This is a genomic window from Microbacterium sp. MYb45 (assembly GCF_002979655.1).
Taxonomy (GTDB): domain Bacteria; phylum Actinomycetota; class Actinomycetes; order Actinomycetales; family Microbacteriaceae; genus Microbacterium.
In genome coordinates, this window is the sequence record NZ_PCPG01000001.1 from 113755 (window position 1) to 228277 (window position 114523).

Genomic DNA, 114523 nt, shown 5'->3' on the forward strand with positions numbered 1-114523 from the left:
CCCGAGGCGATCGCGAGCAGGACGAGGTGTCCGACGGTCACGGCAAGAGCGGATTCGCCCGCGAATGCCGCCTGCGCGCTGAAGGTGGTGAGCAGCATGCCGAAGAGGCCCAGAACGAGAGCGATGCCCCGTTCGCGATCGATTCGTTGAGGTGACTGCTGAGGCTGCTCCGGGGCGTCCTCGGCGGCGTACGCACGGGGTTCGCCGAATGCGGCAAGGGCGCTCTCGCCCGACTCGGACACATGACTCTCCACGACCACGAGGGAGTCCCCGATCCGCGATCCCGGAACGCCGAGGAGACGCTGCTCGAGCACGAACTGCTCGATCCAGTCCCGCTCGACACTCGGCGCCAGTCGCGTGTAGGTGTCGACGGAGCCGAAGCCCGTCCTGTTGCTCAGGTTCATCGGTGCTGCCTTTCGGTTCCCGGTGGTCATGTCAGTTCTCGGCGCTTCTCGAGCGCTCCGTCGGTGAGCTCGCGGGTGGTCTTCGTGAAGTCGGCCCAGAGCTCGGCCATCGACCGGGCATGTGCGCGGCCCTGATCTGTCAGCGAGAAGTACTTCCGGCCGGGGCCGCCCTCACCCGGACGCCACTCGACCTCGACGAACCCGGACTCCTCCAGACGGCCGAGGAGGGGGTAGAGAGTGCCGCCCTTGACGGTGCCCAGTCCGGCTGCGGTCAGGTTCTGGGTGATCGCGTACCCGTAGTTCGGGCCATCGAGGAGGGTCCGCAGCACGCACACGCCCAGCACGCTTCTCATCCACTCGCTCGGCCACTCTTCCGGACTCATGACTAGATCGTACGTCAGACTAGTTGCTGTGGCAACTAGTGATCGCTGATCTCACCCACGCGGGGGAGGGCGCCGATACCTCCGGGCGATGGTCGGGTCGCGCGGAACGCGCCAGCCTGGGGGCATGCTCTCATCGATAAGCACAAGCACAAGCACAAGCAGCACCGCCGAGACCCGGGCAGTCGGGTTCCTCCGTTCCCGCCGCATATCGGGCGGTATCGGCGCTCTCGCCTTGGCCGGCCTGGGCGTGGCGCATACGGCGACCAACGCCGTCGGCTTCGCGGCGGACGCGGACGCGTCCTGGCCGATGTTCTTGATCTTCGGCGTCGGAGTCAGCCTCGTGCTGTGGGCGGTCGCGGTCGTCGCCTGGCTCTTCTCGCGGCGCGGAGGCGGGCGCGTCGGGCGAGTGATCATCGCCGTGGTGGGTGCTCTCTGCTGTCTGATGGCGTTCAACGTGCTGCGCGTGCACCCCGAGATCGTCCTCTCGCCCGCCGGCCCAGGGCCGTGGACGCTCGTCGGAGGTCCGGCGCTGCTGCTCGCAGCGCTCCTGCCGTGGCGGAAGAAGGAGGCAACGGACGCAGGCTGCTTCTCCTCGACCCGGTCCGCGCACCACCCCCGCGGGTGACAGGATTGACGGATGACCGCAACACTCGTGGCCCAAGGGCTGGCCGGCGGGTACGGCCACCGCACACTGTTCGACTCGCTCGACCTGACCGTCACGGCCGGCGACGTCGTCGGCCTCGTCGGAGCCAACGGGGCAGGAAAGTCGACCCTCCTGAAGCTGCTCGCCGGCGTCGATCAGCCGCAGGCCGGCACCATCAGGCTCGCTCCCGCGGATGCGTTCGTCGGCTGGCTTCCGCAGGAGCACGAGCGCCTCGTCGGAGAGAGCGTCGTCGACTACATCGCCCGCCGCACCGGATGCGCGGCGGCGACCAGGGACATGGATGCCGCAGCCGCAGCCCTGGGAGACCCCTCGCTCGCGGCTCCGGGCACAGACCCCGCCGACACCTACTCCACGGCGTTGGATCGGTGGCTGGCCAGCGGTGCCGCCGACCTCGACGAACGCCTCCCCGCCGTGCTCGCCGACCTCGGACTCGACCTGGGTGATGAGCCCGCCGACACCATGATGACCTCGCTGTCGGGTGGGCAGGCCGCCCGTGTGGGCCTCGCCGCGCTGCTGCTCTCTCGCTTCGACATCGCGCTGCTCGACGAGCCGACCAATGACCTCGACCTCGACGGGATCGAGCGCCTGGAAGCCTTCGTCCGCGGTCTTCGGGGCGGTGTCGTGCTGGTCAGTCACGACCGCGAGTTCCTCGCCCGCTGCGTGACCAGAGTCCTGGAGCTCGACCTCGCCCAGGGGAGCAACAGAGTGTTCGGCGGTGGCTACGACTCGTACCTCGAGGAGCGGGCCACCGTGCGTCGACACCAGCGCGAGAAGTACGACGAGTTCGCCGATAAGAAGGCCGACCTCGTGTCCCGCGCCCGCACACAGCGGGAGTGGTCGAGCCAGGGTGTGCGCAACGCCATGAAGAAGGCGCCGGACAACGACAAGATCAAACGCAAGGCGTCAGCCGAGTCCAGCGAGAAGCAGGCGCAGAAGGTGCGTCAGATGGAGAGCAGGATCGCCCGGCTCGAAGAGGTCGAGGAGCCGCGCAAGGAGTGGCAGCTGGAGTTCACGATCGGCTCGGCCCCGCGTTCCAGCTCCGTCGTGTCGACCCTGAGCTCGGCGGTGTTCCGGCAGGGATCCTTCCAACTCGGACCCGTGTCACTGCAGGTGAACGCGGGGGAGCGCATCGGCATCACCGGTCCCAACGGTGCCGGAAAGTCGACGCTGCTCCGCGGGCTGCTGGGGCGGCAGCTTCCCGATGAGGGAACGGCGAGCCTCGGCGCGAGCGTGCAGATCGGCGAGATCGACCAGGCCCGTGCGCAGCTCGTCGGAACGCAACCGCTCGCGGCCGCGTTCGAAGAGCTCGTCCCGGAGATGGCATCGGGCGAGGTGCGCACGCTCCTGGCGAAGTTCGGGCTCAAGGCCGATCACGTGACGCGCGCGGTCGATGAACTGTCGCCGGGGGAGCGCACGCGGGCAGGGCTCGCCCTGCTGCAGGCCCGCGGCATCAACCTGCTCGTGCTCGACGAGCCCACCAACCACCTCGACCTGCCCGCGATCGAGCAGCTGGAGCAGGCGCTCGAGTCGTACGAGGGAACCCTGCTGCTCGTCACGCACGACCGGCGGATGCTCGCCACGGTGCACACCGACCGGCACTGGCGGGTGGAGGCCGGGCAGGTCGCCGAAGCATGACGGCCCTCGTCATCGACAGCGTCCCGCACGGCCGCCTGACCACGAATGACGTGGCGCGACTGCGAGAGTTGTTCGACGCCGAGTACTCCGCAGAGTTCGGGGCCTGGGATCCGGATCAGCCCTACGGCTACGCGCCCCATGACCATCACCTGATCGCGCGCGCCGGCGATGAGATCGTGGGTCACGTCGGTTGGGCGCGACGGACGATCGGCGTCGGCGCGGCGGAGGTCATGGTCGCGGGAGTCGGTGGGGTGCTGATCTCCCCACGCGCACGTGGGCAGCGCGTCGGTGCTCGGCTCCTGATACACGCGGCCGCGTCGATGACGGATGCCGGCGGGATCGAGTTCGGCTACCTCGGCTGCCGCGAGGAGGTCGTCTCCTTCTATGAATCGTGCGGATGGCGCCGAATCTCGGCGGTCGAGCACTCTATCGATCGCACGGGTCAGCCCACCACGCAGCCCTCAGGGCCTCCCATCCTGACCCTCGCGCTCGGCCCGACACCACGCATGTGGCCCGCGGGCACGATCGAGCTTCGGGGGCGGGCCTGGTAGTCGTCGGGCGAAGATGCTCCGGCAGTCCTCGTCTCGGTGGCCGCCGGGTCGGGATACGCTGGTGGACGGCGGCTCCGGTCGCGGTCCGGTCGCAGGCGTCCGCCGTGGAGGTTTCGCCTGAGTTCCTGACACCGACGGCACGAGGAGATTCACGCCGATGACCGACACCCAGATCTTCGAGCCCGACGGCCGCGCGATCCCCTTCGTCGATGAGGGCGACGGACCCGTCAAGCTCGTCCTGATCCAGGAGCGCGACCTCCCGGCCGACATCCTCGGTGTCGTCGCGCACTACCTCGCCGAAGAGGCGGGCTTCCACGTGCTGCGGATCGGTCACCGCGCCGAGGTCAAGGGCGAAGAGGTGTCGCTGGACGAGCGCGTCGAGGATGCGCTCGCCGTGATCGACCACGTCGGCCTCGGCGACACCTGGATCGGCGGACACGGATTCGGCGGCACCGTCGCACGTGCTTTCGCCGTCGCGCACGCGGACAGTGTCAACGGACTGGCGCTGCTCGGCGTCGAAGAACTCGACATCCCCCTCGCGCCGGTGATGCCCGTTCTGATCATTCAGGGGACGAAAGACAACGTCACGCCGTTCGCCAACGGTGAGCAGCTGCAGTCGACGGCACCCGAGCGTGCGAGCGTGAAGAGCATCGACGGGGGAGACCATCACTTCCCGATGACGCACCCGATCGAGACCGCGGTCGTGATCGAGGAGTACCTCGACTGGGACTGAGCCCCTAGCGGCCCTGCCGCTTCTTGTAAGGCTTCGGCTGACCCTTCACTGCGGGCGTTCGGCCCTTGCCCTTCGAGGCCTTCGCCTTGCCGCCGGCGGGTGCGGGGGCGTTCTTCACCGGCGCGGGCGCCGCGGCGACCTCCGCTTTCGCCTCGACCAGCAGGAGCTCGCCGACGTGCGTCAATCGAGTCTGCCCCTCGCGGTGGACGATCGGATGGCCGACCTCGGCCTCGAGCTTGTCGATCGACGTGTACAGCGAGGCCAACGGGATGCCGAGCTTCTCGGCCGCCCGCGGAAAGTGGAGTTCCTCCGCGAGGACGACGAAACGGCGGAGCAGAGAGATCTTCACGGGGGCCCTTCGACTGTTCGCACGGGATTGCGAGCCACTCCAGGTTACGCGGTGGAAGCCTGCGGTCAGACGTCGCTGAAGTCGTTCGCGGGAGATTGGATCTGTGTGACCGTGTCCGTCTCCAACAGGAAGAGCACGTAGAGGATCCCGACGGATCCGGGGTGCGTCAGCGATTGCGTGTCCGGCACCTCCTGTCGGCCCAGGCCCAGTTCGGTGGCGGTCGCTGTGTCTTCTTCATCGACCAGTGCCCAGGCGCCTGCGTCGAGGAGGTCTGCCCTGCTCGACCCCACCTGGAGCCCTTCCTCCGTCATCACGGGGATCCCGTCGACCTCGGCCGCGGTGACCGCGATCGACGCAGGGCTTGCGCCGGAGGTGTCGGTGAGCACCCGCAGGCCGTCCCAGACATAGGCCTGCATCTCGACGTCGTAGCCCTCCATCCCCTCGACCGCCTCGGGCTCCGGCAGTTCACCTGTCGCATCCTCGAGCAGCGTGAGAAGCGCGTCCGGATCCGCGAATTCGGCCGTCGCGGTGCCCCCTTCGTCCGTGAAGGAGACACCGTCGAGCGTGACGACGAGCTGCGGATCGACCTCGGGCTCCGCAGACGCTGATGTGGACGGCGTGGCTGCGGGTGACGCGGACGGGGCCGCCGTCGGGGAGCTGCATCCGAGGAGCAGCAGCGCAGAGGCGGTGAGGACCAGAGCAGGCGCGAGAAGGCGTGGCATGGTTCGGAGCGTAGCGTCCAGTTGCGAACCTTTCGTGCAAGGGCGTGTCGTCGAGATGGAATCGTGAGGACGGACGGTGCCGTGACACGACGGATGCCGCGACCGAATCGGCCGCGGCATCCGGAATCCTTCGGTCAGGCGACCTGAGGGAGCACCGCGAACGACACGGAGCCCTCGTCGTCCACGCCCGCATCGAGGATCTTGTCGTCGAGCGCGGCGACGGCGGACTCATCGAGGAAGAGTCGGGTGCCGGAGACTTCGACGACCTGGTCCTGGGGCTCCGGATCTGCGGCGACGAGCACCGCGAGACGCGCGCCGCCCTCCGCGTTCTGAGGTTCGGACGAGTGGATGCGCAGTCCGGCATCCGGGGCGTCGGTCTGGCGACTGACGAGCGTCGTCACGATGGCGGAGGCGTTGTCGGTGAGGGTGAGCACGAGACTCTCCTTCCGTTCGGGGCATGTCACGGTCGCAACATGTCCGGGCTACGATGCCGAACTCGGACGATCACCTCAACCCCCTTGTGCCGATTCGGAGGAGGCTCTTATCCTCCTCGCAGGTTCTTCCGCAGGAACACCTGCTCCGTGCCGTCGCCGTCCGGCACGCGCTCGTGCTCGACGTAGCCGCACCTCTCATAGAGGCGGATGTTCGCCTCGCTCAGGCTGCCGGTGAAGAGCTCGGCGACCTGTGCGTTGGATGCGCGCTCCGCGTGATCGAGCAGCGTCCGCCCGACGCCCTCGCCCTGCATGTCGGGGGCGATCGCGATCCTCCCGATGAGGAGCATCCCGTCCTTCTCCACGAAGCGGATCGCGCCCACGAGGCGCCCGTCGATGCGGGCCGTCAAGCCGGACTCCGCGCGCAGCTCCGCCTCGAGCTCGGTGAGGGTCTGCGTCAGGGGAGGCATGTCCACGCTCCCGTAGATCGCGGCTTCCGAGACGAACGCCGCGCGCTGCACGGTGAGCACTTCACCGGCGTCCGCTTCGCTGATGTGCGAGATGACGATGTTCCGGTCCTTCTCGTCGTTCTGTTCTGTCACGATGCGGGGCTTCTCCTTGTGTCTCACGTTCGGGTCCGGTCGCCACACTCGGGCTCCGGGCTTCCGGTGTCAACCCCCTCGGGTCTGGGCCCAGGTCGCCGTTATCCTCACCGGCAGGAGGTCACAGACATGGCTGAAACGAAGACGAAGAAGACCGGCAGCTCGACGAAGGGCTCCGTGAAGACCACGCGTCAGCAGAATGCGGAGAAGGGCTTCACTGCCTCTCCCGCGCTCGCGAGCAACCTGCAACTCGTGCTCGTCGACCTGCTCGAACTGGCGATCCAGGGGAAGCAGGCGCACTGGAACGTCGTGGGCCGCAACTTCCGCGACACCCATCGCCAGCTCGACGAGATCATCGACGATGCGCGCGCGTTCAGCGACACGATCGCGGAGCGGATGCGCGCCCTGCATGCGGTTCCGGACGGGCGCAGCGCCACCATCGCCAAGACCACGACTCTGCCCGCGTTCCCCGCGGGGGAGGTCTCGACCACCGAGACCATCGATCTGGTGACCGAACGACTGGAGGCGGCGGTCGGGACGATGCGCGACGTGCACGACGCCGTCGACGAGGAAGACCCGACGTCGGCGGATCTCCTGCACGCGGTCATCGAGCGACTCGAGCAGTTCGCCTGGATGGTCAGCGCCGAGAACCGCAGTCCCGCCGGTCGCTGACTTCGCCCTGCTCCTCGGGCCGTGATCAGTCCGGTGCGGTTCCGGGGGAGCGGGGGCGGCCGCGCATGATACGCGGGAGGGCGGCCCACAGCGCGATCACCAGCACGAGCGCCGATACCAGGGCTACGAGCCCGGCCGTGCGGTTGACCGTGAAGTCGACGATCAGCATCGTGACCCCGATCGTCAGCGCTCCGATCACGATCAGATCGATCCTGACGATCCGGGAGGCGATCCGCACGAGCTCGGGTTTGCGGCGGTGTCCGAACAGAGCGCGGTGCATTCCCACGGGAGCCAGCGCCAGGATGGTCGCGATCGCGGCCAGGGCGACGAGGACGACGTAGAGGTCACGCTGGAATTCGTCCATCTCGGTGAACCTCGGCTGGAATGCCACGGCGAGGAGGAACCCGGTGAGGATCTGGGTCCCCGTCTGCATCACGCGGAGCTCCTGCAGGAGCTCTTCCCAGTTGCGGTCCGCGCGTTCGTTCGCAGTCTCGTCACGTCCGTCCCTGCGGTCATCGAGTTCGTGGTCGCTGCGCGGAGGATCCGATGTCATGATCACAGTGTCGTGCCGCCGCTCGCACGATGTCCAGGCTCTTGCACCGACGGATCGAAAGAAGGCATCATGACGCTCCCGCCCATCAGCGATTGGTGGTCCGAACTCTCGGAGGACGCACGCCGCTCTGTTCTCGACGGCGACTCTCCACACCTCGACGAAGACGTCCGGGAGGAGATCCGGGTGATCACCGGAGCGGTGGTGGGGATGGTGGAGAGCCTGACCGATGACGACCTCGACTACGCCCGCGCACACGCGGAGGAGCCGGCCGACTGATGCGAGCGGCAGCCGTGGTGATTCACCCCAGGGCGTCGGGATCCGGAGTGGGCTGCTCCTCGCGAAGCCGCGGCTCGGTGCGTCGCTCGGGTCGTGCCCCGGCCTTGTCGGCGTAGAACGCGCGGATCCGATCCATGTCCGCGGCGACGTCTCCGGTCAGGTCGATGGTGGGGCCGAGACCCGTCGTCATCGTCGTGCGATCGACGAAGCCGAGTGTGACCGGCATCCCCGTCTCGCGTGCGATGCGGTAGAAGCCCGACTTCCAGTACTCGTTGCCGCCACGGGTCCCGTCCGGGGTGACCACGAGCCCGAAGACCGTTCCGGCGTGCACCTGCCCGACGACATCGTTCACCACACGCGCCGGGTCCGCGCGATCCACGGGGATGCCGCCGAGACCACGCATGAGCGGACCTCGCCAGCCGCGGAAGAGGCTCTTCTTCCCGAGCCAGTGCACGTCGATGCCGAGTCGCCAGGCGATCGCGAGCATGAGGACGAAGTCCCAGTTGCTGGTATGCGGGGCGCCGACGAGCACCGTCGGGCGTGTGGGGGCTGCCTCGCTCGTGAGCGTCCATCTGCTGAACGCCCAGAACATGCGGGCGAGGAGTCGTTTGAGCATGGATCAACCGTAGGGGAGAACGGCTGTCGAGCCGCTGTCCGCACCCGGCGTGCGGCTTCGGCGCCACCGCCTCGGAGCAAGGCGTACGATCGAGGGATGAAGAAGACGCCGGAGGACACCGTGCAGCAGGAAGCGCCCATCGGGCTGCAACCGCTCCCGGGAGCCCTGGACCTGCTCGAGGGCGATGCCGCCGGCTATTGCAGCAACGGCGTCTGCCACTTCCCCGCCCCGAAGGCCGAGTAGGCAGCAGACGCCGTCGCGTGCGAGCGCTCGGGGTCAGTGGCCGCCGTGGAAGCCCTCGCCGGCGTCGTCGGCGGGCTTGCGGACGAACGGGCTGAGCGCCACCGCTGCGAGCGAGATGATCGCGGCGATGAGGAACGCCATGCGCGCACCCGGTGCTCCGGCCGCTGCTCGCGACAGGCCTTCGGCCTCGCCCGCGTGCAGGATCGCCGAGTAGGTGACCGTCAGCAAAGCGACACCGGCCGCGCCGCCGACCTGCTGGAGCGTGTTCAGCACAGCGGAACCGTGCGAGTACAACGACCGCTGCAGCGAACCGAGCGAGGCCGAGAACAGGGGCGTGAACGACATCGCCAGTCCGACGGACATGGCCGCCTGCACGATGATGAGCACCCACCACACGGTGTGCTCGCCGACCGTGGAGTAGAAGAACAGCGCCGCCGACACGAGGATCGTGCCCGGGATCAGCAGCGGACGCGTGCCGCGCGCGTCGTACACGCGACCCATGACCGGACCCAGCAGACCCATCAGCACCGAGCCGGGGAGCAGGATCAGGCCGGACTCGAGGGCGTTCAGCCCCGCGACGTTCTGCAGGTACTGCGGCAGCAGGGTCAGCGTTCCGAACATAGACAGCGCCAGGATCGTCATGATGATCACCGAGAACGTGAAGTTGCTCGAGCGGAAGACACGCAGGTCGAGCAGTGCGTCGTCGACACGCTGCAGGATGAGCTGACGCCACACGAACAGCGCCAGCGACACCGCGCCGACGACCAGAGCGATGATGCCCGTGGTCTCGCCGGATCCGCCTTCGCCGCCGAACTGGCTGAGGCCGAACACGATGCCGCCGAAGCCGAGCGCCGCGAGAGGGATCGAGAGGACGTCGAGCGGGACGACGCGGGTCTCGCCGAGGTTCGTCATCCACTTCACGCCCATGAAGAGCGCGATGAGCGCGATCGGGAGGATGATCGCGAAGAGCGCGCGCCAGTTCAGCGTCTCGAGCACGGCACCGGCGATGGTGGGTCCGATCGCCGGGGCGAGCGAGATGACCAGGCCGACGCGGCCCATCATCCGACCTCGGGACTGCGGCGGAACGACGTTCATGATCGTCGTCATCAGCAGCGGCATCATGATGCCGGTACCGGCGGCCTGGATGACGCGCCCCACGAGCAGGATCGAGAAACCGGGAGCGACCAGCGCGACGAGCGTGCCGAGCGAGAACGCGATCATCGCGGCGATGAAGACCTGCCGCGTGGTGAAGCGCTGCAGGATGAAACCGGTGGTCGGGATCACGACGGCCATCGTCAGCATGAAGGCACTGGTGAGCCACTGGCCGAGCTCGGGCGGGATGCCGAGATCGGCGTTCAGATGCGGGATCGCGATCCCCATCGTGGTCTCGTTGAGGATGGCGACGAACGCGGCGACGAGCAGCAGCCAGATCACGCGCATGTCCTTGCGCGAGATCTCACCCGCTGCCGGTGCGGGGGTCGTCGAGATGGAGCCGGTATCGACGGCAGACATGGGCGGCCTCCTGGGCGAAGAAGAAATGGAGATATCGCGAGAGTTCGCAAGAGTCCTTCAGCGTAACGGCGGGTGCGGACATTTCATTCCGAACTCACAGAAATCCGCTGTCGGCAGATCCGGGCGGCCTCGATGTCGCGGGGGCTGAGTACGCTGGCGCCATGAGCATGGGCGGTGGACGAGGTGGAGGAGCGAGCTTCCGCGGGGTCGATGAGGATACGCAGCGGAAGCTGAATGCCGAGGCGCCGCGGATCAGCGGCCTCGGTTCACGGGTCGTCTCCCTGTTCCGTGCCTACCGAGCGCGTATCTTCCTCACCGGGATCCTCGTCGTCGTCGGCGCCGCGATCGCCGTCATCCCGCCCCTGATCGTGCAGCGCATCTTCGACGATGCGTTGTTCCCGGTCGCCGGCGGCGGGCCGCATCTCGAGCTGCTGGCCTGGCTCGTCGCCGCGATGGTCGGGCTCTTCCTGCTCTCCGCCGTCCTCGGCGTGGCGCAGACCTGGCTCACCTCCACCGTCGGCAACAGCGTCACCGGCGACCTGCGGGTGAAGCTTTTCGAGCACCTCCAGGCCATGGAGCTCGGATTCTTCACGCGGACGAAGACCGGAGTGATCCAGTCCCGGCTGCAGAACGACGTGGGCGGCGTCTCCGGCGTGCTGACCAACACCGTCACCAGCATCCTGGGCAACGTCGTGACCGTCATCGCCTCGCTCGTCGCGATGATCCTGATCGACTGGCGCCTCACCCTCATCGCCGTGATCATGATGCCGTTCCTCATCTTCGTCCAGCGCAAGGTGGGCCAGGTGCGCGCACGGATCGCCGGCGAGACGCAGGAGTCCCTCTCGGAACTCACGTCGATCACCCAGGAGACGCTGAGCGTCTCGGGCATGCTGCTGTCGAAGGCGTTCAACCGTCAGCGCACGGAGTCGGAGCGCTATCAAGCCGAGAACCGCAATCAGGTCGTCCTGCAGGTGCGCAGGGCCATGAGCGGCCAGGGCTTCTTCGCGGTCGTGCAGGTGCTCATGGCCAGTGTGCCGGCGGTCATCTACCTCGTTTCGGGCTATCTCATCGCCGGGGGCACCGGGGCGATCACGGCGGGAACCGTCGTCGCGTTCACCACGGTGCAGGCGCGGCTCCTCATGCCGCTGATGGGCCTGATGCGGGTCTCGCTCGATCTGCAGACGTCGTCGGCGCTGTTTGCCCGCATCTTCGAGTACCTCGACCTGGTGCCGGAGATCCAGGACGCTCCGGACGCGATCACCGTCGACGAGGCACCGGGGCCCAAGGGGCGGCTCAAGTTCGCCGATGTGCTCTTCCGCTACCCCGACGCCTCGGCCGACGCCCGACCGACACTGGACGGCGTCTCGTTCGTCGCCGAGCCCGGACAGCACGTGGCGTTCGTCGGCCCCTCGGGCGCGGGCAAGACGACGATCCTTTACCTCGCGCCGCGGTTGTACGAAGCGAAGGGCGGCTCCGTGCTCTTCGCGGGGGCCGACGTGCGCACGCTCACGCAGGAGTCGATCATCGACCACGTGGGCATCGTGTCGCAGGAGACCTACCTGTTCCACGCGACGATCCGCGAGAACCTCCGCTATGCCAAGCCGGATGCGACCGAGGAAGAGCTGATCGCCGCGTGCACCGCGGCCAACATCCACCACATCATCGCCGGGTTCGAACAGGGATACGACACCGTGGTCGGTGAGCGCGGGTACCGGCTCTCGGGCGGGGAGAAGCAGCGCATCGCGATCGCGCGCGTGCTGCTGAAGGATCCGCCGGTGCTGCTCCTGGATGAGGCGACGTCGGCCCTCGACACCGTGTCGGAGCGCGTGGTGCAGGAGGCGCTCGACGAGGCGGCGAAGGGGCGCACGACGCTGTCCATCGCGCACCGCTTGTCCACCGTGATGGGTGCCGATGTGATCCACGTGCTCGAGGCGGGGCGCATCGTCGAGTCGGGGACCCACTCGGAGCTGTTGGCACTGGGTGGGTTGTATGCGGAGCTCGCCGCGCAGCAGGTCGCCGCATCGCGTGTGCTCGACACCGAGGCCGCGGTCGAAGAGGCCCCGACCGGGGGAGTCGGAGCCGCGCTCACCGACCGCCGTGCGGATCGTGCGCCCGCGGACTCCGCCGGCGCCGATGCCGTCGCGGCCATCACCGCTGCGGTTCCGCTGCTCGCCGAGCCCCGCCCCGACGAACGGGTCTACCCGGCCGAGCCCTGATCTGCGCCGGGGGTCAGTGCACCGACAGCCCACCGTCGACGAACAGGGAGTGGCCGGTGACATACCCCGAACCGGCTCCAGCGAGGAAGACGGCTGCGCCGGCGAAGTCACTCGGGAGCCCGTTGCGGCCGATCATCGTGCGGGCGGCCAGCTCGGCGATCTTCGCCGGGTCCTGCTGCAGCCGGGCGTTCAACGGCGTCAGCACGAACCCGGGTACCAGCGTGTTGCTGGTGACGCCGGTCCCTCCCCACGCTTCTGCCTCGGAGCGCATCAGCGACTCCACCGCACCCTTCGAGGCTCCGTATACGCCACTGCCGACGAAGGCGCGATGGGCCTGCTGGGAGCTGATGTGGATCAGCCTGCCATAGCCGCGCTCCGCCATGCCCTGCGCATAGCGCTGACCGAGCAGGAAAGGCGCGAGCGCGTTGACGGTCATCGTCGCATCCCAGTCGTCTTCGGTGATCTCTGCGAACGGCGGACGGATGTTGATGCCCGCGGAGTTGACCAGGATGTCGGGCTCGCCGAACGGCTCGACAGCGGCCTCCGCGAGGGCATGGATGCCCGACCGCGTGCTGAGGTCGCCGACGACTCCGGCCGCGCGGCAGCCGTGCGCGCGGAGTTCCTCGACGGTCTCCTCGATACGGGCCTCGCCGCGCGCGACGACGACCGTGGCGGCACCGGACCGGGCGAGTGCCGTGGCGATGCCCTTGCCGATGCCGGAGCTGCCGCCGGTGACGACCGCGGTGCGGCCCTCGAGTGAGAAGAGGGAGGAGAGGTAGTCGTTCATACGGTCATCCGGATCGTTCGTTCAGCGGCGCGGTGTCACCACGCGAGTGCGGCGGTGATGCGGTGATCGGGGGCGGCATCGGCGAACTCGGGGAGTGCCCGCAGTTCTGCGATGAAGGCATCGACCTCGGAGGCGTATGCCGGGTGGGGGTGGCTGCTCGCGATGTCGAGGAGGGACGGCATGTCCATGGCGAGAATCAGGTCGAGCCGGGCGACGACCGAGCCTCGGGCGCCCGCCTCGTGCAGCACGCGGATGCCGCCGCGCAGCGCCGCGAGGTAGTCCCTCAGCACGGGCAGCTGTGCTTTGCCCTGCGTGATCGAGGTGCCGTCGGCCCGGAGTCGCCACTGCACGACGACGTCGGGGATCACATCGAAGGCCCGCGCCCGGGTGTACATGAGCTGGGCGACCACCTGGTCCTCGTACGCGACCCCCTCGGGGAAGCGGAGATCTTGCCAGAACTCGGTGCGGCTCACCTTGGACCAGGCGACGATGTTCGACACCGCCCGCGGGTGTGCCGCGAGTGCGGTGCCGAGGCGCTCCGGCGAGGTCGCCGCCGCCACCCAGGGCTGCACGCGCCCGGCGACGTACGCGGCTCCCTGTGAGCGTGAACGCACGTAGGCGCCCGCCACGAAGTCGCTCCCGGACTTCTCGAGTGTGCCCGTCATCCGGGCGAGCGCGTGGGGCAGAAGCTCGTCGTCGCCGTCGAGGAACCCGAGATAGGGCGTGTCCACGAGGTCGAGGCCGACGTTGCGCGCGGCGCCGAGGCCGCGGGATGCGGCGTGGTGGATGGCCGTGAACCGGTCGTCGGCGGCGGCCGCCGCGTCGAAGATCGCACCGGTGTCGTCGGTCGAACCGTCGTCGATGAGGATCGCGCGCCATCGCAACTCGGTCTGTGCACGCAGCGAGTCGAGTGCGGCGGGGGCGAAGGCGGCGATGTCGCGTCCGGGGACGATCACGGTCACGATCGGGGCGGCAGCGGTCACCAGCCGAGTCTATGGCTGTGCATCAGCCTCGCGCCGCACGCACGGACTCCGCGACGAGGGCAGCCAGCCGCTCGGGTGCGTCCTCAGGGAGCTCCTCCCGCCCGAAGGTGAACCGGACGGATGTCTGGGCCACCTCGGCCGGAACACCGCACGCGAGGAGCACGTGCGAAGGCTCGTCGCTGCCGGCCGCGCACGCCGAGCCACTGGAGGAGATGACCCCGCGGCGCTCCAGCTCCAGCAGCACGGACTCTCCACTGGTGCCGGCGAACGTGAAGCTCGCCGTCCCGGGCAGACGGCGCACGGCGTCGCCGGTGAGCGCGGCTTCCGGAACGCTGTTCAGCACGAGGGAGATGAACCGCGCGGTGGCCGAACCCACCCGCGCCGTCACGGTCGCCCGTTCCTGCTCCGCGAGCTCCAGCGCGGTCGCGAGCGCCACAGCCCCGGCGACGTTCTCGGTGCCCGAGCGCCGCCCGCGTTCCTGACCGCCACCGTGCAGCAGAGGCTCGATGGGCACACATCCGCGCACGGCGAGTGCGCCGATCCCCTTGGGGGCGCCGAGCTTGTGCCCGGCGATCGATACTGCATCGGCACCGAGCTCGTGCAGGGGAAGCCATCCGGCCGACTGCACGGCGTCGAGGTGCAGCGGAACGCGAGCGGCGCGGGTGACGGCCGACAGCGCCGCTGCATCCTGAACGGTGCCGATCTCGTTGTTCGCGTGTCCCACCGAGACCAGCGCGGTGTCGGGGCGGATCGCCGCGGTGACGGCATCCGCAGAGATCCGTCCGCCGGTATCCACCGGCAGCAGGGTCACGTCGACGGAGTGGAAGCGTTTCAGATACTCGGCCGACTCCAGGATCGATTCGTGCTCGATCGGGGAGATCACCAGGTGTCGTCGCCCTGCCTCGAGCGCCGCGAGCACGATGCCCTTGACCGCGAGGTTGTTCGCCTCGGTGCCGCCTGCGGTGAACACGACATCACCGGCACGCATCCCCAGGACGCGTGCGACCCGGGCGCGGGCGTCGTCGAGGGCGCTCGCCGCAGCCTCTCCCGCGGTGTGGTGGCTGGACGGGTTGCCGAACACGCCCGTCAGGTACGGGCGCATCGCCTCCAGCACCTCCGGTCGCACCGGGGATGTCGCGGCGTGGTCGAGGTACAGCACGGGCTCAGTCGATCCGCAGGTCCAGGCCGAGGTCGAGAGCGCGCGCGGAGTGCGTCAGCGCCCCCACTGAGATCACGTCGACGCCGGTGCGTGCGATGTCACCGACGGTGTCGAGGTTCACCCCTCCCGACGCTTCGACCGTGGCCCGGTCGCCGATCAGGGCGACACCTTCGCGCAGATCGTCGAGCGAGAAGTTGTCCAGCAGCACGGTGTGGGCGCCACCGTCGAGGACGGCAGGGATCTGGTCGAGGCGGTCGACCTCGACGACGACGTGCGTGGTGTGCGGCAGACGGGACAGAGCGTCGCGCAGCGCCGAGGCGAGGTCGAGGCCGGAACGGGTGAGCACGGCGAGGTGGTTGTCCTTGGCCATCACGGCGTCGGACAGCGAGTACCGGTGGTTGCGGCCGCCGCCGGATTCGACGGCGTGCCGCTCGAACGCACGGAGGCCCGGGGTCGTCTTGCGCGTGTCGGCGATGCGCGCGCGGGTGCCGTCGACAGCCGCGACGTAGGACGCGGTGAGCGTCGCGATGCCGCTCATCCGCTGGGTGAAGTTCAAGGCGACGCGTTCCGCGGTGAGGATGCCGCGCGCCGATCCGGAGACCGAGGCGAGGACGTCGCCCGCGATGAAGTCGTCGCCGTCGCCGACGTGCAGATCGACGACCAGGGTCGGATCGGTGAGGGCGAACGCGGCAGTGAAGACCTCACCGCCGCTGAACACCCCTGCCTCGCGCGCGACGAGGTCGGCGGTGGCTGTCGCCTCGACGGGAAGCAGCGTCGTGCTGGTGAGGTCGCCCCACGGCGCGTCCTCCTCGAGGGCTGCGCCGACGACGCGGGTCAGGGTGGAGCGGGTGAGCATCAGACGGTCTCCAGGATCGATGAGCGGGGGCGGGCCGGCGCGGCGTCCGCGGAGGCTGCGGCGTCGATTCGGTGGTGGGCGCCGACCGAGACGGTGCGCTCCAGCGCGGCGGAGGCGGTGGCTTCAGCGAGGAGCAGCAGGTTCGCGTTCTCGTGCTCGACGGTCGTGGTCGGCCGCGACGAAGATGCAGTCCAGGCGCGCACGATGGCCAGTGCATGTGCGAGGCCGTCGTGGGTACGGAGCAGCCCGACCTCATCCCACATCAGCTGCTGCAGCGCGGCGCGGCTGAATTCCGGCGTATCCGATCCGCTGTCCTCCACCGGCGGCCGGACAGCGGCAGGGGGTGCGGGCACCGGCACGAGACGCCAAGGCATCGTCAGCGCAGCAGCGGCCCTCGCGCCGAAGACGGCTCCCTCGAGCAGGGAGTTGGACGCCAGACGGTTCGCCCCATGCACGCCGGTGCGGGCGACCTCGCCGACCGCGAAGAGTCCGGGGAGTGTGGTGCGGCCGTCGAGGTCGGTGACGACACCGCCCATCAGGTAGTGCGCGGCGGGGGTCACCGGGATCGGCTCGCGCGACCAGTCGAATCCACGCTCCCTCGTCACATGATCGATGGTCGGGAAGCGCGCGGCGAGGGTCTCGGCCCCGAGCATCGTGGCGTCCAGGCGCACCGGCCACCCCTGCGCGGACGCCTGCCGTGCGATGGCCCGGGAGACTACATCGCGAGGGGCCAGCTCACCGTCGGGATGACTGTCGAACGTGAAGCGTCGACCGGCGTCGTCGAGCAGGGTCGCACCCTCCCCGCGCACGGCCTCCGAGATGAGGAACGCCGGACCCGACGCCAGGATCGTCGGATGGAACTGCACGAACTCCAGGTCGGCGACAGCCGCGCCCGCGCGCAGGGCCACGGCGATGCCGTCGCCGGTGGCGCCGGTCGGGTTGGTCGTGTGCGCGTAGAGGCGGCCCGCGCCACCCGTCGCGAGGATCACCGCGTCGGCGTGGAGCTCGGTGGTGTCCCCGTCACGCAGCACACGGATGCCGCGCACGGTGCCGTCGGCCACGATGAGCTCGGTGAGCAGAGCCTGCTCGACCGCGGTGATCGGTGCGCGCCGCACGGCAGCGATCAGCGCCGCGGAGATCGCCGCGCCCGTGGCATCCCCGCCGGCGTGCACGATGCGTGCATGGCGGTGGGCCGCCTCGCGTCCGAGCTGCAACGCCCCCTCGGCCGTCCGATCGAACCCGACGCCGCGGGCGATCAGCTCCGCGATCCGCTCGGCGCCCTCGGCCACCAGCACGTCGACAGCCGCGGGATCCGAGAGCCCGGCACCGGCGTTCATCGTGTCGGCGGCATGCTGCTGCGCCGAGTCGTCGGGCCCGTAGATGCCCGCGACGCCTCCCTGGGCGAGGCCGGTCGACCCGTCCCCGGGCGCTCCCTTGGTGACGAGCGTCACCGCATGTCCGGCCTCGTGCGCGTGGAGTGCCGCCGTGAGACCGGCGATGCCCGAGCCGACGACCAGGACGTTCATCGTGTGCTCGCACTCACCGGGGGCTTCGCAGCGAGCATCCGCTCCAGCGCCACTCGGGCGGGCTCGGCGACGTCGCCGGTGACCGTGATCCGGTTCGGCGTGCGACCGGCGACGAGCTCCTCCAGCACCCAGGCCAGGTAGCCGGGGTGGATGCGGTACATCGTCGAGCAGGGGCAGACGACCGGGTCCAGACAGAAGATCTCGTGCTGCGGGTATTGCGCCGCGAGCCGGCGCACGAGGTTGATCTCGGTTCCGATGGCGAACGGCGTGGGCTCGGTCGCGGAGTCGATCGCTCGGCGGATGTACTCGGTCGAGCCGGCCTCGTCCGCCGCGTCGACCACCTCCATCGGGCATTCCGGGTGCACGATCACCCGCACGCCGGGGTGGTCGGCGCGGGCCTGGTCGATCTGCCCGACGGTGAAGCGCCGGTGCACGGAGCAGAAGCCGTGCCACAGGATCACCCGGGAATCGACGAGCTCAGCGGCCGAGGAGCCGCCGAGCGCTCGCCGCGGGTTCCACATCGGCATCTGCTCGAGCGGCACGCCCATCGCCTTGGCGGTGTTACGCCCCAGGTGCTGGTCGGGGAAGAACAGCACCCGCCGGCCACGCTCGAAGGCCCACTCGAGAACGGTCTGGGCGTTGGACGAAGTGCACACGATCCCGCCGTGGCGTCCGACGAAGCCCTTGATCGCCGCCGAGGAGTTCATGTACGTCACGGGGATCACGGGCACGCGGCCGTCCGCGTCGGGGGTGTCGAGATCGCCGAAGACGTCTGCCAGCTGCTCCCAGCACTCCTCGACCTGGTCAATGTCGGCCATGTCGGCCATCGAGCATCCGGCGGCGAGGTTCGGCAGGATCACGGCCTGCTCGGGCTGCGAGAGCAGATCCGCGGTCTCGGCCATGAAGTGCACGCCGCAGAACACGATCGCCTCGGCGTCTGCTCTGCCTTTGGCTGCCGTGGCGAGCTGGAAGGAGTCGCCGACGTAGTCCGCGTGCCGCACGACCTCTTCGCGCTGGTAGAAGTGGCCCAGGATCACGACCCGATCGCCGAGAGTGGCCTTCGCCGCGCGGATGCGTGCGTCGAGCTCGTCCTCCGAAGCCTCCCGATACGCGACGGGGAGTTCGCCTTGCCGTGGGGATCCCGTGGGGATCACATCACCCATCGAGGAGCCGGGTCCGTATCCGGGTCGGGAGTCGAAGTCCCACGGCCCCGCGGCCAGGTCGGTGGCGCAGGTCGGGTCGGTGGATGTGCCCGCGACGATCGCCTGGATCGCGTGGTCCACCGAAGCGTCCAGCGGCGGAACGGCGGGCGCGGGGACGAAAGTGATGCTCATCGGGTGCTCGTTTCTTCGGGACCGAGGGGGCCGCGGTCGGCCAGCTCGACATCGGTGTTGTCGCGGTACAGACGTGCAGGACGGTGGCTCCCGGTGCGGAAGCGGTCGGTGGGGAGCAGGTTGCCCGCGGATTCCACCTGACGACGGAAGTTGGCGGGATCGAGGCTCTTCCCGAGTATCGATTCGTACGCCTCGCGCAGCTCCGCCAGCGTGAACTCGGCGGGCAGGAAGCCTTGTGCGACTCGGCTGTAGCCGACCTTGTTGCGCAGGCGCCAGAGGGCGTATTCGACGATCTGGCCGTGATCGAAGGCCAGTTGCGGCAACTGATCGATGTCGAACCACCGGACGTTCTCGGGGGCATGACCGGATGCCCGGTGGGCCGAGATCTGCGCGGTCACGTCGTCTTGACGCAGCAGCGCCCAGTACACGATCGAGACGACTCGGGTGGGGGAGCGGTCGACAGCGCCGAAGGCGTAGAGCTGCTCCAGGTAACTGGGGGCGAGACCCGTCGTCTCGGCGAGGGTGCGAGCTGCGGCGTCGACGGGCGACTCGGTCGCGGTGAGCCAGCCACCGGGAAGCGCCCACTGGTCGGCGAAGGGCTCGCGGGTGCGCAGGACGAGGGGCAGCGCGAGGACCGCGCGTCCGTCGTCGGTGCGCCGCAGCGTCAGGATGACCGTCGAGACGGCCACCCGGATGTCCCCGCTTCGAGTCATAGACACCTTAACCTCCGGATTCGATCTTAGTGTCATCGAGACCCTTAGTGCGCGCACATGACGCCTTCTCGCGTCGAGGCCGAAACGTTATCTGGCGCGTTCCAGGAGGGTTGTTCGCCGCCACAGGGTTTGTTAGGTTACTGTCCTAACAAACCCCCTCCGGGAAGAGGCCGATCGGCCACCTCCCCGGGCCCACGAACCCCACAGTCGGGGTTCCGCTCCATCCGGAGCGATCCCTCCTGCAGTGCAGCACCGAGAGGAAACAAGAGAAATGATCCGAAACGGAAAGCGCAGAATCGCGCTCACCGCGATCGCCGGAGCATCCGTCCTCGCCATGGGCCTCACCGCCTGCGGCACCGGCGGCGGCGACGACGGCAATGCCGACAGCGACCGCGCCCTTCGCGTCTGGGCCGGCAGCCAGACGCCGATCGCCGCGAACTACAACCCGTTCGCGCCCACCGTGCTCCACGGCGCGCTCGGCCCCATCTACGAGCCGCTGTTCTTCTACAACAAGACGGCTGACACCGAGCCCGTCGGCCTGATCGGCGACACCTTCGAGTACAACGAGGACGGCACGGTGATCACGATCGCCATCAAGCCCGACCTCAAGTGGAGCGACGGGGAGCCCCTCACCGCGAAGGACGTCGCGTTCTCGTTCAAGTACGAGGCGAACAATCCCGAGGGCAACGGTCTGGTCTCCGCCGAGGCCACCGACGACACCACCGTCGTGCTGACGTACTCGTCCGCGCAGTACACGACGGAGTTCCAGCGCCTCGGCTCGACCTACATCCTCCCCGAGCACATCTGGGCGGACGTCAAGGACTTCGCGAACTTCACCAACGAGGAGCCCGTCGGTTCGGGCGCATACGTCGTCGAGAAGACGACCAGCGAGTCCTACACCATCGTCGCGAACGAGAACTTCCGCGACGCCGACAAGCTCGGTGTCAAGAAGGTCCAGTACATCGCGGTCGACAACAACCAGACCGCGCAGGACCTGCTCGCCGCCGGCGAGCTCGACTGGACCGGCATGTTCATCCCGAACCCGGACGATGTGACCGGCAACGGAAAGATCGACTGGATCAACACCCCGCAGGACCCCACAGTCCTGTACACCTGCTCGAACGCCGAGCTCGGCTGCACCGGTCCGCAGACCGACGTCGCCGTGCGTCAGGCGCTCAACGTCGCGATCGACCGCGCCACCATCAAGGACAAGGCGTTCGTCGGGCTCACCGGTGACATCTCGCCGACGTACGCTCTGCTGCCCCGTGACGAGAAGTGGGTCGCGGATCCCGCCAACGAGGTCAGCCCCCAGGAAGCGAACGTCGCAGAGGCGGGTGCGATCCTCGAGGCCGCCGGTTACACGAAGGACGGCGACTTCTATGCGAAGGGCGGCGTGCCTCTCGAGCTCACCCTCACCTCGGTCGACGGCTGGACGGACTACAACGACGCCGCCAAGCTGATCGCCGAGCAGGCGGCCGCGGCCGGCATCAAGATCAACGTCTCCACCGTGCAGTGGCAGGAGTTCTCCGACTCCCGACAGGGTGGAGAGTTCCAGCTCATCGTCGGCGGCATGATCGGCACGTCGGTGGCAGACCCGTTCCAGATCTACCGTGACTGGTTCGGCGGCACCGCGGTGCAGTCGACCAGCCCGGTCGGCACCGAGGTCCCGGCGGGTCGCTGGAACTTCAGCCGGTACAACAACCCGACGGTCGACGCTGCGGTGCAGGCCGCGATCAGCACCGATGACGAGGCGGAGAAGAAGGAGCTGTACGGCACGATCCAGACCGAGATCGTCCGCGACCTGCCCTACATCCCGCTGGTGATCAACGCGACCCAGACGTTCTACAACACGAAGGACTTCACGGGTTGGCCGACGGAGGAGGACCTCTACGCCTTCCCGCCGTCCTGGGGTGCGATCGCGGCAGGCTACGTCCTGACGCAGCTGCAGCCGGCCAAGTAGTCGAAAGGAGACGGGAAGCAGGAAGTCAGGAAAGAGTGACATGAAGTTCTATGCACGAAGAATCGGGTTCTACGCGTTCACGCTGTGGGCCGCGATCTCTCTCAACTTCCTGCTTCCCCGTCTCATGCCGGGGAACCCCGCCGACATCATGATCGCCAAGATGCAGCGGGCGGGCGGCGAGATCTCGGAGACGACGATCCGCAACATCAAGCTCCTGCTCGGTGGCGACGACTCCTCGCTCTGGGACCAGTACCTCGCGTACTGGGGCCGCATGTTCCGCGGCGACCTCGGGATCTCGGTCACCAAGTTCCCGACGCCGGTGAGTGAGCTCATCGCCGGAGCGCTGCCCTGGACACTCGTCCTGGTCGGCACCGCGACCGTCATCTCCTTCGTCCTCGGTGTCGCGCTGGGTGCGTGGGCCGGATGGAAGCGGGGCACCTGGGTCGACCACGTCATCCCTGCGACCACCGTGCTGCAGTCCATCCCGTACTTCTGGCTGGCGCTGATCCTGGTCTCGGTGTTCGCGGTCGGCCTCGGCTGGTTCCCGATCTTCGGGGGCTACGACGTGTTCGACTTCCCGGACGGGCCTGAGCCCACCTGGGCGTTCTTCTCCGACGCGTTCGCGCACTCGCTCCTCCCGGCGATCACGATCGTGATCAGCTCCGTGGGCGGCTGGTTGTTCGGCATGCGCAACATGATGGTGGCCACACTCGCCGAGGACTACGTCCTCACCGCCGAGGCCAAGGGTCTTCGGCACCGCCGCATCATGACGACCTACGCCGCGAGGAACGCGGCGATCCCGTCGATCGCCGGATTCTCGATCACGCTGGGCTTCGTCGTCTCCGGCTCCATCGTCATGGAGCAGGTGTTCACGTATCCCGGCATCGGCAAGCTGATGTTCCAGGCCGTCACGAACAACGACTATGCACTGATGCAGGGACTGTTCCTGGTGATCACCATCACGGTGCTCGCCGCCAACTTCATCATGGACCTCGTCTATGGCTTCATCGACCCGAGGGCGCGCCAGAATGTCTGATCCGCAGAACACCGCCGGTCTCCTGACCGTCGAGGACGCGCCCATGACGGCGCCGGCCAGCACCGTCTCGCTCGCCACTCAGAGCCGAGGCCGCAAGCGGCGCATCCTGCCGAGCACATCGCCGAAGTTCATCGTCGGCTCGCTCCTCGTGCTCGCGATCGTGCTGTTCGCGATCATCGCGCCGTTCTTCACGCAGAATCCGCGCAGCACGGCGAACCCTGCACTGCAGCCGCCGTCGGCGGAGCACTGGTTGGGCACCACGAAGCTCGGCAACGACATGTTCGCCCAGCTCGCGATCGGTGCGCAGGGATCGCTCATGGTCGGGTTGATCGCCAGCGTGATCGCGATCGTGCTGTCGCTCGTCTTCGGTGTCCTCGCCGGATACCTCGGCGGCTGGCGCGAAGACGGACTCGCCCTCATCACCAACGTGATGATCGTCATCCCCGCCTTGCCGCTGGTCATGGTGATCGCCTCCTTCGTGCCGCAGCGCACCTGGCAGCTGGTCGCGATCTTCCTCGGCATCACCTCCTGGGCCGGCGCCGCCTACGTCCTGCGCCTGCAGACCCGTTCCCTCCGCACCCGCGACTACGTCTACGCCTCGAAGGTGGCCGGCGAGCGGTCGCTGCGTGTGATCCTGGTCGAGATCATGCCGAACCTCCTGCCGCTGCTCACGGCGCAGTTCCTCTTCGCTCTGATCTTCGCGATCCTCGGCGAGGCCGGGCTGTCATATCTGGGGCTCGGGCCGACGGACTCGATCACCTGGGGAACCATCCTCAACGACGCACAGTCCGGCCAGGCGCTCGGCCGCGGAGCGTGGTGGTGGTTCGTCCCGCCGGGCATCATGATCGCCATCCTCGGCGCCGGCCTCGCACTGATCAACTTCGCGATCGACGAGGTCATCAACCCGAAGCTGCGCAACGCGCCCGACGCCGCGCGCCGTGTGCGCAAGGCCGCGAAGACCAAGGGGGTCACCGCATGAGCGAGCCGGTGCTGACGGCGCGGAACGTGTCGATCGAGTACGAGGTCGACCCGCCGGTGAAAGCCGTGCGCGATGTGTCGCTGACGCTGAACCGCGGCGAGATCCTGGGTCTCGCGGGAGAGTCCGGCTGCGGCAAGACGACCCTGGCCTATGGGATGAACCGACTCCTCAAGGCGCCGGCGCTGATGACGGCGGGGGAGATCGTCTTCCATGACCGCGACGGTCATGACATCGACATCGTGGGTCTCGACGGCGAGGGCCTCCGGGCGTTCCGGTGGGACAAGATCTCGATGGTCTTCCAGGGGGCGATGAACTCGCTCAACCCGGTGATCTCGGTCAAGGCGCAGATCTTCGACATCTTCGACACGCATCGACCCGGTATGGGCAAGAAGGCGAAGACCGCACGGGCGGAAGAGCTGCTCACCCTGGTCGGCGTCGACCCGAACCGCCTGACGAGCTTCCCGCACGAACTCTCGGGCGGCATGCGGCAGCGGATGATGATCGCGATGGCCCTCGCCCTCGATCCGCAGGTGATGATCATGGACGAGCCGACGACCGCGCTCGACGTGGTCGTGCAGCGCGGGATCATCCGCGAGATCATGCGGCTGCGCGAGAAGCTCGGGTTCGCGGTGATCTTCATCACCCACGACCTGCCGATGCTGATCGAGATCAGCGACCGGATCGCGATCATGCTGCAGGGACAGATCGTCGAGGAGGGCACGGCGGAGGAGATCTACCGGACCCCGCAGCACGAGTACACGAAACGGCTGCTGTCGAGCTTCCCGTCGCTCAAGGGCGAACGCGGCGACTTCGTCCGCACCGGTGTCAGCCAGGAGGGCGTCCGATGAGCGCGAACACGACCGCACCCACCGCGGCGCAGCCGGCGCGGCTGGAGGCCCGGAACCTGGTGAAGGACTTCCCCCTGCGCTCCGGCTTCAAGACGAGCATCCTGCACGCGGTGAAAGACGTGTCCTTCACGATCGAGGCGGGCAAGACGGTCGCCCTGGTCGGCGAGTCGGGGTCGGGGAAATCGACCATCGCGCGGATGCTCATGAAGCTGGAGACCCCCACCAGCGGGGAGATCCTGCTGGACGGGAAACCGTCCGGAACCCGCGGCCGGGCGCTGGAACGCTACCGCGCCGATGTGCAGATGGTGTTCCAGGACCCGTTCGCGTCGTTGAACCCTTTCCACACGATCGTGCATCACCTCGAGCGGCCGATCCGCCTGCACCACCCGGAGCTGTCTCGTGGCGAGGTGCGGGAGCGGGCCGTGGAGCTGCTGGAGCGCGTGCGACTCACTCCGGGGGAGAGCTACGCCGACCGTCGCCCGCACGAGCTCTCCGGTGGACAGCGTCAGCGCGTCGCGATCGCACGGGCGCTGGCCCCCGGGGCGCGGTTCATCGTCGCGGACGAGCCGGTGTCGATGCTGGACGTGTCGATCCGTCTCGGGGTGCTGAACCTCCTCGCAGACCTGCAGCGCGAGGAGAACCTCGGCGTCCTCTACATCACGCACGACCTGGCCACCGCCCGACACTTCTCGGACGAGATCATGGTGCTCTACAAGGGCGACGTCGTGGAGCGCGGGCCTGCGGACGAGGTCATCCTCAACCCGCAGCACGAGTACACCAAGACGCTCCTGGGTGCCGCTCCCGAGCCCGACAACCTCGGACGCCTCCGCGACGAGGTGCGCGCCGAGCTCGGCATCGCGCACTGACAGCCTCGCTTCGAATCGCGCGAATGGCCCTCTCGGAGCCCCGACTGGGACCATTCGCGCGATTCGAACGCGCGTCCCCGGAATCCGGCGCCAGGGACCGGACGGGCTAGACTGAACCCACAATTGAAGACAGGCCGAATGAACCACGCGGGAGAGCCCCGGCGAACGCAGCCGGGCACCGAAGGAGCAAGCCTCCCCGCCAATCTCTCAGGTACGCGTACCGCGCGGTTCCGGCCACTCTGAAAAGCGATCCCGCGAGACTGCGGATCCGCCGACGGTGAAAACCCCGCCTCCGTGCATGGGTGAAGCTCTCAGGCCTATGACAGAGGGGGAGTTCCGAGGAGCGGCGATGCCGCCGTTCCGCCCGTCACAGCCCGGGAGAACTCCATGTCCGACCCCCGCTACACCCCGCTGCGTGAACGCCATGAGGCGCTCGGCGCGTCGTTCACCGACTTCGGCGGCTGGCAGATGCCCGTGCGCTACACCTCCGACCTCGCCGAGCACCACGCCGTGCGACAGGCCGCCGGTATCTTCGACATCTCGCACATGGCGGAGTTCCTCGTCACGGGCGAGAAGGCAGCCGAGTTCCTCGATTTCGCGCTCGCCGGACGTATCTCCGCGATGCCGGTGGGAAAGGCGAAGTACTCGCTGATGCTGGCCGCGAACGGCGGCATCGTCGACGACGTCATCGCGTACCGGCTTGCCGACGACCGCTACCTCGTGATCGCGAACGCCGGCAACCGGGGCTTCGTGGACTCCGCGTTCGCGAAACGCGTCCGCGACTTCCCCTCGCTCCTCGAGCGTGAGCAGCCGCCGCTCACGCCGGGGGAGGACCGCAGCTTCGCCGGTTTCCTCGGTGACCGCGGCGTCGATGTGGAGGATGTGTCGGACTCCTACGCGCTGCTCGCGGTCCAGGGGCCTGCCGCCGAGGCGATCCTCGCTGCGACCTCCGGCATCACTGAGCTGAGCAGTCCCTGGGCCGATCAGAAGTACTACGCGTGGGCCGACGCACGTTTCCTCGGAGAGCCCTTGCTCATCGCCCGCACGGGATACACGGGCGAAGACGGCTTCGAACTGCTCGTCTCTGCTGCTGACGCGCTCGCACTGTGGGACGCACTGGTCTCGGCAGGCGAACCGCACGGGCTCGTGCCCGCCGGTCTCGCGGCGCGCGACACCCTTCGCCTCGAGGCGGGCATGCCGTTGTACGGTCATGAGCTGACCCTCGAGACCCTGCCGTCCCAGGCCGGCCTCGGTCGCGTCGTCGTCATCGCCAAGGATGAGTTCGTCGGCAAGGAAGCGCTCGTCGCCGTCGAGCGGGCCGGCGCATCCGACGCCCCCGTGCTGGTCGGCCTCGTCGCCGAGGGCAAGCGCGCCGGCCGCGCCGGCTATGCCGTCGTCGACGGCGAAGGGGAGAAGCTCGGCGAGATCACCAGCGGAGCCCTCAGCCCTACTCTCGGCCATCCGATCGCGATGGCCTACGTGCACCCTTCTTCCGCCGAAGAGGGAACAGCAGTATTCCTTGATGTGCGGGGGACGAAGATCCCCGCGACCGTGACCGCCCTGCCTTTCTACCGGAGGACCAAATGACCGACCTCGCCGCCCTCAGCTACACCGAAGAGCACGAGTGGATCGCCGCTGACGGCGACACCGTGACCATCGGCATCACCGACTACGCCGCCGAGAAGCTGGGTGACGTCGTGTTCGTCGAACTCCCCGCCGTCGGCACCGAGGTCACCGCCGGCTCCGTCGTGGGAGAGATCGAATCCACGAAGTCGGTGGGCGAGCTCTACGCGCCGGTCACCGGCACCGTCGTCGAGATCAACGACGCGGCCGTCGACGATCCGTCGCTCGTCAACGCGGCACCGTTCGAGGGTGGCTGGCTGCTCAAGGTCACCGTCTCCGCCGGTGCGCTCGACGGTCTGCTGGACCGCGACGCCTACGTCGCGCTGACGGAGGGCTGATTCACCAGTGGTCACTTTCGCCGATCGTCACATCGGACCCACGGATGCCGCGCAGCGCACGATGCTCGCTGCCCTCGGTCTCGACACCGCCGGAGCGGACGACGCGCTGAGCCCGGTCGAGGCGCTGATGCGCCAGGCCGTGCCGGCGTCGATCTACACCGGACCGTCTCCCGAATCCGAGGGTGGAACGCCGACTCGCATCCCCTCGGCAGCGAGCGAGACCGAGGCGCTCGCAGAGCTGCGGACCCTCGCGTCCCGCAACACCGTGAACCGCCCGATGATCGGCCTCGGCTACTACGGGACCATCACGCCGCAGGTGATCCAGCGCAACGTGCTGGAGAATCCGTCCTGGTACACGGCGTACACGCCCTACCAGCCGGAGATCTCGCAGGGTCGCCTCGAGGCGCTCATCAACTTCCAGACCATGGTCTCCGACCTCACCGGTCTCACCACGGCCAACGCCTCGATGCTGGACGAGTCCACTGCCGTGGTCGAGGGGATGCTGCTGGCGCGGCGCGCCTCCAAGTCGTCCTCGAACGTGTTCGCGGTCGACGACGACGCACTGCCGCAGACCAGGGCGATGCTCGCGACCCGCGCGGAAGCCCTCGGGATCGAGATCGTGTCCGTCGACTTCGCCGCGGGGGAGGAGCTGCCCGGTGATCTCTTCGGTGTCTTCGTCCAGTACCCGGGCGCATCGGGTCGGGTCTGGGATCCGTCCGCCGTGTTCGACGCCGCGCACCTCGCCGGCGGACTCGCCGTCGCAGCGGCTGATCTGCTCGCGCTCACACTGATCGCGTCGCCCGGGTCGCTGGGCGCGGATGTGGCCGTCGGCACGACGCAGCGCTTCGGAGTGCCGATGGGCTTCGGCGGGCCGCACGCCGGCTACATGGCCGTCCGCTCCGGCCTCGAGCGACAGCTCCCTGGCCGTCTCGTCGGGGTGTCGGTGGATGCCGACGGCAAGCCCGCGTACCGTCTCTCTCTGCAGACGCGCGAGCAGCACATCCGCCGTGAGAAGGCGACGTCGAACATCTGCACCGCCCAGGTGCTGCTGGCCGTGATGGCGGCGATGTACGCGGTCTATCACGGCCCCGATGGGCTCCGTGCGATCGCGTCGGAAGCAGCCACGAAGGCGGCGCTGCTCGGTACCTGGCTCGCCGAGGCGGGCGCCGAGGTCGTGCACGACGCGTTCTTCGACACGGTCACGGTGCGGGTGCCGGGGCGTGCGGCCGAGCACGCCGCGCAGGCGCGCGACGGATACGGCATCCTGCTCCGCGTCGCCGATGCCGACACGATCGGCATCTCGGTCGATGAGACCACCACGGTGACCGAGCTGCATCAGGTGGCGATGGTCTTCGGCGGCGCACAGGAGCGTGCGTTCGGCTTCCTGCAGCGTGGCAGCAACGCCCTGCCGTCGGACCTGGGGCGTCAGGACGAGTACCTCACGCACCCGGTGTTCCACGCACACCGCAGCGAGACCGCCATGATGCGGTATCTGAAGAGCCTCGCCGACCGTGACTACGCACTCGACCGCGGCATGATCCCGCTGGGCTCCTGCACGATGAAGCTCAACGCGGCCACCGAGATGGCGGCGATCACGTGGCCCGAGTTCGCGGGCATCCACCCGTTCGCTCCGGCGGCCGATGTCCAGGGCTACCTCGAGCTCATCGATCAGCTCGAGGGCTGGCTCGCCGAGGTCACCGGGTACGACGCGGTCTCGCTGCAGCCGAACGCGGGCTCGCAGGGTGAACTCGCGGGGCTGCTCGCGATCCGCGGCTACCACCACGCCAACGGCGACCAGCACCGCACGATCTGCCTGATCCCGTCTTCGGCGCACGGCACGAACGCGGCGTCGGCCGTCCTCGCCGGCATGAAGGTCGTGGTCGTCGCGACCGACGAGCTCGGCAACGTCGACCTCGACGATCTGCGCGCGAAGATCGCGCTGCACGCCGACGACCTCTCGGCCCTGATGATCACGTACCCCTCCACGCACGGCGTGTACGAGGAGCAGGTGGTCGACATCACGGCGGCCGTGCACGACGCCGGGGGGCAGGTCTACGTCGACGGCGCGAACCTCAACGCTCTGCTCGGCTACGCGCGCTTCGGCGACCTGGGGGGCGACGTCTCGCACCTCAACCTGCACAAGACGTTCGCCATCCCGCACGGCGGCGGCGGCCCCGGCATCGGTCCGGTGGCGGCGAAGGCCCACCTCGCGCCGTTCCTGCCCTCGCACCCGCTCGCCCAGAGCGCGGAGCACTTCGGCGGGTACACGTTCGAGGGCGGTGTGATCTCCGCAGCGCCCTACGGCTCTGCCGGGATCCTGCCGATCTCGTGGGCGTATGTGCGGATGATGGGCGCCGACGGGCTGCGTCGCGCCACCGCGGCGGCCGTTCTCTCCGCGAACTACATGGCAGAGCGACTCGGCGCCCACTTCCCGGTGCTCTACACGGGCGAGAACGGGCGGGTGGCTCACGAGTGCATCCTCGACCTGCGTCCGCTCAAGGAGGCCACCGGCATCACGGTCGACGACGTCGCCAAGCGCCTCATCGACTACGGCTTCCACGCCCCGACCATGTCGTTCCCGGTCGCGGGCACGCTGATGGTCGAGCCGACCGAGTCGGAGGACCTCGACGAGATCGAGCGCTTCATCGAGGCCATGGTCATGATCAAGGCCGAGGCGGAGGGGGTCGCCGCCGGTCGCTGGCCGGCCGACGACAACCCGCTCGTGCACGCGCCGCACACCGCGGTCTCGCTCATCGCGGGGGAGTGGAACCACGCGTACTCGCGGGAAGAGGCGGCATACCCCGTGCGCGCCCTCGTCGCAGGCAAGTACTGGCCGCCGGTGCGCCGCATCGACCAGGCGTACGGCGACCGCAACCTCGTCTGCGCCTGCCCGCCGGTGGAGGCTTTCGCCTGAGTCGGATGCTCATGTGAGCACACGGTGCTGCACCCCTGTTGTGGGTGCGGCACCGTCTCTCTTTTCCCGGTGTTTCGGCCTTGTTACGTATGGTCACCACTCAGTAACAGTTCGTTAGCTGAGGGCGGGGGCGACGCGGGTGCGGGTTACGCTCAGGTATCCCTGCCTGCTCGATGGTGAGCGCGCAGAATCCCCGTGTCCACAGGAGGACAAAAGTGAAAAGAAACAGGACTGCCCTCGCGGGCACCGCTCTGCTGGCCGTCGGCGCGATCGCGCTCGCAGGCTGCGCATCCGGCGGCGACAACGGCAGTGGTGAAGAAGGCGGCGAAGCGTCGACCGGAATCGTCACGGTTCAGAGCAACGAGCCTCAGAACCCGCTCCTCCCCGCCGTGACCAACGAGGTCGGCGGCGGACTCGTTCTGCAGAACATCTTCGCCGGTCTCGTCTACTACGAAGCCGACGGCGCCCTCGCCAACGACCTCGCCGAGTCGATCGAGTCGGAAGACAACCAGACCTGGACCATCAAGATCAAGGAGGGTGAGAAGTTCAGCGACGACACCCCCGTGACCGCGGAGTCCTTCGTCGAGGCATGGCAGTATGCCGCCTCCGACCCCGCCTTCGAGAACCAGTGGTGGTTCGCCAACTTCTCCGGCTACAGCGCCGACGCCGTGAAGGAAGACTCCCTCGCTCTCGAGGTCGTCGACGACACGACGTTCACGGTCGAGCTCGCCGCTCCGCAGTCGGACTTCCCGACCACTCTGGGCTACCAGGTGTTCGCGCCGCTCCCCGAGTCGTTCTTCGATGACCCCGAGGCGTTCGGCCAGGCTCCCGTCGGCAACGGCCCGTACGTGCTCGACAAGTGGGAGCACGACTCCGTGATCTCGCTGCTCCCGAACGAGAGCTACGACGGTCCGCGCAAGGCGCAGAACGGCGGGGTCGACCTCGCCATGTACGCGACCGCAGAGGCTGCGTACACCGACCTGCTCTCGGACAACCTCGACGTGCTCAACCCCGGCGTGCCGCCGACGGCTCTGGCCACGTACAAGGACGACCTGGGCGACCGCGCCGTCGACCAGCCGGCCGCGATCTGGGAAGGCCTGACCATCCCGGCCCGCCTCGCCCACTTCGGCAACGACGAAGAGGGCAACCTGCGTCGTCAGGCCATCTCCTACGCGATCGACCGCGAAGAGGTCACCGACGTGATCTTCGAGGGCACCCGCACGCCGGCCGTCGACTACACCTCGCCGGTCATCGCGGGCTGGAACGACGAGATCGCCGGTTCCGAGGTCACGCACGCCGACGCCGACAAGGCGAAGGACCTGTGGGCTCAGGCCGACGCCATCTCCCCGTGGAGTGGCACGTTCACCATCGCGTACAACGCCGACGGTGGACACCAGGCATGGGTCGACGCGGTGTCGAACCAGATCAAGAACACGCTGGGCATCGACGCCGCCGGTCAGTCCTTCCCCGACCTGGCGACGCTCCGCGAGGAGATCAAGAACCGCACGCTGAACGCGGCGACGCGTTCGGGCTGGCAGTTCGACTACCCGGGTGCGTACAACATCCTGGGCGCGCTGTTCATCACGGGTGCCGGTTCCAACGACGGCGACTACTCGAACCCCGAGTACGACGAGCTCGTGCAGAAGGGCTCCACGGCGCCGTCGGTCGAAGAGGGCAACAAGCTCTTCGAGCAGGCGCAGGAGGTCCTGTTCACGGACCTTCCCGTCCTGCCGCTCTGGTACCGCTCGACCAACGCCGGTTTCTCCACGCTCGTCGACAACGTCGAGTACGGCTGGGACAGCTGGCCGATCGTGTACGAGATCACCAAGGCCGGCGAGTAACACTCCCGCTCTGATCTGAACCCGCCGTGCGGGGCGATGCGCAAGCGTCGCCCCGCACGGCGCGGTTGAGTTCACGCCTATGACTGCCTACATCATTCGTCGCCTTCTTCAGGCGATACCCGTCTTCCTCGGGGCGACCTTCCTGATCTTCTCGATGGTCTTCCTGCTACCGGGTGACCCGATTCTCGCTCTGTTCGGTGACAAGACACCGACCGATGCGCAGTACGCCGCCTTGCAGGCGCAGTACCACCTGGACCAGCCGTTCTTCACGCGCTACCTGATCTACCTCGGTGATCTGTTCCAGGGCGACCTGGGAACGACCTTCCGCGGCCAGAGCGTCAATGAGATCCTCGCCGCGAAGTTCCCGGTGACGTTGCGCCTCGCGCTGCTGGCGATCGTCATCCAGCTCGTCTTCGGCGTCGTCGTCGGTCTGATCTCCGGCCTGCGCAAGAACAGCCTGTTCGACCACGCCTCGATGCTGGTGAGCCTTCTGCTCATCTCGATCCCGGTGTTCGTGCTGGCCTTCATCGCGCAGTACTTCCTCGCCATCGAGCTGCACCTGTTCCGACCAACGGTCGGCCGAGGTGCGCCCTGGTCGGACCTGATACTCCCGGCGATCGTGCTCGCTGCACTGAACTTCGCCTACGTGGTCCGGCTCACGCGCAACTCGGTGATCGAGACGCGTCAGCAGGACTTCGTGCGGATGGCGTTCGGCAAGGGCCTCCCCACGCGGCGCGTCATCCCGGTGCACGTGCTGCGCAACTCGCTCATTCCCGTGACGACGAACCTCGCTGCCGACTTCGGCATCCTGATCGTCGGCGCCACCGTCACCGAGGGCGTGTTCAACGTGCCCGGCATCGGAAACGAGCTCTTCAAGGCCATCAACCAGCACGATGGGCCGGAGATCGTCTCGATCGTGACCGTGCTCGTCGTGATCTACGTCCTGGTCAACCTGCTCATCGACTTGCTCTACGGTGTGCTCGACCCGAGGATCCGCTATGTCCGATAACACTCCCACCCGCCGTATGGCGCACTATGTGGCCGAGGCGGACGAGGGCGGCCTCGGGGCCGTCGACGCCGTCCGTGTCAGCGAGCGCAAGAGCAACCTGTGGCTCGATGCGTGGCGTGACCTCCGTGGTCGCTGGATGTTCTGGACGGCCGGCGTCTTCGTCGTGCTGCTGGTCATCATCGCCTCGTTCCCCGACCTGTTCGCTCCGGTCGACCCGTTCCAGTGCGACCTGAAGTTCTCGAACGACGGGCCGTCTGCCGGACACCCGTTCGGGTACACCTTCCAGGGCTGCGACGTCTACTCCCGAGTCGTGCACGGCGCCGGCACCTCACTGTCGGTCGGCATCCTGGTGACGATCATCATCGCTGCCATGGGCATCGTGATCGGTGCGTTCGCCGGCTTCTTCGGCGGCTGGATCGACTCGCTCCTCATGCGCATCGGCGACATGTTCTTCGCGATCCCTTACGTGCTGGCCGCCGTGGTCATCATGTCGATGTTCCTCAACGACCGGAACATCCTCGTGGTCTCCCTCGCGATCGGCTTCTTCGGGTGGCCGTCGGTGGCGCGCATCCTGCGCGCCGAGATCCTGCGCGTGCGTTCAGCCGACTTCGTGATGGCATCGGAGGCTCTCGGGGTGTCCCGGGTGCGGACGATGTTCTCGCACGTCATGCCGAACTCGATCGCCCCGGTGATCGTGCTCAGCACGGTCGGTCTGGCCGCGGCCATCACGGCCGAGGCCACGCTGTCCTTCCTGGGTGTCGGTCTGCCGCCGGAGTTCATCTCCTGGGGCAACGACATCGCCATGGCGCAGCAGCGCCTGCGCACCGACCCCATGCCGCTGATCTATCCGTCGATCGCTCTCTCCCTCACCGTGCTGTCGTTCATCATGCTCGGCGAGACGGTGCGAGACGCGCTCGACCCGAAGGCGAGGGCACTGCGATGACCGCCGAATACAACCCCGATGTCCCGCTCCTGTCGATCGAGAACCTGGAGGTCGCGTTCAAGACGCAGGACGGTTTCGTCCCTGCGGTGCGTGGCGTCAGCTTCGACATCTACCCGGGCGAGACCATGGCGATCGTCGGTGAGTCCGGCTCGGGCAAGTCGACGACCGCGCACGCGATCATCAACCTGCTGCCCGGCAGCGGGAAGGTCACCGGTGGCGCCGTCAAATTCGAGGGTCGCGACCTGACGAAGCTCGGGCGCTCCGAGATCGAGCATGTGCGCGGCAACCTCATCGGCCTGGTTCCCCAGGACCCGATGAACAGCCTCAACCCGGTGCACCGCATCGGTTTCCAGGTGGAGGAGACCATCCTCGCCAACGGGCAGGCCGACGGCCGCAAGGCTGCACGCAAGCAGGCGATCCAGGTGCTGAAGGAGGCAGGACTGGCGGATGCCGATCGGCGTCTGCGGCAGTTCCCGCACGAGTTCTCCGGCGGCATGCGCCAGCGGGTGCTCATCGGCATCGGGCTGTCGTCCGATCCGAAACTGCTCATCGCCGACGAGCCCACCAGCGCGCTCGACGTCACGGTGCAGAAGCGGATCCTCGATCACCTCGACACCCTCACTAAGGAGCGCAACACCGCGGTCCTGTTCATCACCCACGACCTCGGCCTCGCCGCGGAGCGGGCGGAGAACCTCGTCGTGATGCATCGCGGTCGCATCGTGGAATCGGGTCCCGCGCTCGAGATCCTGCAGAACCCGCAGCACCCGTACACCCAGCGGCTGGTCGCCGCGGCGCCGAGCCTGGCGTCGAAGCGCATCCAGACGGCGGTCACGGGTCACGTCGACCCTCTCGCCGAGGTGCTCACGGAGTCCACGGGCACGGTCGATCTCGCATCGATCGCCCACACCGAGGCGGTTCCTGCCGAGCCGGTGATCGAGTTCCGAGATGTGACGAAGGTCTACAAGATTCGGGGGAGCGGCTTCCGTTCCACCGATTTCACGGCCGTCGACAAGATGTCCTTCCAGGTGCCCAAGGGCTCCACGATGGCCATCGTCGGCGAATCCGGTTCCGGCAAGTCGACCGCCGCCAAGATGCTGCTGCGTCTGGAGACGAAGACGTCGGGCTCGATCCTCGTGAACGGTCGGGACACCGACACGCTCTCACGGCCCGAGCTGCAGGCACTGCGTCGCGAGATGCAGCCGGTCTTCCAGGACCCGTACGGTTCGCTGGATCCGCTGCACAACATCGGCAACACGGTGGCGGAGCCGCTGCGCGTGCACGGGGTCGGCGACTCCGCCTCGCGCCGCAAGCGCGTTCTCGAGGTGCTGGACCAGGTCGCGCTCCCGTCGAGTGTGGCCGACCGGTATCCGAACGAGCTGTCGGGCGGTCAACGCCAGCGCGTCGCCATCGCCAGGGCCCTCGCGCTCAAGCCGGAGATCGTCGTCCTCGACGAGGCCGTGTCGGCGCTGGACGTGCTGGTGCAGGCGCAGGTGCTGAACCTGCTTGCCGAACTCCAGTCCGAGCTCGACCTGACGTATCTGTTCATCACCCACGACCTCGCGGTCGTGCGGGTGATCGCGGATCGCGTCTGTGTGATGGAGCAGGGGCGCGTCGTCGAGCACGGCACGGTCGACGACATCTTCGCGAACCCGCAGCAGGAGTACACGGAGCGTCTGCTCCAGGCGATTCCCGGCGCGTCGATCACCCTCGGGAGCCACTGACGGTGACGACGGACGACAGGTCGGAGGGCGTACGGACATTCCGTGCGCCCTCCGGTCCCGCCGCGCTCGTGATCGGCTCGCTTCTGGCCCTGTTCCTGTTGGGCGATGCCGTCCTGCGGGCCGGGTGGGGGTCGATGCTGCTGCTCGCCCCGTGGGTGCTGCTGGTGCTCTGGCTCGTGTATGTGAGCTCCTTCGCCTCGGCCGTGCGCATCGACGACGACGGTGTGGTGGTGCAGAACCTGCTCCGCCGCATCACGTTCGGCTGGCAGCGCGTGCGCGCCGTCGACCTGCGGTGGCAGCTGATCTTCTCGCTCGACGACGGGAAGGATCTCGCCTGCTACGGGGGACCGGCCAAGGCCGGCCCGATCCGCATGCCCGCTCGCGGGGGCGACGGCGAGGAGAAGATGCCCGCAGGCATCCGCGCGCTCACCGAGATCGAGGAGCGCTGGGAAGCCGCCCCCGCCACTGCGGACGCCCCGATCCGACGCAGCTGGGATCGTCCTGCCACGATCGCGCTGGTCGTGATCGTCGTCTGGGCCGTGCTGGCCGTCCTCGTGGCGAACGCGGGTTGACCGCGACTCTTTCGGCTCAGCCGGGGAGTCCGAACAGGTCGGGCCACAGCGCTGCCGCCCACGGGTAGCCGACGAACGCGGCCGCATCGATCAGGAAGTGCGCGACCAGGAACGGCATCAGGCGCCCTGAGCGCTGATACAGCCACCCGAACAGCAGACCCATCGCGAGGTTCCCGAAGAACGCGGGATAGCCCTGATACAGGTGGTAGCTGGCCCGCAGCACCGATGTGCCGATGATGATCGACCACGGCCCCCAGCCGAGCTGCTTCAGTCGCGTGAAGAGATATCCGAGCAGAACGAACTCCTCCTGCAGCGAGGCCCGCGCGGCAGCGAGCAGCAGGACGGGCACCGTCCACCAGTAGGCGTCGACGCCGGCGGGGTCGATCGCCACGGTCACCCCGAGCGCGCGACCGGCGAGGTAGAGGCCGATGCCGGGCACGCCGATGGCCAGGACCAGCAGGACGCCGCGACCGATGTCGCGCCCCGCCCTGGTGCCGTCCAGCCCCAGCTGCCCCAGGTGCGGTCGGCGCGACTGCCAGAGCAGGAAGCACACTAGCAGCACGGGGACGAGCGAGAAACCGATCGCGAGCACCTGGTAGATGAGGTCGAAGATCTCCCGGTCGCTGCGTGAGGGATTCAGCTTCGCGACCTGATCGGCGATCGGGATCTCATCGGTGAGGCGGTAGGCGAGCTGCACGATCGCGTACACGGCGGACTGCCCGAGCCCGAGCGCCAGGACGATCGCGATCTCCCACCACAGCCGTGCGCGAGAGGGGGCGGGGGAGAGCTCGGGAAGGTCTCCGGAGGCCTGCGGTCGGGTCACGATCTCGATGCTACGACCTGTTTTCAGGAACACGCCCTGAGCTTGCGTTATCCTGGAACGTCGGCTTCCCGGCAAAATCCCACACTCTTTAGGACACCTGCATGGCGCACGCCCTCCGCTCTGACCTCCGCAACGTCGCAATCGTCGCCCACGTCGACCACGGCAAGACGACTCTCGTCGACGCCATGCTGCGTCAGACGGGCTCCTTCGGCGAACACGCCCACGTCGATGAGCGCGCCATGGACTCCAATGACCTGGAGCGTGAGAAGGGCATCACGATCCTCGCCAAGAACACGGCGATCACGTACAAGGGCAAGCACGCCGGCGGCAAGGAGATCACGATCAATGTGATCGACACCCCCGGTCACGCCGACTTCGGTGGTGAGGTCGAGCGCGGCCTGTCCATGGTCGACGGTGTCGTGCTGCTGGTCGACGCCAGTGAGGGTCCGCTGCCCCAGACCCGCTTCGTGCTGCGCAAGGCGCTCGAGTCGAAGCTGCCGGTCATCCTGCTCGTCAACAAGACCGACCGTCCCGACGCGCGCATCGCCGAGGTCGAGGAAGAGGCGCACGACCTGCTGCTGGGCCTCGCTTCCGACCTGGTCGACGACGTGCCCGACCTCGACGTCGACGCGCTGCTCGACGTGCCGGTCGTCTACGCCTCCGGTCGTGCCGGCGCCGCGTCGCAGAACCGTCCCGCCGACGGCTCGCTGCCCGACAACGACGACCTCGAGCCGCTGTTCGAGGCGATCCTCGAGCACGTGCCCGCGCCGTCCTACGACGACGAGCACCCGCTGCAGGCCTGGGTCACGAACCTCGACTCCAGCCCGTTCCTCGGCCGTCTCGCGCTGCTGCGCGTCTTCAACGGCACGCTCAAGAAGGGCCAGACCGTGGCCTGGGTCCGTGCCGACGGCACGCACCAGAACGCGCGCATCACCGAGCTCCTGAAGACACGCGCACTCGAGCGCTACCCGGCCGATTCCGCAGGCCCCGGCGACATCGTCGCCATCGCCGGTTTCGAGAACATCACCATCGGCGAGACCATCGCCGACCCCGAGGACGTGCGTCCGCTGCCGGCCATCACGGTCGACGACCCCGCCATCTCGATGACGATCGGCACCAACACCTCCCCGCTCATGGGCAAGGTCAAGGGCCACAAGCTCACCGCTCGCATGGTCAAGGACCGTCTCGACAAGGAGCTCATCGGCAACGTCTCGCTCAAGGTCGTCGACATCGGACGTCCGGATGCGTGGGAGGTGCAGGGCCGCGGAGAGCTCGCCCTCGCCATCCTCGTCGAGAACATGCGCCGCGAGGGCTTCGAGCTCACCGTCGGCAAGCCGCAGGTGGTCACGAAGAAGATCGACGGCAAGACCTACGAGCCGTTCGAGCACCTCACGATCGACACGCCGGAGGAGCACCTCGGCGCGATCACCCAGCTGCTGGCGGGCCGCAAGGGTCGCATGGAGAACATGACGAACCACGGCACCGGCTGGGTGCGCATGGAGTTCGTCGTCCCGTCGCGCGGCCTGATCGGCTTCCGCAGCGAGTTCCTCACCACCACGCGCGGCACCGGCATCGCGAACGCGATCTCGCACGGCTACGAGCCGTGGGCCGGCTCCATCACGACGCGTCAGAACGGCTCGATCGTCGCCGACCGCCAGGGTGTCGTCACCCCGTTCGCGATGATCGCCCTGCAGGAGCGCATGTCGTTCTTCGTGCAGCCCACGCAGGAGGTCTACGAGGGAATGGTCATCGGCGAGAACTCCCGCGCCGACGACATGGACGTGAACATCACGAAGGAGAAGAAGCTCACCAACATGCGTGCGGCGAGCTCCGACACCTTCGAGTCGATGACGCCTCCGCGCCAGCTGACGCTCGAGGAGAGCCTCGAGTTCGCACGTGACGACGAATGCGTCGAGGTCACGCCCGAGGTCGTCCGCATCCGCAAGGTGAACCTCGATGCGAACACCCGTGCTCGCGAGACCGCGCGTCTGAAGCGCCAGGACGCCAGCGCCTGAGTCTGCTCCGAGAAGAGGGCCTCGTGCCGCCGAAAGGCGTGCGCGAGGCCCTCTTCTCATGTAAATCCCAGGTCAGGGATGGTTTTCACTCAGGTTGATGGTGCAGACTCGTTGGCTTGCGCCCGGGACGAGCTCCCGATGAGTCTCCTGCGAGGGCGTACGACAACCCGAAAGTCGAACCCGATGCTTCAGAAAACCCGTGCGCTTCGGCGTGCCTCGGACGCGGCGTCCGCCCGCGCCGCCGTCACCGCCCGCCGCCCGATGGCCATCCTCGGAGTGACCGCCGCCACCCTGGTCGGAATCACGCTCAGCGTGGGCCTGGCCTCCACCTCTGCCGCGGCCGCCATGAGCCCGGCCATCGCCGTCGCCGCGCCCGCACTGTCCGGTGCCGAGCCGCTGGCGCAGATCACCGCAGACGCTTCGTCTACGCGCGTGGAGGCCCGGAGTGCTGTCGCGGCCGCCGAGGCGCTGAGCGCCGACGTTGCAGCATCCGGCCTCGACGTGGGTGTCTCGACGTCGGTCGACACGACCGAGCTCGAGAGCGGCATCGACAAGCTCTCCGACAGTGAGGTGACCCCGTTGCTCCTCGTGGGCATCGTCACCGACGACGTGGAGTCGGAGCTCGCGAAGGTCGTCTCGGACACGGAGGATCTGCGTGCCGCGCTCACCGCGGCACAGGAGAAGCGGGCTGCGGAGGAAGCCGCTGCAGCCGCGGCCAAGGCGGCGGCAGAGCATGCAGCTGCCGAGCGGGCGGCCGCCGCGGCGCTCGCGTCCGCCAACACCGTCGAGGGTGCGAAGGCCTCCGCGCAGCAGCAGATGTCGAGCCGGTACGGCTGGGGCGGGGATCAGTTCTCGTGCCTGGACTCCCTGTGGACCAAGGAGTCGGGCTGGAACTACCAGGCATACAACGCCGACGGCGGGGCTACCGGCATTCCGCAGGCGCTGCCCGGCAGCAAGATGGCATCGGCGGGAGCCGACTGGCAGACCAGTGCCGCCACGCAGATCGCCTGGGGCCTCGAGTACATCTCGGCGGCCTACGGAACCCCGTGCAGCGCCTGGTCACACTCGCAGGCGATGAACTGGTACTGAGGCCGTGACGCCCCGACCCGTCGCCTGTCGCCGGCGTTGGGTGAGCCTCAGCGGAGCTCGGAGATGAGCGCCGCGCTCGTACCGACGGCTGTCGCTTCGAAGATGTGCGGGGCGTCGCCGGCATATGTCAGGTAGTCGCCGGGGTTGAGGAGCACCGGCTCGTCGACCGGTCCGATCAGTGCTTGGCCGGAGACCAGGATGACGTGCTCGATGGTGCCCGGGTGGTGCGGGTCGGAGCGTCGGGCATCGCCCGGTTCGGCCTGGATCAGGTAGATGTCACGGCGCGCGCCGGGAGGGCTGGCCGACAGCAGCGTCGCGCTGTAGGCGGCCGCGGAGGAGGGGACGCCGGCGAGGTCGTCGGCGCGGATCAGGGTGGGCGCGTTGCTGTGCTGGTCGACGAGGACGGCGAACGGCACTCCGAGGGCCACTCCGAGGGCCCACAGTGTTTCGACGCTGGGATTGCCCGCTCCGCTCTCGAGCTGCGACACGGTCGCTTTGGACACACCAGCGCGGCGCGCGAGTTCCGAGACCGACAGGCCGACGGCCTCTCGTTCTCGGCGCAGAGTGCGGGCGATGCGCGTGCGAAGGTCTTCCATGCGTTCATCATGTCAAACGTTCGTTCGCTTGACTATCCGTTCGCGACTGTTCAGAATTATGGTCATGTGTTCAGCGAAGCGAACAAGGATCCGCAGGGCGTGCGATGACCGCCGAGCGTGAGGTCTGGCGCGAGGCGCTCGGCGTCGTGCTCGCGACCAGCGCCTACGGCGTCTCCTTCGGAGCGTTGGCTGTCGCGTCCGGGCTCGATGTCTGGCAGACCTGCGTCCTCAGCCTCCTGATGTTCACCGGAGGATCGCAGTTCGCATTCGTCGGCGTCTTCACCGCCGGAGGCCTCGCCGCTCTGCCCTCTGCGGTCGCGTCCGCCGCCCTCCTCGGCGTGCGCAACGTGGCCTACGGAATGCGCATGTCGCCGATCGTCGGCGGAGGGCCGGTGCGCAAGGCTGCCGCCGCGCACTTCACGATCGATGAGTCGACGGCCGTGGCGATCTCACAGGGCGACCCGCGGCTGCGTCAGGTGGGCTTCTGGGTGACCGGCATCGGCATCTTCGTGGGCTGGAACATCACGACCCTCGTCGGTGCGCTCGTCGGTGACGTGCTCGGAGACCCCCGGACCTGGGGTCTCGACGCCGCTGCTGCTGCCGCGTTCCTCGCGCTGCTCTGGCCGCGGCTCCGGCAGCGGCAGGCCGTCGTGGTGGGCGTGGCGGCTGCGGTGGTCGCTGCGGCGTTCACCCCCTTCCTCATGCCGGGTCTCCCGGTGCTCGTCGCGGCGGTCGTCGCGATCGCCGTCGGCTGGTTCAACTGGCTGGGCCGCCGCGAGACGCCGCCGGAGGATCACGCCCGCGTCGGAACGGAGGGGGCGCCATGAGCCTGTGGAGTGCGATCCTCCTCGCCGCGCTCATCTGTGTCGCGCTCAAAGCCGCCGGATACCTGGTGCCGCCCAAGGTCCTCGAAGCGCCTCGCACTGCTCGCATCTCCGACCTGCTGACCGTGGCGCTCCTGGCCGCACTCGTCGCGGTGCAGACCCTCGGCGACGGCCAGGCCATCACGGTGGACGCGCGCGTGCCCGCCCTGCTGGTCGCGGGAGGGCTCCTGTGGCTTCGGCAGTCGTTCCTCGTCGTCGTGGCAGCGGCCGCGCTCGTCGCGGCGCTCCTGCGGCTCTTCGGTCTCGCCTCCTGAGCGACTGCTCGGCCACAGGCGGCGCCGGTAAGATCGACGGGTGCGCGTGAGCTGGGTGTCGAGAGTGTTGTCGTGGGTCGCTGCGGCCCTGGTGGGCGGCGTCTACGGCATCGCCGGCACGATCGCGCACAGCGTGATGTGGGGGCCGATCCCGGTGGGGCTCATCGTGGCCGCCATCGCCTGCGCGGCGATCCTCGTCGCCGTACGAGCGCTCACACACGACAGGGGAGCGGCGGTGGCAGCCGGACTCGGCATGATCGGCATGCTGGTGCTGATCTCCGGCGTGGGGCCCGGCGGATCCGTCGTCGTCCCGGACTCGCTCAGTGGGCAGATCTGGACCTACCTGGTCGCGGGAATCGTGCTGCTCGTGATCGCCTGGCCCTCCTTCTCACGGGTTCCCGTCCGCACGGTCGCACCTGCCGCGCAGGAACCCGAGCGCCACGAGTCGTAGACTGAAGGGGTGACGTATGTGATCGCCCTCCCGTGCGTCGATGTCAAGGATCGCGCCTGCATCGACGAGTGCCCCGTTGACTGCATCTACGAGGGGGAACGGTCGTTGTACATCCACCCCGACGAGTGCGTGGATTGCGGCGCCTGCGAACCGGTGTGCCCGGTCGAGGCCATCTACTACGAAGACGACCTGCCCGATGAGTGGCAGGACTACTACAAGGCGAACGTCGAGTTCTTCGACGAGATCGGCTCGCCCGGAGGTGCCGCCAAGGTCGGCGTCTACACGTTCGACCACCCGATCATCGCCGCGCTCCCGCCCCAGGGCGAGTAGGCGTCTTCTGTGAGCGTCCGCGACCTCGCCGACTACCCGTGGGATGCCGTCGTCCCGTTCCGTGAGCGTGCCGCGCAGCATCCGGAGGGTCTGGTGGATCTCTCCGTGGGCTCGCCGGTGGATCCGACGCCGGAGCTCATCCGCCGTGCCCTGGCCGAGGCGACCGACGCACACGCCTATCCGCAGACGGTCGGCACGCCGACGCTGCGCGAAGCCATCGTCGAATGGTACGCGCGGCGCCGGGGAGTACCCGACCTCCGCGTCGACAACGTGTTGCCGACTATCGGCTCCAAGGAGCTTGTCGCGCTGCTGCCCACGCTCCTCGGACTCGGTGCGGGCGACGTCGTCGTGCATCCGCGAGTGGCGTACCCGACATACGAGGTCGGCGCCCGGGTGGTCGGTGCGACGCCGCTCCCGGCCGACGATCCCGCCGAGTGGCCGGAGGGCACCAAGCTCATCTGGATCAACACTCCGGGCAACCCGGACGGCCGGACCTGGACGGTCGATGAGCTCGCCGCGGCCGTGCGCCGCGCGCGCGAGCTGGGTGCCGTCCTCGCGAGCGACGAGTGCTACGCCGAGCTGGGCTGGGACGGAAACTGGGCGACCGAGCCGATCCCCTCGATCCTCGACCCTCGGGTGACCGGCGGCAGTAGGGCGAACCTGCTCAGCGTGTACTCGCTGAGCAAGCAGTCGAACCTCGCCGGCTACCGCGCCGCGTTCGTCGCCGGCTGCGCGCGCGTGGTCGGAGAACTGCTCACCGCTCGCAAGCACCTCGGGCTCATGCCGCCCGCACCCGTGCAACACGCCATGGCGGTCGCGCTCGGTGACGACGAGCACGTCGCGGCCCAGAAGAACCTGTACCGCACCAGGCGAGAAGCACTGCGCCCCGCGCTGGAGGCCGCAGGCTTCCGCATCGACGGTTCGGAAGCAGGACTGTACCTCTGGGCGACGGAAGGGCGCGATGCCTGGGAGTCGATGGGTCGCCTCGCCGACCTCGGCATCCTCGCCGGTCCCGGTCCGTTCTACGGTGCGGACTCCTCGCAGTATGTGCGCCTCGCGCTGACCGCTCCCACCGAGCGGGTGCGAGAAGCCGCGCGCCGCCTCACCGCCTCCGCTCTGTAGGTTTTCTCCGTGAAGTTCGCATCTGTTTGGCGGATGTCACAGTAGGCCTGTGTGCCTACTAGGCTGTAAAGGCGATTCGGTCGTGTCTCGACCTGGTGCCACAGCGCCGTGAGATCGCCAGTTCCGACTTGATCAAGATCTTGTCCGATATACCGCGACCAGCGGGGTCGGACGCCAGGAGGAGGACCGCGTGAGCGCAGCGGCAGAGCAGACGGCGAAGCTGACGATCGGCGATACGACCGCCGAATTCCCGGTACTGCGCGGCACGGCAGGCCACGACAGCATCGACTTCTCGACGCTGACCCGGCAGACCGGCTACACGGGCCTCGATTACGGCTTCGTCAACACGGCGTCCACGAAGTCCGACATCACCTTCATCGACGGAGACAAGGGCATCCTGCGCTACCGCGGGTACCCGATCGAGCAGCTGGCAGGGTCCACGAGCTACCTCGAGGTCGCCTGGCTCCTGATCTACGGCGAACTGCCCTCGGCTTCGGAGCTCGCAGAGTTCGACGAGAAGATCCGCCGTCACACGCTGCTGCACGAAGACCTCAAGCGCTTCTTCTCGGCGCTGCCGCACACGGCGCACCCCATGTCGGTGCTCTCGTCGGCGGTCGCCGCCCTCTCGACGTACTACGAGGGGCAGACCGACCCGCACAACCCCGAGCACGTCGAGCTCAACATGGTGCGCATGCTCGCCAAGCTGCCCGTGATCGCGGCGTACGCGCACAAGAAGAGCGTCGGCCAGGCATTCCTCTACCCCGACAACTCGCTGAGTTTCGTGGACAACTTCCTCAAGCTCAACTTCGGCGTGCACAGCGAGGAGTACGAGGTCAACCCGGTCATGTCGAAGGCTCTCGAGCTGCTCCTGATCCTCCACGAGGACCACGAGCAGAACGCCTCCACCTCGACGGTCCGCCTCGTGGGCTCCACCGGTGCGAACCAGTTCGCCTCGGTCTCCGCCGGCATCCAGGCGCTCTCCGGTCCGCTGCACGGCGGTGCCAATGAGGCCGTCCTGACCATGCTGGGTCAGATCCGCGACTCCGGCCAGAGCGTCTCGCGCTTCGTGGAGCGGGTGAAGAACAAGGAAGAGGGCGTGAAGCTGATGGGCTTCGGGCACCGCGTCTACAAGAACTACGACCCGCGGGCCAAGCTGGTTAAGGACGCCGCCGACGAGGTGCTCTCGTCGCTGGGCGTCACCGACCCGCTGCTCGACCTCGCGAAGGAGCTCGAGGAACTCGCCCTCGCCGACGACTACTTCCGTGAGCGTCGACTGTACCCGAACGTCGACTTCTACACGGGCGTCATCTACAAGGCGATGGGCTTCCCGACCCGGATGTTCACGGTGCTGTTCGCCATCGGTCGTCTGCCCGGCTGGCTGGCCCAGTGGCGCGAGCTGCAGCTCGACCCGCAGACCAAGATCGGCCGTCCGCAGCAGCTGTACACGGGGTCTCCCGAGCGGTCGTTCCCGACTCGCTGAGCGCACAACGAGAAAGCGCCCCTTCCGCCGAAGCGGAAGGGGCGCTTTTCAGTCGAGCTGCGTCCGCGGGGTCAGCGACCCTGCGAGCTGCGGCCACCGCCCTGACGGGACTGTCCGCTCTGCGTGGAGTAGCCACCGCCCTGGTAGCCGCTGCCCTGGCCGCCGGCGCCACCGGCGCGGGGGCGGCGACGACGACGCGCGGGCGGGTTCGCCGCGCCGCTCTTCTCGCCGCCGGCCGGACGCTGCTTGGAGGACTGACGCTGCTGCTGCTGCGGAGCCTGCACCGGGGCCGGACGCACGTGCGGGGCGCGCTCGGGGACCAGGGCGGTGACGGCAGCGGTCGTGACATCTTCCAGCGGAGCCGAGATGGCCGCCTTGCGCAGCAGGTCCTTCACATCGCGGCGCTGCTCGGGAAGCACGACGGTCACGACGGTGCCGGCCGCGCCGGCACGAGCCGTACGTCCGGAACGGTGCAGGTACGCCTTGTGCTCGACGGGCGGGTCGACGTGGACGACGAGGTCGACGTTGTCGACGTGCACACCACGGGCGGCGACATCGGTCGCGACGAGGACGCGCACTCCGCCGTCTTCCGGTGCTGCGGAGAACGCACCGAGGTTGCGCTCGCGAGCGTTCTGCGACAGGTTGCCGTGCAGGTCGACGGCCGGGATCCCGGCAGCCGTGAGCTGCTTCGCGAGCTTCTTCGCCTGGTGCTTGGTGCGGGTGAAGAGGATGCGGCGTCCGGTGCCGGAGGCGAGCTCCTTCACGAGAGCGGTCTTGTTATCGGTGGAGTCGACGACCAGCACGCGGTGGGTCATCTCGCCCACGGGCACGCTCTCTTCATCGACCTCGTGGCTGACCGCGTTCGAGAGGAAACGGCGGGCGAGGGTGTCGATGCCGCGGTCCAGCGTGGCGCTGAACAGGAGACGCTGGCCACCGGCCGGCGTTGCGGTGAGGATGCGGGTGACGCCGGGGAGGAAGCCGAGGTCGGCCATGTGGTCGGCCTCGTCGAGCACGGTGACCTCGATCGCGCTGAGGCGCACGACCTGCTGCTTCATGAGGTCTTCGAGTCGACCGGGGCAGGCAACGACGATGTCGACGCCGCCGCGCAGCGCCTGCTCCTGCGGACGCTGGCTGACGCCGCCGAAGACGGTCGTGACGCGCAGACCGGCAGCCTCGGCGAGCGGGGCGATGGTCGCGGCGATCTGCGTCGCGAGCTCGCGGGTCGGAGCGAGGACGAGTCCGCGCGGGAGACCTGCGCGGCGCTGACCGCCGGATGCGGCGAGGCGCGCCACGAGCGGCAGGGCGAAGGCGATGGTCTTGCCGCTGCCCGTGCGTCCGCGGCCCAGGAGGTCGCGTCCCGCGAGGGAGTCGGGAAGGGTGTCGCGCTGGATCGCGAAGGCCTCCGTCTTGCCCGAATCGGCGAGAACGGCGGCGAGCTCGGCGGGAACGCCGAGTTCAAGGAAAGTAGACATGCAGAAACTCCGTCAGCGCACGAGTGATCGGCGCGAGATAAGGGGTGAGGTGGGCGACGGCGCAGGAATTGCGCATCGGTTCGCCGTTCGAAATGCCAGCTCATGCTGGTGGTGGGAGCAGTTCTGCTCGCTTCGGTCCTCGGAGACCCCATGACGACGACGATGTTGCAGCACCGGCGGTGCGGACAACGGTGTCAGTCTACCAGTGCGTGCATGCCGTCGGCTGCATGCCGCCTCCACGCGCGGGTCGCGGGCTGACGATGAAGGCGCGCGGGCGGCTCTCAGGCGTGGAGGGCCTCGTTGAGCGTCACGCCCACTCCGGCGCGGCGCACGGCCTCGACGGCGCCGCTGAGGGAGTTCCGTCGGAAGAGCAGTCCGTCCTGGCCCGAGAGCTCTCCGCCCTTCACGGTCTTCCGTCCGCCGTCCGGCGTCACCGGGCCGTCGACCAGCACGATCTTCGTCCCGGCGGTCACGTACAGGCCCGCCTCGACGACGCAGTCGTCGCCGAGGGAGATGCCGATGCCGGCGTTCGCTCCGAGCAGGGTGCGTGCACCGATCGACACCCGGTGAGTGCCACCGCCCGAGAGCGTGCCCATGATCGAGGAACCGCCGCCGATGTCGCTGCCGTCGCCCACGACGACGCCCTGCGAGATGCGTCCCTCGACCATGGAGGAGCCGAGCGTCCCGGCGTTGAAGTTGACGAAGCCCTCATGCATGACGGTGGTGCCGGGGGAGAGATGTGCGCCGAGCCGCACGCGCGAGGCGTCGGCGATCCGGACGCCCGCAGGCTGCACGTAGTCGGTCAGGCGGGGGAATTTGTCCAGGCCCTGCACCTGGATTCCGGCGCGCTGGAGGTGCGGCCGCAGACGCGCGGCGTCGGCGGGGAGCACCGGCCCGGCGTTCGTCCAGGCGACGTTCGGCAGATGGCCGAAGATGCCGTCCAGGTTCAGCTCGTTGGGGCGCACGACGAGGTGCGAGAGCGCATGCAGCCGCAGGTACGCGTCCGCCGTGGAACCGGGAGCCTCGTCGAGGTCGATCTGGAGCCGGATGATCTCGACGGTCACGTTCCGTCGTTCATCGGCGCCGACCAGGGGCTCGAGCGCGGCGACGGCGGCATCGTCTGCAGCGGCAGATCCCGTGCGCACGTCCGGGTACCACGCGTCGAGGACCGTGCCGTCGCCGGCGATCGTGGTCAGGCCGATACCCCATACGGTGCGTGCGTCGCTCATCCCTCCACGCTATCGCGCCGGGAGGCGAGGGACTTCACGCATGACGGGGTAAGTAGGCTTGACCCATGGTGCTCGATCTGACCGCGTCCTCCGTCGACCTCACTCGTGCGATCTGTGACATCCCGAGCGTGTCCGGCGACGAGAAGACCCTCGCCGATGCGATCGAGGCGGCCATCACCCCGCTGTCCCACCTCGAGGTCTTCCGCCACGGCAACACGATCGTCGCCCGCACCGAACTCGGGCGCGCTCAGCGCGTCGCGATCGCCGGACACATCGACACCGTGCCGATCAACGCGAACCTCCCGACCAGGGACATCGAGATCGACGGTGTGCCCTACCTCTGGGGGCGGGGAACCGTCGATATGAAGGCGGGCACGGCCGTGCAGCTCAAGCTCGCCGCAGAGCTCACCGATCCCGCGATCGACATCACCTGGATGTGGTACGACAACGAGGAGATCGAGGCGTCCAAGAACGGCCTCGGCCTGCTCGCCGCCGTGCGACCCGACCTGTTCCGGGCGGACTTCGCCATCCTCGGCGAACCGTCCAACGGCGAGGTCGAGGGCGGATGCAACGGCACGCTGCGCGCGATCGTGCGCACGACCGGCGTTCGCGCGCACAGTGCACGAGCGTGGATCGGCGAGAACGCGATCCACCGTGCTGCTCCGATCCTGACGCGGCTCGCGGAGTACCGCGCCAGGGAAGTGCCGGTCGAGGGCCTTCTGTATCGGGAGAGCCTGAGCGCCGTGCGCATCGCCGGCGGCGTCGCGGGCAACGTCATCCCCGACGCATGCGAGGTCGAGGTCAACTATCGCTTCGCTCCCAGCAAGTCCGCGGCGGACGCCGAAGCGCACTTGCGCGGGGTTCTCGCCGGCTTCGAGATCGAGATCACCGATGCAGCCGAGGGGGCGCGCCCCGGACTCGACGCCGAGATCGCGCAGCAGTTCGTTGCGGCTGTGGGCGCCGAGCCTCGCCCGAAATACGGCTGGACCGACGTCGCCCGTTTCTCGGCGCTCGGCATCCCTGCGGTGAACTACGGTCCCGGCGACCCGCACCTCGCGCACCACGACGAGGAGCGCGTGCCGCTCGCGCAGATCGACGCCGTGGAGCGGGGCCTGCGCGCATGGCTCACCTCGCGCTGAGCACGGTTCGCCGGTGGGCGCAGACGCCGGTCGCGCTGCGGATCGCGGTCGTCTACGTCGCCGCCCGGGCGACGACCACGATCTTCCTGCTCATCGCCGCGTCGCTGTCGACGTCGTTCTCGCGCTTCGGGGCCGATGCCGGACTCGAAGACTTCATCCTCGGGTGGGATGCCCAGTGGTACTGGCTCGTCGCCGAGTCCGGTTATCCGACCGAGCTTCCCCGGACCGAGACGGGCGACGTCGCCGAGAACGCCTGGGCATTCATGCCCGTGTTCGCATTTGCGGCGAAGGCGGTGGGCTTCCTCTTCGGATCTTGGGGAGTCGGCGCTCTCCTGATCTCGCTCGCCGCGGGGTATCTCGCGTGCCTTGCGCTCCATCGCCTGCTTCGCGACCGCATCGGCGCTTCCGCCGCGCTCTGGGCGGTCGTGTTCTTCGCTGCCGGGCCGATCGCCGCGATGTTCCAGGTCGGCTACGCGGAGACCCTGTTCCTGCTGCTGCTGTTCCTCGCGCTCGACGCGACGATCCGACACGAATACGGCCGGCTCTACCTCCTGATCCCGGTGATGGCCTTCACCCGCCCCGGGATCCTCGCCTTCGCCCTGTACCTCGGGTTACACGGCGTCGTGCGCTGGTTCCGGCGGAAGCAGGAGCCCCTCTCCGGGCGGGAGATCACGCACATCGTCGCGCTCGGGGCGCTCGCGACCGCGGCGGGCTTCGCCTGGCAACTGATCGCCGGTGTCGTCACGGGCGATCCCGGTGCCTATCTCGCGACAGAACTCGCGTGGCGCCGGCACTGGATCGTCGGCGGCGTCGACGGTTTCCTGCCGTTCGAAGGATGGGTTCAGGCGTCGCAGTTCTGGTTCGCACTCTGGGGCATGCCCCAGTGGTGGGGCCCGGTGGCGCTCGTGCTGCTGGTCGCGGCGGCCGCCGTCACCCTCCTGCGCTCGCCCCAGGTGCGCGCCCTCGGCGGCGACCTCCGCCTGTGGAGCGCCAGCTATCTGCTGTACCTCCTCGCGGTGTTCTTCCCACAGTCCAGCACGTTCCGCCTGCTGCTGCCTCTCAGCCCGCTCTGGGGCGCCGTCGCGGTTCCTCGATCGCGGTGGTGGCGCGTCGGTGTGGTGGCTCTCTGCCTCCTGGGCCAATGGCTCTGGATCTACCACGTGTATGCGCTCGGGAGCACGTTCTGGCAGGTGCCCTGACGGTGTCGGGCGACCCAATTGTTGCTCGGTGACCTCCAGGTCCCGGTGACACCCGATAAACTCATTCCATACCACCGGAGGAAAGGGAGCCACGATGGCAGCGATGAAGCCGAGGACCGGAGACGGACCCATGGAGGCCGTGAAAGAAGGACGACTCATCATCGTGCGCGTTCCGCTCGAAGGCGGCGGCCGTCTGGTCGTCTCCGTGAACGACGCTGAGGCCAAGGAACTTCACGACGTGCTTGCCGCCGTCGTGGCACCGGCCTGAACGATCTGAGGTCCGCATCCGTGGACCGAAAGGGCGGTGGATCCTCGGATCCACCGCCCTTTGTCGATTCCGGGGCGTACCCGGGCGAGGCGACTCTCAGTCGCGGTCGGCGAGCCTGATCAGCTGGAGCAGTCCTTCACCTGCGGGCGACACGGTCGCCAACACGGCCGAGGACTCCTGGGTCTCCTGCACCAGCGAGCGGTAGGCCGACGTGACCTCATCACGCTGCACCGGGTCGGCCACGCGGCCGGCGCCGAGGATCCGCGGCACCAGCACGATGCCGCCGGTGCGGGCGAGGCGGAGTCCGTGCTCGACGTACTCGATGATGTGGTCGGGGTCGGCGTCGACGAGCACGATGTCGTACGAGGACTCATTCATACGGGGGAGCACATCGATGGCGCGCCCGGTGATGAAGCGGACCTTCGTGGACGGTACCTTCGCGTCGGCGAATGCCTGTCGCGCTGCCGCGAGGTGTTCGGGCTCGTTGTCGATCGAGGTGAGCACGGCCTGCGGCGCTCCGTGCAGCAGCCAGAGTCCGGAGACGCCGGCACCGGTGCCGATCTCGACGATCGAGCGTGCGCCGGTCGCGGCGGCGAGCACGGCGATCTGGGAACCGACGACGGTGCTGATCGGCATCGCGCCGAGCTCGACCGCGTGTGCGCGTGCGCGTGCGATGGAGTCGGGTTCCACGATGGACTCGCGAAGGAATCGCGCGTTCGCGTCGTGCTCGCTCATGGCCTGTTTCTCCCTGCCTGCCCGGTGGTTCCCTCCAGAGTATTCGCTCGGTGTACCCGCGGACCGCAGGCGCGACGGTAGCCTGTAGAGATGACGTTCGGGCTCACCTTCGAGAAGCTGCTGCTGATCGGTCTCATCGCGGTCCTCATCATCGGCCCGGAGCGTCTCCCGCGAGCTGCCGAGGGCTTCTCGCGCATGGTGCGAAAGGCCGGCGAGTACCTCCGCTCGACCAAGTCCCGCATGCGTGAGGAGATGGGTCCGGAGCTCGACGATGTGGACTGGCGCAAGCTCGACCCCCGTCAGTACGATCCCCGCCGCATCATCCGCGACGCGCTGTTCGAGGAGCCGCAGCCGACGACGACGCCGACGCAGGCGCGGGAGACGATCGCGGAGCCTGTCGCTCCCCGTGCGCTCCCGCAGGAGTTCAGCGCGAGCAACCGGCCGCCCTTCGATCCCGAAGCCACGTGACCCGAGGGCGGCTCGCCGATCGCGATGCCGTGGCATTCGGGTTCTCCGCTCTGTGCGCGTGCATCGGCGTCCTGATTTGGACGCTCTGGGTGTTGCCCGTCGCCGCTTCCGTGAGTGACGCCGATCCGGTTCCGCTGGGACGCGGGGCGACGGTCGAGCTGCAGGAGGGCGAGCGCGTCGGTATCTGGGGCAGCGGTGTCTCCGCGATGCTCGGGACGCTGGAGTGTTCGGTATCGGGTCCGGACGGCGCCGAGCTCTCTCAGCGCGCGGGACCCTCGCTGTCGTGGGACGACACGCTCTGGTGGATGACCCCGAAGCGCGGGTTCGAGCAGCACACGCAGTTCACCGCTGTCCGCGCGGGCGTCCACACCGTCACCTGCGCCGACTCGCTCGACACCTACGACGGCGAGTTCCTCGTCGCCGGGGACGCCTTCGGAAGCGGCGCCATCGGTCTCGGCCGCACGGGCGGGAACGACTTCGCCGTGGGGACGTTGCTGGCGTTCGGCGCGGTGTTCTGTCTTCCCGTCGCCGTGGTGCTGCCCGTGGTCATCCTGGTCCGCCGACGCGTCACCAGGCGAAGAAGCACGCGAGATGCCGAGCGCGCGCACGCGTCCTGGACGCAGTTCCCGGAGCCGTAGGAGAGCCGCACTCAGCCGATCGTCATCGGCAGCGAGCGGCCGGACAGGCCACGCCCCTGCCGAGCGAGGGTGCGGGCGAGATCGAGGATCGTCGTGGCCGCGGCATCCGTCGTCGCGCCGGCGACGATCGGGATGCCGGCGTCTCCGCCCTCACGGAGCGCGGGGCTCAGGGGAATGGAGGCCAGCAGCGGGACCGTGGTACCCGGCTCGGACAGCGCTTGGGCGACCGCCGCACCGCCACCCGAGCCGAACAGATCGATGACCGTGCCGTCGGGGAGCGCGTACGCCGCCATGTTCTCGATGACCCCGATCACCCGCTGACCGGTCTGCCGTGCGACGAGTCCGCTGCGGATCGCCACCTCCGCGGCAGCGGTCTGCGGGGTGGTCACCACGAGGACCTCCGCGTGGGGGAGGAGCTGGCCGATCGAGATGGCGATGTCGCCGGTGCCGGGCGGCATGTCGATGAGCAGCACGTCGAGATCGCCGAAGAACACATCGGTGAGGAACTGCTGCACAGTGCGGTGCAGCATCGGTCCACGCCACGCCACGACCGCCTCTCCGTCGCGGAGGAACATCCCGATCGAGATGGTCTTCACTCCGTGCGCCACCGGGGGCAGCATGAGGTCGTCGATACGAGTCGGCTGCGTCCCGGCGGGGATGCCGAGGAGCCCGGGAATCGAGAATCCGTGCACGTCGGCATCGACGAGGCCGACCGACAGTCCCTCGTCGGCGAGCGCCACGGCGAGGTTGGCGGTGACCGTCGATTTGCCCACGCCGCCCTTGCCGCTGGAGACGAGGATCACGCGGGTGAGCGAGTCGGGACCGAAGGGCATCTGGCGGGCGGGCCTGCCGTCGCGGAGCTTCTCGGTCAGCGCCTTGCGCTCGGCCGGGGTCATCACGCCCACCTCGACGTCGACCGCGGCGATGCCGGGGACGGATGCCGCAGCCTCGCGCACATCGGACTCGATGCGCGCCGCCGCAGGGCAGCCCACGATCGTCAGGACGATGCCGACCTGAGCGCGGTCTCCGTCCACGGTGATCTCGCGGACCATGTCGAGCTCGCCGATGGGGCGGCGCAGCTCCGGGTCCGTCACCGCGGAGACTGCGGCACGGACGAGGTCGGCCCCGGTCACGATGCGGCGCCTGCCGTCGGCTTGTCCCCGGTGTCTTCGAGCTCGGCGAGCAGAGCCTTCAATTCCTGCCGCAGCACGTCGCGCGTCACGGCCTGCGCGTTGCGCTCCTCGAGCGACATGCGCAGCGCCACGATCTCGCGGGCGAGGTACTCGGTGTCGGCGAGGTTGCGCTCCGCGCGCTGGCGGTCCTGCTCGATCTGCACGCGGTCGCGATCGTCCTGGCGGTTCTGCGCGAGGAGGATCAGCGGCGCGGCGTACGAGGCCTGCAGCGAGAGCATGAGCGTCAGGGCGGTGAAGCCGAGGGCGGCATCGTCGAAGCGGAGCTCGTCGGGCATCAGGGTGTTCCAAACGATCCAGACCACGCAGAACAGGCTGAGGATGACCAGGAACGCCGGGGTCCCCATCGCACGGGCGACCCACTCCGTGAACCGGCCGAACCGATCGCGCGAGGTCGTGCGGGGCCTCGTCGTGCTGCGGCCGGGGGCGTCGAGGCGCGGCGACCGGGGCATCAGCGGGCCTCCTTCGCGGAGGACGAGGTGTCATCGCTGTCGTGCGATCGCCAGTCGTCGGGGAGCAGATAGTCGAGCACGTCGTCGATGCTGATCGCACCGACCAGGCGGTGGGCCGCGTCGATCACCGGCAGCGAGACGAGATCGTAGCTCGCCAGCAGTCGCGCCACCTCGGCGGCGGATGCGGTGACGGGAACGGGCTCGAGGCTGTCGTCGAGGATCGCGCCGAGTCGCTCGTGGGGCGGGTAGCGCAGCATCCGCTGGAAGTGCACGAGTCCGAGCAGACGCCCGGTCGGCGTCTCGAACGGCGGCAGGGTGACGAACACAGCGGCGGCCAGCGCGGGGTGCAGCTCGTGGCGGCGGATCAGGGCCAGCGCCTCCGCGACGGTGGCGTCGGCCGAGAGGATGATCGGCTCCGGGGTCATCAGGCCACCCGCGGTGTCGGGACCGTAGCGCAGCAGCATCCTGACGTCTTCGGCTTCTTCCGGCTCCATCAGCTCGAGAAGCTGTTCGAGTCGGTCCGGGGCCAGCTGGGCGAGCAGGTCGGCGGCGTCGTCCGGTTCCATCTGGTCGAGGATGTCGGCAGCGCGCTCGTCGCCGAGACGATCGAGGATGTGCACCTGCTCGTCCTCGGGCATCTCCTCGAGGGCGTCGGCGAGACGGTCGTCCGACAGCTCCTCGGCGACTTCGATCATGCGCTGCTGCGGAAGATCGAGAAGGGTGTTGGCGAGGTCGGCGGCGTGCAGCTCCGAGTACGAGGCGACGAGCTGCTCGGCGGACTGCGATTCACCCGGTGCACGCTGCTCGGCGACCTCGCTCCAGGCGGCGAACGTGGTCGGACCCTTCGCGAACGGCGAGGCGCTGGTCTTCGGGCGGCGGAGGAACAACTGACTGATCGCCCATTCGCCGAGGCGGTTCGGCTCGATCGCGACGTCTTCGATGACGGCCGTGCCGCTGCCGTCCGCGAAGCTCACGCGCCGTCCGAGCATCTCGGCGAGCACGCGCACCTCGCCGGCGCGGGGAGAGAAGCGCCGCACGTTGATCAGGCCGGTGGTGATGACCTGTCCGGACCGGATCGAGGTGACCCGGCCGATCGAGAGGAACACATGGCGTCGCCCCGGGATCTCCACGACGAGACCGATCACGCGGGGGGCCGCGGTACTTCGGTAGACGACGACGACATCCCGGACCTTGCCGAGCCGGTCGCCGAGGGGGTCGAAGACGGCGCACCCGGCCAGGCGCGCGGCGAAAACCCGTTGTGTGCTCACTTCTCCAGAGTAGTCGGCGGGTCCCGTCGAGGGCGGGATGGTCGCGCCTCGGGCCGTCGACCGGTACGCGTGGAAGAATAGCCGGATGAGTATGCTGAACCGCCCCGCGAGCGGCACCGAGACCGGCGAGATGGTCGCTTCGACGCGCGACTACGAGAGCGCGCAGAAGACGGTGTCGAAGCTGATCGCGGGGGAGGTGCCGGCACGGGACATCGCGATCGTCGGGCAGAGCGTGCGCACGGTCGAGCGTGTGACCGGAAAGCTGGGGTATGCGGCGGCCGCGCGTTCGGGTGCTGTCAACGGTGTCCTGATCGGCCTGTTCTTGTCGGCGATCCTCGTGATCGGCAACCCCGAGGTGCCGATCCAGCTCTTCGTCGGCTTCGTCTTCATCGGCGTCGCACTCGGCATGCTCCTGAGTCTCGTCACCTACGCGATCGTGCGTCGCCGGCGCGACTTCGCGAGCGTCACGCAGTTCGCGGCCGACCACTACGAGGTCACGGTGCAGACGGCATCGCTCGCGAAGGCCCGTCAGGTGCTCGGCGCGACGAAGACAGCGCCCGTGCGGCCGCCCGTGAACCTCGACGAGCCGCCGCGGTACGGCGAGCGGATCACGCCCGGTGCGGCGACTCCCGAGCCCGCGGAGCCCGTGGTCCCGCCGCGTCCCGCCGATCCCGTCGCGGAACCGCAGCTGCCGGAGGGCGATCCCGCCCCTGAGGCCGGCCCGGCGGCGCCCGCTGCCGACGAGGCGGCGCCGATCTCCCCGCTGCCCGCTCCCGAACCCGGCATCGTGCCCGGCTCGGATGCGCCGGAAGGTGACCGACGATGACGCTCCCCGAGTCTCCCGAGCCGAGCGAGTTCGCTCCGCCGCCGCCACCTGCGCCCCCGGCGCCGCCTGCACCATCTGTGCCCCCGGCGCCGAGTGCGCTGCCGGTGCCCCCTGCGCCGCCCGCACCGCCTGCTCAGACATACGCTGCCCCCACGGCGCCCGCGGGATATCCGGCGCCGGGATACCCGCCTCCCGGAACCCCGGCACCCGGATACCCAGCCCCCGCGTACCAGGTACCTGCGCATCAGGCACCCGGTCAACAGGCTGCTGCCGTGCCGCCCGGGTATGTCCCGCCGGCGTACCCAGGACCTGGTTATCCGTCGCAGACGTATCCCGCTCCCGGTCACCCCGGGCAGTTCCCCCCTGCGGTCGCGCCGGCACGCGGTCTGCTCCCGTGGGCGCTCGGCTTCCTGGTCCTCATCCCGTTCCCGTTCATCGGAGGGCTCGCGTCGGGCCTCGCGATGGCTGTCAGCGGGGGATCGGCGCGTCGAACCGGCGGACCCGCTGCGGAGAACGCGCGGTCGGCCTTGAACTGGGGACTGACCTACCTGATGGTGTCGACGGTGCTCCTCGTCATGCACTTCGTGCTGCTCATCACCGTGACCTCTCAGGGCAACGCCTCCACCGGGTTCTTCCCGCTGGGCATCCCCATCACGTTGTACTTCGCCGTCTCGCTGCTGCACGTCGTGCTCGTGATCATCGGCACGGTGCGGGTGTCTTCGGGAGGCGTCATGCGCGTCCCCTTCGCCATCCCCTTCGCGCGCGCCTGATGACGACGATCCAGGTCGATCTCCCGACGGGGCCGACCGTGGTCAGCGCGGACTGGTTCTCCGGCGGGAACGGCGTGACGGTGCTCGTCGCGCACGGTGCCGGCACCGGCAAGGACCATCCGTTCCTCACGGGGTTCACGGAGGCCCTGGGCGGACTCGGCTTCTCCACCCTGCGCTTCAACTTCCCGTATGTGGAGCAGGGGAGGAAGATGCCCGGGCCCGCGGCGCACGCGATGTCGACGTGGCGGGCCGCTGTGGCGTTCGCTCGCGCGCAGGAACCGGGAAATTCGGTGTGGGCGACGGGTAAGTCCTACGGCGGACGCATGGCATCGATGGCCGTCGCGGACGGTCTCGTCGTCGACGGCCTGGCGTACCTCGGCTATCCGCTGCACCCACCGGGCAGGCCCGAGAAGCCACGCGTGGAGCATCTGCCGGCCATCGCGGTTCCGCAGTTGTTCGTCGAGGGCACGAACGACCCTTTCATCCAGCCGATCTCGCAGTTCGAAGAAGCGGTCGCGTCCTGTCAGGATGCCCGAGTCGTCTGGATCGAGGGCGGCGGCCACACCTTCGAGGTGAAGGGACAGAAGCGTCCCGCCTCCGAGATCGGCGCATCTCTCGCGCCGATCGTCGCCGAGTTCACACGCCGCTAGCGGCGAACTCGGCGACGTGCCGTGTCAGCCCTGTAGCCGGGCGATCCACGCCTCGACCTCGTCGGCCGTGCGCGGGATGTCCGCCGACAGGTTGACCGGGCCGTCCTCGGTCATGAGGATGTCGTCCTCGATGCGCACGCCGATCCCACGGAGCTCGGCCGGAACCGTCAGGTCGTCGATCTGGAAGTACAGGCCGGGCTCGATCGTGAACACCATGCCGGGGGCCAGGATGCCGTCGTAGTACATCTCACGGCGTGCCTGCGCGCAGTCGTGCACGTCGATGCCGAGGTGGTGCGAGGTGCCGTGCACCATGTACCGGCGGTGCTGGCCACCCTTGTCCGCATCGAGCGCCTCCTCGGCGGTGACCGGAAGCAGGCCCCACTCGGCGGTGCGCTCGGCGATGACCTTCATGGCCGCGCCGTGCACATCGCGGAACCGCACACCGATCCGGGCTGCCGCGAAGGCCGCGTCCGCTGCTTCGCGCACCGTCTCGTACACGCGGCGCTGCACCTCGGTGAACGTCCCGGAGACGGGAAGCGTGCGGGTGATGTCGGCGGTGTACAGGCTGTCGGCCTCGACACCGGCATCGACCAGGATCAGGTCGCCGGGGGCGACCGTGCCGTCGTTGCGCGTCCAGTGCAGATAGCAGGCGTGGGGCCCCGACGCGGCGATCGTGTCGTAGCCCTCGCCGTTGCCGTCTTCGCGAGCCCGGCGGTGGAACACTCCTTCGACGACGCGCTCGCCGCGGGCGTGGGCGACGGCGGCGGGGAGCTCGCGGATGATGTCGTCGAACCCGTCGGCCGTGATCTCGACGGCACGGCGCATCTCGGCGATCTCGAACTCGTCCTTGATGAGGCGCAGCTCGGAGACGAATCGGGTCAGCGCGTCGTCCTCTTCGAGCACCAGCTCGCCCGCGACGGCCTCGAGCTCGTCCAGGTGGGCGGTCGCGATCTCGAGGTCGGCGGCGACGCCGGCCAGGGACGGGCGGGGGCCGATCCAGAACTCGCCGACCGTGGCATCGGCATAGAACTCGGTCGTCGTCCGGTCGGCACGCTCACGGAAGAAGAGCGTGATGTCATGTCCCGAGTCGGTGGGTGCGAAGACCAGTACCGAGTCGGGCTCCGCGTCCGACGCCCATCCGGTGAGGTGCGCGAAGGCGGAGTGCGCCCGGAAGACGTAGTCGGTGTCGTTGCTGCGCTGCTTGAGGGAGCCGGCGGGGATCACCAGGCGCTTGCCGGGGAACGCGGCCGAGACGGCAGCACGGCGGACGGCGGCGTAGGAGGCCTGTGCGCGGGGAGCCGGGAGGGTCTCCGGGCGCTCGGCCCAGCCGGTGGAGATGGTGTCGAGGAAGCCCTGGGGGAACGGCTGCTTGCGGTTCGTGGTGCTGTTCTCGGCCGATGCTTCGACGGTGGGTTCTGCGATCGTGTCGCGCTCTCCGGTGCTCATCCCTCCAGTCTGTCATCTGCAGGGAGTGCACGGGAGTTCAGCCGGCGGGCTCCAGCTGCACGACGAGCGCGCGGTGGTCGCTGCCGCCGGCGTCGTCGAGGACGACGGAGCCGGTCGGAGTCCAGTTCTGCGAGGCCATCACGTGGTCGATCGGCGCACCGGCGAGCGGCGGGAGCGAGCTCGGCCAGGTGCCGGTGACTCCGTTGCCGGTGCGCGCCGCCACGTCACGGCAGTAGCCGATGTCGCCGCCCTCCACGCCGAGACCGGCCATGTGGTCGATCGTCGCGTTGAAGTCTCCCGCCAGGATGAAGTCCCCCTGCGGGCACTGGTCGGCGATCCACTGCAGATCGGTCTGCCACTGCTGCATCTCTTCCATGCGCGGTGCGACCGCGTGCACGGCGACGATCGTGGGACCTTCGCCGTCGATCGGCATCAGGACGACGCTGGGCACGGAACCCGTGTTGCTGGTGCCGTCCTTCGCCGACTCGATGACGGAGTACTCGCCGAGGTCGGGGGCGACCAGGACCGTGGTCTGCCAGGATTGCGGTCCGTCCTGTACATCGGGGCGGAACTGCACGTGGTGCACCCACATCGGGTGCCCCTGCTCCCTCAGCATGATCGCGATCCGCTCACCGACCTCTTCGGTGGTCTCGGGCAGCGCGACCACGTCCGCGCCCTGGTCGAGGATCCGCTGTGCGATCACGTCGGCCGACACGGCCTCGCCCGCGGTGTTCCAGGTGAGCACTCGGACGCTGCTGTCGGTCTTCTCCGGAAGGGCGGTCGCTCCGAAGCCCCTGCCGGCTCCGATCAGTGCGGTGGCGCTCGCTCCCAGCAGGGCGACGATCAGCACCGACGCGGCGAACCCGCGAAGCGGACGCGCGAACAACAGCAGGAGGGCGAGCACCACGATGATGAGGAAGCCGCCGAGAACCAGGCCGCGGACGGAGACGAGCTGGGCGAAGGGATAGGTCTGCTCGAGGTGGAAGAACTGCGGCCACACCACGATCGCCGTCGCGATCGCGAGCAGGACGGTGAAGAGGATCCCCAGTAGACGAAACATCCCCTCCAGCCTAGAAGCGCCGCCTGTGAAGTCCCTGCCCCGACATCCTCTCCGTGCGCCTCCGCGCCCGGCGACGGTCGCGCTCGGTACGCTCGGAGGATGGCCACTCCGTCCGCCGGGTTCACCGGTCCCGCCGACCTGCACCTGCACTCGCACCAGTCCGACGGCACGGAGTCTCCGGCCGAGGTGATGCGGCAGGTTCATGCGCACGGGATCCGTACGGCCGCGCTCACCGACCACGATCGCTCCACCGGGTGGGCCGAGGCGGGCGATGCGGCCGTCGCGCTCGGAATGACCTTCATCCCCGGCATGGAGCTCTCGGCCAAGCACGAATGGCGCAGCGTGCATGTGCTGGGCTACCTCTTCGACCCCGAGAACGAGGCCCTGCGCGCCGAGACCGATCGCATCCGCGGAGACCGGATCGGCCGTGCCGAGCGGATCGTCCGGAACATCGGCCGGGATTACGACCTGGACTGGGAGGACGTCGTCGCGCAGACGAACCTGGACGCGACGGTGGGGCGCCCCCACATCGCCGACGCGCTGATCGCCCGCGGTATCGTCCGCGACCGGACCGAGGCGTTCGACGGCATCCTGCACCCGCGCGAGGGGTACTACGAGCCGCACTATGCGCCGGATCCCCTCACCGCCGTACGTCTGATCACCCAGGCCGGGGGAGTGGCCGTCATCGCGCACCCCGTGACGTCGGGCCGCGACCGGATGATGCCGGTGCCGTTCATCGAACGACTGATCGCCGCCGGCCTCGGTGGCTTCGAGATCGACCATCGCGAGAACACCGAGGCCGGCAAGCGGAAGCTCCGCGAGATCGCCGCCGAGCACGACCTCATCATCACCGGTTCCAGCGACTATCACGGCAGCGGCAAACCCAACCGTCCGGGCGAGAACACCACGTCCGACGAGATGGTCGCGCGGCTCCTAGCACGCGGGACCGGCATCTCCCCGCGTTATCCCTGATCCTCGGCATTCTGTCGGTCATCTCCCGGCCGGCTGTCGACGGCGACCGATACCGTCCGAGGCATGCAGCGAGCGACTTCCCTGGAGCGGCGCGTCGATGCGATCGCTCACCAGCTCCTCCGCGGCGCCCCGGCGCACGGAATCCGCGCCGGCCTGATCGAGTTCGGGGTGTTCGTGCTGAAGCAGGCATGGGCGTGCATCTTCGGGGCGGCACTGCTCGTCGCGATCGTCGCAGCGCGGCTCTGGTACCCCGACGATGCGGCGCTCGCCCGCAACGATGCGCTCACGATCGCCGCGGTGCTCATCCAACTCGCGATGCTGGCCTTCCGGCTGGAGAGCGGTCGAGAGCTGTGGGTCATCGTGCTGTTCCACATCACCGGCACCGTGATGGAGTTGTTCAAGACCGATGTCGGATCGTGGGCCTACGCCGCGGACGGCTTCCTGCGCATCGGCGGGGTGCCCCTGTTCAGCGGCTTCATGTATGCCGCGGTCGGGTCGTACATGGTGCGCGTCTACCGCCTCTTCGACCTGGGCTTCGAGAGGTATCCGCGTCGGTGGATGACGGCGATCCTCGCGGTCGCGATCTACGTCAACTTCTTCGCGCACCACTGGTGGTGGGATGCGCGTTGGGTGCTGCTGGTCGGCGTCGTGCTGCTGTGGCTGCCCACCGTCATGCACGCCCGCGTGTGGCGTCGCACGATCCGGCTACCGCTCCTGGCCGTCTTCGCTGGCGTCGCCGTGTTCATCTATCTCGCCGAGAACATCGGCACCTGGGCGGGTGCGTGGGCGTATCCGGACCAGGCCGAGGGCTGGCAGCCGGTGTCTCCGAGCAAGCTGACCTCGTGGTTCCTGCTGATGATCATCTCGGTCGTCCTCGTCGCGTGGGTGTATCCGCCGCAGGTACCCGCCGCGTTGCTGCAACGTGGGCAGGCCGCTCAGGCACCGGTGTGACCCGGGTGCACGACGAAGGGCGCGTGAACCGGACGGTCGTCCGCTTCACGCGCCCTTCGTGAGGTGCTGAGGTCTGTCAGGCTCCGGTGACCGGAGCCGCTCCTGCGCCGGAACCGCCGCGACGACGCCGGCGACGACGGGCCGGGGCCGGCTTGCCGTCGTGGTGTTCCTTGCCCGCACCATCGTGCGTGCCGGCGCCCTCGGCGCCACGGTCGGCTGCCGGCGCGGACTGGCCCTCTCCCGACGTGGGCTCGGCGGCGCCTTCGGCGAACGTCGAACCGACCGGGGTGGTGCTGTTGCGGCGGCGGCGACGGCGGCGCGTGCCACCCTCGTCGGTGCCTTCAGCCGCGGCATCCGCAGCCCGCTCGGGACGGCGCGTGCGCTCTGTCTTGACCGACTCGGTCTTCGGAGCCGAAACGAGACGGCCCTTGGTGCCCTGCGGGATGTCGAGGTCCTCGAACAGGTGCGGACTCGACGAGTAGGTCTCGATCGGTTCCGGCTGGCCGAACTCGAGGGCGCGGTTGATGAGGGCCCACTTGTGCAGGTCCTCCCAGTCGACGAACGTGACCGCGATACCGGTCTTGCCCGCGCGGCCGGTGCGGCCCGCGCGGTGGAGGTACGTCTTGTCCTCGTCCGGGATGGTGTGGTTGATCACGTGGGTCACGTCATCGACGTCGATACCGCGGGCGGCGACGTCGGTCGCGACGAGCACGTCGCGCTTGCCGGCCTTGAACGCGGCCATCGAGCGCTCGCGCTGATCCTGGCCCATGTCGCCGTGCACGCCGCCGACGTTGAAGCCGCGGTCGCCCAGTTCGTCGACGAGGCGCTGTGCCGCACGCTTGGTGCGCGTGAAGATCACGGTCTTGCCGCGGCCCTCGGCCTGCAGGATGCGGGCGATGATCTCGTCCTTGTCCATCGAATGCGCGCGGTAGACGAGGTGCTTGATGTTCGCCTGCGTCAGGCCCTCGTCGGGGTCGTTCGCGCGGATGTGGATCGGGTTCGACATGAAGCGGCGGGCGAGTGCCACGATCGGGCCGGGCATGGTCGCCGAGAACAGCTGCGTGTGGCGGACCGCCGGGACCTTCTGGAAGATCTTCTCGATGTCGGCGAGGAAGCCGAGGTCGAGCATCTTGTCGGCCTCGTCGAGCACGACCTCGGTCGCGTTCGAGAGGTCGAGCAGACGCTGGCCCGCGAGGTCGATGAGGCGACCGGGGGTGCCGACCACGATCTGCGCGCCGGCCTTGAGCTGGTCGATCTGTCCCTCGTAAGCCTTGCCGCCGTAGATGGCGACGACGCTGGTGGAACGGTTGCTGGTGAGCAGGTCGATGTCTTCGTAGACCTGCACCGCGAGCTCGCGGGTCGGCACCACGATGAGCGCCTTGACGCCGTGCTCCGGGTCCTTGCCGAGGCGCTGGACCACAGGGATGCCGAACCCGAAGGTCTTTCCCGTTCCGGTCTTCGCCTGGCCGATGATGTCCTGGCCGGGAAGGCCGAGGGGGATGGTCTGCTCCTGGATCGGGAACGCGTCGACGATGCCCTTGGCGGCGAGCGCGTCGACGATGTCCTGATCGATGCCGAGATCGGCGAAAGTTGTCACTTTATTCAGATTGCCTGTCCGGCGAGCCTGGGGATCGCCACGTAAACGGAGCCACGCCGTCTCTTGTGCCACAGGCGCGGGGCCCCGCTCCGACGGCGGGGACACGCCCAGCCTACCCGAGGGGTCGTCGGGACCCGGAAGGAGGTCGTGGCGCGGGTATTGTGAACGACGTGGCGAACTCGGGAGGAAGACCTCGTGGTTAAGTGGTTCTGGCAGCGCGAAGACGCGCCGCGGCGTACCCTCGCCCTGCGCAGTCGAGGGGAACAGAGCGATGCCACGCGCGTCGACTTCGCCGAACTCGCCCCCGAACTGGATCGTTTCCTCGGCCAGGCGGCCTACCTGCAGTTGGGGTACTTTGAGACGCTCACCCGGCTCATCCGAGCGACGCCGGAGCTGTCCGAGAAGGAGTCGCTATCGCGCGCGGCCGGGGCAGCGCTGACGAAGCACCGCGGCATCGTCGAGGTCATCGCGGAACGCGGCGGGGATCCCACACAGGTGATGCTGCCGTTCCGCGAGCACCTCGATGCGTTCCGACGCAAGACGATCGGTGCGCGTCCGCGTGAGACCCTGCTGGCGGTCTACATCACCGCGGGGATGCTCGACGACTTCTACCTCGCGCTCGCCTCGAGCTACGGCGACACCGGCCGCCGGGTCGCGCAGATCCTGCGAGAGGACGACGCCGGCCACGAGATCGTCGCGATCATCCAGGAGACGATCGAGAGCGACGAGGAGTGGCGTTCGCTGCTGTCGATGTGGGCGCGCAGACTGGTCGGAGACACGATCCTCGTCTGCCGCTCCGCCCTGCGACCCGAGTTGCTCGACGTCGACGACGCGCGCATCGAGCCGGTGTACACCGAGCTGATGGGAGCGCACGCGCGCCGCATGGATGCGATGGGACTCGCGTCGTAGAGACCTTCGCGGGCCGGGGTGTCCGGGTCAGATGCCCAGTGCGGTCCTGGCCGTCGCGTCGGAGCGCTTGCGCAGTGCCGTGATGGCCAGGGTACCGACGGCGGCGATCGCGACGGCGCCGAGAACGCTCGCGACCCACAGCCAGATGCTGTCCTCGCCGACGCCCAGCCACTGCAGGCCCGTGTAGAGGATCGCCGATGCCGCCGTCGCGATGGCGGGGGCGAGGACGACCCCGCGCAGCTCGCGGTCGGCGATCAGGAAGTGCACCGCGATTCCCAGTGCGCACGCTCCGACGAGTGCGAGGAGGATGTACATCGTCGGATCAGGCGACGAAGCCGACGCGGCGCGATTCCTCGGTGCCCAGCTCGATGTAGGCGAGGTTCGCGGTCGGGACGATGTACGAGTTGCCCTTCACGTCGGCGAAGCTCACGTGCGTCGCGTTCTGCTCCAGCGCCGTGGCGACCTGGGTGCGGACCTCGTCCGCGCTCACGCCGGTGTCGAAGCTCAGTTCACGGCCGGTGTTGATGATGCCGATGCGGATTTCCACGCGTGCTCCTTGAAGATCGGGGACTGGCCCAACTCTACCCCGCGCGCCTCGCGCCGGATCGGCCGACCGCGGTGGTTTCGCCCTGAGCGCACAGACGAGGACGCACGCCGATGTCCGCGCGTCCGGATAGCGTGGAGGACATGACATCGGATGCCGCGCAGCGAGCTGTGATCGCTGCGGAGCCGTCGGCATCGGGCGTCATCATCGGCGCACCGGGAACGGGGAAGACCCGCACCCTCGTCGACCGTGTGGTGCATCTGCTCGACGCACAAGGGCTGCGACCCGAAGAGGTCCTCGCGCTCACCCCGAGTCGTCAGGCGGCGACGGCGCTGCGAGATCGCATCGGCGTGCGCATCGGTCAGGCCACCCCCGGCCCGTTGGCGCGGTCCCTCGGGTCCTTCGCCTTCCAGCTCGTCCGCGGGGCGATGGTGCGCGAGGGCGCGGAACCGCCTGCGTTGCTCACCGGCGCAGACCAGGACCGCATCATCGCGGAACTGCTCGTCGGTGACATGGAAGACGGGCGCATCGCCTGGCCGGATGCCCTCAGCGCCTCCGTGCGCGCATCGAAGGGATTCCGTTCCGAGCTGCGGGCGTTCCTGGCGGAGTGCACCGAGATCGGCGTGCACCCCGAAGAGCTCCGTGCGTCGGGCAATGATGTCTGGACCGCGGCGGCGGAGTTCCTGGTCGAATATCGGACGGTGCTCGATGCGCTGCGCTCGGCGCACCGCGACGCCGCGGATCTTCTCAGTGAGGCGAGCACGATCCTGCAGCGGGCGGACGCGCCGACGCTCGGTCCCCTGGCGCCCCTGCGCGTGGTGCTGATCGACGACGCGCAGGAGCTCACTCGGGGTGGGATCGCGATGGTCAAGAGCCTCCGTGGCCGCGGCATCGCCGTTCTGGCCTTCGGTGACCCCGACATCTCGTCCGGTTCCTTCCGCGGGGCCAGCCCGGAGCTGTTCGCCCAGCTCGCGGGCGCGCTCGGGGATGTGCATGTGCTCGACGGTGCGCATCGTCAGCAGCCGGCGCTCACCGCGCTCACACGGACCGTGACGCAGGCGATCGGCGTCTCCGGCAGGGTGGAGCACCGGCGTGCTCCCGTGCCGGTGACATCGGAGGAGATCGACGCCCGGGTTTCGACCTTCGTCGCACCCTCGCCCTACGAGGAGCTCGATCGCATCGCCGGAGTGATGCGGGAATGGCATCTCGCTGAGGGGATCCGTTGGGAACGGATGGCCGTCATCGCCCACGACACCCGACAGGTGACGACCCTCGAGACCGAACTCGCCGCCCGAGAGATCCCCACCCGCGCCGCCGGAGTGCAGCGTCCGCTCGGCAGCGAGGGCATCGTGCGAGACATCGTCGGCATCGTGCGCCTGGCGCTGACCCCGATCGAGGAACGCACCTCCGAGGCGCTCGAAGAGGCCATGCGCACCCCGTTCGGAGGGATGGACGCGATCGGACTGCGGCGCCTCCGTGCCCGGCTCCGGCATATCGAGCTCGAACAGGGCGGCGCGACGCCCGCGCGAGAACTGCTGCGGCAGGCCATGGCCAACCCTGCGCACCTGACCCTCATCGACGCGCCGGAGTCGCGTACGGCAGAGCGCTTCGCCGAGACGATCGAAGCCACGGCCAGAGCGGCCGCCGAGGGGGAGACGATCCACGATCTGCTGTGGCGGGTGTGGGACCAGGCCCGCGCCGTGGACGGTCGCCGGCTCCGGGTCGCCTGGCGCGAGATCTCGCAGTTGCCGACCGGCGCCGAGACGGCGCGCTCACTCGACGCCCTCGTCGCGCTCTTCGACGCGGCGAAGAGGTTCGTCGAGCGTACTCCCGAGGAGCAGCCGCACACCTTCGTGCGCGACATCCTCGACAGCGAGGTCCCCGAGGATTCGCTGTCGACGCCCGACCGCCCGGGCAGAGTCACGCTCCTGACCCCCGCGACGGCCCTCGGCACGGAGTTCGACGCGGTCGTCGTCGCGGGGGTTCAGGATGGGATCTGGCCGAACGTGCGCCTGCGCGGTGGTCTGCTGCAGACATGGCGGCTTGCGGATGCGATGCACGCGGCTCGCACCGGCACCAGCACCGAACCCGTCGGTGTGCTGGATCGCCGGCGGGCGGCGCTCCACGACGAACTCCGCCTGTTCGTCCGCGCGGTCTCCCGTGCGCGAGACCGCCTGCTGATCACGGCGGTCGATGACGACGACCTCACGCCGAGTCCCTTCTTCGGGTTCCTGCCGGCCCCGGAACCACCGGAACGGCACGCGTCAGCGGAGCATCCGCTCACCCTGCGCGGACTGGTCGCGCGGCATCGACGCAGCCTCACCACCGCCCACACGGACTCGCTCAGGCGAGACGCCGCCGGGCAGCTCGCCGTGCTCGCCCGCGAGGGGGTGCCCGGCGCCGACCCCGCGGAGTGGTACGGGATGACCCCGACCTCGACCGATGCTCCGCTGCGAGATCTCGCGGTCACCGGCGCACGGGTCTCGCCATCGAAGATGGAGTCCTATGAGGAGTGCGGCCTCAACTGGGTCGTCTCGGCCCTCGGTGGCGACACGGTGATGCCTCCGACCGCCGGCATCGGCACGATCGTGCACGAGGCGATGGAGCGCGTTCCCGATGGTGACCTGGAGCGGATGCGCGCGATCGTCGAGGAGCACTGGCCGGAACTCGACTTCGAGACCGAGTGGATCGGCCGCAAGGAGCGGCGGCGCGCAGACGTGCTCGTGAGCCGCCTGCACACCTATCTCGGCGATGTGCGCCGCGAGGGCGGCCGCGCGATCGGCAGCGAGATGGAGTTCCGCTTCGCCGTCGACGTGGCCGCCGAAGCGGGAGACGATGCCGTGCCGACGGTGCACCCGGTCGGGGAGGACCGGTCGAATCAGGCCGTCATCCACGGGTACATCGACCGGGTGGAGGCCTATCCGCCGGCGGCCGGCGAGCACTCCCATGCTCGCGGACGCGGTTGGGAGCGGATGTCGAGCGGACCGGAAGGGCCCGTGGTCGTCGTCGACCTGAAGACCGGGAAGAACGACCCCGAATCCGACTCCGGCGTCGCCGAGCACGCACAGCTGGCCGCCTATCAGGTGGCGGTCCAGGAGGGGCTGGTCGAGGGTGCCCCGTCGGCGTCTCTGGCGGGTGCGCGGCTCGTGATCGTCTCCAAGACGCTCGCCAAGAGCGACTACCGGATCGCCCATCAGCACACGCTGAGCGACGAGTCGCGCTCCGCCTTCCTGCGGCGGGTATCGGATGCGGCGCGCGGTATGTCGGCATCGAGCTTCACCGCGCAGGTGGAGTCGCACTGCGCAGACACGCAGCGCCGCGTGTATCCGTGCCGAATCCACACGGTGCCGGCGGTGAGCTCATGACGGCGTGGAACGGCGGCGAAGGCCTCTCCGCCACCGACATCGCCGCCGCGCTCGGCCAGCCCTCGCCCACAGCTGCTCAGCAACGCGTGATCGAGGCTCCGCCGGAGCCGGCGCTGGTCGTGGCAGGTGCCGGCAGCGGCAAGACCGAGACGATGTCGGGGCGCGTGGTGTGGCTGGTCGCGAACGGACACGTGCGCAGAGATGAGATCCTCGGCCTGACGTTCACGCGGAAGGCGGCGGGCGAGCTCGCTGAACGGATCGGACACCGGCTCGCGGTCATCGACGAATACGGACGCCGGGGACTCCTGCCGCATCTGCCCGAGATCGTGCGGAGCGGTGCACTTCGTCGTGTCGATGAGGCGGTGCCGGGCCGCCAGCGCGAGCTCGTGCGCACGCATGTGCTCGACGAGCTGGCCGCGCACCACGGCACCGGCTGGAATCCGGCGACGCCCCGATCGGCGGAAGACCTCATGGTCCGGCCGCGCGTCTCGACCTACAACGCGTTCGCCGACGGCATCGTCCGGGAACATGCGGCACGGATCGGGCGGGATCCCGACGTCGCGATGCTCAGCCAGGCAGCCTCCTGGATGCTCGCGCGGGAAGTGGTGCTCCGCAGCGATCTGCCCGAGCTGGAGAACATCGACTATGCGCTCGGGACGATCATCGACGCAGTGCAGCGGCTCGCGGGTGACGCCCTCGATCATCGCGTCGACCTCGCCCTGGCCGAGCGGATCGCGGGGGAGCAGGCCCTCGCGTTCGAGCCGTATCGAAGCAACGGCGATGTCGAGAAGGCGGCGGTCAACCTGCTCAGTCTGCCGACGCTCGCACGCCTGGTGCGTGACTACATCGACGAGAAGGAACGTCGTGGCGTGCTGGACTTCGCCGATCAGGTCAGTGGCGCCTACGACATCGTCGAGTCCGCTCCCGATGTCCGCGCAGAGCTCCGCGAGCAGCATCGCGTCGTGCTCCTCGACGAGTACCAGGACACTTCGGTGATCCAGACGCGCTTCCTCGCCGAGCTCTTCCGCGATTCCGCGGTGATGGCGGTCGGAGACCCGCACCAGTCGATCTACGGCTGGCGGGGTGCGAGCGCCGACAACCTCTACGCCTTCTCCGGCACGTTCTCGGGAACGGGAACAGCGACGACGTACAGCCTCATGACGAGCTGGCGGAACGACCGCGGCATCCTCGACATCGCGAACCGGGTACTCGAGCCGCTGCAGCGCCCGGGGCTGGATGTCCCGCCTCTCGAACCCCGCCCCGGGGCGGGGGAAGGCACCGTCGCCGTGCGATTCCCGTTCACGGTCGACGAGGAGGCCGCGGCCGTCGCGGACTGGTTCGCCGAACGGCGGACGGAGCACGATGCGCGCGCGGCCGGTGCGGGTCACGCGACGACACCCCACACCGGCGCGATCCTGTTCCGTTCCAAGCGGCACATGCAGACCTTCGCGGCCGCGCTCGCCGGCCGCGGCATCCCGCACCGCATCCTCGGCCTCGGTGGACTCCTCGCGACACCGGAGGTGGTCGACGTCGTCTCGACCCTTCGCGTCGTGCACGACCCCACGGCGGGGTCCGCGCTGATCCGCCTGCTCACCGGCCCCCGGTTCGGCGTCGGCGTCGCCGACATGGCGGCCCTGTACGACCTGGGGCGCACGCTGTCGGAGCGCGACACCGCGATGGCGCCCCTGCCGGAGGAGGTGCGCGCGCGGCTGCGCTCCTCCCGCGGCGCGGACGAGGCGGTGTCGATAATCGACGCGGTCGACGTGGTGCGCGCCGTGCGCGACGACTACCGGTTGCTCGAATCGATCACCCCCGACGGGCGGGCGCGGGTCAGAGCAGCGGGGGAGATGCTGGAACGGCTCCGACGCGCCTCGTCGCAGCCGATCCCGGAGCTGATCCGGCTCATCGAGCTCGAGCTCCGCCTGGACATAGAGCTCGCGGCCAACGAGACCAGGGGGCCTGCACGCATCGCGGCCACGCAGCTGCGTGCCTTCGCCGACGAGGTGCGCGCGTTCCTCGCCGCCGACGAGCGCGGGAGCATCGGCAGCCTGCTCGCCTGGCTCGACAAGGCCGAGAGCACGGATGAGCTGATGCCGCGGCCGGAGCCGCCGGAGGCCGGTGTCGTGCAGCTGCTGACCATCCACGGGTCGAAGGGCCTGGAGTGGGATGCGGTCGCGGTGGTCCGGTTGGTCGCCGACGAGCTTCCGAGCCGGGTCTCCGACACCTCCGGCTGGTTCGGGTTCGGCGTCGTGCCGTTCGCGCTGCGCGGCGACAGGGACGCGTTGCCGCGTTTCGAGTGGGACCCCGCCGAGGCCATGGGCGGCGAGGCCGACCCCGCGAAGCGGCAGAAGCTCGCGCAGGCGTCGCTCTCCGGCGGTGCGACGAAAGCGAATCCGCACGGAGGTGCGCTCAAGAGGTTCAAGGACGCCTACCGCGCGTATCAGCAGCAGGAGGAGCGGCGCCTCGCGTACGTCGCGGTCACCCGTGCGCGGACGGATCTGCTCCTCAGCGGTGCGCACTGGGCCGGTCAGAAGGCCCCGCGCACGCCGAGTCCCTTCCTCGTCGAGGCGATCGAGGTGCGCGGCCTCGAGCCGATCGAGACGGTGGACCCGGACGACAATCCGTACGACGGTCCCGGGTCCACGCTCCGCTGGCCACTCGATCCGCTGGGAGCGCGGAGGACGGTCGTCACCGCAGCCGCCACAGCCGTCGATGAGGCGATGCGCGCCGGGACGGCCGAGCCGACGATCGAGCTCGAACGGCTGCTGGCTGAGCGCGCCGCCCGCCAGCGCGGAACCGATGCCGAGGCCCCGACGCGCGTACCCGCCTCGCGATTCAAGGACTACGTCACAGACTTCTCGGGAACACTGTCGTCGATCGTGCGCCCCATGCCGGAACGCCCTTATCGGCAGACGCGGCTCGGCACCCTGTTCCATGCCTGGGTGGAGCAGCGGTCCGAACTCGTCGGAGTCGGCAGTCGCGTCGACGAGGCGCTCTGGGAGATAGACGAGGACGAGACCGGGTCAGACCCCGTACGCGAAGGGTCGGGTGCAGCCGCCGACGCCGCTGATCTCGCTGTCCTGCAGGCGACGTTCGAGCGCAGCGAATGGGGCGGGATGAAGCCGATCGCCGTGGAGATCGAGATCGATTTCGCCCTCGGATCCGGACTGCCCGGCTCGCACGAGCGCGAAGAGGCGCACATCGTGATCTGCAAGCTCGACGCGGTGTACCGGCGCGCCGACCGCGGCGGCCGCATCGAGATCGTCGACTGGAAGACCGGTCGGGCGCCGCGCACACCGCAGGAGCGCGACGAACGGATGCTGCAGCTCGCGCTCTACCGCCTGGCCTATCATCGGCGATTCGAGGTGCCGCTCGAGGAGATCGACGTGGCGTTGTACTACGTGGCGGACGATCTGATCATCCGGGGCGACCGCGTCTATTCGGAGGAAGAGCTCTTCCATCGCTGGAGTGCCGCGCGCGCGGCGCGCTGAGCCTCGTCGGAATCGTCCGCGTCGTCATCCGTGTCCTCGCGCGGGGCGAGGGGGTGCGAGTCCTCGCGTGCTCCGGCGACTCCGCTGGTGCCGGCGAAAAGGCTCGCGACACCGGAGAGGTCCTCGGTCTCGATGTTCAGCATCTCCGCCCGGTGCGCGCTCTCGTCGGCGCGACGGCCGGTCGCGGTGCCCGGGAGTGCTTCGTGGGGCGCGGTCTCGGTCTGCGCCGGGTCCGACTCGTCGGGGGCGTTGGCCCACAGCTCTTCCGGGTTGTACGCGTCGGTGTGCATCGATGTATCGATCTCTGCGGCGGTGTCCTGGGGAACACGGTCGAGGGCGTCGAGGGCGGAGTCGACACCGACCCCGCGAGAGTCGACGACGTTCAGGTCGTCGTCGCGGATGCCCTCGGCGAGTGCGTCCAGCAGGGCGGCGGCATCGTCGACGATGTCCGGCCGGCGCATCGAATCGCCGTGGACCAGCCATCGGGCGAACTCCAGCTCCGCGAGCAGGCGCGCGCGCACCTCCAGGCCGCTGTCGGGTGCCCGGTCGACCGAACGGGCATATGCCGCGTGCACGTCGGCGGCGGCGTCCGGGGCTGCCGAGAGCCAGGAGAGATCGAGGGCCGGATCGCCGACGGAGAGTCCATGCCATCCGACCAGTCCGACCACTTCGGGACCGCGCTCGGGGTCGTCTTCGAACAGGAACGAGGTCGCCTGGACGCCCCCCAGGATGACGGTGGACTCGAAACGCCACAGCTCGTCGTCGGCGACGGCATCGCGCCAGCGCACCGTGAGTCGAGCCGGAACGCGGCCCGTGGCCGCGGCGGTGTCGATCAGGCGCTCCAGTTCCGCGCGGCTCTCCTCGGCGCTGCGAGTGGCGAGCCCGGAACCGCGGACGACCGAGGTCGGAAGGGCGTGCACGGCGGCGATCGACGACCCCATGGATTCGGCGGCGCCACGCCCGGCCGGCACCAGCGCGGCCTCGATCTGGAATCCGGGAAGGAGCTCGGTCACGAGGGCGCGGGCGTCGCCGAGTCGCGTCTCCCCGATATAGGCCGGGGCGCGGAAGGGGAGCATCGCCCGTGCGCCGTCGGTCAGTGCGCGCAACGCGAGTGCCTCGGCAGCGAGCTCACGCGCGGTGTCGTCATCGTCTGCGACACGGATCGCGAGCTCACGACCGTCGGCGAGTGAGGCCACCGCCGAGTCGAACCGCGCGTCGCCGTCCGCGCTCAAGCTGCGGGCGCCCGTGACCTCCGCCCCGGGCAGAGCAGCGGTCACTGCCGCGGCTAGAGTGAAAGGAGAGCGTCCCATGCCCCCAGGGTAGGTCGGCTCAGGGGCGGTCCCGCCTCCGCCACGCCCGTGAAAGAGGGAGTCGATGACCATTCCGCGCCCGTCCCTCGACCGTGCAGCCGAACTCCGCGACGAGCCGGACGTCATCGGCCGCCTCCGTGGCGACCCGGCCACCCGGGTGATCGTCGTCCGCGAGGGGCGGGTCAGAGTCGTCGATTCGACGCTCCTGCGGGTGCCCGCCGAGACCGTGGTCGAGGCGACCTGGGCTCTCCTCGGACGCGACGCCGACGGTACCGTGCTGCTCCTCGCCGCCGCCCCGCCGGAGACCGATGCGCTCGACACCGCTCCCGACGAGGTGTGGCTCGGGCTGCGCGATCTCGGCGGTCGCATCGACGGACAGGAGACGGAACTGCTCACCGGTGCCATCGCGCTCGCCGGGTGGCTCCGCGACGCACCGTTCTGCCCCACCTGCGGTGGTGGCACCGAGCTGCGCAACGGCGGATGGTCGCGACGCTGCCTCGTGTGCGGGCGGGAGCACTTCCCGCGCACGGATCCAGCCGTGATCGTCGCCGTCGAGAGCCGTGACGGGGAACGCCTGCTCCTCGGCGCCAACGCGAACTGGGGCGGCCGCATGTACTCGTGCTTCGCCGGCTTCACCGAGGCGGGGGAGTCGCTGGAGTCGACCGTCCACCGCGAGATCGAGGAGGAGTCCGGCGTGCGCCTGTCGTCGCTGCGCTACATCTCGTCGCAGGCGTGGCCGTTCCCGCGGTCGCTCATGGTGGGGTTCCGCGCCGTCGTCGACGAGGAGTCCACGGCGCTCGCCGATGGTGAGGAGATCATCGATGTGCGGTGGTTCACGCGTGCCGAGATCGGTTCCGCCCTCGCGGGAGACGGTCCGGTCGGGCTTCCTGGTCACGCGTCGATCGCCCGTGCACTGATCGTCGACTGGTACGAGGAACACGCGTGAGCGCACTCGATGCCCTCGACGAGCGGCAGCGGGCTGCAGCATCCGTCCTTCGCGGACCCGTCGTGGTGCTCGCCGGAGCCGGTACCGGGAAGACGCGTGTCATCACGCATCGCATCGCGCACGGCGTCGACACCGGGGCGTACTCGCCGTCGCGCGTCATGGCCGTCACCTTCACCGCCAAGGCGGCAGGCGAACTGCGGGGGCGTCTGCGGGCGCTCGGCGTCGAGGGCGTCGCGGCTCGGACCTTCCATGCGACCGCCCTCGCGCAACTCAACTTCTTCTGGCCGACGCTTGCCGGCTCGCCCGCGCCCTCGATCATCGACAACAAGGTGCGGATGCTGGGTCAGGCCGCCGATGCGATGCGGCTCCGCCCGAGCACGGCCACCCTTCGTGACATCGCGTCCGAGATCGAATGGCGCAAGGTCTCGATGCTCTCGATCGAGCAGTACGCGGCGCTCGGGCGTCCGATCAGCGGCGTCGACGCCGGTCAGCTGGTCGAACTCATGCGCGGCTACGAAGCGCTGAAGGACGATCGCCGTCAACTCGACTTCGAGGATGTGCTGCTCGCGTGCGCAGGCATGTTGGAGGCAGAACCGCGGGTCGCGGCATCCGTCCACGAGCAGTACCGTCACTTCACGGTCGACGAGTTCCAAGACGTCTCGCCGCTGCAGAACAGGCTGCTGGAGCTGTGGCTCGGCGACCGACACGACATCTGCGTCGTCGGCGACGCCAGCCAGACCATCTACTCCTTCGCCGGAGCGGAACAGCGGTTCCTGCTCGAGTTCGAACGACGTCATCCCGATGCCACGGTGGTGCGGCTCGAGACGAACTACCGCTCCCAGCCCCCCATCCTCACCGTCGCGAACGCGCTGATGCAGGGCCGTCCCGGCGCGCTGGAGCTCGTGCCGGCGCGAGAGCAGTTCACCGCGGATGCGCCCACCGTCACCGCCTATGACACCGAGGGCGAAGAGGCCGCAGGCATCGCCGCCGCCATCTCTGCGCAGATCGCGGCCGGGGCATCCCCTTCGGAGATCGCCGTGCTCTACCGTGCGCACGCGCAGTCCGCGATGCTGCAGCAGGCGCTCGCCGTCGAGGGCGTCGCGACCACGGTGCTGGGCGGGACCCGGTTCTTCTCGATGCCGGAGGTGCGTCAGGCGATCCTGGCGCTGCGTGCGGCGGCGGTGGCGCCCACCGAGCAGGGGTTCCTGCCCGGGGTGCAACGGGTGCTGCGCGAGCTCGGGTTGACCGACGAGCCACCGGCCGCCGGTGGGGCGCAGCGCGGCGGCTGGGAGGCGCGGCGCGCCATCCTGCGGCTCGCCGAGGAAGCCGGACCGGACGCGACCCTGCGCAGCTTCAGCGATGCGCTGATGGCGCGGGCCAAGGACCAGCACGAGCCCACGATGCGGACGGTGACCCTCTCGACCTTGCACGCGGCGAAGGGCCTGGAATGGCCGCATGTGCATCTCGCCGGCTGGGCCGAGGGCTCACTCCCGATCTCCTACGCGACGACCTTCGAGTCGGTCGACGAAGAGCGGCGTCTGGCCTACGTGGGCGTCACGCGGGCCGCGCGAACGCTCTCGCTGTCCTGGTCGAGATCGGCAGGACGGGGGGAGCGTGCTCCGTCGAGGTTCCTCGCTGAGATGGGGACCACAGGCCGCGGCACCGGCATTCTTCGTGAAATGTCACCGAACGCCACACGCGGGAACCGTCCGCGCTGACGCGCACGACGCGCCCGTCAGCGCTTCGGTCACCGGCGAGGAGCAGGGCGGCGAGGCGACCCGCCTCGGCGACTTGCGCGGCGCGGATCGGGCCGGGGTCGCGGTCGATCATCTGAGTGTGCAGGAGTGGCCATGCCGGATCGAGGGCGGTGGCGTGCGCATCGCGGCAGGCGAGGCACGCGGATTCGCCGGGGACCACGAGCGGCCCGACGGTCACCCTGCCCGGCTCGAAGGACACCGGCAGATGCGGGGTGTCTTCGCGCAGGTGGCGCGCGAATTGCAGAGCCGCCGCGGCGCCTCGCACGAGTACGACGCCCACGCCCGGTCGTCGCCCGGGATCGACGAGGGAGACACCCTCATCCGTGAGCGCATCCCGAATGCGGTATTCGGTGCGCCCGTCGTCGATGCCGATGCTCTCGACCCAGGCCGTGCGGGGCGCGGTCGGCTCATCGAGCAGTGCGGGCTCCAGGCGCGCGAGCAGAGCCCTCGCCGCCTCGCGCGGGGCCCCGGCGGCGTGCGCGATCACGTCGAACGATCCGCGGCGGAAACCCGTGCGCAGGCGGCTGAGCAGGAGCTCCACCCAGGCGGCATCCGCCTCGACGCGCAGTCCGTCGTCGTCACCGAGCTGCAGCGTGTGCTCGTCCCGCCACAGCAGCGGTGCACTCGGGTCGAGGCGCGTGAGGATCGGCGGTGTGAGAGGCATCTCTCCGATTCTGGAGGGACGCCGCCGCCCGCGGGGAGTTGTCGAGGCATCCGTGGACAACTGCCGCGCGTGTCCCCGACGGGGGAGGAGAGGTGATGACACCTTCCGTCCCCGTCGAGGTCGGAACCTCGCCTGTCGGGTGCTCAGGTGTCGGATCCTCAGACGGGGCGATCGCCTTCCGCGGGGCCGCCGTCACCCTCGGTGCCGCCATCGCCCTCGGTACCGTCGTCATCGCCGTCGGACGGTGTCTCCTCTGAGAAGTCGTCGCCGTCGAGCAGGCGAGCGAGCGCCTCGTCGAACTCGTCCGCGACGGGCTGTTCGCCGCGTTCGACGGCCTGCAGTCGGGCCACGAGCGCGCTCGGGTCGTCGATGTCCTCGGCCGTGGGCATCAGGTCGGGGTAGTCCCAGAGGGAGTCGCGGGCACTGATGCCCACGGCATCGGTCACCGCCTGCCACATGGCGGATGCTTCGCGCATGCGCCGCGGTCGCAGCTTCAGCCCCACCAGAGCACCGAGCGCGTCCTCGGCGGGTCCGCCCACCGCGCGGCGGCGACGGGCGGCCTCGGCGATCCGTGCGCCGTCCGGAAGGCGGGAGGTGGCCTGTGCGGTCACCACGTCGACCCAGCCGTCGATCGTCGCGATGAGGTTCTCGAGTCGGGTCAGGGCCTCGCGCTGCGCTTCGCTCTGCACGGGCAGGAGCGCGCCGCCCTCGATGGCCGCGCGCAGTTCCTCGGGGTCGGAGGGGTCCAACCTGCTCGCCACGTCTTCGAGGGCGTCCACGTCGACGGTCACACCCCGAGCGAAGTCCGTGATCTGCGCCATCACGTGCAGGTGCAGCCACTTCGCGTGCCGGTAGAGCCGGGCATAGGCGAGCTCCCGGGTGGCGAGATAGAGCGCGATCTGGTCTTCCGGGATCTCGAGGCCGTCGCCGAATGCCGTGAGGTTCTGGGGGATGACGGCGGCCGTGCCCGCGGGGAGCACGGGGATCCCGACGTCGCCTCCGGACACGACCTCGAGCGACAGGTTGCCGAGCACCTGGCCGAACTGGGCGGCGAACACCGAGCCGCCGAGGCCGCGCATGAGCTTGCCCGCGCCCTGGACGACGCTGCGCATCTCCTCGGGGACCTGCGTATCGAGTGCGGAGGTGAGCGCGTCGGCGATGCTGGTCGACACCGGGTCGGCGATCTCCTTCCACACCGGCAGCGTCTTCTCGACCCATTCTCCGCGGGTCATCGCAGTGGGCGCCTCGGAGAGCTCGGAGATCGTGGTGGCCTCGCCGAGCCACAGGTTCGCGAGGGAGAAGGAATCCGCGAGCGAGGTGCGGGAGCCCTCGGTGATGCCCTGTCCGTCGCGGTTGGCGATGAACAGGGCCTGCCGCAGCGCGTTCTCCCACGGGTCGCCGCCGAACGCGCCCTGGAGCTGCGACATGATCGTCTGCATCATCGCGGGGTCGAGGGTGAAGCCGTCCATGCCTTCGAAGGCACCTCGAAGCGCTTCGGGGTCGATGTCGCCACCGCCCTGGTTCGCGAGCATCCTTCGCAGGAACTCCTGGAAGTCCTCGGGGGTGGGGTCGTTGTCTGCCATGTCGCTCGCCTCTCAGCAGGTCTGAAGCCGTGGCCTCTACGCTAGTCACAGGTTTCTGCGCGCGAACCCGATGCGGGCAGATCGGTGTACGCCGCCCGCGAACGACGGAGGAATGCAGTGGATCGAACGCGGTCTGGAAAGCTCGGACTCGGAGTCTGGGCGCTGGTCGTCGCACTCGTCGCCCTCGTCGTGCTGACATTCCTGCCGTCGCCGTACGTGATCCAGCGGCCGGGTCCGGTCTACGACACCCTCGGCACCGCGACGGACAAGGAGGGCGACGAGGTTCCCCTGATCAAGGTCGAAGGCGCCGAGACGTTCGAGACCGCGGGCACCCTCGACCTCACCACCGTGCAAGTCGTCGGCAACCGGGAGCGCACCCCGAGCTGGTTCGAGCTGGCGCTGGCCTGGACGGACTCGTCGCGCGCTGTCGTGCCGCTGGACTCGGTCTTCCCCGAGGGGGTCACGACCGAGCAGCGCGACGAGCGCAACGCCACGCTGATGGTCGACTCGCAGCACGAGGCGACGGCGGCCGCGCTCAACGAGCTCGGCTACGACACAGGCGCAGAGGTCGTGGTCGTGGATGCGGTCGCCGACTCTCCGGCCGACGGCACCCTCGAAGCCGACGACGTGATCACCGGGATCGACGGCACGGCTGTCGAGTCGGCGACGGAGCTGCGGGCCGCGATCCAGAAGGCCGGGGGAGACCCGGTGACCCTCACGGTGCTGCGCGACGGCGAGGAGCAGAGCGTCGAGGTGACCCCGGAGGAGCACACCGAGGGGGGAGTGACGACCTGGCTGATCGGCGTCACGCTCCGCACCGACTACGACTTCGAGATCGACGTGACGATCCAGCTCGACAACGTCGGCGGCCCGAGCGCCGGGATGATGTTCGCGCTCGGCATCATCGACACCCTCACCGAGGGCGAGCTCAACGGTGGGGAGAATGTGGCCGGCACCGGAACGATCGACGCCGCCGGCACGGTCGGACCGATCGGCGGTATCCGACAGAAGCTGTACGGTGCGCGTGACGCCGGAGCGGAGTACTTCCTCGCCCCGGAGGCCAACTGCGACGAGGTCGTCGGGCACGTTCCCGACGGGCTGCAGGTGATCCGCACGGCCACGCTCGACGAGTCGCTCGCGGCGCTCGAGGTCATCGCGGACGACGGCGACGTCGCCTCGCTGCCCACCTGCGAACGCGTCGCCGGCTGATCCTCGAGAGCGGCCGTGACCTCGCCGTGATCGGGATGACAGCCCGCGCACAGTGAGCGATGCCTAGGATGGAAGGGTGACCTCACCCTCAGCATCGAATCCGGCCACGCCTCGAACGTCCCGACGTATTCTCGGCATCTCCTTGGTGATCATCGCCGCCTTGATCGCGGTGTTCTTCGTGTTCGCCTCCCTGTACACCGAGTTCCTGTGGTTCGATCAGGTGGGCTTCACGGGGGTTCTCACCACGCAGTGGATCGCCACGGCGGTGATGTTCGTCGTCGGCTTCCTCGGGATGGCCGTGCCCCTGTTCGTCGCGATCCAGCTCGCGTACCGGTTGCGCCCGGTCTACGTGCGACTCAGCTCGCAGCTGGACCGATACCAGGAGGTCATCGAACCCTTGCGCCGTCTGGCGATGTGGGGGATGCCGATCTTCTTCGGACTGTTCGCCGGGTTCGCCGCCGCAGGGCAGTGGAAGACCGTGTGGCTGTGGGCCAACGGCGTCGCCACCTCGAGTGTCGACCCGCAGTTCGGCATCGACACCGGCTTCTACATGTTCGCGATGCCGTTCTACTCGATCCTTCTCGCGTTCGTCTCGGCCGTCCTGCTGCTGTCGCTTCTGGTCACGGCGCTCGTGTCGTACCTCTACGGCTCGGTGCGCATCGGCCAGGGTGAGCTGCGCATCTCCAAGCCCGCTCGCATCCAGCTCGCCGTCATCGCGGGGCTCTACCTGCTCGTGCAGGCGGCGAGCCTCTGGCTCGACCAGTACAAGACGCTGGTGCAGCCCGACGACCGCATCACCGGTGCCGCGTACACGGGAGTCAATGCGACCATCCCCGGCCTCGCGATCCTCGCGATCATCGCCGGCGTCGTCGCGATCCTCTTCTTCGTCACGGCCGTCATCGGCCGCTGGCGCTTCCCGCTCGCGGCCACGGCACTGCTGATCGTCGCCGCACTGGTCGTCGGCGTCGGTTACCCCTGGGTGGTCACCACCTTCCAGGTGAAGCCGAACCAGAACGCCTATCAGGCCGAGTACTACCAGCGGAACATCGACGGCACGAAGGAGGCGTACGGGGTCGCGAACCTCGAGACGACGCCTTTCGCCGCCAAGACCGATGCCGAGGCCGGCCAGCTGCGCGCCGACGCGGAGACCACGGCGTCCACACGTATCATGGACCCGAAGGTCATCCCGCCGACCGTCCGTCAGCTCGAGCAGTACCGCGGGTACTACCAATTCCAGAAGACGATGGACGTCGACCGGTACGAGATCGACGGGAAGATGCAGGACACCGTGGTGTCCGTGCGCGACCTCGACATGTCGGGTCTCGGCGACGGAGACAACTGGAACAACCGTGTCGCCGTCTACACCCACGGCTACGGCCTCGTCGCGGCCGCGGGCAACCAGCGGACGACCGACGGTGAGCCCGTGTTCCTCGAGCGCGGCATCCCGACCTCCGGGTTCCTGTCCGACCGAGAGAACTTCGAGCCGCGGGTCTACTTCGGCGAGAACTCGCCCGAGTACTCGATCGTCGGGGCTCCCGACGGCTCCGAGCCGGCGGAGATCGACTACCCGCGCGGCAAGGACGGCTCGAGCGAGACGAAGACCACGTTCGAGGGCAGCGGCGGTCCGCAGATCGGCGACACGTTCACGAAGCTTCTCTACGCGTTGAAGTTCCAGTCGGAGCAGATCCTGTTCTCCAACCTGGTGAACGAGGAATCGCAGATCCTGTACGACCGTGACCCGAAGACCCGCGTGCAGAAGGTCGCTCCGTACCTCGAGCTCGACAGCGACCCGTACCCGAGCGTGGTGGACGGTCGTATCGTGTGGATCGTCGACGGCTACACGACCAGCTCGACGTACCCGTACTCGACGAGCGTCAGCCTGTCCGACGCGATCGCGGACTCCAACGTCCCGTCACCGACGCTCGCCATCGATGACATCAACTACATCCGCAACTCGGTCAAGGCCACGGTCGATGCCTACGACGGTTCCGTCACGCTCTACGCATGGGATGACGAAGACCCGGTGCTCAAGACCTGGCAGAAGATCTACCCGTCGACGCTGAAGCCGATCAGCGACATGTCGGGCGAGCTGATGAGCCACGTGCGCTACCCGACCGACCTGTTCAAGGTGCAGCGTGACGTCCTCGGCGTCTACCACGTCGACAAGGCCGGCTCGTTCGCTCAGCAGGACAACCGCTGGCAGACGCCGAACGACCCGCGCAGCGAGGCGATGCTGCAGCCGCCGTACTACCTGACGATGCAGATGCCCGGCCAGGATTCGCCGCGGTTCTCGATGTTCTCGACGTTCATCCCGAACTCGCAGGGCGCGGGCGGAAGCCGTGACGTGCTGATGGGCTACCTCGCGGTGGACTCGGATGCCGGTTCCGAGAAGGGCAAGAAGGCAGAGGGCTACGGCCAGCTGCGCATGCTCGAGATCGACACCGACACCACGGTTCCCGGTCCCGGTCAGGTGCAGAACACCTACAACTCCGATACGTCGGTGGTTCCCCAGCTCAACCTGCTGCAGCAGGGGGAGTCCGAGGTGATCTACGGCAACCTGCTGACGCTGCCCGTCGGTGGCGGTCTGCTCTACGTGCAGCCCGTCTACGTGCAGTCGTCCGAGGGAACGCAGCTGCCGCGTCTGCAGAAGGTGCTGGTCGCCTTCGGTGACCGGGTCGCGTTCGAGAACACCCTCACCGAGGCGCTCGACACCCTCTTCGGCGGTGACTCCGGTGCGACCGGTGGTGACGACGAGGTCGAACCCACCGAACCCGGGACAGAGGATCCGGAGACCGGAGAGACGCCGACAGAGCCCACGCAGCCGACGAACGCCGAGGCGGACGCCCTGGCCTCGGCGCAGGAGGCCCTGATCGACCGTGAAGCGGCACTGAAGGCCGGTGACCTCGCCAAGTTCGCCGAGGCCGACGAGCGCCTCACCGCGGCGGTCGAGAAGCTGCTACAGCTGGAGTCCGCAGCGGGGGAGTGATCACCCCTTCGTCACGGAGAGCAGAATGGGCGCCCCCTCGGGGGCGCCCATTCTCGTCTCCGGCCGATGTGATCCTCGGGCTCGTCGCCGCAATCGTCGGACTCGTCCTCGCAATCATCGGACTCATCCGGGCAAAGCGAAAGGCCCTCTGACCTGGATTTCTCCGAGTCAGAGGGCCTTTCATTTGTTGCGGGGACAGGATTTGAACCTGCGACCTCCGGGTTATGAGCCCGGCGAGCTACCGAACTGCTCCACCCCGCGGCACAAGAAGTAACTTATCACGGATCCCGGGGCCCGGCCAATCGGGGCCGCCCTGCGCGACGCCCCGGGCGTGTCGATGCGAGAGGATGGGGATATGCCTGAGACCCCTGCCGTCGCCGTCGCCGTCGCCGTCGCCGTGTGCCAGTTCGCGCCGACCGCTTCCCGAGCCGACAACCTCGCGCAGATCGCGGAACTGACTGCCGACGCTGCCGCGCGGGGCGCGAAGCTGATCGTCTTCCCCGAGTACTCGAGCTACTTCGTCGACCCGATGGACGACACCCTCGCCGCGAATGCGGAGGGTCTCGACGGCGAGTTCGTCGAGACTCTGACCGCGCTGGCCGCCGACCGCGCGGTGGTGATCGTCGCCGGCCTCGTCGAGCGAGCCTCCGATGGGCATCGAGTGCGGAACGCTGTCGTCGCAGTGCGCGGTGACGGCATCCTCGCCGTCTATCGCAAACAGCATCTCTACGACGCCTTCGGGCAGACCGAGTCCGACTGGATCGAACCCGGGGAAGTGGGGGAGGCCGCGACGTTCGAGCTCGGCGGACTCCGCTTCGGGCTCATGACCTGCTACGACCTGAGGTTCCCCGAAGTCGCCCGGTCTCTCGTCGACGCGCAGGCCGACGTCCTGGTCGTCCCCGCCGAGTGGGTCCGAGGTCCACTCAAGGAGCACCACTGGACGACGTTGCTCGCCGCGCGCGCGATCGAGAACACCGTCTACGTGGTCGCGGCCGATCACCCGACGCCGATCGGTGTCGGCCACTCGCAGGTCATCGACCCGCAGGGCGTGGTCCTGGCGGGGGTGGGGACAGCCCCCGGCATCGCGGTCGCGGTCGTGGAGGCCGCCGCGATCGAGCGGGTGCGCCGGAGCAATCCCTCGCTGCGCGCGCGGAGATACGCGGTCGTACCGCGCTGATGGCGTGATCCGCTGCGAGCGGAGAGCCGGTCAGGCGGAGAACCGCGCCAGCCGCGAAGCCGCCTCCTCGAGCACGTCGACGCGCTTGCAGGCGGCGAAGCGCACCAGGCCCGAGTACTCGTGCCGGTGGGGTTCGGAGACGAACGCCGTCAGGGGGATCGCCACGACTCCGGCGCGCTCCGGCAGAGAACGACAGAATGCTGCGGCGTCCGCGCCGCCGAGCGCCGTCGCGTCCGCCACCGTGAAGTAGCCGCCCTGCGGGGCGTACACCGTGAATCCTGCGGTGCGCAGTCCTTCGCCGAGGATCTCGTGCTTGCGGGCGAGTGCCGTCGCGGCATCCGTGAAGTACGAATCGGGCAAGCGGAGCCCCACCGCGACAGCCGGCTGGAAGGGGGAGCCGTTCACGTACGTGAGGTACTGCTTCACGGTGAGGACGGCGGTGATGAGGTCGGCGGGCCCGTGGACCCAGCCGATCTTCCATCCCGTCGCGGAGAAGGTCTTGCCCGCCGAGGAGATGGTGAGGGTGCGCTCGGCCGCTCCGGGGAGTGTGGCGATCGGGGTGTGCGGCGCGTGGAACGCCAGGTGTTCGTAGACCTCGTCGGTGACGATGACGGCGTCGTGCCGTGCGGCCAGCCGGACGACCTCCTCGAGCACGTCGCGACCGAAGACCGCACCCGTGGGATTGTGCGGATCGTTGACGAGGATGATCCGGGTGCGGTCCGTCACGCTCGCGGCGAGCTGATCGAGGTCGGGCTGGAAGTCGGGAGCGCGGAGGGGGACAGTGCGCAGTCGTGCGCCCGCCAGCGCCACCGCCGCGGCGTACGAGTCGTAGTACGGCTCGAAGACGACCACCTCGTCGTCGGGACCGTCGATCAGCGCGAGCAGCGTCGCCGTGAGCGCCTCGGTGGCGCCGGCCGTCACGATCACTTCGTCGGCCGGGTCCACGTCGAGGCCGTAGAAGCGCCGCTGGTGCTCGCTGATGGCGGCGAGCAGGTCGGGAATGCCGCGACCCGGCGGATACTGATTGGCTCCGTGGGCGATCGCGCTGCGGGCGGCCTCGAGCACCTCCGATGGTCCGTCCTCGTCGGGGAAGCCCTGTCCGAGATTGATCGCCCCGGTACGGGCTGCGGCGGCGGACATCTCTGCGAAGATGGTGGGCGCGACGGTTCCGTCTGCGGCGAGCAGGCCTGCACCGGCCGCCGTGCGCCGCCATGCGCCGGGAATGACACTCATGAAGAACAGGCTAAGGCCATAGCTGAAACTCATCGTCGACATAAGGAACACACAGACACAGGCGTCATTCTGAAGTGGTCGTTGAAGGAGCACACACCATGAACGAAGACAACACCCAGGACCACTCGGCACCCGCGTCGAACGACGCCGTGCCGTCCACCGAGGCTGCAGAGGTCGCCGCTCAGCCGGCGACGCCTGCCGCCGCTGACACGACCGGGTCGGCATCCGCCGCGCCCGCCACCGCCGCGCCGACGCCCGGTGCACCGGTGCAGGGGCACGAGGTGCCGTCGACGTTCACGTCGCACGTGTCGCCAGCGCCGCAGGTCGCGCCGGTGCCGCACGCATTCAGCGCGCCATCTGCGCCGGCGACGGGCGCCGCTTCGGGCGCGGCCTTCGGTATCCCGACGGCGTCGCACACGCAGCCCACGCAGCCGTACGGCGCGGAGCCGCTCGTCGGCGATGGCACCAAGACCAAGGAGCAGAAGTCGCGCGGGGGCACGAAGTTCGCGGCGCTGATCGTCGCGGCCGCACTCGTCGGCGGCGTCGCGGGCTTCGGCGGCGGCGCGCTGCTGAACGGGCTCCAGGACACCCCTTCCTCCGGCACGGCGACCGGGCCGCAGACCGTGACGGTCAACAACCCCGGCTCGGTCAACGAGACCACCGCGGTCGCGACCTCCGCACTGCCGTCCGTGGTCACCATCGAGGTCGCCGGCTCGCAGGAAGCCGGCAGCGGCTCCGGCGTGATCATCAGCGACGACGGCTACGTGCTCACGAACACGCACGTCGTCACGCTCGGCGGTGCAGCGGCAGATCCCACCATCCGCGTGACCGCGTCGGACGGGAAGATCTACGAGGCCGCCGTCGTCGGCACCGACCCGATCTACGACCTTGCCGTGATCAAGCTGAAGGACGCCCAGGGACTCACGCCCATCGACTTCGCCGACTCGTCGAAGCTCAACGTCGGCGACACGACCGTTGCGCTCGGTGCCCCGCTGGGCCTGGCGAACTCGGTGACGACCGGCATCGTGAGCGCGCTCAACCGGAGCATCCAGATCGCGTCCTCCGCTCTGCCCGACTCGTCCGCCGAAGACGCGCCGCAGGAGCAGTCTCCCGAGGGCCAGGGCCAGGGGCCGTTCCAGTTCGACATCCCCGGCAGCGGCGAGCAGCAGCAGACCTCGGAGTCGATCTCGATCGCCGTCATCCAGACGGATGCCGCGATCAACCACGGAAACTCCGGTGGAGCGCTCGTGAACAGCAAGGGCGAGCTGATCGGCATCAACGTGGCGATCGCGAGCTCGGGCAGCTCCGAGGAGTCCGGCTCGATCGGCATCGGCTTCGCGATCCCTTCGAACATCGCCAAGCGAGTGTCCGAGGAGATCATCGCCGACGGCGCAGCGACCCACGGTCTGCTGAACGCATCCGTCCAGGACGCATCGAGCATCGAGGGCGCTACCGTCGCCGGTGCCTACATCGCCAAGGCCAACGAGGGCGGGGCTGCTGCCGCAGCCGGCATCGAGAAGGGCGACATCGTCACCTCCTTCAACGGGGTGCCGATCACCAGCGCGACCGACCTCACCGCGCAGGTGCGTGCGGCAGCGGCCGGCAGCAAGGCCACCGTCACATATGTCCGCAACGGCAAGGACTACGACGTCGAGGTGACCCTCGGCGAACTGGCCGGCTGACCCGAGCCTCACAGCGAAGGCCGCCACCCCGCGCGATAGGCTCGCGGGGTGGCGTCCTTCTCTTTCGGCACCGGCAACGCGGCCAAACTGCTCCGGATCCCGCTGTATGCCGTGGGACGCATCGGTACTCTTCTCCTCCCGCGAGGGCGGCGCTGGGTGTTCGGCTGCGGTGCCGGGATCGGCGACGGTGCGCTCGCAATGCAGCAGCACGCGGCAGCGGCGGGCCATGACACGCTCTGGCTCACGTCATCCGAACGCGAAGACCGCGAGGCGGCCGCACTCGGCATCCGTTTCGCCCGCAAGGGCGGCCTGCGCGGCTGGTGGGCGACCGCTAGGGCCGGTGTGCTGGTGGTCACTCACGGCTTGGGCGATGTCAACCGCTATGCGAACGGTGGCGCGTTCGTCGTCCAGCTCTGGCACGGCATCCCGCTCAAGCGGATCGGGCTGGACTCGCCGGCGACGACCGAGGTGCCGAAAGTCCCCGGTGCGCCGCTGCTGCGTCGCGCGATCGCGGTGCTCTACCGCGCCGCCGCGCAGCGGATCCGTGTGCTGCCCGCCGCGTCGCATCGCGCGAGGGGCAGGCTGGAGTCCGCATTCGGTCTCGGCGACGACCGGGTCGTCGTGACCGGCGAGCCTCGCGTCGATGTCCTCTCGGCGGGTTCGGGGGAGGAGCGGCGCAGCGCCGCATCCGCACTTCTCCGCCGGGTCGTCGGCGACATCCCCGTGTCCGCGCGCACAGTCCTGTACGCGCCGACCTGGCGGGACGGCGCTCCCGACCCCGCCGTTCCGTCTGCGGCGGAGTGGGTTCAGATCATCCGTCTCCTCGAAGCGCAGGACGCCGTTCTCCTCGTGCGTTCGCACCCGCTGGGGGAAGGTGGCTACGCGCCGCCCCTGCCGAGCAGGCGGGTCCGCGCTCTGGGCTCGACCGTGATCGCCGACGTCACGCCCGTGCTGCCGGCGGTGGACGTGCTCGTCACCGACTACTCCTCTCTCGCTTACGACGTGGGGCTGTTGCCGATGCCGGTCCTTTTCCTGGCGCCCGACGCCCAGCAGTACGCGCGGACACGCGGCTTCTACGGTCGATACGAAGAGGTCGCGGGCCAGGACGCGGCCGCGGATTGGACGGGGCTGCTCGCGCAGCTCGAGCATCTGCTCGCCGACCGTCGCGTGTACGACGCGGCGTCCGTGCGGTCCGCTACGCTCAGCGCGGGGATGCACGCGTATCGAGACGGGCGCAACACCGAGCGCGTCTATGACGTGATCCGCGCACGGGGGATTCCCGCGCCGAAGGGAGCAGCATGACAACGGCCCGCATCGACGACACGGCACAGGCGCTGGTCGTCGCAGGGACCGGGGCACGACCGGCGGAAGCCGTGTTGGTCGGACCGCGCGCACGGGTCGAGGCCCGCATCAGCGGCGGCGGCAAGACGTGGAAGGCCGCGTTCCCGCTGGAGGCGTCGCGCTGGGGCGGCCCGTCACTCCCGCTACCGTCCGGAACGTACGAGCTGCGGATCTCGGATGTCGACCTGCAGGAGCTGAGGATCGATCCTGTCGTCCTGACCGGCGTGCGCATCGCCGTCGACGGCAGCACGGTCCGCATCGCCGCGCCGATCGATCCCGTGTACGAGACGGTGGAAGGCAGGTCGACGCTCGAGGAGCGCTACGTCGCCCAGAGCGGCGGCACCGAGAACGCGGTCTTCTTCGAGAGCTTCTACGGTCGCAGCGTCGGCTGCAATCCTCGCGCGATCGACCGCGAGCTCGCGACTCGTGCTCCGCAGGTGCGGCGCTACTGGAGCGTCGTCGACCTCTCGGTCGAGGTCCCGGAGGGCGCGATCGCGGTCGTCGAGGGGAGCCCCCAGTGGTGGCATGCACGGGGAGCGGCGCGTCTGCTCGTCGTCAACGACTGGCTGCGGCGTCGTTTCGCCCGCAAGCCGGGTCAGAAGGTCCTGCAGACCTGGCACGGCACCCCGCTGAAGCGGCTCGCGCTGCACCGGCCGGGTTTCGATCCGCGACGCATGGCGGCGGTGGTCAAGGAGTCCCGCCGCTGGGACGTCCTCCTGGCGCAGAACGCCTACTCGGAACGCATTCTGCGCAAGGCATACGCGTTCTTCGGGCGCCCGATCTGGGTGGACGGCTACCCCCGCAATGACACGCTGATCTCGGAAGACCCGGCCGCGATCCGCCGCTCCCTGGGCATCGGGGCCGAAGAGAGGGTGCTCCTTTACGCCCCGACCTGGCGAGACGACCGCACCGAGATGGTCGACTTCATCGACCCCGAACTCCTGGCACGTCAGGCCAACGCGGTGGTGCTCGTGCGCGGCCATTCCCGGACGCTCGAACAGGGCCGCGACCGCGACGGCGCGCGCGTCATCGACGTGACGGGGTATCCGGAGACCGCGCGGCTGCTGCTCGCCGCCGACGCGCTGATCACCGACTACTCCTCGGTGATGTTCGATTTCAGCGTCACCGGCAAGCCGATGTACTTCCTGGTGCCCGACCTCGATCACTACCGTGGACAGCTGCGCGGCTTCTACTTCGACCTCGCCGAACGCGCGCCGGGACCCCTGGTGCGCACGCAGCAAGAGCTCACCGCCGCCCTCGAGGACGCGGGTCACGAAGCCGCATTCGCCGAGCGGTACGCGGCGTGGCGTCGACAGTTCAACCCCCGAGACGACGGCCACGCCGCGCAGCGCGTCGTGGACCGCATCCTCGATCTCGGTTTCGTCACGCCCTGACGGCCTCGCCGCCGGAGCGGTTCAGGGCAGCGGAGTGTTGCGAGTGCCGAGGCGAGACGCGTCGACGGTGTCGCGGGCTCCGCGGAGCACGCCGCCGAGGAAGCCGATTCCCCAGGACAGGTGCATGGTCGGCAGCACGAGCATGGTCCACAGCCGTTGGCGCACACCGCCGCCACGCGGCGCCAGAGCGACGCCCAGCACGAGGAGCAGATACAGCGCGAGGGGTGCGTACACGATGAGGGAGACGATCAGCGAGACCGCGCCGCCGAGCACTCCGGTGAGCTGGAGGATCCCCGTCACGAGGGCGAGCAGGACCAGGAGCACGAGCGCAGGCGGCGCGAAGTAGCGGATTCCGTTGCGGCGACCGAACCGACGCACGAGCTCGCCGCGCCAGGCGCCGGTCGCGCGGAACTGGCGCGCCAGACGGATCCAGCTCTCGCGGGGCCAGTAGGTGACGGACAGCTCGGGGTCGAACCAGACACGGTGCCCGGCCTGACGGATGCGAAGGTTGAGCTCCCAGTCCTCGCCACGCCGGATCGACTCGTCGAACAGGCCGACCTCGTCCAGGACCTCGCGTCGCATGACGCCGAGATAGGCGGACTCGGCCTCGCCCTCCTGGGAGCTGCCGTGGTACGCGCCTCCGCCGAGTCCGACGGGGGAGTTGTACAGGCGGGCGACGGCCTTCTGGAACGGTGTGCGTCCCTCGGCGTGCATGACGCCGCCCACATTGGCCGAATCGGTGCGTTCCAGGGTCCGGAGCGCCCGGGCGGCGTAGCCGGCGGAGAGCTCGGAGTGCGCGTCGACGCGCACGATCGTCGAATAGCGGCTCGCTCGGATCGCGGCGTTGAGTCCGACGGGGATGTGCGCCGCGGGATTGTCGACCAGCCGGATACGCTCGTCCTGCTCAGCCAGGCGCTGAGCGAGCTCCGTCGTGCCGTCGTTCGACGGCCCCAGCGCGAGGACGAGCTCGGTGGGGACATCGACGTCCTGGGCGAGCACGGATTCGATCGCGTGCTCGAGGTAGGCGCGCTCGTTGAGCACCGGCATCACGAAGGACACCCCGGGCAGGGGAGCGGCTGATTCGTCGGCTGGCACATGACGATCATGTCACGGTGGCTCCCACTGATCCTGAGGAGGACGCGGACTATCGCCCTTCCGGCCCCGGATCCGTCCGCAGGCGCCGGACGACGCCGCCCCGACGAACTATTCTGGAGGGATGGGTGCACTGTCTGATGCGAAGAAGGCGTACCGACTGCTGACGCGGGCGCTCGCATCCCGCACCGCCGTGCAACGCGTGCGTCGGCGGCTCTCGGAACGCGAACCCCTCCCGACCGACCACTTCCAGGTGGCGGTGTACTTCGCCGACGGTGCCGTGAACATGTATCAGATGCGTCAGTGGTACCGCCCGCTGGCCGAGCTTGCGAAGCGGTGGCCCGTCGTCGTGCTCTCGCGTCAGGCGACCGGAACCGAGAGGCTGCTCGAGGAGGATTCCCCTCCCGTCGCCTTCGTGCCGAAGGTCCGCGACCTCGAACGGTTCATCGCGACGCAGGACATCCGCGTGGTGCTGTACGTGAACCAGAACACCCGCAACTTCCAGATGTTCCGCTACGGGCGGCGGTGGCACGTGTTCATCAACCACGGCGAGTCCGACAAGATGTACATGACCACGAATCAGTACAAGGCCTACGACTACGCCTTCGTGGCCGGTCAGGCTGCGCGTGATCGGCTGTCGCGCACGTTGTGGGACTATGACGTGGATCGCCGCACCATCGAGATCGGCCGGCCGCAGGCGGATCACTACTCGGGAACGCTCCCCTTCGTGCCGGACGAGCGGACCGTCGTCCTCTACGCGCCCACATGGGAGGGGGACCGCCCGAGTGCCCACTACGGGTCGATCGCCACGCACGGCGAAGCGCTCGTGACGCGACTGTTGGCGACCGGCGCGCATCGGGTGATCTACCGTCCCCACCCGCGTAGCGGTGTCGTGGACGAGGCGTACGGGGCCGCCCACCGGCGGATCATCGCGGCGATCGCTGCCGCGAATGCGGCGGACCCGACGGCGCAGCACGTCTACGATCATGCACCGGAGCTCGGCTGGCAGCTGACGGCGGCCGATGTCGCGATCGTCGACATCTCCGCGATGGTCTACGACCGTCTGGCCGCGGGGAAGCCGCTGATGATCACGCGTCCGACCGACGAACGTGCTTCCATCGACACGCAGGGCTATCTGGCTGATTGCGAATGGCTGACGGCGGAGGCCGCGCACGACATCGTCGCGGAGGTCGAACGCGTGCGAGCCGACGAGGCAGCCACCGCTCGTCTGCGGATGTGGGTGCAGCACTACTTCGGTGACACGACACAGGGAGTGGCCACGGAGAAGTTCCACGCGGCGGTCGACGGGCTCATGAAGGAGTGGGAGCGGTGGCAGGCCCACGAGGTCGGGGCGATCCGCGAGGACGAGGACGACGACGACGAAGAAGTCGACGACGAGGAAGTATGAGCGTGGACTTCTCGCTGGCGCATCCGATCGTCCCTCGACTCGAGGTGCGGGAGCGAACCGGGTCGACGAACGCCGATCTTCGTGCGCACGCGGGGGATGTCGTCGGTTGGCCGCATCTGTCGACCATCGTGACGCGCGACCAGACCGCGGGCCGAGGCCGCCTCGACCGCAGCTGGGTCGCCCCGGCGGGCACGGCCTTGGCCGTCTCCGTGCTTCTGCGCGCTCTGCCGCTCGACCCGGCGACACGAGGCTGGATTCCGCTCGCCGCCGGGGTGGCGATGTCGGACGCGGTCGCAGCGCAGCTGCCGGAGCACGACGTCGGGGTGAAGTGGCCGAACGACGTACTGGTCGACGGACGCAAGATCTGCGGCATCCTCGCCGAGGCGACGGGGGATGCGGTGGTCGTCGGCGCCGGTGTGAACACGGCGATGACGGTCGAGCAGCTTCCGGTGCCGACGGCCACGTCGTTCGCGGCCCTCGACGTCGAGGCCGACGAGGATCGGCTCCTGGCGGCGTATCTCACCGCGCTGGATGATCTGCTGTCCGCGCTCGTCTCGACGGGTGACGCGGGCAGGAGCGGGCTGCATGCGGCGGCGACCGCCCGATGCGCGACGATCGGGCAGGCGGTCCGCGTGTCTCTGCCGGCCGGCCGGATCCTGGAGGGCGTGGCCACAGCACTCGATCCGGAGGGGCGCCTGGTGGTGTCCGTCGACGGCGAGCAGCAGGCGATTTCCGCCGGTGACGTCGTCCACGTCCGCCCTGCCGGAAACTGACACGCCGTCGTCCAGACGGCGATGTCGGCGATCACAGGCACAATGGTGGTGTGACCCAGCCTGTGACGCTCGGCGGGCGGCCCCTGATGCCGCCGCCCGGTACGCCTTCGGAGGAGTTGCTGATCGCGCGCTTCCGGAGCCACGCGCGTCGGCTGTTCTGGTCGGCACTCGTGCTCATCGCGACCTTCGGTGCGACGGCGTACTTCTACGGCAACCTGCCCGCGGGCTTCGAGGACTGGATGCTGCTCGCCGCAGCCGGTCTCCTGGTCATCCTCGCGGTCGTCATCCCCTTCGTGATCTGGTACTCGCGCAGCACGACGGTCACGACCAGGCGGGTCATCGCGCACCATGGCATCGGCGCTCGCGGGCGTCGCGAGATGTCCCACGCCCGCGGATACACGATCGCGGTTCGCCGTGGTCCGCTCCAGCGGCTGTGGGGCTCGGGCAACATCATCCTCTCCAACGGTGTCGATGCGCCGCTCCGACTCGCGAACGTCCCGAACGTCACCCTCGTGCACGAGACGCTCGCCGACCAGATCGAGGTCGGGCAGATCCTGGCGCATCGCGACGCGCAGGCCGGCGGCGATGAACCACACCCGATGTGAGATCGCCGCTCGCGGCAGGGACGTGCGCTGAAGGCTGACCCGGAGCGTGTCGAATCCGGCCCTCCCGGTGCGCGAGAATGGGTGCAGACGAATGGAGACGGCACATGGCGTTGCGTGTTGGCGTGATCGGCGGAGGACAGCTGGCCCGGATGATGATCGCACCTGCGGTGGAGCTCGGTCTCGACCTGCGAGTGCTCGCCGAGGGCGAGGGGATGTCGGCCGCGCTCGCGGCCACCGCGATCGGTGACTACCGCGACCTCGAAACCGTGCGCGCTTTCGCGGCGGACGTCGACGTCGTGACGTTCGACCACGAGCATGTTCCGCAAGACGTCCTGCGAGCGCTCGTCGCCGACGGGGTCGTGGTGCATCCGGGCCCCGATGCCCTGCAGTTCGCGCAGGACAAGCTCGTCATGAGGGCCCGGCTCGCCGAACTCGGTGTGCCGCAGCCCGACTGGGCTCCCGTGCGGAGCATCGCCGAGCTGCAGGACTTCCTCGATGCGCATGCCGGTGCGGGCGTCGTGAAGACACCCCGCGGCGGATACGACGGAAAGGGCGTGCGGGTCGTCCGTGCCGCCGCCGAAGCGCAGGACTGGCTCGATGCTCTCGCTGAAGACGACGCGCTCCTCGTCGAGGAGCTCGTTCCTTTCGTGCGCGAACTCGCCCAGCAGGTGGCGCGCCGCCCGAGTGGGCAGGTCGTCGCGTACCCCGTGGTCGAGACGGTGCAGCGAGACGGAGTGTGCGCCGAGGTCATCGCCCCGGCGCCCGCCGCCGCGGACCGCCTCGTGGAGGTCGCCGAGGCGATCGGTCGCACGATCGCCGAGGGGCTCGGCGTCACGGGCATGCTGGCCGTGGAGCTGTTCGAGACCGACGACGAACGCATCCTCGTCAACGAGCTCGCGATGCGCCCCCACAACAGTGGGCACTGGAGCCAGGACGGCGCTGTCACCGGACAGTTCGAGCAGCATCTGCGAGCGGTCGCCGATCTTCCGCTGGGAAGCACCGCGCCCCGCTCCGCCTGGTCCGTGATGGTGAACATCCTCGGCGGACCGGTGGCGGGCACGCTCGATGAGCGCTTCGGTGCGGCGATGGCTGCGCACCCGCAGGCGAAGATCCACACGTACGGCAAGGCTCCGCGACCCGGCCGGAAGGTCGGGCATGTGAACGTCGTCGACGATGACCTCGACGATGCCGTGTACGTGGCGCGGGCAGCTGCCGCCCATTTCGACTGAGCAGCGCTCGCTCTCGGCGTCACACGGCGCGAGACATGCGCGCGAAGAGGCGCGGCGTTCGGGGTTTCTCCCAGCGGCAGACCGTAGCCTGATCTGGTGACCGAGCCACTGCACTCCTCCGCCGTTCCTCTTGTCGGCGTCGTCATGGGATCCGACTCCGATTGGCGCGTGATGAGCGATGCGTCTCAGGCCCTCACGGACTTCGGAATCCCGCACGAGGTCGAGGTCGTCTCGGCGCATCGCACGCCCGACAAGCTCATGTCGTACGCGCGTGACGCGCGGTCACGAGGAGTCCGCGTCATCATCGCGGGTGCCGGGGGTGCAGCGCACCTTCCGGGCATGCTCGCCTCGATGACCCCGCTTCCCGTCGTGGGTGTCCCTGTGCCGCTCGCCTACCTCGACGGCATGGACTCGCTGCTCTCGATCGTGCAGATGCCTGCCGGGATCCCGGTCGCCACCGTGTCCATCGGCGGAGCGCGCAACGCGGGACTCCTCGCGGCACGGATCCTCGGGACGGCAGACCCCGACCTCGCCGACCGTGTCGAGGCGTACTCTCGCGAGCTCGAGGCCCAGGTCGAGGAGAAGAACGAACGGCTGAAGGGGTCACTGTGACCCTTGCGCCTCCGCGCGCATCAGGGCGCCCACTGATCGAGACCCGGCCGCTGCGGCACCCGGACCTCTCCGATCCGGGGACTATGGCGAAGCGCGGCTGGTGGCTGGTCGCGCTGAATCTCCTGCTGCCGGGCTCGGCCCAGGTGCTCGCCGGTAATCGTCGACTCGGTCGCTTCGGCCTCGGTGCCACTCTGCTCGCCTGGCTCCTCGCGATCGTCGCTGTCGGCCTCGCGCTGTTCGCGCGCCCTGTCCTGCTGTGGCTCACGATCGGCGGCGGGTTCTTCTCGGCTGCCGTCCTCACGATCGTGCAGGTGCTTCTCGTCGCCTACGTCGTCCTCTGGATCGTCCTGACATTCGACGCCCTGCGTCTCGTGCGCCTCGTGAAGCTCCCCGGGCCGTCGCGCCTCGCCATCCCCGTCGTCGCCCTGCTGCTGCTGGGCCTCGTCGGCGGGGGAGCCGCGTATGCGGCGACCGCGGTGGGCTCGGTGCGCAGCACGATCGGCTCGATCTTCGGTCAGAGCGGCCCGAGCGTGCAGCCGAGCGACGGCTACTACAACATTCTGCTGCTCGGCGCCGACAGCGGCGACGGACGCGACTCGATGCGGTTCGACAGCATCTCGGTCGTGTCGGTGAACGCCGACACCGGCGCCGTGACCATCACCGGCATCCCGCGCGAGCTCCCGAACGCCCCGTTCAGCGAGGGCAGCCCGATGCAGGAGCTCTATCCGAACGGCTTCGAAGGGCACAGCTCATCGACGTGCGGCTGGAACGGGTGGATGAACCACGTGCGCAACGCGGCCGAGGTGTGCCGCGACGACGGGGGAGCAGGGCTCTATCCCGACGCCGTCGCCCACGGCTCCGACCCGGGGATCGAGGCGACCAAGGACGCGGCGGAGGGAGTCCTCGGCATTGAGATCCCGTACTACGTGTTCGTCGACATGCACGGCTTCGCGGAGCTCGTCGATGCTCTGGGCGGCGTGGAGATCGATGTCACCGAGCGTCTTCCGAAGGGCGGACCGCCCGAGGGGTGGACGGGCACCGACGTGAACGAATGGGCCATCGGCTGGATCGAGCCGGGCACACAGCGGATGAACGGCGACACGGCTCAGTGGTACGCCCGATCCCGCTACACCACCAGCGACTGGGATCGCATGAAGCGTCAGCGTGAGCTCCAGGAGGCGATCCTCGCTCAGTTCACTCCGCAGACCGTGCTCACCCGATTCAATGAGGTGGCTGCGGCGGGCACGGCACTGATCAGCACCGATCTGCCCTCCGACAAGCTGCCGGAGTTCTTCGACCTGATGCTGAAGGCGAAGGAGCAGCAGGTGACGTCGATCGAGCTCACGCCCGACTTCGGCGTGGACGAGCACGAACCTGACTACGGCTTCATCCACGACCTGATCGCGACGTCGCTGCATCCGCCGACGCAGACGCCGAGCCCCGCTCCCTGACGACCGCGAGCCCGCGTCGACCGGAGACGGTGCTGGACGTCCGGACCGTCCCGCGAGCGCGCGACAAAGCCCACGGCCCTCCCGTCCCAGAAGGGGCGGGCCGTGGGCTTCCGGTGGGTGCCACCGGATGCACCAGACGACGGTGATCGGAGGGGGAGGGATCACCGTCGTCCAGTCGACCACCGCGCGAGGCGGCAGCCGGACCTAGGCGCGCTTGCGGCGAGACGCTCCGACCGCGACGAGGGCACCGCCGGCGACGAGCGCCGCGGCGCCGCCTCCGAGGACCCACGGCGAGACGCTTCCGCCGGTGAGGGCGAGCTCGAATCCGTCGCCCGTGAGCGGCATCTCCGCGCCTGCCGGTGCGACCCCAGGATCGTGGTCGCACGTCGAAGCGGCATCATGACCGTGTGCGACCGTGATCGTCGCGGTGTACGAGCGCGAGCCGGCGAAGGAGACGGCGTAGGAGCCCTCTCCATCAGAAGGCGGGCGGAAGGTGAGCGTCAGGCTGCCGTCGGTCGCGGCGGTGTTGCCCGAGACGGCGGCATTCCCGGCGTTGAGCCCGGACACCGAGACGCTCACGTTCTCGGACGGCAGGAAGTACCCCGGTCCGAACACGATGGTCGAGACTTCGCAGATGTCGATGACCGGGTCGCCGACCTTGACGCCGGGAGGCGTCGTGTACGAGTCGGAAGACGCGGCCGGAACAGTCGATGGCGCAGCGGATGCGACGGCGGGCGCCATCAATACGAGCGCGCCGGCGGTAAGGCTGATTGCAGCCAGTTTTTTCAGCATGATTTCTCCCCAGAATTTCACGCGGAATCGCATCCGGATACACCCCTGCATCCGACTGCGTGGAGTCGTCTTGCCCCCACGGCAAGATTGCAGACTCCAGATATTCCCCAGTGGCTCAACGCTACCCTATCGAGCGCGGAATGTCACGTTGCGCAGTTCAGCGGTTTCCGTGCGGTGTCCGGAGCCTCGATGAGCGGTGTGTGCCGCACTTCCGTGAATCGCGCGCCGGCGCCCGTGCCCTCGAACTCGACCGTGATCGTCGTCGATTCGCCGGGGGCGAGGGAGACCTCGTGCTGCACCACGGAACGATCGCCGAGCATGGCCGTCTGCACGCCTTCCTCTTCGCCGTCGCGGTCGACATGGGCGGGCGTCGCGCCCTCGGGCCCGTACACCGCGATCAGCGTGCGCACCGTGCCGGCGGGAACGCCGTAGAAACCGTCGGCCGTGACATAGGCGGGCAGCGAGGTCGCGGCGTCCGCCGGGGCCGTATTCGTCCACGTGACGCGTACCTGCGTGGTCGGAGCGCCCTGACACGCGCCGACCGACGTCGTGATGGATGCACGGGTGTAGTAGTCCATCTTCCCGCCGGTGGTGTCGTTCATCAGCACGCCCACGTAGGTCGCGTCGTCGCTGTCCGTGGGGATCGTTCCGCCCAGTTCGGAGGCGGCGAGAACGGCCTCCTCCTCCGGGTGTGCGCTCCAGATGCGGATACGACTCTCGTCCGCCGATGTGGCCAGCGCCCCGATGAGAGCCCGGGGGTCGCCGCCGGACAGTGCGGCGCTGAACAGGCCTCCCGCCGCCTGCGCGAAGATCGCGTCCTGCGTGGCGGGATCGGGGACCGCCGCATAGATCTGGGACAGCAGGATGTCCGTCACGGTGTCCGCTGTGGCCGTGAAGGGTCCGAAAGCGAGGTCTCCGGTCGCCTTCATGAGGTGCTCCGCGACGACGGCGTCCACGGCGATGACGCCGTCGACGGTCCCGCCGAAGCGACCCGTCCAGCGGGCCGCGATGATCTCGCCCGCCTCGGCGAAGTCCGGGATGGCGGTGATGTTCTGGAGGTAGCGACCGGGGCGGTCGTCGAACAGGGCGATCGTGGACTCGCTGAGCGGCAGAGCGGTGTCCAGCGGCGGGAAGTCCCGGGTCGACGCCTGTCTCTGCAGCGTGATCGTGCCGTTCTCCGCGTGCAGCAGCGCGATCGAGCCGATGATCCCGCCGGAGGAGCGCAACTCGGCGTTGTTCTGCATGGCCAGGACGTAGTTGCGCGGACCTTCGCCGCCGAGCATCGTCGGCAGCAGCACGGAGGCGCCGTGCAGGGAGCCGACCACCGACGCGGCTCCCGTCACCGCGGATCGCAACTCACCGATGGCGTCGGCGAGGGGTGGCAGCGTCGCGCCCGCATCGATGCGCTTGGCCTGCAGCTCCGCAGCGCTGAGCGCAGTGCTCGCCGTACCGAGCGGCTTCTCGATCTCCGCGAAAGGGGCGAGGTCGATCGTGCCGCCTTCGACGCCCAGACCTGCCAGATCGAGCCCGCCTGCCACATCGAGCAGCGGTGTGAGCGCGTTCGTCGAGACGTCGTGCGCGATCTCGGCGATCTCGCTCACCGCGCGGAAGTTCGGTCCCAGCCACGGCACAGCGCCGAAGGCCTGCCAGACGGGGTCCGAGGTGAGTTCGTCGGCGGACGCCGCATTGCGCGCGATGCTCCCGGAGACCCGCTCCGCTTCCTCGAGGTCACCTGAGGCGATCGATGCCTTCAGCTGCGTGGCGCCATTGGCGACCTGCTGAAGGTCGCTGACCGCGCCGATCCCGCGGATCGTCACCCAGCCGATCGCGATGAGGAGGATCGACAGGAGAACGCCGACGGTCCACCCGATCCATCGGCGTCGGACGGGAAGACGACCATCGCTCACCCGAGCATTCAAGCATGAACCGCTGGTGCGGCGGTGGGCGAAAACTGTGGGAACGCTGACATTCGCGCGGCACGGGTGGTGCGCTCCACGGGGAGCTGCGCGGCGAGGATAGCCTGATCGCATGGGTGCTCGGCTGCGTGTGGTTCTGGATCAGCTCGTGCATGTCGTCGACCCCGACCAGGCTTCCGCCGCTCTCGATCTCACGGTCGGCCTGATCGCGACGGCACCCTCGGGGTGCACCGTGGACGCCATCGTCCCTGCGGGCGCGGAGGTTTCGGTCGCCGGCGTCGGCGAGGTGCGGACCCTCGGGCTCGGGCGCCGCGAGTTGGCCGCCTCCTGGCAGCTCGGGATCGCTCCGGGGGTCGGCGGAGGGATGATCCACTCGCCGACGCTGATGGCCCCGCTCGTGCGACACGACCGAGTACACGACAGCGACCAGACCACGGTCACGCTGTGGGATCTGCGCGCCTGGGACGCACCGGAGCAGTTGTCGAAGAGCCTCGTCGCCTGGCAGCGCGGGATGCTGCGGCGCGCGGTGAAGCATGCCGACGCCGTGGTCGTGCCGTCGCATGCCGTCGCCGAGCGGCTGTCGGAACTCGCACGCCTCGGGGATCGCGTCCGCGTGGTCGCGGGCGCTCCGCCCCGTGGATTCGCGGCGCCCGCAGCCGCCGCCGACCGGCGAGCGGCACTGACGTTGCCCGCGCAGTACGTGGTGTTGGCGGGATCGGCGGCCGATCTGCACGACGGTTTCCGCGGCGCTGCGGCGGCGGGAATCGATGCCGTCGTGATGGGCGCTCCCGATGGTGCGGAACCCCGTTACGCCGAGCTCGCTTCGGCTGCAGGGCTCCCCGAGCGGCGCGCGCACATCCGAGGCGCGCTGGATACTGCAGACCGTGCGGCCGTGCTGGCCGGGGCATCGCTGTTCGCCACGACGAGCAGTTCCGCCGGGTGGCCATGGCGCGCGGTCGAGGCGATGACCCTCGGGATCCCCGTCGTCGCCGTCGACAGCGGCTCGCACCGGGACGTGATCGCCGACGGGGGCATGCTGGTCGCAGCCGAGGAGATCGCGGACGCCATGGTGGAGGCCACGGACGCCGCCGCGGACCGGTTGCGCGTCTTGGCGGCGGATCGGTCCAGGGCCTTCTCCTGGGCGAGTTCGGCCGAACGGCTCTGGGGTCTGCACGCCGACCTCTGAGGGCTGGGAGCCACCTGCACATCGACGCGACACGCCGGTGTGCTGTGGCCAAAGAGGCGCAACAGTGGCATCATCCTGCAACTTCCGTCACACTGGTCACATGTCTCGACGTGCCCCACGCTCGCGAAACACCCTGAGGACCGCCCCACTCCTCACCTGTTTCCTCGCTGTCTCCGCCCTTGTTCTCGGAACGGTCGTTCCCGCCGCCGCTGCTCAGGCGACGGTCACGTCGCCCGTGGTGGCAGCCGCGAACGCCTCCGCCGCCCCCGTCGAAACGGGGATCGCGAAAAGCAGCCTCACCGGCTTCACTCCGGGCAACCTCATCAGCGACGCCGTGTTCACGAACAAGAGCACGATGACCGAGGCGCAGATCCAGACCTTCTTCAACGGCAAGGTCGCGCGCTGCCTGGGTGGTCGTGACGAGAACAACGAGGCGATCGTCTGCCTGAAGGACTTCCGGATGACCACGGTCACCCGCCCGGCAGACCAGTACTGCAGCGGATACACGGGCGCCGCGAACGAATCGGCCGCGCGCATCATCTATCGCGTCTCGCAGGCCTGCAACATCAACCCGCAGGTGCTGATCGTGATGCTCCAGAAGGAGCAGGGTCTCATCACCCACACGTGGCCGAGCGCCTGGCGCTACCGGATCGCGCTCGGTCAGGGATGCCCCGACACCGCGCCGTGCGACCCGAACTTCATCGGCTTCTTCCACCAGATCTACGGCGCCGCCCGCCAGATGCAGATCTATATGGAAGGCAAGTGGTTCCAGTGGTACGCACCGGGGAAGACCTGGAACATCCTCTACAACCCCAAGGCCTCCTGCGGCTCCGCACCGGTCTACGTCGCGAACAAGGCGACGTCGGCTCTCTACTACTACACGCCGTACCAGCCCAACGCGGCCGCCCTGCGCGCCGGCTACGGCGAGGGTGACGGATGCTCGGCCTACGGCAACCGCAACTTCTACAACTACTTCACCGACTGGTTCGGATCCACGCAGGCGGTGGATCCGCTCATCGAGATCACGCAGCTCTACACGAAGCTCGGGGGTGCGACCGGTGTCCTCGGGGCAGCAGGGGCCAAACCGTCGTGCTCGAGCGCGACCGCGCGCTGCACCTGGACCTACGCGAAGGGCATCATCACCTGGACCCGCGCACTCGGAGCGTTGACGGTCTACGGCGACGTGTACGCGACCTATGCGGCTCAGGGTGGGCTGGGCGGCAAGCTCGGTTACCCCTCAGTTACCCCCAAAGCCATCAGCGATCCGAACGGGAACGGCATCTCGCAGCAGTTCTCCAAGGGGTGGATCCACTCCTCCGCTCGCGGCACGTTCGCGTCGTCGTCGACAGTGATGACGGCTTACAGCGAGGCCGGTTGGCTGCGTGGTTCGCTCGGGTGGCCGACGAGCGCGGAGACTTGTGCCTCTCAGCGCTGCCTGCAGAGCTTCGCGGGTGGCACGATTCGATACGACACCGGGAAAGCCGCCTATGTCGTGCCTCCGGTGGACGACGCCAGCATCAAAGCCGTGTACGTCGCCCAGGGCAGCGCAACAGGCCCCCTGGGGCACGCGGCCGCTGCGATGCAGTCGGTCGTCGACCCCAACGGCGACGGCCGTGCCCAGAAGTTCGATGGTGGCTGGATCCATTCCTCCGCGTCCGGCACGTTCTCGTCATCGACAACGATCATGACGGCGTACAGCAAGGCCGGGTGGGTGCGAGGCGCCTACGGATGGCCGACCGGAGCGGAGACCTGCTCGGGCACTGTCTGCGCTCAGCCGTTCCAGCGCGGTGTGCTGCAGTATACGAAGGGCGGCGTTGCAGGGCCCGCCGCCGAGGTCACGAATGCCGCGATCAAGACGGTGTACCAAGCATCGGGTGGGGCTACGGGCCCTCTCGGCTACCCGCTGAGAGCGGTGCAGAGCGTTACGGACAAGAACGGCAACGGCTATGCGCAGCAGTTCGCCGGGGGTTGGATCCACTCGAGCGCACGCGGGACATTCGCTAGTTCCTCGCAGCTCATGGCGCTGTACTCCGCCGCAGGCTGGGTCCGTGGCAGCCTCGGATGGCCGACCGGAGCGGAGAAATGCACCGACCTCGGCTGCACGCAGACGTTCGCGAAGGGCACCCTCTCCGCGGCAACTGCCGGCTCTGACGGCAGCAAGATCACAGCGACCATACGTGCGCTTCACCAGAGCATTGGGGGAACCGCCGGTTGGATCGGTGCGCCCACGGCCGCCGTACAGCACGTGACCGATCCGCAGGGCAACGGCGACGCGCAGCGTTTCGCCGGCGGATGGATTCATTCTTCGGCCAAGGGCTCTTTCGCGACCTCGACAAGGATCATGACCGGCTACAGCGCCGCTGGCTGGGTTCGAGGCGTGCTCGGATGGCCCGTGGGAGCCGAAACCGCCGTGACGGACCCGAACGGAGACGGCATCACCCAGCAGTTCGCCGGAGGGTGGATCCATTCCTCCGCGAGCGGCACCTTCTCCTCGTCCTCGGCGATCATGAAGGCGTACAGTGCCGCAGGATGGTTGCGTGGAACGCTGGGATGGCCGACCGGTGCCGAGACGAAGGTGACGGACAAGAACGGGAATGGCCTGTCGCAGAAGTTCGCTGGGGGATGGATCCACTCGTCAGCGAGCGGCACCTTCTCCTCGTCCTCGACAATCATGAAGGCATACAGCGCGGCCGGGTGGTTGCGGGGTCCGCTCGGATGGCCTACCACCGCCGAGACGTGCAACGCCGGGTCCTGCGCCCAGTCGTTCACCGGCGGCACCATCCGATACCAGGTCGGGTCTCCCGCGGTCACCATTCTCACGGCGAACAACGCCGCGATCCAGAAGGCCTACCAGGCGGCCGGAGGGGCGGCAGGGTTCCTGGGAAGTGCAGCTGCGGCCGTGCAGACCGTGACCGACAAGAACGGCAACGGGTTCGCGCAGAAGTTCGATGGTGGGTGGATCCACTCGTCGAGCAAGGGCACGTTCACGTCGTCCACGACGATCATGCAGGTGTACAGCCCCGCAGGATGGGTGCGCGGAGCTCTGGGTTGGCCGGTCGGCGCCGAGTCCTGTGTCGACGGCGTGTGTCGGCAGGCCTTCGACAACGGCGCGATCAAGGTCCGAGGCCCTCAGGAGGATGTTCTCGTCACGACGACCAACGCGAACATCTCGCGGCTTTACGTCTCTCTAGGCGCGAGCAAGAGCACGCTCGGCTTGGTGGACTCGAATGTGCAGACGGTCACGGACCCGAACGGCAACGGTTTCGGCCAGGCCTTCGTCAACGGCTGGATCCACTCGTCCGCGTACGGCACCTTCGCCTCCTCAGCCACGATGATGAAGCTCTACAGCGCGCGTGGATGGATCCGTGGCGACCTCGGATGGCCCACGAGCTCGGAGACTTGCACAGCGACGACCTGTTCGCAGTCCTTCGCCGGTGGAACGCTGTCCTACACCAAGTAAGGGAGGGGAGTGCTCGGATAGACTGGCTGCATGAAGGTACTGCTCACAGGAGCTGACGGATTCATCGGATCGCACCTCGCGGAGCAGCTCGTCAGAGATGGCCATGACGTCCGAGCGCTCGTGCTCTACAACTCGTTCGACTCGCGTGGATGGCTCGACGGCGTGGACCCGGAAGTCGCGTCGCAGATCGAGTTTCTCCCCGGCGACGTGCGTGACCCGGCGCTCATGATGTCGGCGGTGCGGGACCGGGACGCCGTGCTGCATCTCGCGGCACTGATTGCGATTCCCTATTCCTACGCCGCCCCCGACTTGTATGTGCAGACGAACATCCAGGGCACGCTCAATCTCCTCAACGCCGCCAGGGCGGCGGAGGTCAGCCGGTTCGTCCACACGTCGACGAGTGAGGTCTACGGGACTGCCCGTTATGTGCCGATGGACGAGGGGCATCCGCTTCAGGGGCAGTCGCCCTATTCGGCATCGAAGATCGCCGCGGATCAGATGGTGAACTCGTACTATGCGTCGTTCGGTCTGCCGACGACGACGATCCGCCCCTTCAACACCTTCGGACCCCGGCAGTCCGCACGCGCGGTGATCCCGACGATCATCAGTCAGCTCGCGGCCGGTAAGCGGGAGATCCAGCTCGGCGCCGTTACCCCCACACGCGACTTCACGTTCGTGCCCGACACAGTCTCCGGGTTCACGACGGCGCTGACGAGCACGGCCGGCGTCGGCGAGGTCATCAACCTCGGTGCAGGCTTCGAGGTGTCGATCGGCGAGACGTTCGACCTCATCGCCGACGTGATGGGGATCGACGCGACGGCGACCGAAGACCCGGCTCGGTTCCGCCCCGCGAACTCGGAGGTGGAACGGCTGTTCTCGGACAACACGAAGGCGCGGGAGCTCCTCGGATGGCGCCCGCGACACGAAGGCATCGACGGGTTCCGCGAGGGGCTGCGGATCACCGCGGAGTGGTTCACCGATCCAGCGAACCTCGCCAGGTATCGCACCGACTCGTACACCGTATGACCAGCGCACCGGACTTCGTCCGCACCATCCGCGGGGTGGTTGGCGACGAGCCTTTCGTGGGACTTCATATCCCGGACATCACCGCTGCGGAGAAGCAGAAGGTGTATGAGTGTCTCGACTCGACTTTCGTCTCCAGCGTGGGCAGTTTCGTCGGCGACTTCGAGCGGGGCATCGCCGAGTTCACCGGAGCGGGATACGGGATCGCCGTGTCGAACGGCACGTCTGCCCTCCAGGTCGCGCTCGAACTGGCCGGAGTCGCGGCGGGAGACGATGTGATCGTGCCCACGCTGTCGTTCATCGCGACCGCGAACGCCGTTTCGCACGCGGGGGCGCAACCTTACTTCGTCGACAGCGACGAGCAGAGTCTGGGCATGTCTGTCGAAGCCGTGCGCCAGGTGCTTCGCGACTCGCGCTCGACGCCGGACGGCCTGGTGAATTCCGCGACGGGTCGGCGCATCGGCGCGATCGTGCCGATGCACACACTGGGTCACCCGATGCAGATCGTCGAACTCGTCGAGCTGGCCGACTCCTACGGCGTGCCTGTGGTCGAGGACGCGGCAGAGTCGTTGGGCAGCCGCGTCGGCTCGCGACACACCGGCACATTCGGCACCATGGGCATCCTCAGCTTCAACGGCAACAAGATCATCACGACCGGGGGCGGGGGGATGATCCTCACGGATGACGAGGAGATCGCCCGTCGTGCACGCCATCTGACGACGACGGCGAAGCAGGTGCACCGCTGGGAATTCGAGCACGACGAGATCGCCTACAACTTCCGCATGCCCAACCTGAACGCCGCGCTGGGGCTCGCGCAGCTGGAGCGCCTCCCGGACTTCCTCGTCGCGAAGCGTCGTCTCGCCGAGCGGTATCGACAGGCCTTCGAGAGCTTCGACGACGCGGTGTTCCTTGCGGAGCCGACCGGAACCCAGAGCAACTACTGGTTGTGCGCGGTCCGCACACGCGGCGGAAGGGAACGCCGTGACGCTCTGCTCGAGGCCACGAACGATGCCGGGCTCCAATGCCGTCCGTTCTGGAACCTCCTGCATCTGCAGACCCCCTATAGGAATCTCCCGCACGCGCGAACGCCCGTGGCGGAGGCACTCCATGACAGCGTGATCTGCATTCCCAGCTCGCCGGCGCTGGCGGTGGCATGAGACGTATAGCGGTCCTCACCGGCACTCGCGCCGACTACGGCCTTCTCCGGGGTCTGCTGCGGGCGATCGATGCCGACCCCGACCTCGAACTCCAGATCATCGCGACCGGGACGCATCTGCTCGATGCGTTCGGACGCACCGAGACCGAGATCGTGGCGGATGGATTCCGCGTCACCGCCTCGGTGCCGATCTGGTCGGCGACGGACAGTGCGCTCGGCGTCGCAGCCGACGTCGGTGCGGCGCTCCCGATCTTCGCCGAGGCGCTCGCGACCCTCGACCCGGATGTACTCGTCGTCCTGGGGGACCGGCTCGAAGCATTCGCCGCGACGACCGCGGCCACGATCCTTTCCGTCCCCGTCGCCCACATCCACGGCGGGGAGCTGACGGAAGGCGCGATGGACGATGCGCTGAGGCATTCCATCACCAAGATGGCGTATCTCCACTTCACGTCGACCGAAGATCACCGACGCCGCGTGATCCAGCTCGGTGAGGACCCGGACCGCGTGTCCTTCCACGGGGCACCAATCGTCGACGCTCTGAACGCGATCGAGCTGCTTCCACGTGCCGACGTCGAGTCCCGCTTCGGCATCCGTCTCCCCGAGCCGACGGCGCTGGTCACGTTCCATCCCGCCGTGATGGATGTCGCCGCACCCGAAGCACTCCTCGACGAGCTGCTCGCAGGGCTTCTCGCCGTCGACGGCCTCCACGTCGTGATCACCGGGTCGAATTCGGACATCGGCACGGCCGACGTGCGGCGACGCATCGAAGAGTTCGTGGCATCGCACCCTGACCGTGTCGATTTCGTCGAGTCCTTCGGCCAGGTCGGCTACCTCAGTACGATGTCGGCCTCCGCCTTGGTGGTTGGAAACTCTTCGAGCACGGTACTTGAGGCGCCGGTGCTCGGCGTTCCTTCTGTCCTCATCGGAGATCGGCAGAAGGGACGGCCGCTCGCCCGGAGCGTGGTCGTCCCGCATCCGGAGCGAGGTGCGATCGCCGACGCCGTGCGCGAGGCGCTCCACGCCCCGGCACCGAACGACCGGGTGGCGATCTTCGGTACCCCGGGTTTCGCCTCGCGCACGGCTCAGTCCCTCCGGGACGCCGTGATTCCCCGCCCGCCCCGCAAGAAGTTCCACGACCTCGAGGAGAACACCCGCCATGAACGATGATGTCTTCGTCATCGCCGAAGCAGGCGTGAACCACAACGGCTCTCTGACGACTGCCATGGAATTGGTCGACGTCGCGGCGTCGGCTGGTGCGAATGCGGTGAAGTTCCAGACGTTCTCCGCTGACAGCCTCGCGCTGGAGAGCGCGGCGCTCGCTGACTACCAGCGCACGTCGGACGATGATGCCCGTTCTCAGCGCGACCTGCTCCGCCAGCTCGAACTGAGCCATGAGGAGTTCCGCGCGCTTCGCGATCGTTGCGACGCCCAGGGCATCCAGTTCCTGTCCACGGCCTTCGACGTGCCGGGACTCGAGTTCCTGGTCGCCGAATTGGGGATTCCGATGGTGAAGATCGCTTCCGGCGATTTGACCTTCGCGCCTCTTCTGGTCGCTGCCGGCCGCACGGGCCTGCCGGTCATCCTTTCCACGGGGATGGCGGAGGTGCCGGAGATCGCGCGTGCTCTGCGCTTCATCGCCGCAGGCGTCGCGCAGGCGAACGGACTGGTCTCGCCGTCCACCCGCCTCACCGAGGAGATCCTCGAAGAGGCGTGGCAGCGGCGCAGTGAACACGTGGACTTCGCGGAGCACGTCACCATCCTGCATTGCACGACCGAGTACCCGGCGGCGGACGAGCACCTGAACCTGCGGGCCATGCAGACGATCGCCTCGATCTTCGGGCATCGTGTCGGGTATTCGGACCACTCGCTCGGTTCCTTGGCCTCGGTGATCGCCGTCGGTCTGGGGGCGGCCGTCGTGGAGAAGCACTTCACCTTCGACGTCCACGCCGACGGACCCGACCACGCCGCCTCCCTCGATCCCGACGGGTTGCGAGCGTACGTGTCCGACCTTCGTCGTGTTCCCGCGATGCTGGGATCCGCCGAGAAGCGTTGCCAGCCGGTCGAGGAGGGCAACCGTGCGGTCGTGCGTCGCAGCCTCGTGGCGGCTGCAGACATCGCCGAGGGCGAGACGGTCACAGAAGCCGCCATCGCCTGCTTCCGCCCCGCTTCTGGACGAACATCGTTCGACTATTGGGAGATCGTCGGCGAGCCGGCGACACGCGCCTACCGTCGCGGCGAGCTCATCGATGACTGACATCGTGCTCCTCGGCGCGGGAGGGCATGCGCGCTCGGTTCTCGCCGCTCTCGCACTTTCGGGAGATCGAGTGCGCGGGTACCTGGCACCCGTCGCGTCCGATCGCCTCCTCGGGATCGAACATCTCGGCGGGGACGACGTGCTCGATGCCTTCGATCCGGAGGACGTGGCGATCGTTGTCGCGCTGGGGTCGACATCGTCGACCGCGCTGCGCCGCACACTCCACATCGATGCCGTCTCGCGGGGTTTCACCATCGCGACCGTCGTGCACCCCCGTGCATTCGTGGATCCCTCCGTCGTGCTGCCCCCCGGCGTGCAGGTGTTGGCGGGTTCGATCGTGAACGCGGGGGCGCGCATCGGCGAGGGGGCGCTGATCAACTCCGGAGCCATCGTCGAGCACGACTCCGTCGTCGGTGCACACGCGCACATCGCTCCCGGCGCGGTCCTCGCGGGAGATGTGACGATCGGTGAGGGCGCTCACATCGGTCTGGGCTCGCGGATCGTCCAAGGGGTGACTGTAGGTTCGGGAGGTGTCGTGGGCGCAGGCGCAGTGGTGATCACAGACGTCCCGGCGCAAACGACGGTGGTAGGCGTGCCGGCGCGGCCCATCGAAGACAAGAGGATGCGCAACGATGCTTGACAGAGACGTACTCGTCGTCGCACCGGAGACGACCATTCGCACAGCACTCATGCAGCTCGATCGGGGCGGGCTGCAGGTCGTCTTCGTCGAGGATGCCGACGGCAGGCTCGTCGGCGCCGTGAGTGACGGCGACATCCGCCGCGGGCTGCTCTCCGGGCGCGCTCTCGAAGACAGCGTCCGTACGGTCATGAACCGCGATCCTGCCACCGTTCCTCCCGAGGCGAGCCAGCAGGTCGTGGAAGAACTCAAGGTCCGGCGCGGAATCCGAGTCGTGGCCGTGGTCGACGATGGTCGGATGGTCGACGTGGTGGGCGACCACCAGCACATCGCCACGCCACTGGTGACGCCCGTCGTGCTGATGGCGGGAGGGCGGGGACAGCGCCTGTACCCGATCACGAAGGACATCCCCAAGCCGCTCGTTCCGCTCGGCGACGTGCCCATGATCGACATCATCCTCGGACGTCTGCACGATCAGGGCTTCCGCCGGATCCATGTATCGGTGAATCACCTCGGGCACCTCATCGAGGATCACCTGGGCGACGGCCATTCGCGGGACCTCGAGATCACGTATCTGCATGAGCCCGCCCCTCTGGGAACGGCCGGAGCTCTCGCGCAGCTGCGCAATGAGATCGATGTGCCTTTCGTCGTGATGAACTCCGATCTGCTCACCCAGGTCGATCTGCGCCGGATGCTCACCTTCCACCAGGGTGTGGGGGCGGCCGCGACGATCGGCGCGCGCGAGTACGGCTTCGAGATCCCCTTCGGCGTGATCAGACGTGAGGGAGACGACGTCGTGGCCCTCGCCGAGAAGCCCTATCACAGCGAGCTGGTGAGCGCGGGGATCTACGTACTCGAACCTGCCGCCCTTGACGCGCTCGGCACGGACGAATACTGCGACATGCCGACGCTTCTCGCACGGCTCATGGACGACGGACGACGAGTCGGCGCCTTCGAGATCCACGAGGAGTGGATCGACGTGGGGCGCCCGGAGGACCTCGATCGCGCACGACAGGCGTGGGAACGGACAGGACGATGAGAATCTGCACGATCACGGTCCGAGCGGGCTCGAAGGGGGTCCCCGGGAAGAATCTACGCGTCGTGGCCAAGCGTCCGATGTTCGGACACTCAGTCGCCCAGGCTGCGGCTTCCGGACTGTTCGACGAGATCGTCGTCTCGAGCGACTCGGAGGAGATCCTCGCACTCGCGCCGAGCTTCGGAGCGACCGGGGTGGTTCGTCGACCGGCGGAAATGGCGACGGACACGGCGGGCAAGGTCCCGGCGATCGCTCATGCGGTGCGTTCGACGGAGGAGCGCACCGGTCAGCAGTACGACGTCTGCGTCGACCTCGATGCTACGAGTCCGTTGCGCACGATCGATGACATCCGCGCGGCGGTGCGGATGTTCGAGGATGCGGACGTCGAGTCGCTCATCACCGGATCCGAGGCGCGCCGCAACCCGTACTTCAACCTGGTCGAGGAGCGACCCGACGGCACGGTCGCCGTGAGCAAGACGCCCGACGACGCTGTGCTGCGGCGGCAGGATGCGCCGCGGAGCTTTGATATGAACGGCTCGATCTACGTCTGGCGCCGCACGTCGCTGCTCCACGATCAGGTCGTCTTCTTCCCATCGACGATCCTCTACGAGATGCCGTCGGAGCGTTCGATCGACGTCGACAGCGAGTTCGATTTCCAGATCGTCGAGTGGCTCATGGAGAAGCGGGGGGATCTGTGAGCGAAGCTGAGAACGGAGCCTCGCTCCGGAGGACGTCGGCGATGCAGAGGATCATCGATCTCGAGGATGCCGCGCCGAAGGAACTGTTCGAGGTGCTCCCGGGATCGACGGTGCCGTTCTGGGCGCAGGTGCGGATGCAGATGGCCTGGATGCTGTCGGAGGAGAGCACCGGAAGCGTCGCCGTCGCGACTGACAGCTGGACACGGCGCGGCGAGCTTGAGCGTCTCGCAAAGGCCTTTCTCCCGAACCGATGGGATGCGACGCAGCGGGCCCGTCGACACGACGTCCTCTTCTTCGTCGGAGGGGGAACACTCGCATCGCGCGCAGGAGGCGCTCGCAACTGGCTCGTCGACACCTTCGCGGAGCAGACGAATGATCCGCTGGTGATCCAACGACGCCCGCTTCCGGGTCCTCTCGGCGCACCGTCCTTTCGCCCGACGCTCAGCACCGAGGGGATCACGGCACGCGCGCGTCTCTGGGCGCGCGGTGGCGTCGTCCCGCCCGAGACGATCGCCGCGATCGATCGGCTGCTCGCCTTCTTCGCCGAGCAGCTCGGTGTGCCGTCAGCGCAGCTCGGTCCGCTTCGCAAGCGGGTGCTCCGCACCGAGGTCCACCGACCCTACGAGATTGCCGCGCTGCGTCGGGTGGTACAGCGCGTGCGACCCCGGCTCGTGCTCATGGACACCGCGGCCTATACATACAACGCCGAGACGGTCGGGGTGTTCAAAGACGCCGGCGCCTACGTCGCCGAACCGCAGCATGGTTGGATCGGTCCTTCGCACGCCGCGTATAACTATGGTCGAGCGTTCCAAGACCCCGCTCTCCGGCGGGCCTTGCCCGATGAGCTGCTCACGTTCGGTACGTTCTGGTCGAATGGTGTGAACCTTCCCGCGAAGAAGACCGCGATCGGCAAGCCGCATCTCGACGAACTCGCGCGCTCTGCGCCGTCGCTGCGTCCTCGACGCGTGCTCGTGATCTCGTCTCGTGCGAACCCTGAGGAGACGGATCGTTTCGTGGAGGATCTTCGAGAGATCGTCGATCCCGAGTGGAGCATCGTGTTCCGTGCACACCCTGGGGAGCTCGCAGCGGTCGAAGACCGGTACCCTCGGATCGCGGCGCGCTCGAACGTGGAGATCGATCGGAATCCGGATGTGTACGACTCTCTTGCAGCGTGCCGGGCGGTCGTCGGGGTTGCGAGCACTGTGTTGTTCGAGGCCGCTGCCTTCGGGTGCGAGGTCATCGCACGCGAGAACGAGTTCTCGGCGAGCATCATCGGTGACGCATTCGGGCCAAGGGTCCTCACCGTGGAACAGGCTGCCGAGCGGATCCGCGCGCTGGACGCGGACGGCATCATGGCAGGTGCGCCCGATCCTGATCTCTGGACGCCTGAGCCGGCCGATGCATACCGTCGGTGGTTGGATGAGCGCCTCGCGCAGATCGGCGGATGAGGGTCCGTGAGTTCTTCCTCGAGGGGCGTGCTCATTGCCCGGGCCTTCAGGTTGCGTGTCGTAAACTACAAGACATCGAGGCGGCCCCCGTCGCCGTCGCCGAATGAGTGGGCCTGTGACTGACACCCGAGATCTTTTCGCCGCTGTCCCGCGTTCTGACTTCGACACCCCCGGCAAGAGCCGTGGCCTGATCGATGTCGTGCGCTGGCGCTATCTGCTGAACCTGCTCGTGCGCACCGGCGTTACCACGCGCTATCGCAATTCGGTGCTCGGGTGGACGTGGTCCTACGTGCGGCCCGCCGCCCAGTTCCTGGTGTTTTGGGTCGTCCTGGGCATCTTTATGAACCTGGACCGGGGACTGCCGAACTACGCCGTGTATCTCTTCTCGGGAATCGTCGTGATCAACCTGTTCTCCGAGGGGTTCAAGAACGCGACATCGTCTATCGTCGGCAACGCTGCTCTGGTCCGCAAGGTCTTCCTGCCCCGACAACTGTTCGCCGTGTCGGCCGTGATCGTCGCGTTCGTGCACTTCCTCCCGCAGGTCGGCCTCCTTCTCATCGTCTGCCTGCTCATGGGCTGGATCGCGCACGTGTCGATTCTGTCCATCCTTGCGATCTTCGCGGGCATGATCATCGTGATGGTTTTCAGCCTGGGCCTCGGGCTCTTCTTCGGCGCCGTCAACGTGCGCTTCCGCGATGCGGAGAACATCGTCGAACTGCTGCTACTTCTCGCGACCTGGGCATCACCGGTGCTCTACGCCTGGACCCAGGTCCAGGATGCGATCGTCGACCGTCTCGGCTGGCCGCAGTGGATCGTCGAGCTCTACATGCTCAACCCGATCACGCAGGGAGTGGAACTCTTCCATTACGCGTTCTGGCGTCCCGCGACGGAGGGGATGGTCACGGCCTCCGGCTACGCGGGTAACGCTCTGATCGACATTCCTCCGGGCCTCGCCTGGAACACGCTCTGGACATTCCTGATCGCGGTGGGCACCCTGCTGTTCGGTCAGTTCGTCTTCCGACGCCTCGAGGGAAGGTTCGCGCAAGACCTATGAGCGAGCAGACCACCATCAAGCCGAGCATCATCATCGACGGCGTCAGGAAGCGCTTCACGCTCAACCACGCGTTCTCGTTGAAGGACACCGTGGTGTCCTGGATCAAGCGTCGCAAGCTGACGAGTCAGTTCGAAGCGCTCAAGGGCGTCGACATCACCATCGGCGAGGGGGAGTCGGTCGCGATCCTCGGCTTCAACGGATCCGGCAAGTCCACCCTTCTCAAACTCATCTCCGGCGTGATGGAGCCCGACGACGGAGAGGTGCTGACCCGAGGCCGCGTCGCCGGTCTCATCGAGGTCGGAGCCGGATTCCACCCGGAGCTGTCGGGCCGCGAGAACGTCTTCCTCAACGCCGCGATCCTCGGGATGAAGAGACACGAGATCGAGGCGCGATACGACGAGATCGTCGCGTTCAGCGAGATCGAGCAGTTCATCGACCAAGAGGTCAAGCACTACTCGTCGGGCATGTTCATGCGTCTCGCATTCTCCGTCGCGATCCACGTGGAGCTCGATGTGCTCCTCGTCGACGAGATCCTCTCGGTCGGTGACGCTCCGTTCCGTGAGAAGTGCCGGCTCAAGTTCGAAGAGCTCATCGCCGAGGGGAAAACCCTCGTGGTCGTCAGCCACGACATGGAGATGGTGCGCGAGCTCTGCACCCGCGGCATCGTGATCAACAAGGGCGAAGTCGTCTACGACGGTGAAGTCGAAGGTGCCATCTCCCTGGTGGACGCGTGACCGGCTGGATCGGACAGGTTCCGGCGCTGCTCCTGGCGCTGGCGCTGCTGATCGTGCCGGGCCTCCCGGCCGGACTGTGCCTTCGCGGCATGAGGGGGATCGTACGACTCGCCGCGGCGATCGGCGTATCACTCGGGGTACTCGGCGCTGCGGCTCTCATCGCGCCGCTGCTGGGCGTGCCTTGGGGGCTGGCTCCCGTCGCGATCGTCACGGTCGTCGTCTGGATTGCCGCCGGCGCCTTGCGCCTGGTGGATCGCCGTCCCCTCGTCGCTCCCGTCGCGGGGCACGGGGGCGCATGGATCGGCGTGGCAGTCGCCTTCCTCGCTTGGGTCGTCGTGGTCGGGGTCGGTATCGGAAACCCGGATAATCCCTCGCAACTGTACGACGCGCTTTTCCATCTGAACGCGGTCGAGTTCATCGCCCG

At 68.6% G+C, this 114523-nt stretch carries 104 protein-coding genes, 1 tRNA gene and 1 riboswitch (2 of these 106 running past the window's edge); of the genes, 69 read left to right on the top strand and 36 right to left on the bottom strand.

The annotated features are described in order from the left end of the window. A protein-coding gene (locus CQ034_RS00550; protein ID WP_146114777.1) for a hypothetical protein crosses the window boundary here: on the bottom strand, positions 1-404 show its 5' portion. The gene continues 373 nt to the left of window position 1, outside the view; only the first 404 of its 777 coding nucleotides appear in the window; its start codon is at positions 402-404; its stop codon lies off the left edge, out of view. Positions 405-430: 26 nt separating this feature from the next. Further along, positions 431-787, bottom strand: coding sequence for a PadR family transcriptional regulator (locus CQ034_RS00555; protein ID WP_105709563.1), 357 nt, complete (start codon positions 785-787; stop codon positions 431-433). 232 nt (positions 788-1019) lie between these two features. Between CQ034_RS00555 and CQ034_RS00560 the strand changes: the two genes are divergently transcribed. The 4 genes from CQ034_RS00560 (at position 1020) to CQ034_RS00575 (ending at position 4370) form a co-directional block, all read left to right on the top strand. Next, positions 1020-1412, top strand: coding sequence for a hypothetical protein (locus CQ034_RS00560; protein ID WP_146114778.1), 393 nt, complete (start codon positions 1020-1022; stop codon positions 1410-1412). 12 nt (positions 1413-1424) lie between these two features. Next, positions 1425-3086 (top strand): ABC-F family ATP-binding cassette domain-containing protein, encoded by a 1662-nt coding sequence (locus tag CQ034_RS00565; protein ID WP_105709565.1) that lies wholly within the window; start codon positions 1425-1427, stop codon positions 3084-3086. Continuing rightward, complete coding sequence (locus tag CQ034_RS00570) at positions 3083-3637, top strand: GNAT family N-acetyltransferase (protein ID WP_105709566.1); 555 nt, start codon at positions 3083-3085, stop codon at positions 3635-3637. Before CQ034_RS00565 ends, CQ034_RS00570 begins: the two co-directional genes overlap by 4 nt. A gap of 157 nt (positions 3638-3794) precedes the next feature. After that, positions 3795-4370: an alpha/beta fold hydrolase gene (locus CQ034_RS00575; protein WP_105709567.1), complete on the top strand. Its 576-nt coding sequence runs from the start codon at positions 3795-3797 to the stop codon at positions 4368-4370. A gap of 4 nt (positions 4371-4374) precedes the next feature. Here the strand turns inward: CQ034_RS00575 and CQ034_RS00580 are convergent, their stop codons facing one another. The 4 genes from CQ034_RS00580 to CQ034_RS00595 form a co-directional block, all read right to left on the bottom strand. Then, positions 4375-4719 carry a LysR family transcriptional regulator gene (locus CQ034_RS00580; protein ID WP_029262938.1) on the bottom strand — a complete coding sequence of 115 codons (345 nt, stop codon included), beginning with the start codon at positions 4717-4719 and terminating at the stop codon, positions 4375-4377. Positions 4720-4784: 65 nt separating this feature from the next. Beyond that, a complete protein-coding gene (locus CQ034_RS00585; protein ID WP_105709568.1) occupies positions 4785-5441 on the bottom strand; it encodes a hypothetical protein in 657 nt (218 codons plus the stop codon). A gap of 134 nt (positions 5442-5575) precedes the next feature. Beyond that, positions 5576-5875, bottom strand: coding sequence for a Fe-S cluster assembly protein HesB (locus CQ034_RS00590; RefSeq protein ID WP_029262936.1), 300 nt, complete (start codon positions 5873-5875; stop codon positions 5576-5578). A 107-nt stretch (positions 5876-5982) separates the two neighbouring features. Then, positions 5983-6474: a GNAT family N-acetyltransferase gene (locus tag CQ034_RS00595; RefSeq protein ID WP_231481819.1), complete on the bottom strand. Its 492-nt coding sequence runs from the start codon at positions 6472-6474 to the stop codon at positions 5983-5985. A 129-nt stretch (positions 6475-6603) separates the two neighbouring features. Here CQ034_RS00595 and CQ034_RS00600 point away from each other — a divergent pair, with 129 nt between their 5' ends. Further along, positions 6604-7146 carry a Dps family protein gene (locus CQ034_RS00600; protein ID WP_105709569.1) on the top strand — a complete coding sequence of 181 codons (543 nt, stop codon included), beginning with the start codon at positions 6604-6606 and terminating at the stop codon, positions 7144-7146. A 25-nt stretch (positions 7147-7171) separates the two neighbouring features. On the opposite strand, the gene CQ034_RS00605 is transcribed toward CQ034_RS00600, so the two are convergent. Then, complete coding sequence (locus CQ034_RS00605) at positions 7172-7699, bottom strand: DUF6328 family protein (protein WP_105710308.1); 528 nt, start codon at positions 7697-7699, stop codon at positions 7172-7174. A 69-nt stretch (positions 7700-7768) separates the two neighbouring features. On the opposite strand from CQ034_RS00605, the gene CQ034_RS00610 reads away from it, so the two are divergent. Then, on the top strand, positions 7769-7975 hold the full coding sequence (locus tag CQ034_RS00610; protein ID WP_105709570.1) for a hypothetical protein: 207 nt from the start codon (positions 7769-7771) through the stop codon (positions 7973-7975). A 22-nt stretch (positions 7976-7997) separates the two neighbouring features. Here CQ034_RS00610 and CQ034_RS00615 read toward each other — a convergent pair whose 3' ends face one another. Beyond that, a complete protein-coding gene (locus CQ034_RS00615; RefSeq protein ID WP_105709571.1) occupies positions 7998-8591 on the bottom strand; it encodes a 1-acyl-sn-glycerol-3-phosphate acyltransferase in 594 nt (197 codons plus the stop codon). 96 nt (positions 8592-8687) lie between these two features. Here CQ034_RS00615 and CQ034_RS19500 point away from each other — a divergent pair, with 96 nt between their 5' ends. After that, on the top strand, positions 8688-8834 hold the full coding sequence (locus tag CQ034_RS19500; protein WP_167381615.1) for a hypothetical protein: 147 nt from the start codon (positions 8688-8690) through the stop codon (positions 8832-8834). A 33-nt stretch (positions 8835-8867) separates the two neighbouring features. Here CQ034_RS19500 and CQ034_RS00620 read toward each other — a convergent pair whose 3' ends face one another. Continuing rightward, positions 8868-10346, bottom strand: a complete 1479-nt coding sequence (locus CQ034_RS00620) for an MDR family MFS transporter (RefSeq protein WP_105709572.1) — start codon at positions 10344-10346, stop codon at positions 8868-8870. 167 nt (positions 10347-10513) lie between these two features. Here CQ034_RS00620 and CQ034_RS00625 point away from each other — a divergent pair, with 167 nt between their 5' ends. Then, positions 10514-12562: an ABC transporter ATP-binding protein gene (locus CQ034_RS00625; RefSeq protein WP_105710309.1), complete on the top strand. Its 2049-nt coding sequence runs from the start codon at positions 10514-10516 to the stop codon at positions 12560-12562. A 13-nt stretch (positions 12563-12575) separates the two neighbouring features. On the opposite strand, the gene CQ034_RS00630 is transcribed toward CQ034_RS00625, so the two are convergent. Genes CQ034_RS00630 through CQ034_RS00660 form a run of 7 tightly spaced genes read right to left on the bottom strand, consistent with a single transcriptional unit; the run spans position 12576 to position 19920 of the window. Further along, on the bottom strand, positions 12576-13349 hold the full coding sequence (locus CQ034_RS00630) for an SDR family NAD(P)-dependent oxidoreductase (RefSeq protein ID WP_105709573.1): 774 nt from the start codon (positions 13347-13349) through the stop codon (positions 12576-12578). A 35-nt stretch (positions 13350-13384) separates the two neighbouring features. Next, on the bottom strand, positions 13385-14332 hold the full coding sequence (locus CQ034_RS00635; protein WP_105709574.1) for a glycosyltransferase family 2 protein: 948 nt from the start codon (positions 14330-14332) through the stop codon (positions 13385-13387). A gap of 22 nt (positions 14333-14354) precedes the next feature. Continuing rightward, on the bottom strand, positions 14355-15491 hold the full coding sequence (locus CQ034_RS00640; RefSeq protein ID WP_105709575.1) for a cysteine desulfurase family protein: 1137 nt from the start codon (positions 15489-15491) through the stop codon (positions 14355-14357). A 4-nt stretch (positions 15492-15495) separates the two neighbouring features. After that, positions 15496-16347 carry a carboxylating nicotinate-nucleotide diphosphorylase gene (gene nadC, locus CQ034_RS00645; protein ID WP_105709576.1) on the bottom strand — a complete coding sequence of 284 codons (852 nt, stop codon included), beginning with the start codon at positions 16345-16347 and terminating at the stop codon, positions 15496-15498. Then, a complete protein-coding gene (nadB, locus tag CQ034_RS00650) occupies positions 16347-17873 on the bottom strand; it encodes an L-aspartate oxidase (protein ID WP_105709577.1) in 1527 nt (508 codons plus the stop codon). Before nadB ends, nadC begins: the two co-directional genes overlap by 1 nt. After that, complete coding sequence (gene nadA / locus CQ034_RS00655) at positions 17870-19207, bottom strand: quinolinate synthase NadA (protein ID WP_105709578.1); 1338 nt, start codon at positions 19205-19207, stop codon at positions 17870-17872. The genes nadB and nadA overlap by 4 nt, the downstream gene beginning before the upstream one ends. Continuing rightward, complete coding sequence (locus CQ034_RS00660; protein WP_105709579.1) at positions 19204-19920, bottom strand: NUDIX domain-containing protein; 717 nt, start codon at positions 19918-19920, stop codon at positions 19204-19206. Before CQ034_RS00660 ends, nadA begins: the two co-directional genes overlap by 4 nt. Positions 19921-20191: 271 nt before the next feature. Between CQ034_RS00660 and CQ034_RS00665 the strand changes: the two genes are divergently transcribed. The 13 genes from CQ034_RS00665 (at position 20192) to CQ034_RS00725 (ending at position 36570) form a co-directional block, all read left to right on the top strand. After that, on the top strand, positions 20192-21880 hold the full coding sequence (locus CQ034_RS00665; RefSeq protein WP_105709580.1) for an ABC transporter substrate-binding protein: 1689 nt from the start codon (positions 20192-20194) through the stop codon (positions 21878-21880). Positions 21881-21920: 40 nt separating this feature from the next. Then, positions 21921-22916 (top strand): ABC transporter permease, encoded by a 996-nt coding sequence (locus CQ034_RS00670; protein WP_105709581.1) that lies wholly within the window; start codon positions 21921-21923, stop codon positions 22914-22916. Continuing rightward, positions 22909-23895 carry an ABC transporter permease gene (locus CQ034_RS00675; RefSeq protein WP_105709582.1) on the top strand — a complete coding sequence of 329 codons (987 nt, stop codon included), beginning with the start codon at positions 22909-22911 and terminating at the stop codon, positions 23893-23895. Before CQ034_RS00670 ends, CQ034_RS00675 begins: the two co-directional genes overlap by 8 nt. Then, entirely contained in the window at positions 23892-24743 is an 852-nt protein-coding gene (locus tag CQ034_RS00680; protein WP_029262918.1) for an ABC transporter ATP-binding protein, read from the top strand. The genes CQ034_RS00675 and CQ034_RS00680 overlap by 4 nt, the downstream gene beginning before the upstream one ends. Further along, complete coding sequence (locus CQ034_RS00685) at positions 24740-25609, top strand: ABC transporter ATP-binding protein (protein ID WP_105709583.1); 870 nt, start codon at positions 24740-24742, stop codon at positions 25607-25609. The genes CQ034_RS00680 and CQ034_RS00685 overlap by 4 nt, the downstream gene beginning before the upstream one ends. Before the next feature lie 138 nt (positions 25610-25747). After that, a riboswitch (glycine riboswitch) is annotated at positions 25748-25842 on the top strand. 154 nt (positions 25843-25996) lie between these two features. Next, on the top strand, positions 25997-27196 hold the full coding sequence (locus CQ034_RS00690; RefSeq protein ID WP_105709584.1) for a glycine cleavage system aminomethyltransferase GcvT: 1200 nt from the start codon (positions 25997-25999) through the stop codon (positions 27194-27196). After that, on the top strand, positions 27193-27570 hold the full coding sequence (gene gcvH, locus CQ034_RS00695; protein ID WP_105709585.1) for a glycine cleavage system protein GcvH: 378 nt from the start codon (positions 27193-27195) through the stop codon (positions 27568-27570). Before CQ034_RS00690 ends, gcvH begins: the two co-directional genes overlap by 4 nt. A 61-nt stretch (positions 27571-27631) precedes the next feature. Next, positions 27632-30484: an aminomethyl-transferring glycine dehydrogenase gene (gene gcvP / locus CQ034_RS00700; protein ID WP_374956808.1), complete on the top strand. Its 2853-nt coding sequence runs from the start codon at positions 27632-27634 to the stop codon at positions 30482-30484. 215 nt (positions 30485-30699) lie between these two features. Further along, positions 30700-32325 (top strand): ABC transporter substrate-binding protein, encoded by a 1626-nt coding sequence (locus CQ034_RS00705; protein WP_258133905.1) that lies wholly within the window; start codon positions 30700-30702, stop codon positions 32323-32325. Between the two features lie 79 nt (positions 32326-32404). Then, positions 32405-33334, top strand: a complete 930-nt coding sequence (locus CQ034_RS00710) for an ABC transporter permease (RefSeq protein ID WP_105709588.1) — start codon at positions 32405-32407, stop codon at positions 33332-33334. Continuing rightward, the gene (locus CQ034_RS00715; RefSeq protein WP_105709589.1) at positions 33324-34277 is read left to right on the top strand and encodes an ABC transporter permease; all 954 of its coding nucleotides are present in this window, start codon (positions 33324-33326) and stop codon (positions 34275-34277) included. Before CQ034_RS00710 ends, CQ034_RS00715 begins: the two co-directional genes overlap by 11 nt. Next, entirely contained in the window at positions 34274-35998 is a 1725-nt protein-coding gene (locus CQ034_RS00720; RefSeq protein ID WP_029262910.1) for an ABC transporter ATP-binding protein, read from the top strand. Before CQ034_RS00715 ends, CQ034_RS00720 begins: the two co-directional genes overlap by 4 nt. Before the next feature lie 2 nt (positions 35999-36000). After that, positions 36001-36570: a PH domain-containing protein gene (locus CQ034_RS00725; protein ID WP_105709590.1), complete on the top strand. Its 570-nt coding sequence runs from the start codon at positions 36001-36003 to the stop codon at positions 36568-36570. 16 nt (positions 36571-36586) lie between these two features. Here CQ034_RS00725 and CQ034_RS00730 read toward each other — a convergent pair whose 3' ends face one another. Then, complete coding sequence (locus tag CQ034_RS00730) at positions 36587-37393, bottom strand: CPBP family intramembrane glutamic endopeptidase (RefSeq protein ID WP_105710310.1); 807 nt, start codon at positions 37391-37393, stop codon at positions 36587-36589. Between the two features lie 101 nt (positions 37394-37494). On the opposite strand from CQ034_RS00730, the gene typA reads away from it, so the two are divergent. Both typA and CQ034_RS00740 read left to right on the top strand, forming a co-directional pair. Next, the gene (typA, locus tag CQ034_RS00735; RefSeq protein ID WP_029262907.1) at positions 37495-39408 is read left to right on the top strand and encodes a translational GTPase TypA; all 1914 of its coding nucleotides are present in this window, start codon (positions 37495-37497) and stop codon (positions 39406-39408) included. Between the two features lie 183 nt (positions 39409-39591). After that, positions 39592-40497 (top strand): phospholipase, encoded by a 906-nt coding sequence (locus tag CQ034_RS00740; protein WP_181156178.1) that lies wholly within the window; start codon positions 39592-39594, stop codon positions 40495-40497. Between the two features lie 47 nt (positions 40498-40544). Here CQ034_RS00740 and CQ034_RS00745 read toward each other — a convergent pair whose 3' ends face one another. Next, a complete protein-coding gene (locus CQ034_RS00745; protein ID WP_105709591.1) occupies positions 40545-41093 on the bottom strand; it encodes a helix-turn-helix domain-containing protein in 549 nt (182 codons plus the stop codon). A 104-nt stretch (positions 41094-41197) separates the two neighbouring features. Here CQ034_RS00745 and CQ034_RS00750 point away from each other — a divergent pair, with 104 nt between their 5' ends. From CQ034_RS00750 to CQ034_RS00775, 6 genes are all read left to right on the top strand, one after another. After that, complete coding sequence (locus CQ034_RS00750) at positions 41198-41920, top strand: AzlC family ABC transporter permease (RefSeq protein WP_105709592.1); 723 nt, start codon at positions 41198-41200, stop codon at positions 41918-41920. Next, complete coding sequence (locus CQ034_RS00755; protein ID WP_029262903.1) at positions 41917-42231, top strand: AzlD domain-containing protein; 315 nt, start codon at positions 41917-41919, stop codon at positions 42229-42231. The genes CQ034_RS00750 and CQ034_RS00755 overlap by 4 nt, the downstream gene beginning before the upstream one ends. A 40-nt stretch (positions 42232-42271) precedes the next feature. Then, the gene (locus tag CQ034_RS00760) at positions 42272-42682 is read left to right on the top strand and encodes a hypothetical protein (protein WP_029262902.1); all 411 of its coding nucleotides are present in this window, start codon (positions 42272-42274) and stop codon (positions 42680-42682) included. 9 nt (positions 42683-42691) lie between these two features. Next, positions 42692-43012, top strand: a complete 321-nt coding sequence (gene fdxA / locus CQ034_RS00765; protein WP_046013877.1) for a ferredoxin — start codon at positions 42692-42694, stop codon at positions 43010-43012. A gap of 9 nt (positions 43013-43021) precedes the next feature. Continuing rightward, entirely contained in the window at positions 43022-44134 is a 1113-nt protein-coding gene (dapC, locus tag CQ034_RS00770; protein ID WP_105709593.1) for a succinyldiaminopimelate transaminase, read from the top strand. A gap of 190 nt (positions 44135-44324) precedes the next feature. Then, positions 44325-45614, top strand: coding sequence for a citrate synthase (locus CQ034_RS00775; RefSeq protein WP_081859847.1), 1290 nt, complete (start codon positions 44325-44327; stop codon positions 45612-45614). A 71-nt stretch (positions 45615-45685) separates the two neighbouring features. Here CQ034_RS00775 and CQ034_RS00780 read toward each other — a convergent pair whose 3' ends face one another. Further along, positions 45686-47086: a DEAD/DEAH box helicase gene (locus tag CQ034_RS00780; RefSeq protein ID WP_105709594.1), complete on the bottom strand. Its 1401-nt coding sequence runs from the start codon at positions 47084-47086 to the stop codon at positions 45686-45688. A gap of 281 nt (positions 47087-47367) precedes the next feature. Continuing rightward, positions 47368-48315, bottom strand: a complete 948-nt coding sequence (gene dapD, locus CQ034_RS00785) for a 2,3,4,5-tetrahydropyridine-2,6-dicarboxylate N-succinyltransferase (RefSeq protein WP_105709595.1) — start codon at positions 48313-48315, stop codon at positions 47368-47370. Between the two features lie 65 nt (positions 48316-48380). On the opposite strand from dapD, the gene dapE reads away from it, so the two are divergent. From dapE to CQ034_RS00800, 3 genes are all read left to right on the top strand, one after another. Then, positions 48381-49454 (top strand): succinyl-diaminopimelate desuccinylase, encoded by a 1074-nt coding sequence (gene dapE / locus CQ034_RS00790; RefSeq protein ID WP_105709596.1) that lies wholly within the window; start codon positions 48381-48383, stop codon positions 49452-49454. Continuing rightward, positions 49436-50653 carry a hypothetical protein gene (locus CQ034_RS00795; RefSeq protein ID WP_105709597.1) on the top strand — a complete coding sequence of 406 codons (1218 nt, stop codon included), beginning with the start codon at positions 49436-49438 and terminating at the stop codon, positions 50651-50653. The genes dapE and CQ034_RS00795 overlap by 19 nt, the downstream gene beginning before the upstream one ends. Before the next feature lie 94 nt (positions 50654-50747). Then, positions 50748-50921: a DUF3117 domain-containing protein gene (locus tag CQ034_RS00800; protein WP_017203323.1), complete on the top strand. Its 174-nt coding sequence runs from the start codon at positions 50748-50750 to the stop codon at positions 50919-50921. Positions 50922-51017: 96 nt separating this feature from the next. On the opposite strand, the gene CQ034_RS00805 is transcribed toward CQ034_RS00800, so the two are convergent. Then, on the bottom strand, positions 51018-51656 hold the full coding sequence (locus tag CQ034_RS00805) for an O-methyltransferase (protein ID WP_105709598.1): 639 nt from the start codon (positions 51654-51656) through the stop codon (positions 51018-51020). 90 nt (positions 51657-51746) lie between these two features. Between CQ034_RS00805 and CQ034_RS00810 the strand changes: the two genes are divergently transcribed. Next, complete coding sequence (locus CQ034_RS00810) at positions 51747-52124, top strand: twin-arginine translocase TatA/TatE family subunit (protein ID WP_029262054.1); 378 nt, start codon at positions 51747-51749, stop codon at positions 52122-52124. Continuing rightward, positions 52121-52762, top strand: coding sequence for a hypothetical protein (locus CQ034_RS00815; RefSeq protein WP_029262053.1), 642 nt, complete (start codon positions 52121-52123; stop codon positions 52760-52762). The genes CQ034_RS00810 and CQ034_RS00815 overlap by 4 nt, the downstream gene beginning before the upstream one ends. Positions 52763-52773: 11 nt before the next feature. On the opposite strand, the gene CQ034_RS00820 is transcribed toward CQ034_RS00815, so the two are convergent. Genes CQ034_RS00820 through CQ034_RS00830 form a run of 3 tightly spaced genes read right to left on the bottom strand, consistent with a single transcriptional unit; the run spans position 52774 to position 55672 of the window. Then, positions 52774-53895: an Mrp/NBP35 family ATP-binding protein gene (locus CQ034_RS00820; protein WP_105709599.1), complete on the bottom strand. Its 1122-nt coding sequence runs from the start codon at positions 53893-53895 to the stop codon at positions 52774-52776. After that, positions 53892-54404: a DUF1003 domain-containing protein gene (locus CQ034_RS00825; protein ID WP_105709600.1), complete on the bottom strand. Its 513-nt coding sequence runs from the start codon at positions 54402-54404 to the stop codon at positions 53892-53894. Before CQ034_RS00825 ends, CQ034_RS00820 begins: the two co-directional genes overlap by 4 nt. Then, positions 54404-55672 carry a magnesium transporter MgtE N-terminal domain-containing protein gene (locus tag CQ034_RS00830; protein WP_029273778.1) on the bottom strand — a complete coding sequence of 423 codons (1269 nt, stop codon included), beginning with the start codon at positions 55670-55672 and terminating at the stop codon, positions 54404-54406. Before CQ034_RS00830 ends, CQ034_RS00825 begins: the two co-directional genes overlap by 1 nt. An 85-nt stretch (positions 55673-55757) precedes the next feature. Between CQ034_RS00830 and CQ034_RS00835 the strand changes: the two genes are divergently transcribed. The 3 genes from CQ034_RS00835 (at position 55758) to CQ034_RS00850 (ending at position 57918) form a co-directional block, all read left to right on the top strand. Beyond that, positions 55758-56498: a general stress protein gene (locus CQ034_RS00835; protein WP_105709601.1), complete on the top strand. Its 741-nt coding sequence runs from the start codon at positions 55758-55760 to the stop codon at positions 56496-56498. 272 nt (positions 56499-56770) lie between these two features. Further along, a complete protein-coding gene (locus CQ034_RS00845; protein WP_105709602.1) occupies positions 56771-57268 on the top strand; it encodes a DUF4870 domain-containing protein in 498 nt (165 codons plus the stop codon). Next, positions 57268-57918 (top strand): alpha/beta family hydrolase, encoded by a 651-nt coding sequence (locus tag CQ034_RS00850; RefSeq protein ID WP_105709603.1) that lies wholly within the window; start codon positions 57268-57270, stop codon positions 57916-57918. The genes CQ034_RS00845 and CQ034_RS00850 overlap by 1 nt, the downstream gene beginning before the upstream one ends. 24 nt (positions 57919-57942) lie before the next feature. On the opposite strand, the gene CQ034_RS00855 is transcribed toward CQ034_RS00850, so the two are convergent. Together CQ034_RS00855 and CQ034_RS00860 are read right to left on the bottom strand one after the other, a co-directional pair. Beyond that, positions 57943-59364, bottom strand: coding sequence for an aminopeptidase P family protein (locus tag CQ034_RS00855; RefSeq protein WP_105709604.1), 1422 nt, complete (start codon positions 59362-59364; stop codon positions 57943-57945). 37 nt (positions 59365-59401) lie between these two features. Beyond that, positions 59402-60424: an endonuclease/exonuclease/phosphatase family protein gene (locus tag CQ034_RS00860; RefSeq protein ID WP_029262045.1), complete on the bottom strand. Its 1023-nt coding sequence runs from the start codon at positions 60422-60424 to the stop codon at positions 59402-59404. 99 nt (positions 60425-60523) lie between these two features. Between CQ034_RS00860 and CQ034_RS00865 the strand changes: the two genes are divergently transcribed. Both CQ034_RS00865 and CQ034_RS00870 read left to right on the top strand, forming a co-directional pair. Further along, positions 60524-61396 (top strand): PHP domain-containing protein, encoded by an 873-nt coding sequence (locus tag CQ034_RS00865; RefSeq protein WP_105709605.1) that lies wholly within the window; start codon positions 60524-60526, stop codon positions 61394-61396. A 63-nt stretch (positions 61397-61459) separates the two neighbouring features. Further along, positions 61460-62347 (top strand): DUF817 domain-containing protein, encoded by an 888-nt coding sequence (locus CQ034_RS00870; RefSeq protein ID WP_105709606.1) that lies wholly within the window; start codon positions 61460-61462, stop codon positions 62345-62347. Between the two features lie 76 nt (positions 62348-62423). Here the strand turns inward: CQ034_RS00870 and CQ034_RS00875 are convergent, their stop codons facing one another. After that, a complete protein-coding gene (locus CQ034_RS00875; protein ID WP_029262042.1) occupies positions 62424-63944 on the bottom strand; it encodes a DEAD/DEAH box helicase in 1521 nt (506 codons plus the stop codon). Positions 63945-64139: 195 nt separating this feature from the next. On the opposite strand from CQ034_RS00875, the gene CQ034_RS00880 reads away from it, so the two are divergent. Further along, positions 64140-64853, top strand: a complete 714-nt coding sequence (locus CQ034_RS00880) for a ferritin-like fold-containing protein (protein ID WP_105709607.1) — start codon at positions 64140-64142, stop codon at positions 64851-64853. Positions 64854-64880: 27 nt separating this feature from the next. Here the strand turns inward: CQ034_RS00880 and CQ034_RS00885 are convergent, their stop codons facing one another. Then, positions 64881-65168, bottom strand: coding sequence for a hypothetical protein (locus CQ034_RS00885; RefSeq protein WP_105709608.1), 288 nt, complete (start codon positions 65166-65168; stop codon positions 64881-64883). 7 nt (positions 65169-65175) lie between these two features. After that, the gene (locus CQ034_RS00890) at positions 65176-65400 is read right to left on the bottom strand and encodes a DUF3107 domain-containing protein (protein WP_029262039.1); all 225 of its coding nucleotides are present in this window, start codon (positions 65398-65400) and stop codon (positions 65176-65178) included. Positions 65401-65540: 140 nt separating this feature from the next. Here CQ034_RS00890 and CQ034_RS00895 point away from each other — a divergent pair, with 140 nt between their 5' ends. Together CQ034_RS00895 and CQ034_RS00900 are read left to right on the top strand one after the other, a co-directional pair. Further along, positions 65541-68762, top strand: coding sequence for an ATP-dependent DNA helicase (locus CQ034_RS00895; RefSeq protein WP_105709609.1), 3222 nt, complete (start codon positions 65541-65543; stop codon positions 68760-68762). Then, positions 68759-72253, top strand: coding sequence for an ATP-dependent DNA helicase (locus CQ034_RS00900; protein WP_105709610.1), 3495 nt, complete (start codon positions 68759-68761; stop codon positions 72251-72253). Before CQ034_RS00895 ends, CQ034_RS00900 begins: the two co-directional genes overlap by 4 nt. Here CQ034_RS00900 and CQ034_RS00905 read toward each other — a convergent pair. Further along, complete coding sequence (locus tag CQ034_RS00905; protein ID WP_258133914.1) at positions 72199-73563, bottom strand: hypothetical protein; 1365 nt, start codon at positions 73561-73563, stop codon at positions 72199-72201. The two genes, CQ034_RS00900 and CQ034_RS00905, sit on opposite strands and share 55 nt — an antisense overlap. Positions 73564-73627: 64 nt before the next feature. Here CQ034_RS00905 and nudC point away from each other — a divergent pair, with 64 nt between their 5' ends. Beyond that, a complete protein-coding gene (nudC, locus tag CQ034_RS00910; RefSeq protein ID WP_105709612.1) occupies positions 73628-74509 on the top strand; it encodes an NAD(+) diphosphatase in 882 nt (293 codons plus the stop codon). Continuing rightward, complete coding sequence (locus tag CQ034_RS00915; RefSeq protein WP_029262034.1) at positions 74506-76227, top strand: ATP-dependent helicase; 1722 nt, start codon at positions 74506-74508, stop codon at positions 76225-76227. Before nudC ends, CQ034_RS00915 begins: the two co-directional genes overlap by 4 nt. Before the next feature lie 861 nt (positions 76228-77088). Here the strand turns inward: CQ034_RS00915 and CQ034_RS00925 are convergent. Then, on the bottom strand, positions 77089-78513 hold the full coding sequence (locus CQ034_RS00925) for a zinc-dependent metalloprotease (RefSeq protein ID WP_105709614.1): 1425 nt from the start codon (positions 78511-78513) through the stop codon (positions 77089-77091). Positions 78514-78630: 117 nt separating this feature from the next. Between CQ034_RS00925 and CQ034_RS00930 the strand changes: the two genes are divergently transcribed. After that, entirely contained in the window at positions 78631-79722 is a 1092-nt protein-coding gene (locus tag CQ034_RS00930; RefSeq protein WP_105709615.1) for a PDZ domain-containing protein, read from the top strand. A 76-nt stretch (positions 79723-79798) separates the two neighbouring features. After that, entirely contained in the window at positions 79799-82708 is a 2910-nt protein-coding gene (locus tag CQ034_RS00935; RefSeq protein ID WP_105709616.1) for a UPF0182 family protein, read from the top strand. A 187-nt stretch (positions 82709-82895) separates the two neighbouring features. On the opposite strand, the gene CQ034_RS00940 is transcribed toward CQ034_RS00935, so the two are convergent. Then, positions 82896-82969, bottom strand: a tRNA-Met gene (locus CQ034_RS00940). Between the two features lie 94 nt (positions 82970-83063). Here CQ034_RS00940 and CQ034_RS00945 point away from each other — a divergent pair. Beyond that, the gene (locus CQ034_RS00945) at positions 83064-83885 is read left to right on the top strand and encodes a carbon-nitrogen hydrolase family protein (protein WP_105709617.1); all 822 of its coding nucleotides are present in this window, start codon (positions 83064-83066) and stop codon (positions 83883-83885) included. A gap of 30 nt (positions 83886-83915) precedes the next feature. Here the strand turns inward: CQ034_RS00945 and CQ034_RS00950 are convergent, their stop codons facing one another. Beyond that, a complete protein-coding gene (locus CQ034_RS00950) occupies positions 83916-85118 on the bottom strand; it encodes an aminotransferase class I/II-fold pyridoxal phosphate-dependent enzyme (protein WP_105709618.1) in 1203 nt (400 codons plus the stop codon). A 98-nt stretch (positions 85119-85216) separates the two neighbouring features. Between CQ034_RS00950 and CQ034_RS00955 the strand changes: the two genes are divergently transcribed. From CQ034_RS00955 to CQ034_RS00965, 3 genes are read left to right on the top strand one after another with little or no spacing between them, the layout of a single operon-like run. After that, the gene (locus tag CQ034_RS00955) at positions 85217-86800 is read left to right on the top strand and encodes a S1C family serine protease (RefSeq protein ID WP_105709619.1); all 1584 of its coding nucleotides are present in this window, start codon (positions 85217-85219) and stop codon (positions 86798-86800) included. A 48-nt stretch (positions 86801-86848) separates the two neighbouring features. Next, a complete protein-coding gene (locus tag CQ034_RS00960) occupies positions 86849-88102 on the top strand; it encodes a CDP-glycerol glycerophosphotransferase family protein (RefSeq protein WP_105709620.1) in 1254 nt (417 codons plus the stop codon). Continuing rightward, the gene (locus CQ034_RS00965) at positions 88099-89535 is read left to right on the top strand and encodes a CDP-glycerol glycerophosphotransferase family protein (protein ID WP_105709621.1); all 1437 of its coding nucleotides are present in this window, start codon (positions 88099-88101) and stop codon (positions 89533-89535) included. Before CQ034_RS00960 ends, CQ034_RS00965 begins: the two co-directional genes overlap by 4 nt. 21 nt (positions 89536-89556) lie before the next feature. Here CQ034_RS00965 and CQ034_RS00970 read toward each other — a convergent pair whose 3' ends face one another. Beyond that, the gene (locus CQ034_RS00970) at positions 89557-90582 is read right to left on the bottom strand and encodes a glycosyltransferase family 2 protein (RefSeq protein ID WP_051662327.1); all 1026 of its coding nucleotides are present in this window, start codon (positions 90580-90582) and stop codon (positions 89557-89559) included. Positions 90583-90751: 169 nt separating this feature from the next. On the opposite strand from CQ034_RS00970, the gene CQ034_RS00975 reads away from it, so the two are divergent. The 6 genes from CQ034_RS00975 to CQ034_RS01000 all read left to right on the top strand — a co-directional run bounded on the left by CQ034_RS00975 (position 90752) and on the right by CQ034_RS01000 (position 96705). Next, a complete protein-coding gene (locus tag CQ034_RS00975) occupies positions 90752-92035 on the top strand; it encodes a CDP-glycerol glycerophosphotransferase family protein (RefSeq protein ID WP_029262023.1) in 1284 nt (427 codons plus the stop codon). After that, on the top strand, positions 92032-92808 hold the full coding sequence (locus CQ034_RS00980; RefSeq protein ID WP_105709622.1) for a biotin--[acetyl-CoA-carboxylase] ligase: 777 nt from the start codon (positions 92032-92034) through the stop codon (positions 92806-92808). The genes CQ034_RS00975 and CQ034_RS00980 overlap by 4 nt, the downstream gene beginning before the upstream one ends. Before the next feature lie 86 nt (positions 92809-92894). Then, positions 92895-93413 (top strand): PH domain-containing protein, encoded by a 519-nt coding sequence (locus tag CQ034_RS00985; protein WP_105710312.1) that lies wholly within the window; start codon positions 92895-92897, stop codon positions 93411-93413. 104 nt (positions 93414-93517) lie between these two features. Continuing rightward, on the top strand, positions 93518-94642 hold the full coding sequence (locus tag CQ034_RS00990; protein WP_105709623.1) for a 5-(carboxyamino)imidazole ribonucleotide synthase: 1125 nt from the start codon (positions 93518-93520) through the stop codon (positions 94640-94642). 144 nt (positions 94643-94786) lie between these two features. Next, the gene (gene purE / locus CQ034_RS00995; RefSeq protein ID WP_036303450.1) at positions 94787-95254 is read left to right on the top strand and encodes a 5-(carboxyamino)imidazole ribonucleotide mutase; all 468 of its coding nucleotides are present in this window, start codon (positions 94787-94789) and stop codon (positions 95252-95254) included. Continuing rightward, complete coding sequence (locus tag CQ034_RS01000) at positions 95251-96705, top strand: LCP family protein (protein ID WP_105709624.1); 1455 nt, start codon at positions 95251-95253, stop codon at positions 96703-96705. Before purE ends, CQ034_RS01000 begins: the two co-directional genes overlap by 4 nt. Positions 96706-96909: 204 nt before the next feature. Here CQ034_RS01000 and CQ034_RS01005 read toward each other — a convergent pair whose 3' ends face one another. Together CQ034_RS01005 and CQ034_RS01010 are read right to left on the bottom strand one after the other, a co-directional pair. Next, complete coding sequence (locus CQ034_RS01005) at positions 96910-97497, bottom strand: hypothetical protein (protein WP_105709625.1); 588 nt, start codon at positions 97495-97497, stop codon at positions 96910-96912. A 143-nt stretch (positions 97498-97640) separates the two neighbouring features. After that, complete coding sequence (locus tag CQ034_RS01010; RefSeq protein WP_105709626.1) at positions 97641-99404, bottom strand: DUF4012 domain-containing protein; 1764 nt, start codon at positions 99402-99404, stop codon at positions 97641-97643. Positions 99405-99525: 121 nt separating this feature from the next. Here CQ034_RS01010 and CQ034_RS01015 point away from each other — a divergent pair, with 121 nt between their 5' ends. From CQ034_RS01015 to CQ034_RS01075, 13 genes are all read left to right on the top strand, one after another. After that, positions 99526-100599, top strand: a complete 1074-nt coding sequence (locus tag CQ034_RS01015) for a glycosyltransferase (RefSeq protein WP_105709627.1) — start codon at positions 99526-99528, stop codon at positions 100597-100599. 100 nt (positions 100600-100699) lie between these two features. Continuing rightward, positions 100700-104059 (top strand): LGFP repeat-containing protein, encoded by a 3360-nt coding sequence (locus tag CQ034_RS01020; RefSeq protein WP_105709628.1) that lies wholly within the window; start codon positions 100700-100702, stop codon positions 104057-104059. Between the two features lie 30 nt (positions 104060-104089). Beyond that, positions 104090-105085 (top strand): GDP-mannose 4,6-dehydratase, encoded by a 996-nt coding sequence (locus CQ034_RS01025; protein ID WP_105709629.1) that lies wholly within the window; start codon positions 104090-104092, stop codon positions 105083-105085. Between the two features lie 56 nt (positions 105086-105141). Next, positions 105142-106239 (top strand): LegC family aminotransferase, encoded by a 1098-nt coding sequence (locus CQ034_RS01030; RefSeq protein WP_219860750.1) that lies wholly within the window; start codon positions 105142-105144, stop codon positions 106237-106239. Further along, positions 106236-107405: a UDP-N-acetylglucosamine 2-epimerase gene (gene neuC, locus CQ034_RS01035; protein WP_105709631.1), complete on the top strand. Its 1170-nt coding sequence runs from the start codon at positions 106236-106238 to the stop codon at positions 107403-107405. The genes CQ034_RS01030 and neuC overlap by 4 nt, the downstream gene beginning before the upstream one ends. Next, positions 107395-108492 carry an N-acetylneuraminate synthase family protein gene (locus CQ034_RS01040; RefSeq protein ID WP_105709632.1) on the top strand — a complete coding sequence of 366 codons (1098 nt, stop codon included), beginning with the start codon at positions 107395-107397 and terminating at the stop codon, positions 108490-108492. Before neuC ends, CQ034_RS01040 begins: the two co-directional genes overlap by 11 nt. After that, positions 108485-109132: a NeuD/PglB/VioB family sugar acetyltransferase gene (locus CQ034_RS01045; protein ID WP_105709633.1), complete on the top strand. Its 648-nt coding sequence runs from the start codon at positions 108485-108487 to the stop codon at positions 109130-109132. The genes CQ034_RS01040 and CQ034_RS01045 overlap by 8 nt, the downstream gene beginning before the upstream one ends. Beyond that, positions 109125-110168, top strand: coding sequence for a nucleotidyltransferase family protein (locus tag CQ034_RS01050; RefSeq protein ID WP_105709634.1), 1044 nt, complete (start codon positions 109125-109127; stop codon positions 110166-110168). Before CQ034_RS01045 ends, CQ034_RS01050 begins: the two co-directional genes overlap by 8 nt. Next, the gene (locus tag CQ034_RS01055; RefSeq protein ID WP_105709635.1) at positions 110165-110863 is read left to right on the top strand and encodes a cytidylyltransferase domain-containing protein; all 699 of its coding nucleotides are present in this window, start codon (positions 110165-110167) and stop codon (positions 110861-110863) included. Before CQ034_RS01050 ends, CQ034_RS01055 begins: the two co-directional genes overlap by 4 nt. 41 nt (positions 110864-110904) lie before the next feature. Next, positions 110905-112311 (top strand): hypothetical protein, encoded by a 1407-nt coding sequence (locus tag CQ034_RS01060; protein WP_146114779.1) that lies wholly within the window; start codon positions 110905-110907, stop codon positions 112309-112311. 115 nt (positions 112312-112426) lie between these two features. Then, on the top strand, positions 112427-113365 hold the full coding sequence (locus CQ034_RS01065) for an ABC transporter permease (RefSeq protein WP_258133917.1): 939 nt from the start codon (positions 112427-112429) through the stop codon (positions 113363-113365). Next, positions 113362-114099 carry an ABC transporter ATP-binding protein gene (locus CQ034_RS01070; protein WP_105709638.1) on the top strand — a complete coding sequence of 246 codons (738 nt, stop codon included), beginning with the start codon at positions 113362-113364 and terminating at the stop codon, positions 114097-114099. The genes CQ034_RS01065 and CQ034_RS01070 overlap by 4 nt, the downstream gene beginning before the upstream one ends. Continuing rightward, a protein-coding gene (locus CQ034_RS01075) for a DUF6541 family protein (RefSeq protein ID WP_105709639.1) crosses the window boundary here: on the top strand, positions 114096-114523 show its beginning. The gene runs 1462 nt beyond the window's last position; the window shows 428 of its 1890 coding nt (coding positions 1-428); its start codon is at positions 114096-114098; its stop codon lies off the right edge, out of view. The genes CQ034_RS01070 and CQ034_RS01075 overlap by 4 nt, the downstream gene beginning before the upstream one ends.

Excerpts from the sequence above, each read along its gene's own strand:
- CQ034_RS00555 (WP_105709563.1), bottom strand. The coding sequence starts at position 787 with ATGAGTCCGGAAGAGTGGCCGAGCGAGTGGATGAGAAGCGTGCTGGGC.
- CQ034_RS00565 (WP_105709565.1), top strand. The coding sequence starts at position 1,425 with ATGACCGCAACACTCGTGGCCCAAGGGCTGGCCGGCGGGTACGGCCAC.
- CQ034_RS00570 (WP_105709566.1), top strand. The coding sequence starts at position 3,083 with ATGACGGCCCTCGTCATCGACAGCGTCCCGCACGGCCGCCTGACCACG.
- CQ034_RS00575 (WP_105709567.1), top strand. The coding sequence starts at position 3,795 with ATGACCGACACCCAGATCTTCGAGCCCGACGGCCGCGCGATCCCCTTC.
- CQ034_RS00585 (WP_105709568.1), bottom strand. The coding sequence starts at position 5,441 with ATGCCACGCCTTCTCGCGCCTGCTCTGGTCCTCACCGCCTCTGCGCTG.
- CQ034_RS00600 (WP_105709569.1), top strand. The coding sequence starts at position 6,604 with ATGGCTGAAACGAAGACGAAGAAGACCGGCAGCTCGACGAAGGGCTCC.
- CQ034_RS00605 (WP_105710308.1), bottom strand. The coding sequence starts at position 7,699 with ATGACATCGGATCCTCCGCGCAGCGACCACGAACTCGATGACCGCAGG.
- CQ034_RS00610 (WP_105709570.1), top strand. The coding sequence starts at position 7,769 with ATGACGCTCCCGCCCATCAGCGATTGGTGGTCCGAACTCTCGGAGGAC.
- CQ034_RS00615 (WP_105709571.1), bottom strand. The coding sequence starts at position 8,591 with ATGCTCAAACGACTCCTCGCCCGCATGTTCTGGGCGTTCAGCAGATGG.
- CQ034_RS19500 (WP_167381615.1), top strand. The coding sequence starts at position 8,688 with ATGAAGAAGACGCCGGAGGACACCGTGCAGCAGGAAGCGCCCATCGGG.
- CQ034_RS00620 (WP_105709572.1), bottom strand. The coding sequence starts at position 10,346 with ATGTCTGCCGTCGATACCGGCTCCATCTCGACGACCCCCGCACCGGCA.
- CQ034_RS00625 (WP_105710309.1), top strand. The coding sequence starts at position 10,514 with ATGGGCGGTGGACGAGGTGGAGGAGCGAGCTTCCGCGGGGTCGATGAG.
- CQ034_RS00630 (WP_105709573.1), bottom strand. The coding sequence starts at position 13,349 with ATGAACGACTACCTCTCCTCCCTCTTCTCACTCGAGGGCCGCACCGCG.
- nadC (WP_105709576.1), bottom strand. The coding sequence starts at position 16,347 with ATGCTCACCCGCTCCACCCTGACCCGCGTCGTCGGCGCAGCCCTCGAG.
- nadB (WP_105709577.1), bottom strand. The coding sequence starts at position 17,873 with ATGAACGTCCTGGTCGTCGGCTCGGGCATCGCCGGTCTCACGGCGGCA.
- nadA (WP_105709578.1), bottom strand. The coding sequence starts at position 19,207 with ATGAGCATCACTTTCGTCCCCGCGCCCGCCGTTCCGCCGCTGGACGCT.
- CQ034_RS00660 (WP_105709579.1), bottom strand. The coding sequence starts at position 19,920 with ATGACTCGAAGCGGGGACATCCGGGTGGCCGTCTCGACGGTCATCCTG.
- CQ034_RS00665 (WP_105709580.1), top strand. The coding sequence starts at position 20,192 with ATGATCCGAAACGGAAAGCGCAGAATCGCGCTCACCGCGATCGCCGGA.
- CQ034_RS00670 (WP_105709581.1), top strand. The coding sequence starts at position 21,921 with ATGAAGTTCTATGCACGAAGAATCGGGTTCTACGCGTTCACGCTGTGG.
- CQ034_RS00675 (WP_105709582.1), top strand. The coding sequence starts at position 22,909 with ATGTCTGATCCGCAGAACACCGCCGGTCTCCTGACCGTCGAGGACGCG.
- CQ034_RS00680 (WP_029262918.1), top strand. The coding sequence starts at position 23,892 with ATGAGCGAGCCGGTGCTGACGGCGCGGAACGTGTCGATCGAGTACGAG.
- CQ034_RS00685 (WP_105709583.1), top strand. The coding sequence starts at position 24,740 with ATGAGCGCGAACACGACCGCACCCACCGCGGCGCAGCCGGCGCGGCTG.
- CQ034_RS00690 (WP_105709584.1), top strand. The coding sequence starts at position 25,997 with ATGTCCGACCCCCGCTACACCCCGCTGCGTGAACGCCATGAGGCGCTC.
- gcvH (WP_105709585.1), top strand. The coding sequence starts at position 27,193 with ATGACCGACCTCGCCGCCCTCAGCTACACCGAAGAGCACGAGTGGATC.
- gcvP (WP_374956808.1), top strand. The coding sequence starts at position 27,632 with ATGCTCGCTGCCCTCGGTCTCGACACCGCCGGAGCGGACGACGCGCTG.
- CQ034_RS00710 (WP_105709588.1), top strand. The coding sequence starts at position 32,405 with ATGACTGCCTACATCATTCGTCGCCTTCTTCAGGCGATACCCGTCTTC.
- CQ034_RS00715 (WP_105709589.1), top strand. The coding sequence starts at position 33,324 with ATGTCCGATAACACTCCCACCCGCCGTATGGCGCACTATGTGGCCGAG.
- CQ034_RS00720 (WP_029262910.1), top strand. The coding sequence starts at position 34,274 with ATGACCGCCGAATACAACCCCGATGTCCCGCTCCTGTCGATCGAGAAC.
- typA (WP_029262907.1), top strand. The coding sequence starts at position 37,495 with ATGGCGCACGCCCTCCGCTCTGACCTCCGCAACGTCGCAATCGTCGCC.
- CQ034_RS00740 (WP_181156178.1), top strand. The coding sequence starts at position 39,592 with ATGCTTCAGAAAACCCGTGCGCTTCGGCGTGCCTCGGACGCGGCGTCC.
- CQ034_RS00745 (WP_105709591.1), bottom strand. The coding sequence starts at position 41,093 with ATGGAAGACCTTCGCACGCGCATCGCCCGCACTCTGCGCCGAGAACGA.
- CQ034_RS00750 (WP_105709592.1), top strand. The coding sequence starts at position 41,198 with ATGACCGCCGAGCGTGAGGTCTGGCGCGAGGCGCTCGGCGTCGTGCTC.
- CQ034_RS00755 (WP_029262903.1), top strand. The coding sequence starts at position 41,917 with ATGAGCCTGTGGAGTGCGATCCTCCTCGCCGCGCTCATCTGTGTCGCG.
- CQ034_RS00780 (WP_105709594.1), bottom strand. The coding sequence starts at position 47,086 with ATGTCTACTTTCCTTGAACTCGGCGTTCCCGCCGAGCTCGCCGCCGTT.
- dapD (WP_105709595.1), bottom strand. The coding sequence starts at position 48,315 with ATGAGCGACGCACGCACCGTATGGGGTATCGGCCTGACCACGATCGCC.
- dapE (WP_105709596.1), top strand. The coding sequence starts at position 48,381 with ATGGTGCTCGATCTGACCGCGTCCTCCGTCGACCTCACTCGTGCGATC.
- CQ034_RS00795 (WP_105709597.1), top strand. The coding sequence starts at position 49,436 with ATGGCTCACCTCGCGCTGAGCACGGTTCGCCGGTGGGCGCAGACGCCG.
- CQ034_RS00800 (WP_017203323.1), top strand. The coding sequence starts at position 50,748 with ATGGCAGCGATGAAGCCGAGGACCGGAGACGGACCCATGGAGGCCGTG.
- CQ034_RS00805 (WP_105709598.1), bottom strand. The coding sequence starts at position 51,656 with ATGAGCGAGCACGACGCGAACGCGCGATTCCTTCGCGAGTCCATCGTG.
- CQ034_RS00810 (WP_029262054.1), top strand. The coding sequence starts at position 51,747 with ATGACGTTCGGGCTCACCTTCGAGAAGCTGCTGCTGATCGGTCTCATC.
- CQ034_RS00825 (WP_105709600.1), bottom strand. The coding sequence starts at position 54,404 with ATGCCCCGGTCGCCGCGCCTCGACGCCCCCGGCCGCAGCACGACGAGG.
- CQ034_RS00835 (WP_105709601.1), top strand. The coding sequence starts at position 55,758 with ATGAGTATGCTGAACCGCCCCGCGAGCGGCACCGAGACCGGCGAGATG.
- CQ034_RS00850 (WP_105709603.1), top strand. The coding sequence starts at position 57,268 with ATGACGACGATCCAGGTCGATCTCCCGACGGGGCCGACCGTGGTCAGC.
- CQ034_RS00855 (WP_105709604.1), bottom strand. The coding sequence starts at position 59,364 with ATGAGCACCGGAGAGCGCGACACGATCGCAGAACCCACCGTCGAAGCA.
- CQ034_RS00860 (WP_029262045.1), bottom strand. The coding sequence starts at position 60,424 with ATGTTTCGTCTACTGGGGATCCTCTTCACCGTCCTGCTCGCGATCGCG.
- CQ034_RS00865 (WP_105709605.1), top strand. The coding sequence starts at position 60,524 with ATGGCCACTCCGTCCGCCGGGTTCACCGGTCCCGCCGACCTGCACCTG.
- CQ034_RS00870 (WP_105709606.1), top strand. The coding sequence starts at position 61,460 with ATGCAGCGAGCGACTTCCCTGGAGCGGCGCGTCGATGCGATCGCTCAC.
- CQ034_RS00885 (WP_105709608.1), bottom strand. The coding sequence starts at position 65,168 with ATGTACATCCTCCTCGCACTCGTCGGAGCGTGCGCACTGGGAATCGCG.
- CQ034_RS00895 (WP_105709609.1), top strand. The coding sequence starts at position 65,541 with ATGACATCGGATGCCGCGCAGCGAGCTGTGATCGCTGCGGAGCCGTCG.
- CQ034_RS00900 (WP_105709610.1), top strand. The coding sequence starts at position 68,759 with ATGACGGCGTGGAACGGCGGCGAAGGCCTCTCCGCCACCGACATCGCC.
- CQ034_RS00905 (WP_258133914.1), bottom strand. The coding sequence starts at position 73,563 with ATGGGACGCTCTCCTTTCACTCTAGCCGCGGCAGTGACCGCTGCTCTG.
- nudC (WP_105709612.1), top strand. The coding sequence starts at position 73,628 with ATGACCATTCCGCGCCCGTCCCTCGACCGTGCAGCCGAACTCCGCGAC.
- CQ034_RS00925 (WP_105709614.1), bottom strand. The coding sequence starts at position 78,513 with ATGGCAGACAACGACCCCACCCCCGAGGACTTCCAGGAGTTCCTGCGA.
- CQ034_RS00945 (WP_105709617.1), top strand. The coding sequence starts at position 83,064 with ATGCCTGAGACCCCTGCCGTCGCCGTCGCCGTCGCCGTCGCCGTGTGC.
- CQ034_RS00950 (WP_105709618.1), bottom strand. The coding sequence starts at position 85,118 with ATGAGTGTCATTCCCGGCGCATGGCGGCGCACGGCGGCCGGTGCAGGC.
- CQ034_RS00955 (WP_105709619.1), top strand. The coding sequence starts at position 85,217 with ATGAACGAAGACAACACCCAGGACCACTCGGCACCCGCGTCGAACGAC.
- CQ034_RS00965 (WP_105709621.1), top strand. The coding sequence starts at position 88,099 with ATGACAACGGCCCGCATCGACGACACGGCACAGGCGCTGGTCGTCGCA.
- CQ034_RS00970 (WP_051662327.1), bottom strand. The coding sequence starts at position 90,582 with ATGCCGGTGCTCAACGAGCGCGCCTACCTCGAGCACGCGATCGAATCC.
- CQ034_RS00975 (WP_029262023.1), top strand. The coding sequence starts at position 90,752 with ATGGGTGCACTGTCTGATGCGAAGAAGGCGTACCGACTGCTGACGCGG.
- CQ034_RS00980 (WP_105709622.1), top strand. The coding sequence starts at position 92,032 with ATGAGCGTGGACTTCTCGCTGGCGCATCCGATCGTCCCTCGACTCGAG.
- CQ034_RS00985 (WP_105710312.1), top strand. The coding sequence starts at position 92,895 with ATGCCGCCGCCCGGTACGCCTTCGGAGGAGTTGCTGATCGCGCGCTTC.
- CQ034_RS00990 (WP_105709623.1), top strand. The coding sequence starts at position 93,518 with ATGGCGTTGCGTGTTGGCGTGATCGGCGGAGGACAGCTGGCCCGGATG.
- purE (WP_036303450.1), top strand. The coding sequence starts at position 94,787 with ATGGGATCCGACTCCGATTGGCGCGTGATGAGCGATGCGTCTCAGGCC.
- CQ034_RS01005 (WP_105709625.1), bottom strand. The coding sequence starts at position 97,497 with ATGCTGAAAAAACTGGCTGCAATCAGCCTTACCGCCGGCGCGCTCGTA.
- CQ034_RS01015 (WP_105709627.1), top strand. The coding sequence starts at position 99,526 with ATGGGTGCTCGGCTGCGTGTGGTTCTGGATCAGCTCGTGCATGTCGTC.
- CQ034_RS01020 (WP_105709628.1), top strand. The coding sequence starts at position 100,700 with ATGTCTCGACGTGCCCCACGCTCGCGAAACACCCTGAGGACCGCCCCA.
- CQ034_RS01025 (WP_105709629.1), top strand. The coding sequence starts at position 104,090 with ATGAAGGTACTGCTCACAGGAGCTGACGGATTCATCGGATCGCACCTC.
- neuC (WP_105709631.1), top strand. The coding sequence starts at position 106,236 with ATGAGACGTATAGCGGTCCTCACCGGCACTCGCGCCGACTACGGCCTT.
- CQ034_RS01040 (WP_105709632.1), top strand. The coding sequence starts at position 107,395 with ATGAACGATGATGTCTTCGTCATCGCCGAAGCAGGCGTGAACCACAAC.
- CQ034_RS01045 (WP_105709633.1), top strand. The coding sequence starts at position 108,485 with ATGACTGACATCGTGCTCCTCGGCGCGGGAGGGCATGCGCGCTCGGTT.
- CQ034_RS01050 (WP_105709634.1), top strand. The coding sequence starts at position 109,125 with ATGCTTGACAGAGACGTACTCGTCGTCGCACCGGAGACGACCATTCGC.
- CQ034_RS01055 (WP_105709635.1), top strand. The coding sequence starts at position 110,165 with ATGAGAATCTGCACGATCACGGTCCGAGCGGGCTCGAAGGGGGTCCCC.
- CQ034_RS01060 (WP_146114779.1), top strand. The coding sequence starts at position 110,905 with ATGCAGAGGATCATCGATCTCGAGGATGCCGCGCCGAAGGAACTGTTC.
- CQ034_RS01070 (WP_105709638.1), top strand. The coding sequence starts at position 113,362 with ATGAGCGAGCAGACCACCATCAAGCCGAGCATCATCATCGACGGCGTC.